Below are 114350 nucleotides of genomic sequence, written 5' to 3'. Positions count from 1 at the left end.
TGATGAGGCACGCCGCTCTGCTGGCTCGCAAGTTTCGCAGGCAGCGAAAGCTGCGCCAGGAAGTCTTTGCTGTCGCCGGAGAGCGGCTCTTCGTTGGTCGGCGCTTTCGGCATCGCCTGGCGTACAATCTGGGTAATCGCCTGGTTGCGGTAGCTGTTCATGGTGTCGATATCAAACTTCATCGGCACCTGAGCCACGTTATCCGCCGCGGCAGCGGGCTGCTCGGTGGAAGCCGCCTCGCCGCCCATCTGTTTGACCATCATGTCAGCGAGGCCTAAGCCTTTGCCCGCCGTCATCTGCTGGGCGATTTGCTGATCGTACATACTGGTGTAAAGCCGGGTCTGATCGCTACTGAACAGCCCATCCTTGGGCAGCGCTTCGCGCATGCTTTTCAGCATCATTTGCACGAACATCCCTTCCATCTGACGGGCAACCGATTTCAGGTTGCCGTTCGGATCCTTTGAAACCTTCGCTTTCAGGTCATTCAGTGATTGCGCGTCAAAGGCGGCGCTGGACAGTAATTTGCTATCAGTCAGCATCAGATGATTTCCAGTTTGGCGCGCAGACAGCCCGCGCTTTGCATGGATTGCAGAATCGACATCAGGTCCATCGGCGTGGCGCCCAGGGCATTAAGCGCACGTACCACGCTGTTCAGGTTGGCGCTGGAGGTAACGCGTTGCAGCGCACCGCCACTCTGGCGCATGTCGATTTGGGTTTGCGGCGTCACGACCGTCTGGCCGCCGCCAAATGGCGTATTCGGCTGGCTGACGTTGGCCTGCTGGTTAACCGTCACAGAGAGGTTGCCCTGCGCGACCGCACAGCTGTCGAGCGCCACTTCACGGTTCATCACCACCGAGCCGGTGCGCGAGTTAATAATGACTTTGGCGTCCTGCACCGCGACATTCACTTCAAGGTTCTGAATGCCTGCCAGTAACTGCACCTGTGAGCTGCCGCCGGTCGGTGCGCGTACCTGAACGGTACGGGCGTCCAGCGGTACCGCGGAGCCATAGCCTCGCGCGCGGTTAATGGTGTCGGCAATCTGCTGCGCCAGCGTAAAGTCATCATTATTGAGCTGCAGGTTAATGGTGTTGCCGGAGCCGAACTGCGTCGGCAGTTCGCGCTCGATTACCGCGCCGTTGGTGATGCGACCGCCGTTAAGCTGGTTCACCTGCACGCTGCTGCCGCCTGCGGAAGCGCCCGCGCCGCCAATCAGAATGTTGCCCTGCGCCAGCGCGTAAACCTGGTTATCGACGCCTTTCAGCGGCGTCATCAGGAGCGTACCGCCGCGCAGGCTTTTGGCGTTACCCATTGAGGAGACCACCACGTCGATGGCCTGCCCCTGGCGTGCGAACGCCGGGTAAGAGGCGGTGACCATCACGGCCGCCACGTTTTTCAACTGCATGTTAGTGCCCGCCGGAACGGTGATCCCGAGCTGCGAGAGCATGTTGTTCAGGCTCTGGGTGGTAAACGGCGTCTGGGTCGTCTGGTCACCGGTGCCATCAAGGCCCACCACCAAGCCGTAGCCAATCAGGGAGTTTTCACGCACGCCCTGTACGGTGGTTAAGTCACGAATGCGGTCAGCCTGCGCGAACGTCGCGACGAGCAACAGCAGGAATCCTGTAAGCGATTTAAACATTTTTCACCTCTGTTACATCGGCGATAAATTAAGGAAGAAACGCTGTAGCCATCCCATGTTCTGCGCTTCGTTGATGTAGCCGTTGCCGACATATTCAATGCGGGCATCCGCCACCTGCGTGGACGGTACCGTATTGCTGCCGCTAATGGTGCGAGGGTTAACCACGCCCGAGAAGCGGATAAATTCTGTGCCCTGGTTAATGGCAATCTGTTTTTCACCGACCACGTGCAGGTTGCCGTTGGCGAGAACCTGATCGACGGTCACGGTCAGCGTGCCGCTGAAGGTGTTGCTGGCGTTAGCGCCGCCTTTGCCATTAAAGGTATTGCCGCCGGATGCGCTGACATCGGCGCGCGCATTGCCAAAGAGGCCCTGCAGATAGCGAGGAACAGTATCGAGACCAAAACTGGTCTTGCCGTCGCGGCTGGCGTTTGCCGACGAGCTCTTGCTCGCGCTGACGTTTTCTTGCAGCTCAATGGTGAGCGTATCGCCGACGTTACGCGGACGACGATCTTCGAACAGCGGTTGATAACCGTAGTTAATCTGCTGTACGGACTGGAAAATGGAACCGTTAACCACCGGCGCGGGGGCAGGTGCGGGCTGCGCGGTCGTCGCGCCCTGAACCAGCGGAGTAGAAGGCACCCACGCACAGCCCGACAGGGTTAATGCGAGAGCTATCGCGATAGGGCAGAGTTGCGCACCGGTCTTTTGCATTGCTTTCATCTTCGTAGTGGCGTTCGGTGTGGCATTACGCCACACCGAAACAGGCTTTAGAGTTGCGTCAGTTTTTGCAGCATCTGGTCAGTGGTGGAAACCGCTTTACTGTTGATCTCGTAAGCGCGCTGCACCTGGATCATGTTGACCAGCTCTTCCGCCACGTTGACGTTAGAGGTTTCGACATAACCCTGATACAGCAGCCCTGCACCGTTCAGGCCCGGCGTGCTTTCGTTCGGCGTGCCGGAGGACTGGGTTTCGGTGTAGAGGTTTTCACCAATGCTTTCCAGACCGCTGTCGTTCATAAAGGTGGTCAGGTTGATCTGGCCGACCTGTACCGGCGCCGCCGTTCCCTGCTGGGTCACGCTCACTACGCCGTCGCGACCGACGGTGATGCTCAGCGCGTTCGCAGGAATGGTGATAGCCGGCTGAACCTGGAAACCGCCCGCGGTTACGAGCTGGCCGTTCTGATCCACCTGGAAAGAACCGTCGCGGGTATACGCGGAGGTGCCGTCCGGCAGCAGAACCTGGAAGAAGCCCTGGCCTTTAATCGCGACATCTTTGCTGTTGTTGGTCTGAGACAGGTTGCCCTGCGTGTGCAGACGCTCGGTGGCGACAGGGCGCACACCGGTACCAATCTGCAGGCCGGAAGGCAGCGTCGTCTGTTCAGAAGACTGCGCGCCCGGCTGGCGGATGGTCTGGTAAAGCAGATCTTCAAACACCGCGCGCTGACGTTTGAAACCGTTGGTGCTGACGTTCGCCAGGTTGTTGGCGATAACGTCCATATTGGTTTGCTGGGCGTCGAGGCCGGTTTTGGCAATCCATAAGGAACTGATCATAGTGTCGTCCTGTTGATTAACTTATCGACAATAACTGGTTAGCGCGCTGCTCGTTTTCATCGACGCTGGTGATGATTTTCATCTGCATCTCGAAGCGACGGGCGTTGGCTATCATGTCGGTCATAGCTTCCACGGGTTTCACGTTACTGCCTTCCAGCACCCCGGACATCAGAGTGACAGTCGGGTCGGCCTGCAACGTCGCGCCGCGGGCGGTCTGCGCCTGCTGGTTTAAACGAAACAGTCCGTCGTCGCCGCGAACCACTTCTTTCGCGCTGGCTTTAACCATCTTCAGACGGCCCACCGGCGCGATAGTGTTCGGGGCGTCGCCCGGGTTCAGTACGGAAATCGTACCGTCGGCGGCGATCGTGACTTCCGCGCCTTCCGGCACCACGACCGGACCGCCCTCACCCATCACAGGATTTCCCTGAATGGTGAGCTGGCCGGTCGCCGTGCGCTGGATGTTACCGTTGCGGGTATACGCTTCGGTGCCATCGGGTGCCTGCACCGCCAGCCAGCCGTCGCTGCCCTGAATGGCAACGTCCAGCGGACGGGAGGTATAGTCGAGCGACCCCTGGCTCATATTCACGCCAGGGGTGGACGCCGTGACCAGCGTGCGGGTTGGCAATGACAGCCCTTCTACCGGCACGGCGCGCAGCGCGTTGAGCTGAGCACGAAAGCCAGGCGTTGATGCGTTGGCCAGGTTGCTCGCCGTGACAGACTGCTGGTTCAGCGTCTGGCTGGCGGCGCCCATGGCGGTATAAATTGCGTGATCCATTAAGCCATCCCTTCAGACAATTAGCGCAGGTTAACCAGGGTATTGAGGATCTGGTCCTGAGTCTTGATGGTCTGCGCGTTCGACTGGTAGTTACGCTGCGCGACGATCATGTTGACCAGTTCTTTACTCAGGTCGACGTTGGACGCTTCGAGCGCGCCGCTGGTCAGCTTGCCGAAGTTGCCGGTACCGGCAGAGCCCAGCAGCGCCACGCCAGAGGCGGTGCTTGCAGACCAGACGTTATCGCCCTGGGAAGAGAGACCTTCCGGGTTGGCGAAGTTCGCCAGCACGATCTGACCCAAAAGCTGGCTCTTCTCGTTGGAGTAGTTACCCACCAGGCTGCCGTCTTCGTTCACCTGATAACCCACCAGGTCGCCCGGCTTGTAGCCGTTCTGGTTGGAGGTCAGGAGGACGTTAGCGCCGGAGTTCTGCTGAGTGGTGCCGGTCAGGTTCATGCTGAAGGTGAATGCCGCAGAGCCGTTCAGGGACGCCACAGAAATCGGCACCTGCTGGGAGCCCGCCGGCGCCGCGTTGGTGATGCTGGTCAGAGCGCCGCTGTCGCTGAAAGTCAGGCTGGTCAGTTTGGTCGGTGTTGAGCCGCTTACGCTGGTGTCGTTGTTATAGACATCCCACTGGTTATCCGCGGTTTTCACGTAGTACAGCTTCAGGTTGTGTTCGTTACCGAGGCTATCGTAAACGGTCAGCGGCACGCTTTTGTTAAAGGTGCTGGAGTTAGCCGGATCGAACGGAGACTGCGCCGGAACATCGTCAGAGGAGTTCAGGTTCATCACGAAGTTCGCGCTGGTGGTCTGGCTTGCCGGCATCTGCGCGGTCGGGATGGTCAGCGGAATCGGGTCTGCCCCCTGCTGAATGGTCGGCGGGGTGCCGGTTGCCGGGTAGCCGGTCACCTGCATACCCTGCATGTTCACCAGGTTGCTTTTTTCGTCCAGTTTGAACTGGCCGTTACGGCTGTAGAACACGCCGCCGTTGCTGTCGAGCAGACGGAAGAAACCGTTCTGGCTGATAGCTACGTCGAGCTTACGGCCGGTGTTGGTGGTCACACCGTCGCCGAAGTCCTGGGTGATACCCGCAACTTTAACGCCGAGGCCCGCTTTCGAACCGGCAAACATGTCGGCGAAAGAGACGGAGCCAGACTTAAAACCATAAGTGGCGGAGTTGGCAATGTTGTTGCCGATAACGTCGAGGTTGGTGCTGGCAGCATTCAGACCGCTGACCGCTTGTGAAAAGGCCATTTCTTACTCCTGATAAGATTGAAGGCTTAAATAATTTGCCGTACCTGGTCGAGTGTGGTGGTCCCGTAGGTGCCGAGATCCAGCAGGCTCGCGCCGTTGCTTCGCGTAATGCCGTTCACCAGCGCGAAGTTAAGCGGCTGTGCGACCAGCTGGGTGCCTCCGTTGCTTGCGGCAATGGAGACGTTGTAGGAGCCATCCGGCGCCTTAGTGCCGTCGCTCATCGTGCCATCCCATGAGAAGGTATGAACGCCAGCGCTCAGCGCGCCGATTTCGATGGTACGAACGACTTTCCCGCTCTTATCAGTGACAGTGGCGGTAACTTTATCTGCGGCCTGTTGCAACTCGACGCCAAACGGTGTCGTGGTGTCCTTGCCGGTCAGAATGGTGCTGCCCGGGATCATTACGCCGTGGCCGATAAGCGCGCTCGCCGCAAGCGACTGGCTGTTATCGATCTGGCCGGAGATAGATCCGAGCGTGGTGTTCAGTTTCTCGATGCCGCTCACGGTGCTGATCTGCGCAAGCTGCGTGGTCAGTTCGTTGTTCTGCATCGGGTTGGTGGGGTCCTGGTTTTTCAGCTGCGCCACCAAAAGCGTCAGGAAGCTGCTTTGCAGATCCGAGGCGTTGCTCCCGGTCAGACTGCTGCCTGCGGTTGCGCTGCTGGTACTGCTGGTGCTGTAACTTTCGTTAATGCTGGACGTAACCGACATTGTTTTCTCCTTTATTGACCGAGCGTGAGCGTTTTCAGCATCATGCTTTTCACGGTGTTCAGCACTTCGACGTTGGCCTGGTAGCTGCGGGAGGCGGACATGGAGTTCACCATCTCGCCGACCACGTCAACGTTCGGCATACGGACATACCCCTTGGCATCCGCCAGCGGGTTGCCTGGCTCGTAGACCAGTTTGTCCGGAGCCTGGCTTTCCACGACATCCGTCACCTTTACACCGCCGGTCGCAGCACCTGGTGCGGCGTCAACCTGGAAAACCACCTGCTTTGCGCGATAAGGCTGACCATCCGGCCCGGTCGCACTGTCGGCGTTGGCAAGGTTACTTGCCGCCACGTTCATGCGTTTGGATTGCGCGGTCATCGCGGAACCGGCAATGTCGAAAATATTTAAAAGCGCCATCGCTTTTTAACCCTTACTGTTGCTGCAGCACGGACATCATGCTTTTGATTTGGCCGCCAAGAACCTGCAGATCGGTCTGATACTTCAGGCTATTGTCAGCAAACTGGGTACGCTCACGGTCCATATCGACGGTGTTGCCATCCATAGACGGCTGATCCGGCACGCGGTACAGCAAATCAAGAGAAGCGCCGGTCGACGCCTGAGCCGGAATATGGCGCGATGAAGTCATGGCGAGCGTCATGGTGCTGCCTGACGCGCGGCCCTGATCCATCACTTTTTTCAGTTGGCTGGCGAAATCAATATCGCGCGCCTGATAACCTGGGGTATCGGCGTTGGCGATATTGGCCGCCAGAATCTCCTGACGCTGAGCGCGTAAATTGATAGCTTCCTGTTGGAAGCGCAGCGCGGCGTCCAGTTTATCGAGCATGATTCCTCCACTTAGTCTGGTGAGTGTGCACAGCTTACTGTTCCTCACGCGTGCGTTATCGTTGGAATAAACGCAAAATGCGTCGCTATTTGTTGCCTTGAACAAAAACAGAGCGGAGTAGAATCCTCCCTGTTCCGAAAGTGGAGAAGTGCAATGAAGAGCCTGAAATTCTGTCTCGCCGCGGGTTTACTGCTGTTAAGTCCCGGCATTTTCGCCGATGCGCTCAACGCGCAGCTGACGCCGTTTTTTCTGCAGCGTCTGGCAGGCATTAGCGATGCGGTAGTGGTGACGGTGAAAACGCCGGAGCCGCAGAGACTCACCTGCGACAATCCTGATTTCAGCCTGCCGGGCAACGCGCGTTTATGGGGTAACCTCAGCGTGCAGGTGCGTTGCGGCGAGCAGAAACGGTACATGCAGGTGAATGTTCAGGCCTTCGGAAACTACGTGGTGGCCAGTCAGCCTGTCGCGCGCGGCGGCATGCTGGATGAGTCTAACGTCCGCCTTGAACGCGGCCGTCTGGATCTCCTGCCGCCAAACGCTATGCTCAATCTTGACCAGGCGCGCGAAGCTGTTACTCTGCGTGACCTCGCGGCAAACCAGCCGGTGATGCTGTCGATGGTGCGCCAGTCCTGGCGCGTAAAAGCGGGTCAGCAAGTCCAGATCCTCGCCAACGGCGAAGGCTTTAGCATCAATGGCGAAGGCCGCGCCCTCAACAATGCGGCGGTGGCGCAAAACGCCCGGGTCAGAATGGCCTCAGGCCAGGTGGTCAGCGGCATCGTGGGTTCTGATGGGATTATTCTGATTAACCTGTAATCTTTATAAAGAATTCATCGTGGCTGCCGATATAGTTAATCAACTAACGATGAATATCGGCTCTACGCCGCGAGCCCCTCTATGAGGAAAAAATCAATGAGCATTGAACGCACGTCACCCCTGAAACCAGTGAGTACGGTGCAACCGCGCGAAAACAGTGAACCGCAGGCACCGAAAGCCCGTCCGACGGAAACCGCGGCGGCTGGCAGCGCCAGCGTCACCTTAAGCGGCGCCCAGGCAAAACTGATGAAGCCAGGCGCTGATGATATCAACGTTGAGCGTGTGGAAGCGCTGAAGGCCGCCATTCGTAATGGCGAGCTGAAAATGGACACCGGCAAAATCGCCGATGCGCTTATCCAGGAAGCTCAGAGTTTCTTGCAGGATAAATAACCTATGAGCCGTCTGTCAGAAGTGTTAGACCAAATGACAACTGTCCTGAATTCGCTGAAATCTGTGATGGATGCGGAGCAGCAGCAGTTATCCGCGGGCAGTCTCAACAGCAGTGCGCTTCAGCGCATCACTGAAGAGAAAAGCTCGCTGCTGGCCACGCTGGACTATCTTGAACAGCAGCGCCGCAGCGAACAGAAAACGCACCGCGACGCGCCGCCGGACATGGCGCAACGCTGGCAGACGATCACTCAGAAAACCCTGCACCTGCGCGATTTAAATATGCATAACGGCTGGTTGCTCGAAGGGCAAATGGCGCGTAACCAGCAGGCGCTGGCGGTGTTAAAGCCGATGCAAGAGCCAGCGCTTTACGGCGCGAACGGGCAGACTGCCGCGAATATGCATCGCGGCGGGAAGAAAATCGCCATCTGACCGCAAAGTTACGGGTAAAAAACGCCATTCCGGCAGGGAAATCCTGCCGGAAGGTTTTTTCACATCTCAATAAAAGCACGCTGAAAATCGCGTATAAAAAAACGCGCCGGGAAAATTCACCGGCGCGTTTTTGTAATAGCGTTTACCGCCGTTCGGTTTACACCGTACGACGCGCGAAATCCCGCACGTGGAAACCAAGCACGGTGAGCGTCGCGAAATACGCGATAACGCCTGCGACTACCACGCCCGCAAGACGCAGCAGACGCAACGGCATGCTGCCCTGCGCCCAGTCCGGCATGAAATGCATCACGCCGATAAGCGCCGCGGACATCACCAGCACCGCGATAATCAGCCGCGTCAAAAAGGCGCCCCACCCCGGCTGCGGCTGGAAAATTTTACGCTTACGCAGCTGCCAGTAGAGCAGGCTCGCGTTAAGACAGGCCGCAAGACCAATCGAGAGCGCCAGCCCCGCGTGTTTCAGCGGCCCGATAAACGCGAGGTTCATCACCTGCGTCATGATGAGCGTCACGATGGCGATTTTCACCGGCGTTTTGATGTCCTGGCGCGAATAGAACCCCGGCGCCAGCACTTTCACCACAATCAGCCCCATCAGTCCGACCGAGTACGCCACCAGCGCCTGTTGGGTCATCAGCGCGTCGTGACCGGAGAATTTGCCGTACTGGAACAGCGAAACGGTCAGCGGTTTAGCAAGAATGCCGAGCGCCACCGCGCTTGGCAGCGCCAGTAAAAAGCACAGGCGCAGCCCCCAGTCCATCAGGCGCGAATATTCGTCATGGTTGCCGCTCGCGAAACTTCTCGACAGCGAGGGCAGCAGGATAGTCCCGAGCGCCACGCCCAGTACGCCGGACGGAAACTCCATCAGGCGGTCAGCGTAATACATCCAGGAGACCGAGCCGGAGACCAGAAACGAGGCGAAAATCGTATTGATAATGAGCGAGATCTGGCTCACCGACACGCCGAGAATGGCCGGCCCCATCTGTTTCATGACGCGCATCGCGCCCGCATCTTTAAAGTTAATGCGCGGCAGCACCAGCATGCCGATTTTCTTCAGGTGCGGCAGCTGGTAAACGAGCTGCAACACGCCGCCGACCGTGACCGCCCACGCGAGCGCCAGCACCGGCGGGTTAAAATACGGCGCGGCGAAAAGCGCAAAACCGATCATGCTGATATTAAGAAACGTGGGCGCAAACGCCGGCACCGAAAAACGGTTCCAGGTGTTAAGGATTGCGCCCGCGAGCGAGGCCAGCGAAATCAGCAGAATATAAGGAAAGGTAATACGCAGCAGCGACGAGGTGAGCGCGAATTTGTCGGCCGTATCAGCAAAACCCGGCGCAGTCACCAGAATCACCCAGGGTGCGGCCAGCATGCCGGCTATCGTCACCACAAAGAGCGCCAGCGTCAGCAGGCCAGAGACATAGGCCACAAACACGCGCGTGGCGTCTTCGCCCTGCTTGCTTTTATATTCGGCGAGGATGGGCACAAACGCCTGCGAGAACGCGCCTTCGGCGAAGATACGACGCAGCAGGTTCGGCAGTTTAAACGCCACGAAGAAGGCGTCGGTCGCCATCCCGGCCCCGAACACCCGCGCCACAATGGCGTCGCGCGCAAACCCGAGCACGCGGGAAAACATCGTCATCGAGCTGACCGCAGCCAGCGACTTCAGTAAATTCATTGTTGTTCTTTCCCATAAACACCGACGCCTGCAGGGCAGGCGTCTGGGGCTTTTCAGCGAAGCGCTTAGTCTACTCGACTGAAAGGGAAATACTACTGGCAGATGCGCCCACCGTTACTCGCGCATCGCCTCTCGCCAGAGCCGCTCCACCACGCGCTGGGCAAGAAGCGCCTGCTCGCCTGCGGTTTCAGGAACCGTCTGATTCTGCACGCAGTCGATGAAGTGCCGCGCGCAGCCAGCAAACCCGCGCTGCTCCAGCGTGCTCTGCCAGCCAGGCACCGGACGCTGCACCACGCCTGCGCCGCGCTCTTCGCGCCACTCGCGCATGTCGGTCACGTCAATCAGCGCGCCGTCGGTGACCGCCTGCACCCACTCGCGCTGGCTACCGGCGCGACGGTGCATGCTGGTAGTGATGGACAGATCGCCGCGGCGGAAATGGTGTTCGGCGTACCACATCTCGCCCTGCGCGGTGGTTTGCAACGCGCCGCTCGTAAGCGTCGCCTCGCCGCCGCCGAGCCACAGCGCGGTATCTACCAGATGCAGATAATCATCCAGCAGCGTGAAGCGCAGGTCATGCGGGCCAACGCTGTCGGCGCGGTGTTTATCCATGCGCAGCGACGCCCCCGCCCCCAGCGCGTTTTTCAGATCGCGATAGAGCGGCGCGAAACGGCGGTTGAAGCCGACCATCAGCGTAAGATGGCGCTGTTTCGCCTGCGTCACCAGACGCTCGGCGTCGGCGAGGTTTTCCGCCAGCGGTTTATCGACGCAGACATGGACGCCCGCGTTCAGCAATTCGCTGACCACCTGGTAATGACTGCTGGTGGCGCTGTGGACAAAAACCGCATCGCACTGCGCGGCCAGCACCTGTAGCGAATCGATATACGGCATCCGGTACGCCTCGCAGACCGGCAGCGCTTTCGCACGCGTCGGGGAGAACGCCCCCACGAGCGTCCAGTCCGTCGCCTGTGACAGCACCGGCAACCAGGCTTTTTGCGCAATACCGCCAAGCCCGACAACCCCAACGCGTAATTTCGCCACGATTATTCTCCCAGGTGACCTAACAATGATTCGAGGCGCTCGCGCAGTTCCGCCACCTCAAGTTCCAGCGCGTCGACGCGGGCCGTTAAGGCGTCGGTGTCCACGCCTGTCGTTTCGTCGTGTGCAGCAAGCATTGTGGTATCCGGCTCGCCGCAAAAAAGATGCATATAGCGGCTTTCACGCTTGCCCGGCTCGCGCGGCAGACGCGTGACAAACGGCCCGTCCTCACGGGTGGCGAGCGTCTCAAGCGCGCTTTCAAGCGCCGCCGTATCGCTGAACTCATGCATGCGCGCTGCGCGACTGCGCAACTCGCCCGGCGTCTGCGCGCCGCGCAGCAGCAGGGTCGTGACCAGCGCGACTTCGGCAGGCGAGAATTTCAGATCGCCAAATTCAGAATTACAAAAGCGCTGCTCATATTTGGTCACGCGATTGCCGAAACCGCTGACGGTGCGCAGATAATGGCGTTTCACCAGTTGATCCAGCGTCTCCTGCACCTGCGCTTCGCTCAGGTTCATCACCGGCTCGCGGTTGGTTTTCTGGTTGCAGGCCGTCACCACGCCGTTGACCGAGAGCGGGTATTGCTCAGGCGTGGTGACCTGTTTTTCCAGCATACAGCCGATGACGCGCGCTTCCAGCGCGCTGAACTGATGTTTCATGATTTTCTCCTCAGCGCCCCGGCGTCCATTCGCGCGCGGTGAGCGCGGTCAGCACGTGATCGCGCCAGATGCCGTCTATCAGTAAGTAATCTTTGGCATAGCCTTCTTTCTCAAACCCGAGGCGCGCCAGTAGATCTCCGCTGCGCTGGTTATGCGGCATATAGTTGGCCATGATGCGGTGCATATGCTGGCTGCGCTGCATGTAGCGAATGGCGCTGGTGAGCGCTTCAAACATCAGCCCCTGCCCCTGCCACTTTTCGCCCAACGAATAGCCAAGATAACAGGCGTGGAACGAGCCGCGCACCACATTGGAAAAGTTAGCGACGCCGCGGATTTCCGTTTCGTCCGGATCGAGCAGCGCAAAGTAAAAGGCGCTGCCCTGTTTGTGGAGTTCGTTGATCATGCCAAGCCGCGCCTGCCAGCCCGAGGGGTAGCAGTGGCTTTCATCACGGACAGGCTCCCAGGGTTTCAGAAACTGGCGGTTCTCGGCGTAGTAATCCGCCAGCCGCCATGCGTCGCGATCGTGCACCAGGCGCACCACCAGGCGATCGGTTGTTAATCTTACTTTCGGCACGTTACTTCGGTAGCCAAACATCGATACCCTGCTCCTTTCCCGGCGTTATTCCTCATTCCTGCCCCGGACAGCGCGCTGTCGCGGGCATTACGTTTTACTATAACCGCGCCGAACAAAACAGTGAAAACAGCAACATGCCATTCTTTGACGCGCCACGCGGCCTGACGATGAATTTCATCAATCAATCATAGCGATCGATAAAAAAATATTGTCGCGCAAAACATCACCACCGCACGCGCCAGGCCGTAAGATAGTGCGATCTCTTCGCTTTTTTTCCCGGGAGGGGAAATGTCCAGCGTGTCGCAGGCAAGGAGCCTGGGTAAATATTTCCTGTTAATTGATAACATGCTCGTGGTTCTGGGCTTTTTCGTGGTCTTTCCGCTTATTTCCATCCGCTTTGTCGACAGCCTCGGCTGGGCAGCGCTCATGGTGGGTATCGCGCTCGGCCTGCGCCAGCTCGTTCAGCAGGGGCTTGGCATTTTTGGCGGCGCCATCGCCGACCGTCTTGGCGCGCGGCCAATGATCGTCACCGGTATGCTGCTACGCGCGGCGGGCTTTGCGACCATGGCGGTGGCCCATGAGCCGTGGGTGCTGTGGCTCTCCTGCGTGCTCTCCGGGCTTGGCGGCACGCTTTTCGACCCGCCGCGCTCGGCGCTGGTGGTGAAGCTGGTGCGTCCTCAGGAACGCGGCCGATTTTTCTCGCTGCTGATGATGCAGGACAGCGCCGGGGCCGTAACGGGGGCGCTTATCGGCAGCTGGCTGCTGCAATACGATTTCCGGCTGGTGTGCGGCGTCGGCGCGCTGCTGTTTGTGCTTTGCGCGGGTTTTAACGCCTGGCTGCTGCCAGACTGGAAGCTCTCCACGGTGCGCACGCCGCTGCGCGAAGGCATGGGCCGGGTACTGCGCGATAAGCGCTTCGTCACCTACGTGCTGACGCTGACCGGCTATTACATGCTGGCGGTGCAGGTGATGCTGATGTTGCCGGTGATGGTTAACGATATCGCGGGAGAACCGGCGGCGGTGAAATGGATGTACGCCATTGAAGCCGTGCTGTCGCTGACGCTGCTCTATCCGCTGGCGCGCTGGAGCGAAAAACGTTTTCGCCTTGAACAGCGCCTGATGGCCGGGCTGCTGGTGATGACGTTCAGCCTGGTGCCGATTGGCCTTGCAAGCAACCTGCAACAACTCTTTACCTTAATTTGCCTCTTTTATATCGGCTCGATTATCGCCGAACCGGCAAGAGAAACCCTGAGCGCGTCGCTGGCGGATGCCCGCGCCCGCGGCAGCTATATGGGCTTTAGCCGTCTTGGCCTCGCTTTCGGCGGCGCGCTTGGCTACGCGGGCGGCGGCTGGCTGTTTGACGCAGGCCGCGCGCTTCATACGCCAGAGCTGCCGTGGGCGATGCTGGGTGTGATAGGCGTCGGGACATTCCTGATGCTCTGGTGGCAGTTCAGCCAGAAGCGGCTCGCGCCGGGGCTTCTGGAGCAGGAAAGTTAAGACCGGGGAGCGTTTGCTCCCCTGCGTTTTCTCTTCCATACTGAAAAATCAGTCACCTGAGCAGGAGGAGAAACGTGAAGTTATATATTTACGATCACTGTCCGTTCTGTCTGAAAGCGCGCATGATTTTCGGGCTGAAAAACCTTCCGGTGGAGCTTATCGTGATGTCTAACGATGACGAAGCCACGCCCACCCGCATGATTGGTCAGAAGATGGCCCCGATTCTGCAAAAAGATGACAGCCGCTACCTGCCGGAAAGCATGGATATCGTTCAATACGTCGATAATCTCGACGGCAAACCGCTGCTCACCGGCAAGCGCAACCCGGCCATTGAAGAGTGGCTGCGCCGCGTTAACGGCTACGTTAACCGTCTGTTGCTGCCGCGCTTCGCCAAAGCGCCGTTCGATGAGTTCGCCACCCCCGAGGCGCGCCGTTACTTTACCGAGAAAAAAGAGGCGGCGATTGGGTCCTTTGAAGAGCACATGTCTCACTCCGCCGGGCTGATTAAAAACATCAGCGACGACCTGCGTGCGCTTGATAAACACATCGTTCAGCCGAACGCCGTGAATGGAGAGCTTTCTGAAGATGATATTCATCTCTTCCCGCTGCTGCGCAACCTGACGCTGGTTGCGGGCGTCAACTACCCTACCCGCGTCGCCGACTACCGCGACAACATGGCCAAGCAGACGCAAATTAATCTGCTGTCAAAAATGGCTATCTGACGACAGCGCCGGTGGCCTCCACCGGCGTTTTAAGCCGAATCCGCTTTTGCCGCTTCCACTGGCGGGGCATCCTGCTTTGTGTCAGGATCGCCCGACAGCACCAGAACGAGGGAAGCTTATGAAAAAAATGTTAGTCGCCGCAGCGCTTATCGTCAGCGGCTTGCTGGTGGGATGTAACCAGCTCACGCAATACACCGTCACCGAACAGGACATCAATCAGGCGCTGCAAAAGCGTAATAACTACGCTAAAGATATTGGCGTACCCGGTCTTGCCGACGCGCATATTGTCTTAACGAATCTGAACAGCGCGATTGGCCGCGAAGAGCCGAATAAAATCACGCTTAACGGCGATGCGAGCCTCGATATGACGTCGCTGTTCGGCAACCAGAAAGCGCTGGTGAAGCTCAAACTGAAAGCGCTGCCGACGTTCGATAAGGAGAAAGGCGCTATTTATCTGCGCGAAATGGAAGTCGTCGACAGCAGCATCACGCCGGACAAAATGGCGCCGGTGCTGGAAACGTTAATGCCGTATCTGAATAAATCCCTGCGCAGTTACTTTGAACAGCGTCCAGCTTATGTACTGAGCGAAGACCGTACCAAAGGCGAAGCGCTGGCGAAAAAATTCGCCAAAGGGCTTGAAGTAAAACCAGGCGAAATCGTCATCCCGCTGACCGATTAACGCTACACCGGGGGCGCAATGCCCCCGAATTTTCAGGAAAAGGATGCAAAGGAAAACGTTTACGCTTATCCTTAGTGCCCGGCATAAAACCAGCCATTACTGACTGTTTCCCCAAGCCGGAGCCTTCCATGACTGCACAACCCCAGGTTTTAACTATCCGCCGCCCTGACGACTGGCATGTTCATCTTCGTGATGGCGACATGCTGAAAACCGTCGTGCCCTATACCAGCGAAACTTACGGGCGCGCTATCGTCATGCCAAACCTGGCGCCGCCGGTCACGACCGTGGAAGCCGCTATCGCTTACCGCCAGCGCATTCTTGACGCGGTGCCGGAACATCACGCGTTTGAACCGCTGATGACCTGCTACCTCACCGACACGCTGGATGCAGACGAGCTGGAGCGTGGTTTCCAGCAGGGTGTGTTTACCGCTGCCAAACTCTACCCGGCTAACGCCACGACTAACTCCAGCCACGGCGTCACCAGTGTCGATAACATTATGACGGTGCTTGAGCGCATGGAAAAACTCGGCATGCCGCTGCTGGTGCATGGCGAAGTGACGCACAGCGAGGTCGATATTTTCGATCGCGAAGCGCGGTTTATCGAGACGGTGATGGAGCCGCTCAGAAAGCGCCTGCCGGGCCTGAAAGTGGTGTTTGAACATATCACCACCAAAGACGCCGCCGACTACGTGCGCGAAGGGAACTCACTGCTCGGCGCGACCATCACGCCGCAGCACCTGATGTTTAACCGCAACCACATGCTCGCAGGCGGCATTCGCCCGCATCTCTACTGCCTGCCGATCCTCAAGCGTAATGTGCATCAGCAGGCGCTGCGCGAGCTGGTCGCAAGCGGCTGTGAACGCGTGTTTCTCGGTACCGACTCCGCGCCTCACGCGCGCCATCGCAAAGAGACGAGCTGCGGCTGCGCAGGCTGTTTTAACGCCCCTTCCGCGCTCGGCGCATACGCCACCGTATTTGAAGAGATGAACGCACTGGCGCATTTTGAAGCGTTCGCCTCGCTGAACGGCCCGCGCTTTTACGGCCTGCCGGTGAATGAAGGCACCGTAACGCTGGTGCGCGAGGAGAGCGTTATGCCGGAAACTATCGCTATCGCCGACGACACGCTGGTGCCGTTCCTGGCGGGTGAAGCGGTACGCTGGACGGTAAAACGCTAAGCACGCGCTAAAAAAAACACGGCCCCCTGTTGCATGCCGCCCGGCAAAACTGTATATATATACAGCATGATTAACAGGGGGTTGTTATGCGTATTGAAGTGACTATCGCCAAAACCACGCCGCTGCCGCCGGGTGCTATCGATGCGCTGGCCTGCGAGCTATCCCGCCGTATTGAAAGCCATTTTCCGGAAATGCCGAATCATGTAAGCGTGCGCTATGCCGCCGCTAATCAACTGTCGGTTCTGGGTGGCGCGAAAGAAGATAAAGATCGCATCAGCGAAATTCTCCAGGAAACCTGGGAGAGCGCTGACGACTGGTTTACCACGGATTAACCCTCATTACTGTCTTCTCTATGGTGTCAGTTTTTCCGGGCTTCGCCGCCCGGCTTTTTTATTTGTAGCGCCTTTTTCTGCGATAGTCCGAATTTTTTCTTTTCAGCTGAAATCTCATTGATCCGTCCTCTTAACAAAAATTTGCGAATAATCTGCCGTTTTATTGTTCAGTTAATTCAAAATCTCGAAAAAAATGTGTGTCAGGGTATTTATTTCTGCCCCATTTTCCTTTATTGGTTGATATACTTTATTTGCTTCAGAGATAAGAAAACACGCATTGAACCTCATGAGTCGTTGTCTATAAACACGTATAAAGGGGGTTATGATGGAAAAAAATGAAGTAATACAGACGCATCCCCTTGTTGGATGGGACATCAGCACCGTCGACAGCTATGACGCACTGATGCTGCGGTTGCACTATCAATCCTCTCCGCAGGTGGATCGCGAAGCAACCGAAGTGGGCCAGACATTATGGCTAACGACCGATGTAGCAAGACAATTTATTTCCATCTTAGAAGCCGGCATTGCAAAAATTGAATCCGGTGAGTACCAGGAAAGCGATTATCGCAAGCACTGATACCGTGCTTTTCTTATAACGCAAAGGCACCCTACGGGGTGCCTTTATTTTTTCGCGCTTGAGAATTGTCCTGCTCTTAATTACTCTGCTAATCAACGGTTTTCACGGAGTAATTTCATGGAATACGATCTGATTATCATCGGTAGCGGATCAACAGGCGCAGCGGCCGGTTATTACGCGACCCGCGCCGGGCTCAACGTATTAATGACAGACAGCGCCCATCCGCCCCATCAGGAAGGCAGCCACCACGGCGACACGCGCCTTATCCGCCATGCGTATGGCGAAGGCGAGCGTTATGTGCCGCTGGTGCTGCGCGCGCAGGCGCTCTGGGATGAGCTCGGCGACCTTGGCGGCGAGCGTATTTTCGAGCGGACCGGCGTGATTAATCTCGGCCCCACTGATTCCGCATTTCTGGCGAACGTCGCCGACAGCGCCGCGCGCTGGCAACTGCCGCTGGAGAAACTGACCGGTGAAGAGGTGATGACGCGCTGGCCGGAAATCCGTCTGCCGGAAAACTATCTCGGCCTGTTTGAACCCAACTCCGGCGTGCTGCGCAGCGAAAAAGCTATCGCCACCTATATCCGTCTCGCTGAAGAAGCGGGCTGCGCACAGCTTTTTAACTGCCCGGTGAGCGGTTTTGAGGCCACGGAAGATGGCGTTACCGTCACGACCGCCGATGGCGTCTATCGCGCCCGCAAGGCGCTTATCAGCGCCGGTACGTGGGTATCGCGCCTGGTGCCGGGGCTTCCCGTGACGCCAGTGCGTAAAATCTTCGCCTGGTATCAGGCCGACGGACGCTACAGCGCCAATAACCGCTTTCCGGCCTTTACCGGCGAAATGCCAAACGGCGACCAGTTTTACGGGTTCCCGGCGGAAAATAACGAGCTGAAAATCGGCAAGCATAATGGCGGACAGGTCATTTCGAAGCCGGAAGAACGTGTACCATTTGGCGCGGTGGCGACCGACGGTTCAGAAGCGTTCCCGTTCCTGCGCCATTTCCTGCCGGGCATCGGCGGCTGTCTGTATGGCGCGTCATGCACCTATGACAACACGCCGGATGAAGATTTTATCATCGACACCCTGCCGGATACCCCAAATGTACTACTGGTCACGGGGTTGAGCGGCCACGGCTTTAAATTCGCCTCGGTGCTTGGGGAAATCGCCGCGCAGTTCGCAGCCGATAAACCTTATGATTTCGATTTGACGCCGTTTTCGCTCTCACGTTTTGCCACTTCTGCATGATCTGGCAGCAGGCCGGGACGTTTTCCCGGCCCGCGCCCTGACATTTCAATGTCAAAATTATTGATTTCCCGCTGACAAAACCTGATAAACCGCTAAACTATTTTGCTGCTAAACAATCCTGCCGCCTGAGGTGCTTGCTTTATAACCTAACCGGAACCCCTTATTCGCCTGCGCTATAGCGGTTTCAGCAATGAATAAGCGTTTTATAAGGGATATATTTTTACATTCAAATTATTTGAATAATTTGTTTTGTTTTTTTGGTTTGCATTTCATTCCCCCAGACGCCACTGTTTGAGTCATTCTTACTGACGGATGCATAACCATGCAGTGGCGTAACTCACCTACTCGATACGGACATTTCTCGGTACTGCTTCATTGGCTGATGGCGCTGACGGTTTACGGCATGTTTGCGCTCGGGCTGTGGATGGTATCGCTCGGTTATTACGATGTCTGGTATCACCAGGCACCGGAAATTCACAAGAGTATCGGCATCATCCTGTTTATTTTCCTGCTGGTACGCGTGGTCTGGCGCTTTATCTCTCCGCCGCCGCCTCCACTGACCAGTTACTCGCGACTCACGCATTACAGCGCTGTTGCAGTGCATGTGATGCTCTACCTGATCCTGTTTACGATCCTCATCAGCGGCTATCTGATTTCCACCGCCGAAGGCAAACCGATTTCCGTCTTCGGGCTGTTTGAAGTCCCTGCCCTGGTGAGCGGCGCAGGCGAGCAGGCCGATCTGGCTGGCGATATTCACCTGTGGCTCGCCTGGAGCGTTGTGCTGCTCTCCGTCGCGCATGCCGCCGCCGCGCTGAAAAACCATTTTGTCGACAAAGACGTCACCCTGAAGCGGATGCTCGGGAAAGCGTCACATTAACCATGGAGCGAAATATGAAGAAAAGCCTGCTGGGGGTCACTCTGGGTGCCCTGCTGTTTACCACCGGCTCAGCCGTTGCTGCCGACTATAAAATTGATAAAGAAGGCCAGCACGCCTTCGTTAACTTCCGTATCCAGCATCTGGGTTATAGCTGGCTGTACGGTACGTTCCGCGATTTCGACGGTACGTTCACGTTCGATGAGAAAAACCCGGCGGCGGATAAAGTCAGCGTGACCATTAATACCAACAGCGTCGACACCAATCACGCCGAGCGCGATAAACACCTGCGCAGCGCGGAATTCCTGAACGTGGCGAAATTCCCGAAAGCAACCTTCACCTCCACCAGCGTGAAGAAAGATGGCGATGAGCTGGATATCACCGGCGATCTGACCCTGAACGGCGTAACCAAACCGGTCACTCTTGAAGCCAAACTGCTGGGCCAGGGTAAAGATCCGTGGGGCGGCGAGCGCGCGGGCTTTGAAGCGGAAGGCAAAATCAAACTCAAAGACTTCAACATCACGACCGATCTCGGCCCGGCGTCTCAGGACGTGGATCTGATTATTTCGGTAGAAGGCGTGAAGCAGAAGTAATTCGCTTCTGGCGAAAAAAAACCGGTCAACTGACCGGTTTTTTTATGCCTGCGGGTTATTCCGGGTCCGGAATACCAAGCGTGGTGTTAAGACGCCCGCGGGATTTATTAAAGATTTTATTGCCGTTCTCACGCCCTGCGCGGCGGCGGCGCTGCTCCTCTTCCGGCAGCGACATCTCTTCTTTACAGAGCTCGCTACAACAGCCAGAAAACTTCTCGGCACAAGCCGGGCACTGGATGAACAGCAGGTGGCACCCGTCGTTTTTACAGTTGGTGTGGCTGTCGCACGGCGCGCCGCACTGATGGCAGTGCGCAATCACGTCGTCAGAGATACGCTCACCCATACGTTCGTCAAACACGAAGTTTTTACCGACGAAACGCACCGGCAGCCCCTGTTCACGCGCTTTGCGGGCGTATTCAATGATGCCGCCTTCGATATGCCAGACTTTCTGGAAACCGTTGTGACGCATAAACGCGCTCGCCTTCTCACAGCGGATGCCGCCGGTGCAGTACATGACAATTTTCTTGTCTTTGTACTCCTGCATCATCTCGACGGCTTTCGGCAGCTGTTCACGGAACGTATCCGCCGGGATCTCCAGCGCATTCTCGAAATGGCCCACTTCATATTCATAGTGGTTACGCATATCGATAAACACGGCGTCCGGATCGTCAAGCATGGCGTTCACTTCCGCCGCCTTGAGATATTCGCCCACGTCGCTCGCGTCAAAGGTCGGATCGTCAATGCCGTCCGCCACGATGCGGTCACGCACTTTCATGCGCAGCACCCAGAAGGATTTCCCGTCGTCATCCAGGGCGATGTTCAGGCGCACGCCATTGAGCGCCGGATGAAAGCCATACAGCGCGGCGCGAAACGCCTCGACGTTGCTTTCAGGAACGCTTATCTGCGCGTTGATGCCTTCATGGGCAAGATAGATACGGCCAAAGACATTCAGCGCGGTGAACGCCTGCCAGAGCGCGTCGCGCGTGGCCTTCGGATCGTCGATGGTGAAATACTTATAGAATGAGATGGTGGTGCGCGGCTCGGTTTCGGCGAGCATGCGCGCCCTCAGTTCCTCATTCGATATGCGGTTGTGTAACACTGGCATGGTGTACGTTCCTGCTATCGGTGGGGGAATAAATAACGGCCGGCATCATATAGCAATTACCGTTAATTTACATCCTTACATTTTACGCTACATTTTCCACACCTTACCTGTGAGTGATCTTCAGTCAGGCATCGCGGCGCGAAAGGCAGAGAATTTTGGTCGTTCGCAAAAAAATGTCACAATACGGGCCGTGAAAGGGCTTCGCCTGCAATTAATGGAATTTTCATGACGCATTTACCGCAATTTTCTCGCGCACTGCTGCACCCCCGTTACTGGCTGACCTGGCTTGGCATTGGCCTGCTGTATCTTGTCGTGCTGCTGCCCTACCCGGTTATCTGGCGGCTCGGCCGCGGGCTGGGACGTATTGCGAAGCGGCTGATGAAGCGCCGCGCACGTATTGCCCACCGCAACCTTGAGCTCTGCTTTCCTGATATGAGCGACGCCGAGCGAGAGGCGCTGGTGGTGAAGAATTTCGAGTCGGTCGGTATGGGGCTGATGGAAACCGGCATGGCCTGGTTCTGGCCCAACTGGCGCGTCGAGCGCTGGACAGAAGTGTCTGGCGTGGAACCCGTGAAAGCGCTGCTGGCGCAAAAACAGGGCATTTTGCTTATCGGCGTGCATTTTCTGACGCTGGAGCTTGGCGCGCGCATCTTCGGGATGCATACGCCTGGCATCGGGGTTTATCGCCCGAACGACAACCCGCTGCTCGACTGGCTGCAAACCTGGGGCCGTCTGCGCTCCAATAAAACGATGCTCGACCGTAAGGATCTCAAAGGGATGATCAAGGCGCTGAAAGGCGGCGAGATCATCTGGTATGCGCCGGACCATGACTACGGCCCGCGTAACAGCGTGTTTGTGCCGTTTTTCGCGGTCGATCAGGCCGCCACCACGTCCGGCACCTGGATGCTCGCGAAAATGTCGAAAGCCTGCATTGTGCCGTTCGTGCCGCGCCGTAAAGCGGACGGCAGCGGCTACGAGCTGATTGCGCTGGAGCCGGAGTGCGCGCCGCCGCTTGGCAGCGCCGAAGAGACCGCCGCCTGGATGAATAGCATCGTTGAGAAGTGCATTCTGATGGCGCCGGATCAATATATGTGGCTGCACCGCCGCTTTAAAACGCGCCCGGAAGGCGTGCCGTCCCGCTACTAAACCTTTTCGCCCGCCGTGCCTTAGGCGCGTGCGGGCCTCGCCCCTTCCAAATTTTTTCCATTCATACTTGCAAACCGCAATCTTCGACTATTCTTTCCTGAAACAACCATGTCCGTTCAGGGAGAAAGCTATGACTATGTACGCCACGCTTGAAGAAGCCATTGACGCAGCACGCGAAGAGTTCCTCGCCGCGAATCCGGGAGTTGAGGAAGAGGACGCGGTTGTCGAGCTGTTCAATATGCAAAAATATGTGCTGCAGGACGGGGAGATCATGTGGCAGGCAGAATTCTTCGCCGATGAAACCGACGAAGGCGACTGCCTGACCGTGTTAACCGGCGATGCCGCGCAGAGCGTGTTTGACGGCGATTTCGATGAGATTGAGCTGCGCCAGGAGTGGCAGGAAGAAAATACCCTGCATGAATGGGATGAGGGTGAATTTCAGCTGGAGCCGCCGCTGGACACCGAAGAGGGACGCACCGCGGCGGATGAGTGGGACACCACCCGCTAAGCGTTACTCATACGGGCCGTGATGCATATCAACCGGCAACAACAGCGTATCGAAGATAAGTGAAAACGGCAGGTCGAGCATCAGGATAAAACGCCACGGCCTGTCGCGCACATCCCACTGCACGCCGGGGTAATACTGGTTGCCATGCCCCTGCCCCGGCACGGCGCGACTGATGATGCTGCCACAACCGCAGAGCATCCAGACGGCAAGCAGAACGGCGATAATTCTCAAAGGCGACCTCGCGTTATAACGTTATGTATGCAGTATAACAGCCCGTCCAGCGGGCAAAAAAATGCCGGCCTTAATGGCCGGCATTTTCATTTCACTACGCTTAACGCTTACGGCGTGCTTAATGCCTGCGGGTTAAGCTTCAGCGTCTCGTAATGGTTTACCCAGGACGAATAGCGCTCCGGATGCGCCCAGACGCGGTAGTGCATACGCGCCATCGTAACCGGATCGCTCAGCAGTACCAGACGGCGGTCGCGGTTCAGTTTCTCCGGCGTATCGTTCAGCGCCTGCTCGACGTGACGATCGCGGGCAATTTCCAGCACGTGGCTTGCGCGGTGACGCGCGGTCGCCATGGCGGTTGCCAGCGCGTTAAACGACGGATGGAACACCGCGTGCATAAAGCCATCGTCCAGTGAACGGCTGCGGTTGAGCACCAGATAACGGTCGGTATCCACCAGCACCTGCGGCGGCGAATACTCTTCCGGGATCAGGAACAGCTTCCAGCGTTTGGTGCGCAGGCCGACGGTCGCGCGGCTCGAAATCACCGACACAAACGGCGACAGGATAAGCGAGAACACGATAGGCGCCAGCCAGAACAGGAAGCGCAGATCGAGCCACGCCATGCCGACCGCCCACACCAGCCCCAGCAACAGCTGAGAGCCATGACGCATGAACGCTTCGCTCCACGGAGTGGAGTCGTCGTCGCGCTGCGGCGAGTTCCAGACCACTTCCCAGCCAAGGAACGCGCTCACCACAAACACGGTGTGGAACAGCATACGCACCGGCGCCAGCAGTACCGAGAACAGCACTTCCAGCAGCAGAGAGAGCGTCACGCGCAGGAAGCCGCCGTACTCTTTCGGGCCTTTACACCAGATGAGAATGACGCTCAAAAGCTTCGGCAGGAACAGCAGCACCATCGTTGAAGCGAACAGCGCTATCGCGAGCTCAGGACGCCACTGCGGCCACACCGGGAAGAGCTGACGCGGCTGGAGGAAGTATTGCGGCTCGGTGAGCGCGTGTACTACCTGCAATGCCGTCGAGAGCGCCAGGAACAGGAACCAGAGCGGCGCTGACAGATAAGACATCACGCCCGTCAGGAACACCGCGCGGTGAACCGGGTGCATCCCTTTAACGAGGAACAGGCGGAAGTTCATCAGGTTGCCATGACACCAGCGACGGTCACGCTTAAGCTCATCCAGCAGGTTCGGCGGCAGCTCTTCATAAGAGCCCGGCAGATCGTAGGCAATCCACACGCCCCACCCCGCACGACGCATCAGCGCCGCTTCCACGAAGTCGTGAGAGAGGATAGAGCCTGCGAAAGAGCCCTCGCCCGGGAGCGGTGCCAGCGCGCAGTGCTCGATAAACGGCTTCACGCGGATAATGGCGTTATGGCCCCAGTAGTGCGATTCGCCCAGCTGCCAGAAGTGCAGGCCGGCGGTAAACAGCGGCCCGTAAACGCGTGTCGCGAATTGCTGGCAGCGCGCATAGAGCGTGTCCATGCCGGAGGCTTTCGGCGACGACTGGATGATCCCGGCGTTCGGGTTCGCTTCCATCAGACGCACCAGCCCGGTCAGACAGTCGCCCGTCATCACGGAGTCGGCGTCCAGCACCACCATGTAGCTGTACTGGTTACCCCAGCGGCGGCAGAAATCGTCGATATTGCCGCTTTTACGCTTCACACGACGGCGACGGCGGCGATAGAAAATCTGCCCTTCGCCCTGCACTTCGGCAATCAGCTCCATCCAGGCTTTCTGCTCGGCAACGCAGATATCCGGATTGTAACTGTCGCTCAGGATATACACGTCGAAGTGCGCCTGCTGGCCGGTGGCTTTCACCGATTCCCAGGTGGCGCGCAGGCCCGCGAAGACGCGATCCACGTCTTCGTTACAGATAGGCATGATAAGCGCAGTGCGATGCTCAGGGTTTATCGGCTCGTCGCCCACCGTCGAGGCGGAGATGCTGTACTTATCTTTACCGATAAGCAGCTGCAAAAAGCCCATCAGCGCCGTCCAGAACCCGGCGCTTACCCAGCAGAACAGGATAGCGAACAGGATAAGGATGCCGCTTTGCAGCACATACGGCAGCAGTTGCATCAGCGACACCAGCCAGTCCTGGCCCATCATGTCCGCCGGGTTGATCAGCGCCCAGCCCTGATACGGGAGAATGGTTTTCATATACCAGGTGGCGACGACGGTCTGAGAGAGCGTCAGCAGCAGCAGAATGTAACGGCGAATGGTGCCGACCGTACGCCATTTCTGCTCCGCGGCGCGCTCTTCTTTCGTCAGCCCCGCCATGTAGCGCGGCAGCACTTCACGACCGCGCAGACGGTCCCAGAAGCGCCCAATCGGGTTGGTGCGCCACGGGTCCGGGAACATGGAGGAACGTGTTGCCTTTGGCATGGCCTGGATCTGGGTGCGGCCTTCATCGTCCTTGATCAGTTGATCGCCCTTGAGCGAGTCTGACCAGCGCTGTTCGAGACGCGTTTTCACCGAGCCCAGCGGGGAATCATCCTCGCGGGCCCAGACGCGCCCTTCAGCGTCCAGCGCCTGATGAAGGGCCTGCATGTCCGATGTCGGCAGCGCCGCTTTCTCAGCGTCAGAAAGCGGCAGCAGGTCGATATACTCAGTAGACTTATTCATTGGCAGGTAGCTGATAGCTCCAGGTTTCACTCAGCGGCTGATCGCCATTGACAAGGGCAGCGCGCATTTCAGTGGTTTTCTTGGCGTCTTTGATTTTCACGCGCAGCATCATACGCCAGCCTTTGGTGACCGGGTTGTAGCGCACGCTGTTTTCTACGATTTCGCCGTTATCGCCAATGCTCGCCTGAGCGGTCACCGGCGTGTTGTCCGGCAGCTTTTGCATTTCAGTGCCGGTGAAATCCACCACAAACGCGATGGTGCCATCCGGCTGACGGATGAGATTGGACTGTTTCACATCGCCCGTGGAACGACGCGTCTGCAGCACCCACGCGTTTTCCGGCGCGTGCAGTTTGTCTTCGTCACGGCTAAAGGTGATGGTGTATTTGAAATTCATCTCCTTGCCCGGCTCCGGCAGTTGATCCGGCGTCCAGTAAGCGACGATGTTATCGTTGGTTTCGTCGTTGGTCGGAATTTCCACCAGCTCGACTTTCCCTTTACCCCACTGCCCTTGCGGGGTGACCCACGCGCTCGGACGGAGATCGTAGCGGTCGTCAATATCTTCAAAACGGGAGAACTGACGGCCACGCTGCAACAGGCCAAAGCCCTGCGGGTTTTCGGTGGTAAACGTGCTGACCGCGAGATGTTTCGGGTTATTCAGCGGACGCCAGATCCACTCGCCGTTACCGGCGTGCAGGGAGAGACCATTGGAGTCATGCAGTTCCGGGCGGTAGTTAGTCGCCGGCGACGGCTGGTTCGGCCCGAAGAGGAACATGCTGGTCAGCGGTGCAACGCCCAGTTTGCCCACTTTATCGCGAAGGTAGACTTTCGACTGTACATCCACAACCGTATCGCGACCGGGGGTGATGATGAAGCGATAGGCGCCAGTCGCGCGCGGAGAATCCAGCAGCGCGTAAATCGTCAGGCGTTTGTCGGTCGGTTTAGGACGTTCAATCCAGAACTCGCGAAAGCGCGGGAACTCTTCACCGGAAGGCAGCGCGGTGTCGATAGCCAGACCGCGCGCGGAAAGCCCGTACACCTGGCCCTGACCAATCACGCGGAAGTAGCTCGCGCCGAGCATACTGACGATTTCGTCGTTTTTATCTTTGCTGTTGATCGGGTAGAGCACTTTGAAACCGGCAAAGCCCAGATCTTTAACCGTGTCTTTGTCGTGCTGCACATTACCGAAATTGAAATAATCCGGGCTGTACTTAATTTTGCGAACCGTATTGGCCGTCACCTCGTTAAGGGCAACCGGCGTGTCGAAGTACATACCCTGATGGTAGAATTCAAGCTTGAACGGGGTTTTGATTTTGCTCCAGTAGGCTTTGTCGTGATTGAACTGGATCTGTTGGTAGTCCGCGTATTTCATATCGCGGAAAACGGAGGGCAGGTTGCTTTTCGGCGCTTCATAGCTTTTTCCCGCTAAGGATTTCGCCTGTTTTGCGACGTCGTCGATAGTGAAGGCCCAACCTGAAGTGGTATAAAGTGACAACATCACTGCTGCACCCAGCCAACCCATTTTCATCATCTGTGTTTTATGTTTCATATAACTAAGCACTTCCCCCTTTGTGTGCTTAAATCAATCCCATCCATTTTAATGGAAACTTGCGGTTTCCGACAACACAATCCCCGCTTTGTTCAGCACGTCGGTTCAGCGATTAAGCAAATGAATGCGCGCCATTTTCGCTTTGCGAATTTGTCCTGGAGACTGTGTCGCGGCCTTCCTGTAGGGTGGGGGCCGAATCTAAAACAGAATCAGCCTGAGGGATAAGGCGAATAGTCCGAGATTTTATGGAGTGATATGACGACACCAACACAGAGAGAATTTTTTCTCGATTCCATACGCGCATGGTTGATGCTCCTTGGCATCCCGTTTCATATTTCGCTGATCTATTCCACGCATCAGTGGCATGTCAACAGCTTGACGCCGTCTGCGGGTTTGACCGTCTTCAATGATTTCATCCACGCCTTCCGCATGCAGGTCTTCTTTGTTATTTCAGGATATTTTTCCTACATGCTGTTCCTGCGTTACCCGCGAAAACGCTGGTGGAAAGTACGCGTGGAGCGTGTCGGCATTCCGATGCTGACCGCGATCCCCTTGCTCACACTGCCGCAATTTTTGATGCTGCAATATGTCAAAGGCCGCGCCGATAGCTGGCATACGCTTTCCGGTTACGACAAATACAATACGCTGGTGTGGGAACTCACGTCGCATTTATGGTTTTTGTTAGTGCTGGTGGTTTTCACGACGCTCGGTCTGCTGATATTTCAGTGGATAAAAAACGTCCCGGAAGAAAAAAGCGCGGCGCTGGCTGAACGACTGACATTAGGAAAACTCTCAGCGCTGTTTTTACTTTTTGGTGTCGCGTTTGCTGCTTTGCGCCGTTTTATTTTTATCGTCTACGCGCCGATATTAAGCGACGGGCTGTTTAATTTTGTGGTGATGCAGACCCTGTTTTATTCGCCGTTTTTTATTCTCGGCGCGCTGGCGTTTAAACACGCCTCGCTGAAAAACCGCTTTACCACCTTCTCGCCTGGCTGCGCGGTGGGCTCAGCGGTGGCCTTTGTCGCCTATCTGCTGAACCAGCGATACGGCAGCGGCGACGCCTGGATGTATGAAACCGACAACGTCATCAGCATGCTAATGGGCCTGTGGATGGTGAATGTGGTGTTCTCGCTCGGCCACCGCCTGCTGAATTTCAAATCAGCGCGGGTCACTTATTTTGTTAACGCTTCGCTGTTTATCTATCTGGTGCACCACCCGCTGACGCTGTTCTTCGGCGCATATATCACGCCACACATTCACTCGAACGCGCTGGGCTTTATCGCAGGCCTGGTATTTGTGATTGGCATTGCGGTGGCGCTGTATGAGGCCCATCTGCGCATTCCGCTACTGCGCTTTCTGTTCTCAGGCAAGCCGCAAAATAAAACTCCGTCGCCGGGTACCGCGACGGGGTGATAGTGACACGCGCCCTCGCGGCGCGTGCTTTCAGAGCATCCACTCAACCGGCAGACGATACACAAGGCGCACCAAAAGGCGCTGCCAGAAGCGCGTTTTCGGCTCCTTTTTCCAGACAATCTCCTGACCGTCTTTCTCTTCTATCCAGTTGATGCGCCCCCAACGGTCGAGACGCAGCGCCCAGGCCGCCTCGCGCCGCGTGCGCGTAAAGCGCTTATGAATCGCGCCCGCCAGCGTTTCGCTTTCAATCACAAAACCCATTTCGGTATTGAGCATCGCCGAGCGCGGATCGAAATTAAACGAGCCGATAAACACCTGATTTCCATCGACGCTGAAGGTTTTGGCATGCAGGCTGGAGCCGGAATTGCCGGTCAGCCCGCGGTCATGCGGTACGCGCCCGGCGTCGCGCGTCGGTTTCAGTTCATACAGTTCGACGCCGTGACGCAGCAATTTTTTACGCCAGCGTGCGTACCCCGCGTGAACGACCGCGACATCGTTCGCCGCCAGCGAATTGGTGAGTATGGCGATCCTCACACCTTTACGACGCAGCGCCAGTAGCATCGCCACGCCGCCGCGCGTCGGCACAAAATAGGAGGAGATGATATCGAACTGCGATTTGGGCTCGCCGATGTGCGTCATCATGCGCTGCGGAAGTAGGGTATGTCGGCGCGCTCTCCCCTGCCCTTTGCGCGGATCGTCGCTTAACAGCCGCGTTTTGGCCCACACCAGCGGGAGTGTGCGGGTTTCGATATAGCTCGCAAAGCGCGTACTCTCCAGACGCTCAAGGTAGCGCTGCGCCACCGGATCGTCCTTCCAGTGCGGCGGCAACTGCACGCGGGCGTCTATCTCTTCGGCCTCGACATCCAGCACGTTATCGAGCGTCGAGACTGACCGACTGCGCCAGTAGCGTTCGAAATCCTGCGTGACTTCCTCCACCACCGGGCCAATCGCCAGGACATCGAGATCGGAAAACAGCGGCTGTTCGCCCGCGCCGAAATATGCATCACCGACGTTGCGCCCGCCAATGATCGTCACTTCGCCATCCACCGTGAAGCTTTTGTTATGCATCCGGCGGTTGAGCCTGGCGAAATCGGTGAGATAGCCGAGCGCGCGTAGCGTTCGAAAAGAGAAAGGGTTGAAAAGACGGATTTCAATATTCGGATGGGCATTCAGCAGCCGCAGCGTGCTGTCCATGCCTACCGTATTGTTATCATCCAGCAGAATACGCACCCGCACGCCGCGTCGCGCCGCCGCCAGCAGTGCGCCAAACAGCAACCGCCCGGACATATCGTCTTCCCAGATATAGTACTGGACGTCGATAGTCTGCTCCGCCATCTCCGCCAGCAGGTAGCGGGCAGCGAAGGCGTCGAGGCTGTCATCAAGCGGATGTAAACCACTGTGGTTGGGGTGCTGCGCCGTCGTCGGCGCAATAGCGCGTCCGAGCCGGGTGTTATGCGCCCGGCTGTTCGTCGTATTGTCCCAGTAACCGCTGGTAAAGCAGGAAATTTTCTTCGTCATAACAGACAAAGTATACCTGCTTCGGTTGAGGGTGCCTGGTGAGATAGTCTGAAACGGTCTCAAAGGCGATTTGCGCCGCTGCCGCTTTCGGGTAACCGTAGATGCCGGTGCTGATCGCCGGGAACGCCACACTGTTGTAACCATTGGCGGCGACAAGCTGAAGGCTGTTGCGATAGGCATCCGCCAGCAGTTGCGGTTCGTTATCCTGCCCCCCGCGCCAGACCGGGCCCACCGTATGTACGACGGCTTTCGCGGCGAGATCGCCCGCTTCGGTTATCACCGCGTGGCCTGGCTGACATTCGCCCTGCTGCTGGCGCACCTGCCTGCAGGCGGCGAGCAGCGCCGGTCCGGCGGCACGATGAATAGCGCCATCCACCCCGCCGCCGCCCATCAATGAGGGATTGGCGGCGTTGACGATAACGTCGACATCGATGAGGGTGATATCACCCTGCACCACATTGATACGTCCGGACATACTTCTCTCCTGACCATTTGTGTTCCCTAAAGTGTAGAACAGCACACCGGGAGGCTGCCGCCAAAACCTGCTCAGCGGTAGGTCAGTGTCAGGATACCCAGCGTATGCGAGGGATTGAGGTAATCGAGGCGGCTATGCACCCACTCAGAATGGCGTTCGCGTACACCCGAGCCGCGCAGAGAGAGCGTCTGTCGGTACATCTTAGTGCCATGCGAGCACGATACTTCAATGTGCGTCGTCTGGTGCGCGACCGCACAGCCTTCTTCGACAATCGCGCCATGAAAGGTAATCGTTCCACCCGACTGCGCCAGGGTTGCGCCAGAGAAACCTGCAACTGCAACACTCATCACAGCAACACGAAACCAATTAACCATGATAATAGTTCCCCAGAGGTATTTTAACTTGTAATTAACATATAAATTACAATTACGCTTCAGGAAAGTATTCAACGCAAAAATTGTGACTGGCAGGTAAAAGCATCGCGCCCATAAAGGTGAGTAAAGACTGCGAGAAGAAAATTCATGAACAGAAGCGGGATAAGAAAAAACCCGCCTGAGCGGGTTTTATTTCACTCAGCAACCGTGGTGCTTTTTGGCGCTGCGCGTCCGGCAAGCCATTGCCCACTGGCTTTCATCGCCACACCAAAGAGCAGGCCCAGCAGCAGCGCGGGCAGCACGCTTTTCCAGTCGCCCTGTGCGGCAAACGTAGCGCAGGCACCGATAAAAGTTCCCGGTACGAAACTGAGTAGCGTCTGGCGCGACTGAATACACATCAGAAACGCCACTACACCGGTCATGGCGTAGCTTAACCACGTGATTCCAGGCGCTACAGCGCTACCGGCGATAATTACCTGCGCCCACAGCACACCGCTGCCAAGCGTAAAGAGAATAGTCAGAAAGCCAGTAACGCCGCCTTTGGGGCTGGCGAACCAGGCCGTACAGCCGAGAAAGCCTGCCCAGGAAGGCAGGCCGAGTGCGACAGCGGCCCACGCCCAGAGGGCGGAGAGCAGGCCGGTCGTTAATGCGAGAGAAAAGTGTCTGTTCATGGCGGCGTATCTTAACAAAACGCCGCCTGAGAAATGCGATCTGCCGCACGTCACATGAAATAACGCACAGTAAGTTACATTTTAAATGTGATATTAATCACATTTAAAAGTTACTCCGCATCCCCCTCTTCTTCCTCTTCCTGCAGTTCTTCCCACATCGCCTGGATGGCTTCACGCGTGATCTGCGCCAGCGTGCGCCAGAATGGCGTGGCGGCGTGCGCTTCCACTTTGCCGAGGAACGTTTCATACCACGGGATCAGGAACTCGCCGAATAAGGTTTCCTGCGCTTCAATTTCATCTTCTGCAGACTGATCTTCAAGCCATGAGGCCGCGAGCAGCAGCAGACCAAAATGATCCGCCGGCGCCTCGCCGAGCGGCATGCCGCGCGCGGTTAAAAAGGCGCGAATCTCCTGCTCGCTACTCTCTGCCACCCAGGCGGAACGCAACGGCGACACGCGGGCGTCATCCTGACCAAACAGCGCCTGATAATCTGCCTCGACGGCGTCCAACTGGGCATTTTTTTGCAGCCGCGCCAGTAGCTCATCCTGCTCCAGCGGCCAGTTCTGCGCGAGCTTGCCTTCGCGGATAAGACCGTAAATCGGTGCCACAACCGGATCCTGCGGCGCACGGTACCAGAGCGAGCCAAGCAGGCGGCAAATTATTGAAAACTCATTCATTAACAGATTCCATTTCAGACAAAATTAAAGGGCGGCAAATTCAGCAATCGGCGTCATTCCGCGGGTTTCAAGAAAATCGAGCAGACGGCGCGGCGACACGTTAAGGATGCGATCCTCCGGGAAATCGACCTCATCCAGCACCTTGCGGCATTCATGGAAATCGCCGAGCGTAAACGCAGTATGGGAGTCCGACCCCAGCGCCACCCAGCCGCCCGCATCGCGTACCGCGGCGGCGATCGCTTTGCAGTTTGGTCCGCTGCCTTTACGGGAGTGGGTAAACGATGAGTTATTAATTTCAAGCGCGACCTGATATTTGGCGGCAGCAGCGGCGACAGCCGGAATATCGACGGGATATTTCGGGTTTCCGGGGTGGCTGATGATATGCACCGTGCCGCTTGCCATCGTCGCGATCATCGCTTCGGTATTCGCCTCTTTATCCTGCGGCGCAAATACCGGCTCGTGGAAGCCCGCAACAATCAGATCGAGTGAATCGAGCATCGGGCCGGTGCAGTCAATCTCGCCTTCACGGTTTTTAATATTCGCTTCGATACCGCGCAGAATGCCGACGCCATCCACGACGCGCGGCCAGATACGCATATTAATAAAGTGCCAGTGATGCGGCGCATCCGCCATGTCCGGGCCGTGATCGGTGATAGCCAGAAGCCGGACACCTTTTTGCTTCGCCGCGGCGATGTAATCATGCAGGTTGCTGTAGGCATGGGTGCTGGCGACGGTGTGCATATGCAGGTCAACGGGATACATGGCGCTCTCCTCTGTGATTTTGTGCAAGGATAACAGGTATCCCCGGCGATTTTTAGCCGAATCGCCGGGGCGCTAGTAGCCGCGCGCCACATCGACCTGGCCTTGCGGCATGTCGCCGCGCTCAATGCGCGCGATACTCTGTGCGATAAAGGCCACCGCTTCTTCAGGCCGGGTAACGGCTGCGACGTGAGGCGTAATTCGCACGCGCGGGTGGCGCCAGAGCGGGCTCTCATGCGGCAACGGCTCCTGCTGAAAAACATCCAGCATCGCGCCCTTCACTTTCCCGCGATCCAGTGCGGCCAGTAGATCCTCTTCCACCAGATGAACGCCGCGCGCCAGGTTCAGGACATACGCGTTGTCGTTAAGCGCCGCCAGCAAGTGCGCGTTAATAATGCCCACCGTTTCCGGCGTGTTAGGCAGAAGATTAATCAGCACCCGTGTGCCGCGCAGAAAAGCTGGTAGTTCATCGGGCCCCGCAAAGCTTTCAACGCCAGGCAGCGCTTTGCGGCTGCGGCTCCAGCAGCGCACAGGAAACCCCATGCGGCTCAGACTCTGCGCCACCTGGCCGCCGAGCACGCCCGCGCCGAGGACGCCTACCTGGAAATCCGCATGGCGATACTCCTCAAGCGGCTCCCAGCGCGCCTTGCGCTGTAGCGCGGCGTAATCGTCGAAGCGGCGGAACCAGTGCAGCACCTGGCTTATGGCGTACTCCTGCATTTGGGCGGCCATACCGGTATCCTCCATCCGATACAGCGGCACGCCGGACGGCAGCAGATCCGGGTATTCATTCAAACGACTTAACAGCGAATCGACGCCCGCGCCGAGGGCGAAAATCGCCTTCAGATCCACGCGTCCGCGTAGCATGTCATACGGCGGATGCCAGACCAGCGCGTAATCTGCGGCGGCATTGTCGCCGGGCTGCCAGGCACGCAAGCGCGCCTGCGGCAGATGGCGTTGCAGTAAAGCCGCCCACTCGCTGATATCAAAAGTGGGATGGTAAAAGAGGATGTCCACGGCGCTTCTCCTGACAGGTCAATGGGATTAACCATAACAAAATCAGCCGCCTTTGGGGCGGCTGTCAGAAGAAAGCGGAAAGGATCAGCGAATATCGATGGTAATTGATGCTGAGCCGGAAAATTCACCCATTTGCGGCGTATTACCGCTAAGGTTCACCGGTGCCGTAAGGATATCGACCTTGCCAGTGCGGTTGGTCATATCGGTTGACGGATCCAGCGGCATTGGCACCTCTCCTGTATTGACCGGGATGACCTGCTCGCTGTCATCTTTAATCAATACTCCGACATCCGGGTTTGTAGTGGCGAGCGCCTCCGGGATGCCGTTCGCTGGCGCGCCGGAAAACGTCATCGTTAACGTCACGCCATCGCTGATATTTTTACAGATATAGGCAATGGTTGTTTTTTTATCCACGAATCCTTCCGGTTTATGGCCGCGTGTCGCGAAATTTTTGGCAAAAATGGTGCCGAAATCTACGGAGATCACCTCGCCTGCATTGATTTCACAGCTTTGCGGCACGGTGATAGTGCCTTCAACGAAGACTTTAGCCATCGGCTCGCTGGAATATTGACCTGGCCTTACGGTGCCGTAAATCGCCGCCACAGCCATTTGCGGAATCGTCATCTGCCCAAAAAAAGGCTTGCTGATGCGAAATGCCAGCACGCCACTCTGCCCGGTAGTAAAACTGTTAAGTGAACAGCCATTATTTTTTTTGTTCCAGATATCGGTAAAGGGCACCTGCACATCCCCCACATTAGCGATGTTGATGGCTGCCGCAAGCTCAATATTGTCATTAACATGTATATAATATGCGCTGCCATATTGAGTGGCGGGGGCGAGATACTCACCTTTATAGTACGCGCCTGGGTGCGGATCTTTGTTGAGGTCGCTATCATCGCAATCGCAATGCGCGCTGTAATTTTCTGAGGAACCAAACCGTTCGGTAAATGTTTTCCCGGTCTGGTTATTATCAGGATCGGAGACCGACATGCTCGCATCGACGGTATAAATTTTGGGGCCGTTCGTGGTATTGCAGAAACCCGTAGCTGCCTGCAAATGCGGTGTGTTTAGCGCCGCGCAAACCACTATTACGCCTGATAGTTTTCTTAACATAAGGTCGTTCTCTTATTATCGGCACACGGCGGTCAGCGATAGCAAATCACTTTCGCCTGATGCCGCGTCGTGTAAAACAACAGGGGCTTTGCACTGTTGCCCGGAGTGGTTTCCCCATTTCACCTGCGCCATACCGTTCTGTTTGACGCCGGACAGATACACCACGCCGCCCTCATCCACCATACTTTCATAGTTTTCAATACTCTCCAGCGTGACCAGCGCGCCAAACGGCACAGGCTGACCGTTCGCCTGTCGCAGGGTCAGCAACACCCGAGATCCTTTACGCGCGTCAAAACGGGCATAAACCAGTGCGCCTTTGTTCGGGATAAGCGTCATGTGCGTGTTGTCGGCATCGACACCCGCAGGCAGTGTGGTGGTATCAAGCGACAGTTCATTTCTCTCATAGGGTGTGAGCCAGGGAATGACGGCATAGCCCAGCCAGTCGGTTGCCACCCCGGCCTGGTTTTTAAAGCGGATATCGCCTGCGCCATTGGTATCCACCAGCGCGAAAGCGTCGCCGAGCGGCTGAGAAAAGGTGATGCCATGAGGGTGGACCACCAGCGCGCCAGAGACACCGTAATTCCACTGCTGCGAATCATCGGCGTGGTAATACCCCAGGCTCATATTGGCGAAACGTGATTTGTAGTTCACATCGGCGCTGCTGTCGGCGGTGTTATCGCCTTCTTGTCCCGCCTGGTTATAGCTCTGCTGAAGCGAATAGCTAAGCCTGCCGTCATCCATCAGCGTGCCACTGAGGCCGCTCTGGTAACGCGTGTCGCCATCCTGATTCTGGCTCACGTTAAACGTCGCCCAGCTGTTAGAGAGCCAACGGCTCAACGGCACGCTGACGCTGAGTGCAATTTGCCGGTCAGTCTGCTCTTGCGTTTTATTCCACGTGGCGGAGAGCGACCAGGTCGCACCTGCTGCTGAGAAGGCGAAACCAGTAGAAAGGTTCTGTTCTTTATCCATGCGATTCCAGAAATCACGCTGATAGCCGTTCAGGTAAAATGAACCCATGCTGTCGAGCGTCTGACTAATGCTGATTTGTAGCTGGCTACGCTGCTGATAGTACCCGCCGTAGCGATCGTCGAACCAGGATGCGTCATGGTTTGCTTCGTCAAAGCCGAAGTAACCACTGGTGGAATACCGGTATCCGGCAAGTGTGATGGAGGTATCCGTCAGCGCAATGTTTTTGGAGTACTGAAAACGATAAGACTCGCCTGACGATGTGGTGTCATTCTGTAACTGACTGCGCGCATGCGTGATATCAAGTGAGACCGACCCCCATTCATCCAGCCCAACGCCTACCCCTAACGCGGCGGCCTGCCAGGTATCAGCGCCCATTGCACCGCCGTAAAGCGTCAGCTGATTATTGACGCCATAAATCATCGTCCCCTGCGCAAACGTCGGTGTAGCATCTTCAGCACTGTTTGGATCGTACTCACCCGCCGTCAGGCTGTATTTCACCTGACCAGGCCGCTGCATGATCGGTACGGCGGAAAAGGGCTGAATGAAACGTCGCTCTTTGCCATCAGCCTCTTTAATGGTGACCTCCAGATCGCCGCTATGCGAGGTGGGATAGAGATCGCTGATTTCAAACGCCCCCGGCGCCACGGTATCGCGAAAAATGATGTAGCCATTCTGGCGTACCGTCACTTCGGCACTGGAATTTGCGATGCCCCGGATCACCGGCGCAAACCCACGCAGGCTGTCAGGTAGCATATTATCGTCGGATGCGAGCTGCGCGCCTTTGAATTTCACGCTGTCAAAGATGGCTGACGGGGAATAACTTTCCCCAAGCGTTAACTGTGAACGCCAGGGTTTAATATCCCGCTGCACGTAGGTGTAGATCGAGTCCCAGTGCGTCTCGTCGTCGCTTTTGTTCCAGGTGGAATAGTTACGAACGCGCCACGGGCCAATATTCAGTCCGTTCTGCAGGTTGAGATACCGTGAAGAATCGCTCTCGCCCACATCGCTATGCGTATCCGTACCGTTAAACGTGTAGTTGCTAAATAACGCCGGGACGCCGTCATCCCAGTATTGTGGATCGACATAGCCCCGGGCAGTGTGACGCAACGCCGCCTGCGGAATACTGACTTCCAGCGCCATCCGATGCGTATTAAGCCGCACCGATGCCGCCGGTATCAGCGCGCCAATATCCTCAATCGGTGCCAGGGCCGCCAGCGCCGGATAGGCGTCGGTTTTGACGTTGAGTTCCTGTAACAGCGCAGGCGTAATAACCGGATGGGTTTCTCCGCTCGCATCCACCGTCAGAGGAATCGTTCGGGTAAACATCTCGCTGTCGTTAAGCCGAATGCGCAGCGGGTAGTTGCCCGCGGGGAGCTGGTCTTTCACGCTAAAAATGGAGAGATCGACACCGCGCTGGCCCGGATCACCCTGCTCCATAAGCGCCGGATCAAACCAGACTCTCTCCTGCGCATAAGCATTGTAAAAGCCACCCGCAGTGAAAGTCAGCGTAGTGGCCAGCACCGACGCGAAAGCACGCCCGGGCAACCCCGGGTTTAAGGCATTAATTTTTATTTTCACTGGCGCATTCCTTGCTGTCAGGCTCACAGATGGCGAGTCTCAGGTTTTGTCACGCCGCCATAATCATTGATGACGCGCCAGCTCACTTCTCGCCCGGTTTCCGTTGCAGGCAGCGTAAAGTGCTGGTTTGCGAAAGGCGCGAGCATATCAGCGCTCTGAATACGTGTTGCTCCCACCTTCAGGCTGTCAAATACCATGTAAAAGGGCGTCGGGTTTTCGGCCACCAGTTGACCAGCGGCGAGATGAAATGTGAGCTGTTTATAAGCCGTCTGCGCGTCGGCAACCAGCGCCTGCGGGCGGTAAAACAGCTTGAGGCGGGTTTTCACCACAAGCTTGAGAGTATTGACCGCGTCCGGTAATGAGGGCGGAATTGCCCGGATATTCAGATAAAATAACGATTCGCGATTCTCCGGCAGGCTACCCGTTTTCGCAATACGCAATTCATGATCTTCCAAAGGTTCGATACGAAATAGCGGCGGTGTGACCATAAAAGGGCCGCGCGTTTTCCCGTCTCCGTTATCCACCCACGATTGCAATAAAAAGGGGCTCTCAGTGCTGTTATTTTTGACGCCCAGTGCCGCCTCTTTTTTATTTCCCTCATAAATGATACGAGTGCCGCCAACGACAATACCACCGGCGGTGACGTTATTTACCATAAAGAGCAGAAAGATAAAAAGATTCACCCTGAGAATAAATTTTCTCATCGCACGCATAGTCAACTCAGTTTGAAAGAAGAATAACAAGCCGCTAACCCGTGTTAACGGCTTGATGATACGTTAAATAATTGCTTAATTAGCGATAATCAAAAGTAATATCGGTTGTCCCGTTAGCTACCCCTGCGCCAACCGTGGTGCTTGTTGACTCATAATAGGCAATGAGGTTGAGATCCATCGTCGCATCGGGAATTTCAAATTTACGCTGAGAGAACTGGTTCATAGGAATAAGCGTGCCTTCATCATCTGTAATGACAATCGCCACGCCGGTAGCACCGCCATCTGCGACTTTCAGGTAATCTTTATTCACCGGATCGGCATCGCCCGTGAGATAAACGCTAAAGTGCGGGTTTTCACCTGATTCCACAACCGGGCAGTTTTTGAGCTTAATCTTCACAGGAATAGGCGGCGTTTTAACACCGGCAGTCGCGTTAAACTGATTAACGGAATAGACACCCAGATCCACATCCAGCACTTTATCGTCATCATCAATTTCACATGCCTGATCGGTAATTTTGCCTGTGAAATTAATTTTGCCATCTGCGGCTAAAACTGAAGCGGCATGAAATGTCAGCGCGCCTGCAAGCGCCATCCAACAGAGTTTTTTTTTCATATCTTCTCCTTGATTGTTAATCCAAAACCATTTTTTTTGCGAATAAATATCCGCTATGATGAAATGCCCGCGCATATTATCCGCAGATAAATAAGTTGACAATTCCCTGCCTCATTTTTCTTTAAAGTTTCCAGATAAATAGCAAATTTTATTTTGTGCTTGTTACATTGTTTCATTCAATTGAAATATATATTGATTGAATATTATCTTACTCTCTAATTATTTCAGCACGCCTGTTTCATTAGTCTATAGATGATAATTTCTTCGGCTTGTATTCATGCGATTTAGTCATTATTTTTTGTATTATTTGCCATGCAAATTATTTATCGCTTTTGATTACGTCGCACAGATTAAAGAAATCTGTCAATGTGACCGATTAAAAAAAAGACACATATTCATTCCTGTTACGGATCATGGGACCAGATAAAGAATGGTTGTTTTAAGCGCATTTTGTATGAAGTTTGTTTAAACGCGCCGAAAAGCGCTAAATTTACGTTGACGCCTATGGGCCTTTCCCCTACATTAGCGCCCGTCCCGACAGCATCGGGATGACAATATGGTGAGGTGTCCGAGTGGCTGAAGGAGCACGCCTGGAAAGTGTGTATACGGCAACGTATCGAGGGTTCGAATCCCTCCCTCACCGCCATATTCAAAGAAAGAGCCTGTACGCAAGTACGGGCTTTTTTGTTTTATATCGCGCCGCTCCGGGAGGGATGAGAAACCTCGACCCGGGTTCGACCACTGGCGCAGCCAGGGGGACAGTCTGCGAGCCACGCGAGCTGACTGCCCGCAGGGTGAGGCCCAACGGGCCGAATCAATCCCTCCCTCACCGCCATATTCAAAGAAAGAGCCTGAGCTAACCCTCAGGCTTTTTTGTTTTTATATCGCGCCAGGAAAACGGCAGGTGCGCTCCGCTTACCTGCCCTACTAAACCTTTCCCAGGGTAGGTAAACGCCAGAACATCCATCAAATACCGACAGACGGCAGGTGCGCTTCGCTTACCTGCCCTACAAAACCTGCCGTAGGGTGGGTAAGCGCCAGCGCACCCACCACGCCCGCGAGAAAGCAGGTGCCCACCGGTTAGCGCCGCGCCCCCGACGTCGTCACCGGCTCGGCGACGCGCTCCATCGCGATTGGGATACTTTTGTAAGCCGGGATCCCGCTTTGCGTGTCGTGACTGTCCAGCGGCACCAGCACGTTGGCTTCGGGGTAATAGGCCCCCACCGAGCCAGGAGCCATATCGATAACCACCACGGTCAGGTTATTGAGCCGCCGCGAGGTCGGATTGCCGTCCGGATCGAGCGCGGTCACGTTTACCTGATCGCCTACGCGCAGCTCGCGTTTTTCTGCCTCATCCGGGTTGATAAACAACACGTCACGCCGCCCGGTCACGCCACGGTAGCGGTCATTCAGGCCATACAGCGTCGTATTGTACTGGTCATGGCTGCGCAGCGTGGTCAGCACCAGATCGTGGCACTTAAGCGATCGCGGATCCTCATTAATCCCCTGCATCACCTTAAACTGCGCCTTGCCGGATGGCGTATTCCAGACGCGCTCCGAGGCGGCGTTGCGCAGACGGAAACCGCCCGGCTGCTTCACGCGCTCATTGAAGTTCGCGAACGCCGGGAACACCGCCTCGATGGCGTCACGGATAAAACTGTAATCACCGATCATTTTGTCCCAGTTGACGACCGTCTCCGGCAGCGTCGCTTTGGCAAGCCCCGCCACAATAGCGGGCTCTGAGCGCAGGTGCGGCGACGCTGGTTGCAGCATGCCGCGCGAGGCGTGCACCATCGACATCGAATCCTCAACGGTAATGCTCTGTTCGCCCGACGCCTGCACGTCCGTTTCCGTGCGGCCCAGCACCGGCAGAATATAGTTGTGCTTGCCGAGCAGCAGATGCGAACGGTTAAGCTTGGTCGCCATATGTACGACTAAATCGAGATTGCGCATGGCCGGAAATGTGACCTGCGGATCGGAAATCGCCTCGGCCAGATTACCGCCCAGGCACAGCAGCGCTTTGGCTTTACCGTCGCGCATCGCCTGAATCGCAGCGACAGCGCCATGGCCGTGTTTCTGCGGCGGTTTAAAACCAAAAACGCGCTCGATACTGTCAAGCAGCGACTGCGGCGGGATCTCCGTGATGCCCACCGTGCGGTCGCCCTGCACGTTAGAATGCCCACGCAGCGGGCAGATGCCTGCGCCTTTTTTGCCGATATTGCCGCGCAGCAGCAGGAGGTTGGCGATTTGCTGCACGTTCTGGGTCCCGTACTGATGCTGGGTTATCCCCATGCCGTAACAGATAATGGTCCGCTCCGCCTTTGCATACAGACGCGCGACATTCTGGATTTCTTTGCGCTCCATACCAGAGACTTTCAAAATATGATCCCACTCGGTCGCGTCGAGATCCGCCTTTAGCGCCTCAAACCCTTCGGTATGCTCACGGATAAACGCCTCATCAATGATGCCCGGCTCACCGTTCGCCAGCGCCTCTTCATGCATGGAGAGCAAAATTTTCATTACGCCTTTGAGCATGGCCGCGTCGCCGCCGACGCGCACTTTATAGTACGTCGAGGCGAGCGCAGTGGAACTCAACGACAGCATCTCAATAGGGCTTTGCGGCGAGGTAAAGCGTTCCAGACCGCGCTCGCGAAGCGGGTTAATAGCGACAATAGTCGCGCCACGCTTCGAGACTTCGCGCAGCGTGCCGAGCATACGGGGGTGATTTGTGCCGGGATTATGACCGATGCACAGCACCAGGTCGCAGTGGTCGAAATCGTCAAGCTCTACGGTGCCTTTGCCAACGCCGATAGATTCTGGCAAGCCGACGCTGGTCGGTTCGTGGCACATGTTGGAGCAATCCGGGAAGTTGTTGGTGCCATATTCGCGGGCGAACAGCTGCCACAGGAATGCGGCTTCGTTAGAGGCGCGCCCCGAGGTGTAAAACTCCACGCTGTCGGGGTCGTCATAGCTGCGCAGGCGCTCGCCAATCTCCTGAAACGCCGTTTCCCATTCAATGGGTTGATAGGTATCGCTAGCCACGTCGTATTTCATCGGGTGCGTCAGCCGCCCCTCGCCTTCCAGCTCAAACGCATTGCGCTCCCACAGTTCGCTGACGGTATGCGCCGCGAAAAATTCCGGCGTGGTGCGTTTGCTGGTGGCCTCCCAGGAGACCGCTTTCGCGCCGTTTTCGCAAAACTCAAACGACGAGGCGTGCTGCGGATCGGGCCAGGCACAGCCAGGGCAGTCAAACCCCTGCGGCTGATTGACTTTGAACAGGGCAATCACGTCCTGCTTCATCGACATCTGGCCGCGGATAGCGTCAGCAACGGCCTTCAGTGCGCCCCAGCCGCCCGCCGATCCGCCATAAGGCGCGATGCCGATAGTACGATTTCGCTCTTTCATAGTGCTCCACATTCTCTGTCTCATAGTTGTGGTTTAAGCCTGGTACAGAAAATGCGATAAGCGAAGCGAATGAAGGGATATCAGGCGGTATTGAGGGCTGTAATGGCGGGTTTTGCAGGAGAAAACGCCATTTCGTTTAACCCTTAACCGAACGATAAAGAAAGAAAAAAATCTGCTTGACCGTTTTCATGCAGATCCCTATAGTAGCGCCCCGTTGCCCCGCTACGCGAGGCAGCAAGACAATATGGTGAGGTGTCCGAGTGGCTGAAGGAGCACGCCTGGAAAGTGTGTATACGGCAACGTATCGAGGGTTCGAATCCCTCCCTCACCGCCATATTCAAAGAAAGAGCCTGTACGCGAGTACGGGCTTTTTTGTTTTTATATCGCTCCGACCCGGTAGGGATGAGAAGCCTCGACCCGGGTTCGACCACTGGCGCAGCCAGGGGGACAGTCTGCGAGCCACGCGAGCTGACTGCCCGCAGGGTGAGGCCCAACGGGCCGAATCAATCCCTCCCTCACCGCCATATTTAAAGAAAGAGCCTGTACACGAGTACGGGCTTTTTTGCTTTTATATCGCGCCAGGAAAACGGCAGGTGCGCTCCGCTTACCTGCCCTACAAAACCTTCCGTAGGGTGGGGAAGCGCAAGCGCACCCACCATTCGCCTGCATTGGCAGGTGCGCTCCGCTTACCTGCCCTATAAAACCTTCCGTAGGGTGGGTAAGCGTAAGCGCACCCACCATTCGTCTGCGAAACGGCAGGTGCGCTCCGCTTACCTGCCCTACAAAACCGCCCGTAGGGTGGGTAAGCGTAAGCGCACCCACCTTCCGGCCGCAAAGAAACCGCAAAGATAAAAAAAGCCCAACACACGTTGGGCTTTTACATGGTGATATCAGGCGAGCTTAATCGTAGGCGTTAAGCGTTCGCTGGCAGAGCGCGGAACGCACGCAATCGGCTTTACCGAACCGAACGATGCCAATCATCTCATCTTCCTCAAAACGCGCCAGCGCGTCGCTCAGGCCGGACTGCACGCCCGCCGGCAAATCGCACTGGGTGATGTCGCCATTGACTATCACGGTCACGTTCTCCCCGAGGCGGGTTAAAAACATCTTCATCTGCGCGGCTGTCACGTTCTGGGCCTCGTCCAGAATCACGACGGCGTTTTCAAAGGTACGTCCGCGCATATAGGCGAACGGCGCAATCTCAACTTTCCCGATTTCCGGGCGCAGGCAATATTGCATGAAGGAAGCACCAAGACGGCGCACCAGCACGTCATACACCGGGCGGAAATACGGGGCGAACTTCTCAGAGATATCGCCGGGCAGGAAGCCGAGATCTTCATCGGCCTGCAGAACCGGGCGGGTGACAATTATCCTGTCGACATCCTTATGAATCAGGGCCTCAGCGGCTTTCGCCGCGCTGATAAACGTTTTGCCGCATCCGGCTTCGCCGGTGGCGAATATCAGCTGTTTGCTCTCAATAGCCTCAAGATAATGCGCCTGAGCGTCGGTACGAGCGACAATCGGCGCGTTATCGCGGCTGTCCCGCGCCATGCCGATTGCTTCAACGCCACTCATTTGCACAAGCGTGGTGACCGATTCCTCTTCACGCTGCCGGTGGCTGCGTGAATCTCGTCTGAGAACGCGTCTTGCTTCACGACGAGCTTTGATCACTGCTTTCTGTCTTCCCATGGATGGCACCTTGTTAAGTTGGTTTACATGAGCCGCGTCCTGCTGATGGACGCGATTATGCGCACAAACATTTGAGGTTTGGCTTCCTTTTAAGCCATAGATTGCCGGTCGAAAAGACGCGGTAGTACGGCTACGCGCACCGCTTACCGCATCGTCTGGAACAGGGTGAGAAGCTTTGAACGTTTCTGAGGGGGTGGAGATAACGCTGCCGGAGGAGGCTCCTCCGCGCCGGGTGGTGCGGGTTGTTTTCCGTTTAAGTCCAGTTCTGGACGCTACCATTCGCGATCTCCATCGTGCTACTGCTGCCACAGAGGGGAACTACCGCTAACACTTTAAGTACAACAAAAATTATCAACTTTGCAACATAATATTTACTAAAAGATAACTTTTGAGACTGCACGTCTGATGCATCTTTTATGACAGAAAAATATTACAGAAATGTATCAACAGAATAGCCGCCGCGAAAATGCTCTGCCATGTCCGCGCGAAAATTGTTAGCAAATGAAAACAAAAACCCCGCCGTGGTGGCGGGGCTTCGTCAGGCTTGCAGCAGGCCGTCGGCCAGGAAGCGGGATTTATCCGCCACCCCCGGCAGCACAAAGAAATAGCCGCCGCCGATGGGTTTCACGTACTCCTCCAGCGCCTCGCCGTTAAGCCGTTTTTGCACCGTTAAAAATCCCTTTTCGAGATCGTGCTGGTAGCAGACAAACAGCAGGCCCATGTCGAGCTGGCCTGCGTTGGTCACGCCGAGCGAATAGCTGTAGCCGCGGCGCACCATCAGGCTGGACTGCGTCTCGGGTGTGCGCGGGTTCGCGAGCCGGATGTGGCTGTCGAGCGCAATTACGTTGCCTTCGGGATCTTTGCTGTAGTCCGGCACGTCATGCTCATGCTGCATACCGAGCGGCGCGCCGGTCTGCTTGTCGCGCCCGAAAATCGTCTGCTGCTCTTTGAGCGGCGTGCGGTCCCAGAACTCCACATGGAACTGAATAATGCGCACGGCCTGATAACTGCCGCCCACCGCCCACGCGGGCTCGCCCTGATCCGGCGTTACCCACACCACGCTGTCCATTAACGCGGTATTACGCGTATCGGGGTTTGCGGTGCCGTCTTTAAAACCGAGCAGGTTAACCGGCGTCTCTTTGCCGCGACTGCGCGCCGCGTGATCGGAGATAAACCCTTCACGCTTCCAGCGCACGCTCAGCAGATCCGGCGTGTGCTTAATGATATCGCGCAGCGCATGGATCACTGTATCCTGGGTATTGGCGCAGATTTGCAGCAGCAGATCGCCGTGGCACAGCGCCGCGTCCAGTGAATCGTTCGGGAAACGCTCCATCTTTTGCAGCTTTTTCGGCATCTGCGGCGCAAGGCCGTAGCGATCGTCAAATAAAGAACGCCCCAGCGACACGGTGATCGTCAGGTTATCCGGCGCAATCACCGGCCCCAGAATACCGGAATCCATCGGCGGCAGACGCGGGTTCGGCGTCTGCGGCGCCGGGCCGCCCGCGGTTAAAAACGCGATGCGGTCGGTGAGCAAACGGAACAGCCGTTCGAGATCGGCTTTGTTTCCCGCCAGCACATCGAAGGCCACCAGCATCATCGACGCCTGCTGCGGCGTCAGCACACCTGCCTGATGCGCGCCGTAAAACGGCTGCGTCTCCTGACGCGCGTCCGGAGGCAGCGTACCGGGCGCGCTTTGCGGTTGCGCGCCATGCGCCACCGGACAACCGCCGGTGACCGCGAGCGCGCCGGTCAGCGCGCCCAGCCCTTTCAGCAGACGGCGGCGCGCCGGTTGCGGTACGCCGTGAATATCATGTTCTTGCATCACGCTTAGTCCAGTCCGAGCACGCCACGCAGCAACGAGAGATCTTCAGCAAGCGAGGTAATCGGCCCCTTGAGCGCGTTGCGGTCAGCGTCGGTCAGCTTGTCGTAAGTCTCAAAGCCCTCTTTGGTGCGATATTTCGCAAGGATCGCATCCACTTTTTTAAAGTTCGCGTCCACTTTCGCGAGCAGCGGCGCGTTCTCTTTTTGCAGTTGCGGACGCAACAGATTCACGATTTTCTGCGCGCCATCGATATTGGCCTGGAAATCCCACAGGTCGGTGTGGCTGTAGCGATCTTCTTCACCGCTGATTTTACTGGCCGCCACTTCTTCAATAAGACCCGCCGCACCGCCCACGACTTTGCCCGGCGGGAAAGCCAGTTCACTGATGCGTTTTTGCAGCTCCAGCACGTCGCTGTTAAGTTTGTCGGCATACTGATCCATGCCTTTGACGCTGTTATCGCCAAACAGCGCTTTTTCCAGACGGTGGAAGCCGGTGAATTTCGGGTCGGCCGCTTTCTGTTCGTAATCGTCTTCGCGGGCGTCGATGCTGCCGTCGAGATCGGAGAACAGCTCGGCGATAGGCTCAATGCGCTCATAGTGCTGGCGAGTGGGCGCGTAGAGGGATTTCGCTTTGGCGATATCGCCTGCTTTTACCGCGTCGGTAAACGCTTTGGTGCCGGAAACCAGCGCGGCGGTTTCGGCGCTCACCCAGGTTTTATACTCGGTCACAGCGCCTTCCAGCGACATCAGATCGCTCTTCGCCGCCGCTTTTTCACCACCGGCGGCCTTGACGATAAGCTTGCCTTTCGGGTTGCTCAGCAGGCCGCAGGTCATGTCATATTCACCCGGCTCCAGGTTAGCGGTCATCTTCTGGCTAAAGCCTGGCGCGATGTTTTCGCGCTCTTCGACGACCATCACGCCTTTAAGGATTTCCCACTCCAGCGCCTTCTGGCTGTGGTTCAGGATGATGAACTGGGTTTTACCGGCGTTTACCGTGAGCGTCATCGGCTCGCACTGTTTGTCGTTTACGGTGACTTTCACCTGCGGAATATCCGCCGCGCGGGCGGCAAAGGCGGAGCTGATAAGCGCCAGCAGCGTCACGGAAAGCGCGCTACGGCGAAGTTGATTCGTCATGACCATCCCTCTAAAAGTATGTTGTAACTAAGCCACGCACGGGCGCGGCAAAAAATCAGGCGTTCCCGGAGACGCGCGCACCGGCGCGCGCTGGCAGCGCATAAAACGCCAGCGCCGGGATCAGATAGATAAACCATACCGCCACTTCGCTGACGGTCGGCGCTTCCTGGTAGCCGAAAATACCTTCCAGCAGCGTGCCGGTGAGCGAATGCGTAGAGAGCACATTGCTGAAATCAAACGCGACGGCCTGGAAGTGATTCCACAGTCCGGCCTCATGAAACGCGCGAATGGCACCCGCCGCGAGCCCGGCGGCGACGAGCAAAATAAAGAGGCTGGTCCAGCGGAAAAACGCGCCGAGATTAAGACGAATGCCGCCCCAGTAGAGCAGAAAACCGAGCACCACGGCGGTCGCCAGGCCCAGCATTGCGCCGAGCGGCGGCCAGACGCCGACATCCTGGCCAAACGCCGCCAGCAGGAAGAAGACCGATTCCAGGCCCTCGCGAGCGACCGCGAAAAACACCATCATGATCAGCGCCCAGCCGTGACCGCCAGGGCGTTTCAGCGCGCGATCTACGGCCTGCTCCAGTTCGCCTTTTACGTTACGGGAGACTTTACGCATCCAGAACACCATCCAGGTGAGGATCACGACGGCGACTGTCGCCACAAGCCCTTCAAACAGCTCCTGCTCTTTTTGCGGGAACTCACCGGTGGTTTCATTGATAAAAATACCGAGGCCCAGGCAGAGCGCGGCGGCGAGAAACACGCCTGCCCACATTACGCCAAGCCAGTTGCCGCGCTGGGTACGTTTAAGATAGCTCGCGATAAGGCTGACGATGAGCGCTGCTTCAAGGCCTTCACGCAGCATAATCAGAAAAGGAACAAACATTCGGGCACCTGTAAGTGTGAAATCAGGTCAACTGATGCAAAGAAACGTAAACGGGAGTGAAAGTGATTATCATTACCGCCAAAAGAAAAACAAGCGAAATGTGGGGATAAGTATGACGAAGTGTAAAAGTTGCGAAGTTGAGTAGTCACTCAACGAAACCATAAGCGAAACTGGCTGGCCCGGCGCCGCGTTTTCTCTTTCCACCGCACTCTGAAAACATTCATCTGAAAAATAGTCAGCCATCGCTTTTTCTTATTCCATTTGCCAGATAACGATGCGGGAAATTATGCTTAGCGCGCTGTTTACCGGCCCGTTTTTATGTGGCTAACTATTTTTCTTTCAGACACCTGCGTAACTATGACAACCATACTGCATTTTATTTTCGCCGTGGTGGCGATACTCCTGCTCGCGTGGCTCGCAAGCTTTGACCGTAAAAAGATCCGCCTGCGTTATATTCTTCAGCTGATTGTGATTGAAGCGGCGCTCGCCTGGTTCTTCCTGCATGCACAGGCCGGGCTGCTGGTTATCCAGTCGATTGCCGGGGCGTTCTCCTCGCTGCTGCACTTCGCGGCCCAGGGCACCGATTTTGTCTTCGGCGGCATGAGCCAGAAAGGTCTCGCGTTTGTCTTTCTCGGCGTGCTCTGCCCTATCGTGTTTATCTCCGCGCTCATCGGCATTCTGCAACACTGGCGCATTCTGCCAATTTTTATCCGCGTCATCGGTACGCTGCTGTCGAAAGTTAACGGCATGGGTAAGCTGGAATCCTTTAACGCTGTCAGTTCACTGATCCTCGGCCAGTCGGAAAACTTTATCGCCTATAAAGGCGTGCTGGCGGATCTCTCCTCGCGTCGGCTGTTCACAATGGCGGCGACCGCCATGTCCACCGTTTCGCTCTCCATCGTTGGCGCGTATATGTCGATGATCGAGGCGAAATATGTGGTGGCGGCGCTGGTGCTTAACCTCTTCAGCACGTTCATTATTCTCTCGGTTATCAACCCGACGCGCCCGCAGGATGAGCCGGAAGTGAAGCTTGAAAAGCTGCATGAATCACAAAGCTTTTTCGAGATGCTCGGCGAGTACATTCTGGCGGGCTTTAAAGTGGCGATGATTATTCTCGCGATGCTGATTGGCTTTATCGCCATTATCAGCGCGGTGAATGCGCTGTTCCTGACGCTGTTCGGTCAGAGCTTCCAGCAACTGCTGGGCTACGTGTTTTACCCGCTCGCCTGGCTTATCGGCATTCCGGCGCAGGATGCCCTGACGGCAGGCGGCATTATGGCCACCAAGCTGGTCGCTAATGAGTTCGTGGCGATGATCGAGCTGCAAAAAATCGCCGCGACGCTCTCCCCGCGCGGTCTCGGTATTCTGTCGGTCTTCCTGGTGTCGTTTGCCAACTTCGCGTCCATCGGCATTGTGGCCGGGGCGATTAAGGGCCTGAACGAGCCGCAGGGTAACGCGGTGTCGCGTTTTGGCCTGCGTCTGGTCTATGGCGCAACGCTGGTGAGTTTACTCTCCGCGGCCTTCGCCGGGCTGGTGCTGTAAAAGAAAAGGCGGGGTCTCCCCCGCCTTTTTCAGAACTGCACACACACGCTTTCATCGACGCGCATGACCGACTCCTGCGCAAAGCGCGATTTGTAAATTCCGCGCAGAGCTTCAATCCCCTTCTCGCTCGCGCTGTCACTGGCGTGAATCAGCATCAGCGCCTTGCTCGGCTCGCGCGCCACCTTGCCATCGTTACCGAGCCACTGCCCGCGCGCGTCAAACACCGTCAGCCCGTCGCGAAAGCGCGGCGTGACGTCGTTATCCACAAAACGCTGCCACTCGTCTGCGGTAATTACCGGGCCGGAGGGCCGGTTGAGGCCAAAGTACAGCGTGGTTTGCGTCATGCGGTTTTGCGCCGCGCAGCGCGGCGCCTGTTCTGGCGCGTGCGGCGCGCAACCGGCGAGCGTCGCCGCCAGCGCGAGTGAAACAATAATCTTGTGAATCGCCATCATCCTGTCCTTTTTTGTTATGGGTGAACGCGACGATAACAGCGTAAATCGCGGCGTCTGGCAAGCTACCGGATTGATGAAAAAGAAAAAACCCGCCGGGTGGCGGGTTTGTTAAGACGCTTAGCTGGCGCGAAGCTTAGACGGCGCAGGCGTGTGATACTCCTCGTCCGCTTTTTCAAAGCGCGCCTGCATGGAGGCCGACGGCGCTTTGCCCATCAGGCTCACCACCACGATACCGAGGCTTGCAAAGATAAAGCCCGGAATGATTTCGTAAAGGTTAAACCACGCGAACTGTTTCCAGACGATAACCGTCACCGCGCCGATGATCATGCCCGCCAGCGCGCCGTTGCGCGTCATGCGCGACCACATCACCGAGAACAGCACCACCGGGCCGAAGGCCGCGCCAAAGCCCGCCCACGCGTAGCTCACCAGACCCAGCACGCGGTTTTCCGGGTTCGCGGCCAGCGCAATGGCGACCAGCGCCACCACCAGCACCATCATACGCCCGACCCACACCAGCTCTTTCTGGCTCGCGCCTTTACGCAGGAACGCTTTATAGAGGTCTTCGGTAATGGCACTGGAGCAGACCAGCAGCTGGCAGCTCAGCGTTGACATCACCGCCGCCAGAATTGCCGACAGCAGGATACCGGCAATCCACGGGTTAAAGAGGATCTGCGCCAGTTCAATAAACACGCGCTCGCCGTTCTGGTTCACCGCGGCCGCCTGGTCAGGATGCTCGTTAAAGTAGGCGATGCCGAAGAAACCAACGGCCACTGCGCCCGCGAGGCACAGGATCATCCAGGTCATGGAGATGCGACGCGCGTTGACGATGGTGTGGTGAGAATCCGCCGCCATAAAGCGCGCCAGAATGTGCGGCTGGCCGAAATAGCCCAGTCCCCAGCCCATCAGCGAGATAATCGCCACCAGGTTCAGGCCCTTGAGCATGTCGATATTTTCGATGCTCTTCTGCTTGATAACGGCCAGCGAATCGTCCAGCCCGCCGACCGCGAAAATCACAATCACCGGCGTCAGGATCAACGCGAAAATCATCAGGCTCGCCTGCACGGTATCGGTCCAGCTCACCGCCAGGAACCCGCCAATGAAGGTGTAAAGAATCGTCGCCGCAGCCCCCGCCCAGAGCGCGGTTTCGTAGCTCATACCGAAGGTGCTTTCGAACAGGCGCGCGCCCGCCACGATGCCTGAAGCGCAGTAAATGGTGAAGAACAGCAAAATCACCAGCGCCGAGATGATCCGCAGCAGACGGCTGTTATCTTCAAAACGGCCGGTGAAATAATCCGGTAACGTCAGGGCGTTATTGTTGTGCTCGGTGTGAACGCGCAGGCGCCCTGCTACCAGCTTCCAGTTGATCCAGGCACCCAGCGTCAGGCCGATGGCTATCCAGCTTTCGGAGATCCCGGAGAGAAACACCGCGCCCGGCAGGCCCATCAACAGCCAGCCAGACATATCCGACGCGCCCGCAGAGAGCGCGGTCACCACGCTCCCGAGACTGCGCCCGCCGAGAATGTAGTCATCAAAGTTTTTGGTGGAGCGCCACGCAATAAACCCAATCAGTATCATCCCCAAAATATAAATAATGAAAGTCACCAGCATCGGTGTACTCGTCGTCATTTCACTTCTCCGCGTTATGGCCGGGTCGCCCCGTTTATCACCGCCGGAACGTAGCGGTGGCGTTATTGTCATGTCGTGTGGCGGCAGTATCCTGCCGGAAGCGTTTTTTATTCACAATCGATTTAACACACCATTTACATGTTTTGCATCTGTGAAACCTGTACATTTTTTGATAGGTTGCACTCGCTCACGCTTTTGTCGGTTGCACCTGTTAAAAATGTTAACCAGGCCCGGATTCTGAGCTTATAACTGCCCTTTCTTCGGTGCGTCATAGCAATTTCATATTTAACATTTCATTCATTTTTAAGCTTGCTGGCGAGGTCACATTTAACAAGGTTGCACAAAGTTGCAACATGATAGATATTGCCGATCATTCGCCTTTTTTATACAGACCGAGACACAGGAGTAAGGGCATGGGCACCACCACGATGGGGGTCAAGCTGGACGACGCCACCCGCGAGCGCATTAAATCCGCCGCGACGAAAATCGACCGCACGCCGCACTGGCTGATTAAACAGGCCATCTTTAATTATCTGGAACAACTGGAGAACAGCGACGGCCTGCCGGAGCTGCCTGCGCTGCTGGCGGGCGCGGCGAACGAAAGCGATGAAGTACCAGCGCCAGTGGAAGAAACTCACCAGCCGTTCCTTGAATTTGCTGAACAGATCCAGCCGCAGTCCGTCAGCCGTGCGGCCATCACCGCCGCCTGGCGTCGCGCGGAAACCGACGCGGTGCCGATGCTGCTGGAGCAGGCCCGTCTGCCGCAGCCGGTCGCCGAGAAAACCCACAAGCTTGCCTGGAGCCTCGCCGAGAAGCTGCGCAACCAGAAAACCGCCTCCGGCCGCGCCGGTATGGTGCAGAGCCTGTTGCAGGAGTTTTCGCTCTCCTCGCAGGAAGGCGTGGCACTGATGTGCCTTGCCGAAGCGCTGCTGCGTATCCCGGATAAAGCCACGCGTGATGCGCTGATCCGCGACAAAATCAGCAACGGCAACTGGCAGTCGCACATTGGCCGCAGCCCGTCGCTGTTTGTCAACGCCGCCACCTGGGGCCTGCTGTTTACGGGCCGTCTGGTCTCGACGCACAACGAAGCCAGCCTGTCGCGCTCGCTCAACCGCATTATTGGCAAGAGCGGCGAGCCGCTTATCCGTAAAGGCGTGGACATGGCGATGCGTCTGATGGGCGAGCAGTTTGTCACCGGCGAAACCATCGCCGAGGCGCTGGCCAACGCGCGCAAGCTTGAAGAGAAAGGCTTCCGTTACTCCTACGATATGCTGGGCGAAGCGGCGCTCACCGCCGCCGACGCGCAGGCTTATATGGTTTCCTACCAGCAGGCTATTCACGCCATCGGCAAAGCCTCCAACGGGCGCGGCATTTATGAAGGGCCGGGCATTTCAATTAAGCTCTCCGCCCTGCACCCGCGCTACAGCCGCGCGCAGTACGACCGCGTGATGGAAGAGCTCTACCCGCGCCTGAAATCCCTGACGCTACTGGCGCGCCAGTATGACATCGGCATTAATATCGACGCCGAAGAGGCCGACCGCCTGGAAATCTCCCTCGATCTGCTGGAAAAACTCTGCTTTGAGCCGGAGCTGGCGGGCTGGAACGGCATCGGGTTTGTGATTCAGGCGTACCAGAAGCGCTGCCCGTTCGTTATCGATTATCTGATCGATCTCGCCACCCGCAGCCGCCGTCGCCTGATGATCCGTCTTGTGAAAGGCGCTTACTGGGACAGCGAAATCAAGCGCGCCCAGATGGAAGGCCTTGAGGGCTACCCGGTTTACACCCGCAAGGTTTACACCGATATCTCCTACCTCGCCTGCGCGAAAAAACTGCTGGCGGTGCCGAACCTTATCTACCCGCAGTTCGCCACCCACAACGCCCATACGCTGGCGGCCATCTACAATCTGGCGGGCCAGAACTACTACCCTGGCCAGTATGAATTTCAGTGCCTGCACGGCATGGGCGAGCCGCTCTATGAGCAGGTGGTTGGTAAAATCAGCGATGGCAAACTGAACCGGCCGTGCCGTATTTACGCGCCGGTCGGCACCCATGAGACACTGCTGGCCTATCTGGTGCGTCGCCTGCTGGAAAACGGTGCCAATACCTCGTTTGTGAACCGCATCGCCGATAACACGCTGTCGCTGGACGATCTGGTGGCCGACCCGGTCAGCGCGGTCGAACAGCTGGCCGCGCAGGAAGGCCGCGTCGGTCTGCCGCACCCGAAAATCCCGTTACCGCAGGATCTCTACGGCGAAGGCCGCGTCAACTCCGCCGGGCTTGATCTGGCGAACGAACACCGCCTGGCGTCGCTCTCCTCGTCACTGCTCAACAGCGCGCTGCAAAAATGGCGCGCGCTGCCGATGCTGGAAAACGCCGTGGACGACGGCGAGCTGGCACCGGTGATTAACCCCGCCGAGCCGCGTGATATCGTCGGTTACGCCCGTGAAGCCACCGAAGCGGAAGTGGCGCAGGCACTGGAAAGCGCGGTGAACAACGCGCCTATCTGGTTCGCCACGCCGCCGCAGGAGCGCGCCGCTATCCTTGAGCGCGCCGCCGTGCTGATGGAAGACCAGACCCAGACGCTGATTGGCATTCTGGTGCGCGAAGCGGGTAAAACCTTCGCCAACGCCATCGCCGAAGTGCGCGAGGCGGTCGACTTCCTGCGCTATTACGCAGGCCAGGTGCGTGATGATTTCGATAACGAAACCCATCGCCCGCTCGGCCCGGTGGTCTGTATCAGCCCGTGGAACTTCCCGCTGGCTATCTTTACCGGCCAGGTGGCCGCCGCGCTTGCCGCAGGCAACAGCGTGCTGGCGAAACCGGCGGAGCAGACGCCGCTTATCGCCGCTCAGGGCATTCAGATCCTGCTGGAAGCAGGCGTACCGCAGGGCGTGGTGCAACTGCTGCCAGGGCGTGGCGAAACTGTCGGCGCGCAGCTCACGGGCGATCCGCGCGTACGTGGTGTGATGTTCACCGGTTCAACGGAAGTGGCGACGCTGTTGCAGCGCAACATCGCCGACCGTCTTGACCCGCAGGGCCGTCCGACGCCGCTTATCGCGGAAACCGGCGGGCTGAACGCCATGATTGTCGACTCCTCCGCGCTCACGGAACAGGTGGTCGTGGATGTCGTCGCCTCGGCTTTCGACAGCGCCGGCCAGCGCTGCTCCGCGCTGCGCGTGCTCTGCCTCCAGGAAGAGATTGCCGATCACACCCTGACCATGCTGAAAGGTGCGATGGCCGAATGCCGGATGGGCAACCCTGGCCGCCTGACGACCGACATCGGACCGGTTATCGACGCCGACGCCAAAGCCGGTATCGAGCGCCATATCCAGGCGATGCGCGCTAAAGGCCGCAAAGTCTTCCAGGCCGCGCGCGACAACAGCGCTGATGCGCGTGAATGGCAGACCGGCACGTTTGTGATGCCGACGCTTATCGAGCTGGAAAGCTTTGATGAGATGAAAAAAGAGGTCTTCGGCCCGGTGCTGCACGTGGTGCGCTACAACCGCAACAACCTGGCGGGGCTGATTGAGCAGATCAATAAAGCGGGTTACGGCCTGACGCTTGGCGTACACACGCGTATCGATGAAACCATCGCGCAGGTGACCGGCAGCGCGCACGTCGGCAACCTGTATGTGAACCGCAATATGGTCGGCGCTGTGGTCGGCGTGCAGCCGTTCGGCGGCGAAGGGCTGTCCGGCACCGGGCCGAAAGCGGGCGGGCCGCTCTATCTCTACCGCCTGCTGGCGAGCCGTCCGGACGCGGCGGTGCAGACGACGCTTGAGCGTCACGACGCCCGCTACGCCCAGGATGCGCAGGTCAAAACGCTGATTACGCGTCCGCACCAGGCGCTCACCGAATGGGCCGCAGGCCGTCCGGAGCTTAAAGCGTTATGCGAGCACTACCTCGCGCTGTCGCAAAGCGGCGTGCAGCGCACCCTGCCAGGCCCGACCGGCGAGCGCAACACCTACACCCTGCTGCCGCGCGAGCGCGTGCTGTGCCTTGCGGATAACGAGCAGGACCTGCTGGTACAGCTCGCCGCCGCCACCAGCGCGGGCAGCCGCGTACTGTGGGTTGACGAGCCGCTGCAACGCACGCTGGCCAAACAGCTTCCGGCCGCCGTGAACGCGATTATCGACTTCGCCAAACCGGACGTGCTGTTCAGCCAGCGCTTCGATGCGGTGATTTACCACGGTGATTCCGACCAGCTGCGCGCGCTGTGCGAGAAAGTGGCCGCGCGCGACGGCGCGATTGTTTCAGTGCAGGGCTTCGCACGCGGGGAAACCAACCTGCTGCTGGAGCGCCTGTGGCTTGAGCGTTCGCTTAGCGTCAACACCGCCGCCGCAGGCGGCAACGCCAGCCTGATGACCATCGGCTGATGGTTAATAAACACGAAAGGCGCCCGCGGGCGCCTTTTTCTTTGGAACCAAAAACAGGCATTACCGCACCCGAACACCTTCAATAATCATCCGCTGGACATTCTCGACGGTGCGGTTAAAGAACGCTTCGTCGGCGAGCGTCGCGCCGGTAACGGCTTCTACCTGGGTGGCGAAATCAGCGTAGTGCTGGGTGGTGGCCCAGATCATAAAAATCAAATGGTGTGGATCGACGGGCGCGAGCTTGCCGCTTGCCACCCAGCCGGTAATGATGGCCGATTTGGTTTCCACCAGCGCTTTTAAATCTCCCTGCAATTCAGCCATCAGGAGCGGCGCGCCCTGCAGCATCTCCAGACAGAACAGCCGCGAGGCCTCGGGAAAATCGCGCGACACCTCAAGCTTTAAACGAATGTATTCGCTGATGGCTGCGAGCGGTTGCAGATCCGCGCGAAAGGCCCGCAGCGGTGCCAGCCAGATATCCAGAATGTGCTTTAGCACGGCGACATACAGCGCCTCTTTGGACGGAAAATAGTAGAGCAGATTGGTTTTGGACACGCCGGAGCGCTCCGCGACCTGTTCAAGCGTCGTGCCATGCAGGCCGAACTGGGAAAACAGCGTCAGGCCAGCGTCCAGTATCGCCTGTTTCTTCGCCGCTACCGCCTTTGACCGCTTGCCGGTCTCTTTTTGCGCGCCTTGTGCCATGCGCCCTCTCCTTTTTGTTTTGCTCAAGCATAGCAAAAGCGCGCTTCAGGCTCGACCTCGCTGCACTTTGATTGCGCAACGCTGCCTGTTTTCTGTGCAACGTTTTTGACCATTCAGTCCGTTTTTTTAATCGCAAAAATGCCACACTTCTTCAACACAATGATAACAAAGGCATTTTCAAAACTGGCATTCGCTTTGCAAAACCCTCTCTGAGCGCGGCACAGGACGTGCAGGATGCAACGCCACGCGACGGTTCTTTCACCTGCAAAAGAGAGGTTCGTGATGAAAATTGGTGTCTTTGTGCCTATCGGAAATAACGGCTGGCTGATCTCCACCCATGCCCCGCAATACATGCCGACGTTCGAGCTGAATAAAGCTATTGTGCAGAAAGCCGAGCAGCAGCAGTTCGATTTTGCGCTCTCGATGATCAAACTGCGCGGCTTCGGCGGAAAGACCGAATTCTGGGATCACAATCTGGAGTCGTTCACCTTAATGGCGGGCCTCGCCGCTGTAACCTCGCGTATACAGATTTACGCCACCGCCGCCACGCTCACGCTGCCGCCCGCGATTGTGGCGCGCATGGCGTCAACTATCGACTCCATCTCCGGCGGACGGTTTGGCGTGAATCTCGTGACCGGCTGGCAGAAGCCGGAGTATGAGCAGATGGGCCTGTGGCCGGGCGATGACTACTTCTCGCGCCGCTACGACTATCTCACTGAATATGTCCATGTGCTGCGCGACCTCTGGGATACCGGACGGAGCGATTTCAAAGGCGACTACTTCACGATGAACGACTGCCGCGTCAGCCCGCGCCCGCAGCAGCCGATGAAAGTGATCTGCGCAGGCCAGAGCGACGCGGGTATGGCGTTTTCCGCACAGCACGCCGACTACAACTTCTGCTTTGGTAAGGGCGTCAACACGCCCGCCGCGTTCGCGCCGACCGCCGCGCGCATGAAAGCGGCGGCCGAAAAAGCCGGGCGCGATGTGGGCTCTTACGTGCTCTTTATGGTGATCGCCGATGAGACCGACGAAGCGGCGCGCGCCAAATGGGAGCACTACAAAGCCGGTGCCGATGAAGAGGCGCTGTCGTGGCTCACCGAGCAGAGCCAGAAAGATACCCGCTCAGGCGCGGATACCAACGTGCGCCAGATGGCGGACCCGACCTCGGCGGTCAACATCAATATGGGAACGCTGGTCGGCTCTTACGCGAGCGTCGCACGGATGCTGGATGAAGTCGCCGCCGTGCCGGGCACCGAAGGCGTGCTGCTGACGTTCGACGACTTCCTGACCGGTATCGACGCCTTTGGCGAACATATTCAGCCGCTGATGCGCTGTCGCGATCATCTGCGCGTGACGCAGGAGGTGGCCTGATGAATACGATAACGCTGACGGCGCGCCCCGAGGCGCTTACCTTCGCGCCGGAACAGAGCGCGCTGATTGTGGTGGATATGCAAAACGCCTACGCAAGCCAGGGCGGCTATCTGGATCTGGCGGGGTTTGACGTCTCGGCCACCGCGCCGGTGATAGAGAACATCAAAACCGCCGTGGCGGCCGCACGCGAGGCGGGCATGACCATCGTCTGGTTCCAGAACGGCTGGGACAGCGACTATCTCGAAGCGGGCGGCCCCGGCTCGCCAAACTTCCACAAATCGAACGCGCTGAAAACCATGCGCCGCCGTCCGGAGCTGCACGGCAAGCTGCTGGCGAAAGGCAGTTGGGACTATCAGCTGGTGGATGAACTGACGCCGCTTCCCGGCGATATCGTACTGCCGAAACCGCGCTACAGCGGCTTTTTCAACACGCCGCTCGACAGCATGCTGCGTGCGCGCAATATCCGCCATCTGGTCTTTACCGGCATCGCCACTAATGTCTGCGTGGAATCGACGCTGCGCGACGGTTTTTTCCTGGAATATTTCGGCGTGGTGCTGGAAGACGCCACGCACCAGGCCGGGCCGCCGTTCGCCCAGCAGGCGGCGCTGTTTAATATCGAAACCTTTTTCGGCTGGGTGAGCGACGTGCAGAGCTTCTGCGACGCGCTCTCACCAGAAGCCCTCGCCCGCATCGCGTAAGGAGTCGTTATGCCAAAACAGGTCATTATTCCGCCCGGCACCAGCACGCCCATCGCGCCCTTTGTGCCCGGCACGCTCGCAGACGGCGTGGTCTATGTCTCCGGCACGCTGCCTTTTGATAGCGCCAACAATGTGGTGTATCCCGGCGACCCAAAGGCGCAAACCCGCCATGTGCTGGAGACGATTCGGCGCATTATCGAAACGGCGGGCGGGACGATGGAGGACGTGACGTTCAACTCGATCTTTATTACCGACTGGAAAAACTACGCCGCGATTAACGAGATATACGCGGAGTTTTTCCCCGGTGATAAACCGGCGCGCTTTTGTATTCAGTGCGGGCTGGTGAAACCGGAGGCGCTGGTGGAGATAGCGACGGTCGCCCATATCGGACAGCCGGGAGGCGCATGATGAAACTGCGTGTAAGCGAAGCGCCCTTTCCCGGCGCGCCGGTGATGGTGATGATAGCGGGCCTCGGCGGGCTTGGCGGTTACTGGCTGGCGCAGCAGAGCGCGCTGAGTCGCGATTATCAGGTGGTGGTGTATGACCAGCGCGGCACCGGCGATAACGCCGATACGCTGCCGGAGGGCTATACGCTCGCCGATATGGCGCAGGAGCTGCACCGCGCGCTGTTAATCCACGGCGTGCATCGCTATGCGGTGCTTGGCCACGCGCTTGGCGGGCTGGTGGGTCTTGAACTGGCGCTGGCGTTTCCGGAGGCGGTGAGCGCGCTGGTTATCGTTAACGGCTGGCTGTCACTCAGCGCCTGGACGCGCCGCTGCTTTGAAGCCCGCGAGCGGCTGCTGCTCGACAGCGGCCCTGCAGCGTATATCGCCGCGCAACCGCTGTTTCTCTACCCGCCGTCGTGGGCGCAGGAGAATCAGCCGCGCCTCGAAGCCGAAGAAGCGCTGCATAACGCCCATTTTCAGGGCACCGAAAACCTGCTGCGCAGGCTGTGGGCGCTGAAAAACGCCGATTATCGCGAGCGCGCCGCGCGCGTTATCACGCCGGTTCAGATTATCTGCGCGCGCGATGACATGCTGGTGCCGTGGACCTGTTCGCAGGCGCTGCACGAGGCGTTGCCCCATAGCCGTCTTGACGTGATGGACTTCGGCGGCCACGCCTGCAACGTCACCGCGCCCCAGCCGTTTCATTCTCTGCTTTATGCCGGGCTGGCATCACTTGCGCCCGCGCCCCACAAGGAGACCGTATGAGCGAAGCTCTGAGCGCCAGCGCGCTCGCCACGTTATTTACCGACGCCCGCACCCACAGCGCCTGGCGGGAAACGCCCGTCAGCGACGCGCAGCTGCGCGATCTCTATGAGATGGTGCGCCTCGGCCCGACCTCCGCCAACTGCTCGCCGGGGCGGCTGCTGTTTGTTACCACGCCGGAGGCTAAAGCCCGCCTGAAACCCGCGCTCTCCAGCGGCAACGTTGAGAAAACCATGCAGGCACCGGTGACCGCCATCGTCGCCTGGGACAGTGAATTTTACGAGGCGCTGCCGACGCTGTTTCCCTATGCCGACGCCCGCGCCTGGTTCACCTCCAGCCCGGCGTTGGCTGAGGAGACTGCGTTTCGCAATAGCTCGCTACAGGCCGGGTATCTGATCATGGCCTGCCGGGCGCTGGGGCTTGATACCGGCCCGATGTCCGGCTTTGACCGCGCGGCGGTGGACGCCGAATTCTTCAGCGGCACTCCCTGGAAGAGCAATCTGCTTATCAATATCGGCTATGGCGATACCGAAAAACTGCATCCGCGCCTGCCTCGTCTTGCCTTTGAAGACGCCTGCGCGATCGTTTAAGGAGGGGTTATGAGTGAACAACAGGCTTTTCGCGATGCAATGTCCCGCCTCGGCGCGGCGGTGAATATTGTGACTACCGACGGCCCGGCGGGCATGGCGGGCTTTACCGCCTCGGCGGTGTGCAGCGTGACGGACAGCCCACCGACGCTGCTGGTGTGTCTGAACCGCAACGCCTCCGTCTGGCCGGTGTTTCAGGCCAACGGGCAGTTGTGCGTCAACACGCTCGCCGCCGGGCACGAGGCGCTCTCTGGCCTCTTCGGCGGCAAAACCCCGATGGAAGAGCGCTTCGCCGCCGCCCGCTGGCATCGCGGCGTCACCGGCTCTCCGAAGCTCGACGGCGCGGTGGTCTCCTTTGACTGCCGGGTGGAACAGGTGGTGCCGGTCTCCACCCACGACGTGCTGCTGTGCCGGGTGCTGGAAATCTCACGTAATGACGATACGCACGGGCTGGTCTGGTTTGACCGGCGTTATCATGCCCTCGCGCGCCCCGTCTGCGGGCTCGCCTCTTAGCTCCACAGGAGATACCTATGGCCAATTCCTGGTTTCCTCACTGGCGTAAACCTGCCGGCCCCGCGGGCGGCGTGGTGGCTCCGGACGAAACGCTCTCCGCCGGCCAGACGCTGGTCATGGGCGTACAGCACGCGGTGGCGATGTTTGGCGCGACGGTCCTGATGCCGCTTTTAATGGGGCTCGACCCGAACTTGTCGATTCTGATGTCCGGCATCGGCACGCTGCTGTTTTTTGTGATTACCGGCGGACGGGTGCCGAGCTATCTCGGCTCCAGCGCCGCTTTCGTGGGGGTGGTGATCGCCGCGACCGGCTTTAACGGCCAGGGACTGAACCCGAATATGAGCGTGGCGCTGGGCGGGATTATCGCCTGCGGCTTGTTGTATACGCTTATCGGCGTGGTGGTGATGAAATCGGGCACGCGCTGGATAGAACGGCTGATGCCGCCGGTCGTCACCGGGGCCGTCGTGATGGCGATTGGGCTTAATCTCGCGCCGATTGCGGTTAAAAGCGTCTCCGCCAGCGGCTTTGACGGCTGGATGGCGGTGATGACCGTGCTCTGTATTGGCCTCGTGGCGGTGTTTACGCGCGGCATGGTGCAGCGGCTGCTGATCCTGATGGGGCTTATCGCCGCCTGGGCGCTGTATGCGCTGTTCACCAATGTGCTGGGCTTCGGCAAGCCGGTGGATTTTACGCCGGTGGCGCGGGCCGCGTGGTTCGGCCTGCCGCACTTCGCCGCGCCCACGTTTAACGTGCAGGCCATCATGCTGATTGCGCCGGTCGCCGTGATTCTGGTGGCGGAAAACCTCGGGCATCTGAAAGCGGTCGCGGGCATGACCGGGCGCAATATGGACCCGTATATGGGGCGCGCGTTTGTCGGCGACGGGTTGGCGACGATGCTTTCCGGCGCGGTGGGCGGCAGCGGTGTAACGACCTATGCGGAGAATATCGGCGTGATGGCGGTGACGAAAGTCTACTCGACGCTGGTCTTTGTGGCGGCGGCAGCGATCGCCCTGCTGCTCGGCTTCTCGCCAAAATTCGGCGCGCTAATTCACACCATTCCGGCCCCGGTTATCGGCGGCGCGTCGATTGTGGTGTTCGGGCTGATTGCGGTCGCGGGCGCGCGTATCTGGGTGCAGAACCATGTGGATCTGAGCCAGAACGGCAACCTGATTATGGTGGCGGTAACGCTGGTGCTGGGCGCGGGTGATTTTGCGCTCACGGTAGGCGGCTTTACGCTTGGCGGCATCGGCACCGCCACCTTTGGAGCGATTGCGCTCAATGCGCTGTTAAGCCGCAAACAGGCTCAGACGCCGGAGCCGGTACTTGCGCCACAGGAGCCGCCCCCGCAGGCATAAAGAAACCGCCGGGAATGCCCGGCGGTCAGGGGTGCTATTAACCTTTGACGTACATGGGATGGTTAATAACGGTCATGCGTGGCACTAGCTACGGCCGCCGCCATGACTGTTTTTACCCCCTTTTTTCCCGGCTTCGGAGGCGCGTTGCGGGTCATTTTTGAAGTTCCCGCCGCTGTGCTGGCCACCTTTACGACCTGCTTCTGATGCTCTGTCACGATCTTCTGCGAAATTACCTGAACCACCACGATGGTTTGCCATTTCTGACCTCCAGATTGTGTGAATCATTAGACATCATACTGCATTCAGTAAAAGAGGATTCTTTCACCTCACGGCACTGGCCGGAGCCGTTATCGTTGCCGCGTGATTAAAAGCTTAGCCAGGGTGCTTGCTCCTGCCACTTTTCGGAAACATTTAGCAACATCAATCTGGCGTTTCGCCCGTAAAACTGACGAAACGATTAATAAGGCATTCTTATGATTGAAAAATTTCAGCGCTTAAAAAATGTGATCTGATGCTACAAACACCCCATTCATAGATAAACTCTTATTTTTAAAGATTTTTTAGCTGCCGGTTTGCACTCTGCCATCAGGGGCATATGCTTTATAGATGAGCGCAGCGATAACGGCTGTGGCAACCACTGATACAGGAGCAAGGCTGATGGCGAAAGTTCTGGTGCTTTATTATTCCATGTACGGGCATGTCGAAACGCTGGCGCACGCAGTGGCGGAAGGCGCCGAAAAGGTTCAGGGCGCGGAAGTGACAATTAAGCGCGTGCCGGAAACTATGCAGGCGGAAGCCTTCGCGAAAGCGGGCGGGAAAACGCAAAATGCGCCGGTCGCCACGCCGCAGGAGCTCGCCGATTACGACGCGATTATCGTCGGAACCCCGACCCGTTTCGGCAATATGTCTGGCCAGATGCGTACCTTCTTTGACCAGACCGGCGGCCTGTGGGCCTCCGGCGCGCTGTACGGCAAACTGGCGAGCGTGTTTAGCTCAACCGGAACGGGCGGCGGTCAGGAGCACACGATCTCCTCCACATGGACTACGCTTGCTCATCATGGAATGATCATTGTGCCTATCGGTTACGGGGCGCAGGAGCTGTTTGATATTTCCACGGTTCGCGGCGGAACGCCTTACGGCGCGACCACCATCGCAGGCGGCGACGGTTCACGCCAGCCAAGCCAGGAAGAACTGGCGATCGCCCGCTATCAGGGCGAATACGTGGCGGGCCTCGCCGTCAAAATGAAAGGCTAACTCACTCACTTCACCGGAGGAAAGCATGCCAACACAAGAATCGAAAACCCATCACGTGGGGGAATGGGCCAGCCTGCGTAATACGTCCCCTGAGATCGCCGAAGCGATTTTTGAAGTGGCCGATTATGACGAGGTGATGGCCGAGAAAATCTGGGAAGAAGGCAGCGATGAAGTGCTCATTCGCGCCTTTAAGAAAACCGATAAAGATTCGCTCTTCTGGGGCGAACAGACGATCGAACGTAAAAACGTCTGACGCTTCGGCCCTCTGCGTATGCAGAGGGCTTCTTTTTATGGCTGCGCGCGCTGCGCTGCCAGCTGTTTCTCAAAAGCCGCCCGCGACTGCGCGACATAGCGCGCCAGCCCTGCTTTATCGATAAACGCGTTATTCTCTCCCCTCGCCTTGCGCGCCATTTTATCCATCAGGCCAAAACGCTCGCCTTTGTTGGCAAGAAAAATATCCACCTGTTGCGCCTCAAGCCGCGCAAAACTGCGACGGATATCTTCCACCAGCGTCGGATAGTTGCGGTTGTTGATAAGCGGATACCCCGGCGTCGCGAGGCTGTCGGCATAGATAAGCGTTTTACCGTCAGCGAGTGTGACTTTCCATGAGGTCGCTCCCGGAAGATGGCCTGGCGTGAAAATGGCCGCAAGCGTCACGCCGCCCAGATGCCACTGCTGCCCGTCCTGCGCCTCAATATCCACCGTCACTGGCGGGAACGGCAGCGCGTCGCCCAGCGCGAAATCCTCTTTACCACCGCGCGCCATCTGCTCTGCATTGGCGTGGCTTGCGATAACGCGCGCGCCGCTCCACGCTTTAAGCCTCGCGATGCCGCCCGCCTGATCGAGCCGCGCATGGCTGTTCGCGATGTAGCGAATATCGGCCATGCGAAAACCGAGCGCTTCAATGTTGCGCCTGATTTGCGGCGCGCTGGCATCAAGGCCCGCGTCAATCAGGATGTGGCCCTGCGGTGTAGTGATCAGCACCGACGAGAGGTTTTCGGTGCCGACGTACCAGACGCCAGGCCAGATGGCGAAGGGCTGAACGGGCTTCGCCCAGGCTTCAAAAAGGGAATACGGCGGTGCCTCGGCGAGCGGCTGGGCGGGGTCGAGCGCGGCATGCGCGGGTACAGAGAGCAGTGACATCAGACAAGAAAAAAGTGCGATACGGGGTTTCATTATCATCTCCTGAATAAGGAGACGCAGTATAATCAGCGCCTTTTTAATGCGGCTCAATTGGAATGACATCTGATGAATATCCTGCAACTGGATATGAACCTGCTGAAAGTGCTCTATGTGATGCTACAGACGGGTACGACCGGCGAGACGGCGCAGCGGCTCAATATTACGCCTTCGGCCGTGAGCCACGCACTCTCGCGCCTGCGTGAAGCGCTGGGCGATCCGCTGTTTCGACGCGAAGGGAATCGCCAGCATCCAACGCCTTTTGCGCAGGCGCTGCGCGATAAACTGGTGCCGCTGTTCGTTTCGCTGAATGAAGAGATGTTCGGCGAGCCGCAGCCGCACGAGCGGCGTTTTCGGGTGGTGGTGCCGCCCGCGCTCAATACGCTGCTCGCCCCTGTTCTTGCGCAAAAAGCGCATCAGGCGCAGGCGAGCGTCGAGTGCGTGGCGTTCGAGCGGCGCGCCTGGCGTGACGATCTGGTGGATGGTTCGATTGATTTGCTGCTGGCAGTGGGCGATCACCAGAAGCAGCTTAGCGCGCTGCACTATGAGCGCGTCGGGCAGACGCGGCTGGTTATCCTTTATGGCCCGCCGCTTCGCCCTGCGCTTGCCGGGAAAAACAGCCTGACGCTTGCGGGGTTGTGCGACTATCCGCACGCCTATTGTCACCCGTGGCCACAGCCAGAAAACGAGCTGGATCGCCAGCTGGCGCGCAGTGGCCTGACGCGGCGGCTGGGGTTTATCGGCACCGATTACGCCCAGCTTCCCGGCGCGCTGCGCGAAGCGCCGCTACTGGCGGTGGTGCCCTGGCCATGGTTTGCCACGCTCAAAGATAACGCGCAGCTCTCGATGCTGGAGCTTGACGATGAAAAAGCGCTCGGCAGTCTTTTTTTGCAGTACCGCACCTCGACGGTGCCATGGAAAAAGCGTCTGATAAGCGCGGTACGTCAGGCGCTAACGCCCTGGTATCATTGAGAATCTTCTCAAATGCACTGAGGGAGCCTCAAGGCTGGCTACACTGGATTCATGTACTCATTACTCCTGAGATACATGCTCGATGTGAATCCCCTGATACTGTTATTTCCTGCCCGATGGGCAGGATTTTTTTTATCTATTGCAGGGAGAATGAAAACGGGGCGCTAAGGCGTGGCGGCATCGGGTGACGGCGGTGTCAGCAGCACATAGCGATAGAGAAGCTGATTAAGCCGGGTGGCGGTTTCCTGACGCAGCGCACCAGGCTCAACGCCCTGCTGGCGCTGCTCTGCCATCTGACGCAGCAACTCCTCCGCAGGCGGCATGGCGGCAAACGCCTAGTGAATATTAAACACCATCGTTTTAAGCTCACTGCCGGTCAGGTATTTCCCGCGCCGCTCATCCAGCGCGTTGAGCCGCGCGGTCAATTCGTCAAGCTGCGTCATGCCACGGCGCCAGCCATCCAGATTTTGCAGCGGCAGCGCCGCGGCGCTCATCTGCTGACGCCATTCGCGGGTTAGCGCCTGTACCTGGGCGTGCTGAGGCAAAAGTTGGCCCGCCTGGCGCACCAGCTCACAGGCAAAACGGATATTGCGATCGGGCGGCAGCGTTGCCAGCCACCCCAGACGCTGGCGCGTTTGCGTCAGGACCAGAGCAGGATCAATCTGGCGCGCCTGTTCCGGTGTGATGGTGGCACTGTCTGCCATCTGCGGCCACGCGCGAAGCGACGCCGCAATCCGCGCCTGCACTGGATCGGGGCGGTGATACGCCTGCCAGCCCATCAACACGGCGCTGCCCGCCACCAGCATAGTGAGCATACCGGCGATGAACGGCTTCAGGCTACGGCGCGTTAGCATGTGAGCCGATGCCACGTCTGGCGCAGGCACGCTGTCCGGAACATACACCCGGCGGATATCATCATCCGTCTGCGGATCGTTAACCGTCACCGCGCGCTCCTTCAGCGTCACTTCACTCTGCCCCGCGTCATTTTCCAGTCGCGCCGCTGCGTTTTGCAGATGCAGACGCAGCGCGTCCATCTGACTGACATGCTTAAGCTCAAGGCGCTCCAGTACCGTGATAATACGTGTCAGGTGCTGCTCCGCCTGATAGAGCGCGCCGAGATCCGCATAACGCAATGAGAAAGTACGCAGCGTCTGCTGCACACGCTGGCTGAGGCCGCTTAAAATCTCCATTCGCGCGTGTACCGGCTGCGGCCACAGGTTGCCCCACTGGCGCGAGATGAGCGCCTCGAGGATCGCCAGCCCTTCGTTAAGGCCGGGCAACCCCAACAAGCGCAGACGCGCCTGCGTATACCAGGCGGCGGTTTGCAGCTCGACACCATTGCGCTCAAAGAGCGAGAGCGACAGCTGTTCGACCCGCCGCCAGTCGACATCCGGGCGCGCCGGGTGCGTGAGTTTGCCGAGCTCTTCGCGAAGCGCGGCGTAATCCGGCAGCAGGCGCGGATCGCCGCCGGTTTTCAGATGACGTTCAGTGGACGTGTCCATAATATCCCTGTCCTGAAGGCCGCTCAGATCGCGGCGCGGTTATCCATAAACTGCTGTTGTTTGAGGTGGCGGATCAGCACCCGCCCTTCTGGCATAAATGCCGTGCCGTAGCGCACCAGCCCCACGCCTTTCAGCTCGGCGTCGATGGCGTAGCGCAGCTCGCCGGGAAGGGTTTGCGGGAGCATCACAACGTTGATCCGTTTCAGACGCGGCTCATATTTCAGCAATACGGCAGAGAGCGCGCTGATGAGTTCATGGGCGGTGCCGGGCATACCCTGAAGAATTTTGGCCAGATCCGGCAGGCCGTAATCCGGCAGATGTTTGAGGCTACCGGCGCGGGTATTGAGAATGCGCTGCATGTTATCGAGCACCGACAAAATGACCTGATTTTCTTCGCTGACGGCATCCAGCGGCAGGCCGCCTTCGAAATTGCCGTAGAGTATTTCATAGAGCGATGGCGAGAGAGAGGTTTCGGGCATCATTTTCTCCTTCCTTGAATAAGGTGATGACTTAGCTGCATAACAAGGCGGCGCGCGCCGGATCGATGGCGATAAGTGCCGCCAGCAGCTGTTCCATATCAGTTTGCAGGCGCGCTTTCTCCGCGTCGCTACGCCCGGCTTTCATACGCAGCAACCGCAGCCGTCTGGCACCCACTTCAAAAAGCAGCGCCGGCTCCCATTGTGCAAGCGTCATTTGCGACGCGCCCGCGTCCAGCGCGGCAAGCAGATGCAGCGCCAGATCGTTTTTGCCGTATTGCTCCGCCAGACGCGCCATCAGCAGGCGCAAAATCCAGCGCTGGCGCGGTGTGGTGAGCGCGGGCCGGGTCTGTAGCCAGCCGAGTGCTGCGTCAATACCGTCGCTGTCGGCGAGCGCGACGGCTTCCGGCTCCAGTTGCAGTACCTCGTCATCGGCGGCGCTGCCAGCGTCCACAACGTGCGCTGCGTCAGGGCCGGAGGCATTCTCGCGCACCTGCTGCGCGATCCAGTGTTGCGTTACCTCATCGGCAAACGGCATACCGTCGCTAAACGCCAGCGTCTCGAGGCCGGGCAGCCGGTTTAACAGCCCGTTCAGATCGGCGCGAATGATACCTGCCAGTGTCTCCTTACCAGACTTCTGCAGCGCTTCGTGAAGATACCACTGCAAATCGAGCCACAGATGGCTGGCACCGCGCGCAAAGAGGCTGTCGGCCTGCTCCAGCAGCTCAAGCCAGCTCTGCTGAAGCCAGAGCCTTTTCAACAATGCGCGCTGGTCGGCCTTCGGGGGTTCTATGCGGGTGCGTCCGTCGCCTGCGAGCGGCGGCAACTGGTGAAGGGTGTCGTGACGCAGGCTTTTCATCATGCGGTGGGCGGCGAGCCAGCCATCAGGCTGATTACGCAGGTAGTCGGCAAGCTGACGGGCCTGATCCAGCAGATCGCGCCCGGACGTAATTGCGCTGATAACAGGCGCAGCCGTGGGCTGCGACGCGTTGCTGTCGCTGGTGGTTTGCGGTACCACCGCATCCACGCCGCCCGCTTTCATCAGCCGCGCTTCCAGCGCGCCGTAAAGCGCGCTTAATGACGGGCGCGCGGAAGGCTCCTCCTGCGCCAGTGCCTGTTCAATCAGCAACAGCGCGCCCGCGGTGCGCCGGGCGTCATCGCGCGTCACTTCCGGGTAAAGCGACAGGCTGTCGAGCACGCGCGAGCCCGCAAGCCACTCCAGCGCCGCCTGACGGCTGCGCGCGCGCTGCGGGTGCAGCGCCGTGCCAAAACGCGCAAGCAGCGCGGCGAGCAGTTCCAGCCCTTCGGCAAAACCAGCCTCGCCCTCCTGGTGCAGCCGCGACCACGCATAATAGGTGGCGACACGAATATCTTTCGATGCCGTGGTCAGCACTTTTTCTGCCAGCTCGCCGATAAGCGTGAGATCGGCACCGGAAAGCTTATTCACCTCCTCGCGGATCTGCTGGAAATCGTCGTCATAACCCGGATCGTCCCCGGTGGGGGCCGTGGCGATGATGGGTTGAAGCCATTTTTCCCAGAGCGCGAGACGCGCCTGCGCCTGGGCGGCCAGCTCATCTGTCTGCGCCTGACAACTCTCCAGCACTGTCTGCAGCGATGCCATTGTTTCTCTCCCTGAAACGAAACCGCCAGCTCCGCCACAAGACGGGAAGCATTTATTTAACAGCGGGTTAAAGCGCAGATGCTACGCACGCAAGAGACATTCACAAGCAATGGGCAACGGGCAGATGTAAACAGAGTTTACGCATCAGGAGAGTGTTCAGCGGCGAGGCGCTGGCTGCATGCCACAGGAATGTTGTCTTCAGTAACAAACTTACTGCTAGCGTTTAAGGAAAGACTAATGGCGCATGAGAGGTAAAACGAAAAAGGGGACGCCTTTCGGCATCCCCTTAAATTGGTTGGCGGAAGCGCAGAGATTCGAACTCTGGAACCCTTTCGGGTCGCCGGTTTTCAAGACCGGTGCCTTCAACCGCTCGGCCACACTTCCGCAATGACGCGAACTATAAACATCCCCCTGCGCCGTGTAAAGCCCGAATGTGTTCGATTGCCTTAAAAACAGCCAAAAGCGCGCTAATTGACTGAAATACCGACACAACGATCACAAATACAGCAGCTTTACGGGCAATAACGGCGTCGCGCTCCGGTTAATGTTTTTTGATGTACATATCTTTTGTGTAGTAGAAGCCCAGGTTATTGGAGTAAAAGCCCCCAATCCATGGTTTCACCATATGGGTACGCACGTAGTGATAGACCGGAATCGCAGGCACATCCTGAGCCAGGATCGTTTCCGCCTGCTGATAATATTTCCCGCGTTCGGTGGCATCAGCGGCTTTTGAAGCGTTCGTCAGGACCTCGTCATACGCTTTGTTGGTATAGCGCGAGGTGTTCTGGCTGTCGCCGGTGCGGTAGTTATTCAGGAAGGTCGAGGCGTCGTCGTAATCGGCGTTCCAGGCGTAGCGCACCACGTCAAAATTGCCGGTGTGTTTACTATCCAGCATGGTTTTCCACTCCTGGTTCTGGAGCTTCACTACCACGCCGAGATTTTTCTGCCACATGGAGCTTGCCGCGATGGCGATGCGCTGGTGCGATTCCAAAGTGTTATAGAGCAGATTAAACGTGAGCGGATGCTGCGCATTGAAGCCTGCCTCCTCCAGCAGTTTTTTCGCCTCGCTGACGCGTTTATCAAGCGGCCAGCTGGCGTACTCCGGCGGCGCAATTTTCACGCCGCCAATTTCAGGCTGGCTGACCACCCACGCCGGACGCTGCCCCTGCGCCAGCACTTTTTGGGCGATGATGTCTTTGTCGAGCGCCATGTTGAGCGCGCGGCGCACGCGCGGATCGTTAAACGGCGGTTTGCTGGTGTTAAATTCGTAGTAATATGTTGCCAGCAGTGGGGAGACATTAACCTGATCGGGCAGCGTTTTTTTCAACTGCGCGAATTGATTGAGCGGCACGGTACTGGTGATGTCAATTTCGCCCGCTTTATAGCGATTCAGATCCGCTGTTTCAGCGGCGATCGGCAGATAAGTCACTTTATTAATGACGGTCTCTTTGTCGTTCCAGTAGCGTTTATTACGCTCGGCCACGATCTTTTCATTTACCACCCAGTCGGTGACCTTATACGCCCCGCTGCAGACGAAATGCTCCGGGCGCGCCCATTTATCGCCGAAACGCTCAACGGCGGTTTTATCGATGGGCACCAGCGACGGGTGCGCCAGCATCGACAGGAACGCCGCGGTGGGCTGCGTCAGCGTCACCTGAATGGTATTGTCATCCAGCGCCTTCACGCCCAGCGTGTCGGTCGGCTTTTTGCCGTTGGCGATGTCAGCAGCGTTTTCAATATTCATGTTGCCCGGAAAGCTGGCATAAGGAGAGACGGTTTTCGGGTCGACCAGACGCCGCCAGCTCCAGACCACATCTTCCGCCGTGATAGGCTCGCCGTCAGACCAGGTCACACCCTTGCGCAGATGAAACGTCCAGACGGTGTTGTCTTTATTTTCCCAGCTTTCTGCGAGCCGCGGTTCAATCGAGCCATCTTTACGCACCGCCACCAGCCCTTCAAAAACGTCGCTGATGATGTTGAATTCAACGTCGCTCTCCACTTTATGCGGATCGAGCGAGGCAGGCTCGCTGCCGTTGTTGCGCACCAGTTCCTGTTTTGCCGCCAGCTCAACGCCTGCCGGCACCTGCGCCGCATACGCCGTCGCGCATGCGCCGGAAATGACGGCAGCGATGAGAGAAAAAGTCAGAGCCTTATGATTCACTTTCATTTTCCACGCCTTGTGTGTTGTTGTGATGTGTCGTTAACACTGATAGTCGCGAGCCGGATTTCATGCAACGGTTTTACGTCATATATAAGAGGGGGATCTGAAAGCGCGTCGGGGCAGCCCGGTTTTTATGATATAAACGCCTTTTCTGAGTCCTTGTTTTTAGAGAAATAAAGCAGCGTAAAGATGGGTAAAAGGGCTTTTCCCGTTGCGTGCTACCTTCTATGCTCGGAAACTAAACACCTGTAATGAGAGACTACTCATGGATCGCTTAATTACCTCTGCGCGCGACAGACAGTCGTTGCTTAGCACCCATAAGGTTCTGCGTAACACCTATTTTATGCTGAGCCTGACGCTGGCGTTTTCCGCGATCACCGCGACCGCCAGTACCGTATTCGCACTGCCATCGCCGGGTTTGATTCTGACGCTGGTCGGTATGTACGGCCTGATGTTCCTGACCTACCGCCTGGCCGATAAACCGAGCGGCATCCTGGCAGCGTTCGCCTTCACCGGTTTTCTGGGCTACATTCTGGGGCCGATGCTGAATGCCTATTTGTCTGCCGGTATGGGCGATGTCATCGCACTCGCGCTTGGCGGCACCGCGCTGGTGTTCTTCTGCTGCTCCGCCTACGTGTTGACCACCCGTAAAGATATGTCCTTCCTGGGCGGTATGCTGATGGCGGGCGTGGTGGTTGTGCTGATCGGCATGGTGGCGAACATCTTCCTGCAGCTTCCTGCGCTGCACCTGGCGATTAGCGCCGTGTTTATTCTGCTTTCTTCGGGTGCCATCCTGTTTGAAACCAGCAATATCATCCACGGCGGCGAAACCAACTACATTCGCGCGACCGTCAGCCTGTATGTGTCGCTCTACAACATCTTCGTGAGCCTGCTGAGCATTCTGGGCTTCGCGAGCCGCGACTAACGGTTAACCGAAACTGCGCTTAAGCCCCGCCCCGTGCGGGGCTTTGTTTTTTCTGGCGGCGGGAATTTGCTACACTGCGCGCTGTGTGAATCAGGGCAAAAATGCGTATGTTAACGTTTGAAGGTAAAGAGTTTGAAACCGACGCCGAGGGCTATCTGAAAGTCTTCGACGCCTGGAGCGAAGGCCTGGCGGAAGTGATTGCCGAAAAAGAAGGCATCACGCTCACGCCAGAGCACTGGGAAGTGGTGCGCTTCGTGCGCGAGTTTTATATCGAATTTAATACGTCGCCGGCTATCCGCATGCTGGTCAAAGCGATGGCGACGAAATTTGGCGAAGAGAAAGGCAACAGTCGCTATCTCTATCGCCTCTTTCCGAAAGGCCCGGCAAAGCAAGCCACTAAAATCGCGGGTCTGCCAAAACCCGTGAAGTGCATTTAATAGCGAATTCGGAAATCCTGGTAATCTTCAGCGGGCGAATGCGGCTCGGTCAGCACCTTTTCCACATGGGCGCTGCGCGGCCCGCCCGCTTTCAGCCAGGCGATTAACTTCTCCACCTGCTCGGCCTCGCCGCAGGCCAGCACCTCCACGCTGCCGTCGTCCAGATTACGCGCATAGCCGGTCAGACCCAGCCGCGTCGCTTCATGCTGCGTGGTGTAGCGAAACCCGACGCCCTGTACCCGGCCATGTACCCAGGCCATTGTGCATTGTTGTGCCATAGCGGTTCTCCTTTGCGGTAGCGTTGCATTTCCCGGCTGAAGTCGGGAGAATGGCGCCCATTTTCTTTGAATCACAGAATAGCAAATTATGAGCGTACGTTTAGTGTTAGCCAAAGGGCGCGAGAAATCTCTCCTGCGCCGCCATCCCTGGGTCTTTTCCGGTGCCGTCGCGCGCATGGAAGGTAAAGCCGCACCGGGTGAAACCATCGACATCGTCGACCATCAGGGAAAATGGTTAGCACGCGCCGCCCTCTCCCCCGCCTCGCAGATCCGAGCACGCGTCTGGACGTTTGATCCGAATGAAACCATCGATATCGCCTTTTTTACTTGCCGCCTGCAACAGGCGCAGCAGTGGCGCGACTGGCTGGCGAAAAAGGACGGGCTTGACAGCTACCGTCTTATCGCCGGCGAATCGGACGGCCTGCCGGGCGTGACGATTGACCGCTTCGGCAACTTCCTGGTGCTGCAACTGCTCTCGGCGGGCGCGGAATATCAGCGTCCGGCGCTGGTGTCGGCCCTGCAGGAGCTCTATCCGGAATGCGCCATCTATGACCGCTCCGACGTCGCGGTGCGTAAAAAAGAAGGCATGGAACTTGCTCAGGGGCCGGTCAGCGGCGAGCTGCCGCCGGATCTGCTCGCGATTGAAGAGCACGGCATGAAGCTGCTGGTGGATATCAAAGGCGGCCATAAAACGGGTTATTACCTGGATCAGCGCGACAGCCGTTTCGCCACGCGCCGTTATGTGGAAGATAAACGCGTGCTGAACTGCTTTTCCTACACCGGCGGTTTTGCCGTTTCTGCGCTGATGGGCGGCTGCCGTCAGGTCATCAGTGTTGATACGTCGCAGGACGCGCTGGATGTGGCGAAGCAAAACGTTGAGCTCAACAAGCTTGATCTCAGCAAAGCGGAGTTCGTGCGCGACGACGTCTTTAAGCTTTTACGTAAATACCGCGACCAGGGCGAAAAGTTTGACGTCATCGTAATGGACCCGCCGAAATTCGTGGAAAATAAAAGCCAGCTTCAGGGCGCGTGCCGCGGTTATAAAGACATCAATATGCTGGCGATCCAGTTGCTTAACCCTGGCGGCATTTTGCTGACGTTCTCCTGCTCCGGGCTGATGACCACCGATTTATTCCAGAAAATTGTTGCTGACGCCGCAACAGATGCGGGGCGTGATGTACAATTTATAGAGCAGTTCCGTCAGGCCGCCGATCACCCCGTGATCGCGAGCTACCCGGAAGGTCTTTATCTGAAAGGGTTTGCCTGTCGCGTCATGTAGCTTGAAAAGGAATGCTCCGCCCTTATATACAGGGTATGAACGTTTCCCGGGAGGTGACAATGATTGCCAGCAAATTTGGTATCGGCCAGCAGGTTCGTCATTCTCTTTTAGGGTATTTAGGGGTTGTGGTGGATATCGACCCTGAATACTCGCTTGATGAACCTGAAGTCGATGAACTGGCGGTAAACGCCGAGCTGCGCGCCGCGCCGTGGTATCACGTCGTGATGGAAGACGACGACGGCCAGCCCGTGCACACCTATCTTGCAGAAGCCCAGCTCAGTGGCGAAATGCAGGAGGAACATCCGGAGCAACCCTCCATGGATGAACTGGCGCGATCCATTCGCCAGCAGCTCCAGGCACCCCGTCTGCGTAACTAAAAAAACCCGGCAACGCCGGGTTTTTTATTACTATCAAAGACCGAGACGCGGAATTTCTATCGCCGGGCAGCGGTCCATCACCACTTTCAGCCCCGCATCGCGCGCCAGTACGGCGGCCTCTTCGTTGATGACGCCAAGCTGCATCCAGAGCGTTTTCGCACCGATCGCAATCGCCTCCTGCGCAACCCCCCACGCGGCCTCGGAGTTACGGAACACATCCACCATATCCACCTTCTCCGGCACGTCAGCAAGCGTGGCGTATCCCTGCTGGCCGAGCAGCGTTTTGCCTGCCACTTTCGGCGAAACGGGGATCACGTGATAGCCTTTATCCAGAAGATACGACATGACGCGGTAACTCGGACGGTCCGGCTTATCGCTCGCCCCCACCAGCGCGATCGTTTTGGTGTTCTGCAAAATCTCTGCGATATCAGAATCTTTCATTTTACCTCCCCGTTAGCTCAGTCCTTTCAGTGTATGCCAAAGGCGTCGGGCGCACCATGCGACGACGGTAAGCAGAAACGCACACAGTTTTTACCGGCTTCGCTTGCAGCCGCCATCACTTCCAGTAATCTGTAGGCAGTTATGTAATCCGGAAAATAATATGGAACTGACAACCCGAACCCTGCCAGCCCAAAAGAAAATCGCCCTGGTGGCGCATGACCACTGCAAATCGATGCTGATGAAATGGGTGGAGCGCCATAAAGCGTTGCTGGCAAATCATACGCTGTATGCAACCGGCACCACAGGCAATCTGGTACAACGCGCGACCGGTCTTAACGTCAACGCCATGCTGAGCGGCCCGATGGGCGGCGATCAGCAGGTGGGCGCGATGATCGCCGAAGGCAAAATCGACGTGCTGATTTTCTTCTGGGATCCGCTCAACGCCGTGCCGCACGATCCCGACGTCAAAGCGCTGCTGCGCCTTGCCACCGTCTGGAACATCCCGGTGGCGACCAATCTCTCAACCGCGGATTTTATTATCCAGTCGCCGACCTTTAGCGACACGCTGGATGTATTAATCCCCGACTATCCGCGCTATCTCGCCGAACGCCTGAAATAAATCATGGCTTACGGGCCGTCGGCACGCCGAGACGCGTCAGCGCTTCGACAAACACCGACGGCGCCGCTTTGTCATACAGCAGCCAGACCCGGTGTCGCGCGCGGGTCAGCGCCACATAGAGCAGACGCCGCTCTTCGGCATCCGGGAAATCCTCCGGTGGCGGCAACAGCGCCTGTTCCATGATGGATTCCCGCGCTGGCGCCGGGAAGCCTTCCCGCCCCTCGTTCAGCCCGAGAATAATCACATAATCCGCCTGCTGCCCTTTGCTGGCATGAATCGTCATAAATTCCAGTTGCAGCTTCGGCCAGCGGGTCGCGGCCATTTCCAGCACCGCCGGGCGCAGATGGTGGTAGCGCGCCAGCACCAGAATGCGCTCGTCAGGGCGCACGTAACCGCTCATCTTATCAAGCAGCGCCTCCAGTTGCTCCTGCGCAAGCAGCGTCACGGCGTTCTTGTCGCCCGCGCGCAGACTGTTGAGCGGTTTTTCACGCTGGTACGGGTTTTGTTGAATGAAGCGATTAGCGATATCGCCGATGCGCCCGTTAAAACGGTAGGTGGTATCCAGCGCGCACTGGTCGCCCCGGCCAAAATGCGCCTCAAACGCCGTCGTTAGCGAAAGCTGCGCGCCGCTAAAGCGGTAGATAGCCTGCCAGTCGTCACCCACCGCAAACAGGCTGGCGGCGGAATTCTGGCGGCGCAGCGCCGCCAGCAGGGCCGCACGCTGCGGCGAGATATCCTGAAACTCGTCCACAAGGATATGCTTCCACGGACTAACAAACCGGCCCTTTTCCAGCACGTTAATCGCCTGATGAATAAGCCCGGAGAAATCGACGGCTTCTTCGGCTTTTAGCGCGGCTTTCCAGGCTTTCAGCAGCGGTGCCATCAGTTTGACGTGCTTCTGGAACAGATCGCGTACCTCGTCGGGCGCGGCGGATATCATCTCGGCCTGCGAGCCGCCATGCATGCGCATCAGCCCCAGCCAGCGGTCGAGACGGCTCGCCAGCCGTTTGCCCAGCGTCTCGTCCTCCCAGAAATCGCCGTCCTCAACGTCCCACTCCAGCTCGTCGGTAAGCCACTGACGCCACCCCTTCGCCTGCGCTTTTTTCTCGCGGCACTGTTCCCGCCAGACGTTCAGTAAGAGTTCATGGCGCGCCGCGGTATCGTTTTCCAGCTCGCTGACGCGCGGGGTTTTCCGCCCGCCCTGGCCGATAATTTGCAAGGCCAGCGCATGAAACGTGCGTGCGGTGATGGCATCCGTATGCAGCCGCGCCTGAAGCCGCGCTTCCATTTCTTTGGCGGCCTGACGCCCGAACGCCAGCAGCAGGATCTGCTCCGCCGTCGCCTCGCCGCGCTCAATAAGCCAGCCTGCGCGCGCCACCAGCACGGAGGTTTTGCCGCTCCCGGCGCCTGCCAGTACCAGCAGCGAGCTTTCGCCGTTGACGACAGCCCGCGCCTGCGACGGATTCAGCGGCGAGCTTTCAATCTGCGAGAAGAAATCGGCGTAGCGCGTCAGCATCGCGTCGGTATAGGCCTGATTATGCAAAAGACGCTTCGCCTCGCTGTCGGCAAGCCAGGCCTGACATTCGCGCCAGGCCTCGCGGCAGTTATCGAACGCCTCAAGGCGCGATGTCGGCATCGGCAGCGCCTGCAACGCCCGGCGCAGCGCGTGACACAGCGCCTCGCCCTCTTCACGCTTAAGCCATTTTTCCTGGGATTCGCTACTGCGAAGTTTCTCCTGCCAGGCATTCAGCACCCCTGCCGCCACCTCGCTCATCTCCTGGCTCCACTGCTGCCAGAGCGCCATCAGATGATGGTAAAAGCGCTGGGTTTCCGCCCATTCGGTGCCGTGCAGACGAACGACTTTGTTATCCGGCAGCGTAAACTCCAGCTCCCCCCAGACAAGCCCCCGACGGCATTCAATGCCCAGCAACTGATTAAACGGGATCAGATATTCATGCTTATCCCCGGAGACTTTCACTCCGGCGGTGAGAATTTCTGCGCGATCATAGGGGTGCTGCGCCAGACGTTTACCCAGAGAGGTTGCTTTCAGTTCCATGAGGCTGCCAGTCAATAGTGTTATGAGGCTAAGTTTACCCGCCTGCGATATCACGCTCCAGACCCAAAACGCGTTACAATTGTTGTGGTTATCACTCCGGCGCTCTGCCGACGCTTTTGAGGTTTTATGCGTACTGTTTTAAATATTCTGAATTTCGTCCTGGGCGGCTTCGCCACGACGTTCTCCTGGCTGGTGGCGACGCTTGTCAGCATTATTTTTATCGTGACGCTGCCGCTGACGCGCTCCTGTTGGGAGATCACTAAACTGTCGCTGTTGCCGTACGGCAATGAAGCGGTGCATGTCGATGAACTTGACCCGGCGGGCAAAAACGCCCTGCTGAACACCGGTGGCACACTGCTGAATGTTTTCTGGCTGGTGTTTTTCGGCTGGTGGCTGTGCCTGCTGCATATCGCGACCGGCATTGCGCAGTGCGTCACTATCATCGGCATCCCGGTAGGCATCGCGAATTTTAAAATCGCCGCGATTGCGCTCTGGCCGGTTGGGCGTCGCGTCGTCTCCGTGGAAACCGCGCAGGCGGCCCGCGAAGCCAATGCCCGCCGCCGTTTCCAGTAAAAACGGATGCGCTCATGATGCTCAATCCTCTGCTTCACCGTCACGCCTGGAACAGCGCGTGGCTCACTAACGTGCGCATTTTTATCGCGCTGTGCGGGACGGCGGCGCTGCCCTGGTGGCTTGGCGAGGCGAAGCTGACTATCCCGCTGACGCTTGGCGTTGTGGCCGCAGCACTCACCGATCTTGACGACCGCCTGACGGGACGCCTGCGCAATCTGCTGATTACGCTGGTCAGCTTTTTCATTGCCTCCGCTTCGGTGGAACTGCTGTTTCCGTGGCCGTGGCTGTTTGCCGCCGGGCTGACGGTCTCGACTATCGGTTTTATTTTGCTTGGCGGCCTCGGCCAGCGCTACGCGACTATCGCCTTCGGCGCGTTGCTTATCGCCATCTATACGATGCTCGGGGTTTCACTCTATGAGCACTGGTATCAGCAGCCGCTGCTGCTGCTCGCGGGCGCGGTCTGGTACAACCTGCTGACGCTGGCCGGGCATTTGCTCTTTCCGGTGCGTCCTCTTCAGGAAAACCTCGCCCGCTGTTATGAACAGCTGGCGCACTATCTGGAAATCAAATCGCGTTTTTTTGACCCGGATATCGAAGACGAAAACCAGGTGCCGATGATGGAACTGGCGATGGCGAACAGCCAGTTGGTCGCCACGCTGAACCAGACCAAAGCCTCGCTGCTGACCCGCCTGCGCGGCGACCGCGGTCAGCGCAGCACGCGCCGTACACTGCACTACTATTTTGTCGCTCAGGATATTCATGAGCGCGCCAGTTCGTCGCATATCCAGTATCAGACGCTGCGGGACACCTTCCGCTACAGCGACGTGATGTTCCGCTTCCAGCGGCTGCTTTCGATGCAATCACAGGCGTGTCAGCAACTGGCGCGCTCTGTGCTGCTTCGTACGCCCTATCAGCATGACCCGCGTTTTGAGCGCGCGTTTACGCACCTTGACGCCGCACTCGATCGCACCGCCGCGGCCGGTGGCTCGGCATCAGAAATTAAAGCCGTGCGCTTTCTGGTCGCGAATCTGAAGGCTATCGACGCTCAGCTCGCGACGATCGAATCAGAACAGCCATTTACACAGGCAGATGCCAGCGAGAGCGAGCACAGCCTTGCCGATGACAGCCTGAACGGCTTTAGCGATGTGTGGTTTCGCCTGACGCGTAATCTGACGCCGCAGTCCGCGCTGTTCCGCCATGCGGTGCGGATGTCCGTTGTGCTCTGCGTGGGCTACGCCTTTATTCAGTTCACCGGGCTGAACCACGGCTACTGGATTTTGCTGACCAGCCTGTTTGTGTGCCAGCCGAACTACAACGCCACGCGACATCGCCTGACGCTGCGCATTATCGGCACCCTGGCGGGCGTGGCGGTCGGTATTCCGGTGCTTTATTTCGTGCCTTCGCTGGAAGGCCAACTGGTACTCATCGTGATTACCGGCGTGCTGTTTTTTGTGTTTCGCACAGTGCAATACGCGCACGCCACGCTGTTTATCACGCTTTTGGTCTTGCTGTGCTTTAACCTGCTGGGCGAAGGGTTTGAAGTCGCTCTGCCGCGCGTGGTGGATACGATAATCGGCTGCGCTATCGCGTGGTGTGCCGTGAGCTTTATCTGGCCCGACTGGCGTTTTCGCCGGTTGCCGGTGGTACTGGAGCGCGCGCTTAACGCCAACTGTCGCTATCTGGATGCCATCCTTGAGCAGTACCATCAGGGGCGCGATAACCGTCTCGCGTATCGCATCGCGCGTCGCGACGCGCATAACAGCGATGCGGAGCTGGCCTCGGTGGTGTCGAACATGTCCAGTGAGCCTCGCGTCAGCGCGCAGATGCGCGAACTCGCTTTCCGCTTTCTGTGCCTTAACCACACGCTGACCAGCTATATTTCAGCTCTGGGTGCTCACCGCGAAAAACTGACGCGCCAGGAGATCCTTTCTCTGCTCGACGACGCCGTCTGTTATGTGGATGACGCGCTCCATCATCAGCCTGCCGATGAAGCGCGAGTAGAAAACTCACTAACGCAACTGGCGCAGCGTATTGAGCAGATAGAGCCGCGCCAGGAGAGTAAAGAGCCGCTGGTGCTTCAGCAAATCGGGTTGTTAATCTCTATTTTGCCGGAAATCAGTCGACTGCAGCGTCAACTTATTCAGGACTGATTTTGCACCGAAAGCTGCATAAACCACTCCAGCAGTTCCTCGCGAATGTGCACAGGTAACGCTGCTTCATGGGTGCCGATGATGGCACCCTGAAGCGCATACAATACTTGCAGACTGAGATTTTTCCGGGCTTTGCGCAGCTTAAGCCAGCACTCTTTCGCACCGTATGCGCAGAGCGTTTCCACATCGCGTATTCCCGCTTCCCATAATGAGACTTCCAGCTGAACATTGAGATTGGGCAGATCTTTGACCCGCCGCTCGCGGGCACGCTCGTTTTTTTCCGCCCGCGCGCAGGCCAGCGCCATTCGTGCGTGATCGCGCAGCAAGGCTGGTGAATTCCAGAGCGTGTCATCTACAAGATAATAATTGAGGCTGATGTGACGACCGCGTCGGGTACAGACCAGCATCGGCGGATTGTGGGCGTGCTGGTAGTCACGACTCTCATTGCTGGCGCGCAGGTATAGTTTTCCTCCTGCCACCATGGCGAACACGGCATCATCAATGGCCAGGCTATAGCCGCCAAACAGTGAACGATGGGTAACATTTCCCAAAGATGAAAGTGTATTCTGCACCCGAACCAGCGTGTCAGACGAAGATTTATCCATGATTATTCCTTTTATATCAACCAGTAATGGATAAAAAATTCCATTAGCGTTTCCCTTAACAGGAACATATGAAAGTTGCGCGCCGTGAGCAATCCGAATTTTGTTTTAAGTGGAACGAGATGCGAAATTTGCGAGATGCTTTCCGAAATTTCGATTGATCTTTGGTCGCGCCAGCATTACTGTATATGCATACAGTAACTAGCGAGGCTGGACCTTTATGTACTCTTCTCATCAAAATCGCGCGTATGGCTCACGTCGTCTGGCAAAAGAAACGGCGGGCGCTTTGGCTCAGGCGGAAACCCGAGGGCTGATCAGTGAAGTGATGTACAACGAAGACCAGCCGTGGATGACGCAACTGGTCCTGCTGCCGCTCTTGCAGCAGCTCGGGCAGCAATCCCGCTGGCAGCTGTGGCTGACTCCGCAGCAACGTCTTAGCCGTGAATGGGTGGAATCCGCTGGTTTGCCGCTGACCAAAGTGATGCAAGTCAGCCAGATGAACCCGCAGGTTACGCTTGATTCTATGATCCGTGCGCTGGAAACCGGCAACTACAGCGTGGTAATTGCCTGGCTGCATGACGATCTAACGGATGATGAACATCGCCGTCTGACTGCAGCGGCCGAGAAAGGTAACGCCATGGGTTTTTTAATGCGTCCTGTTCAACCCTCTCTGCCGGGTGACCGACCACGTTCTGCCTTAAGAATTCACTCTGGCATGGTGCATTAATCTTTTTTAGGATAATTCCTGGCAATTTTTTGTGCGTGTCTCTTTATCAGAAGCGATAGTGGTGAATGAACGGCCAGACGGGCACTCACGTCCGCTTTCGCACTTTACGAGCGATTAAAATTTCATCAAAAATGTTAAATTTTGCTTTCGCAAGTTGTTTTTTTTCATATGCCTGACGGACTTCACACTTGTAAGTTTTCAACTACGTTGTAGACTTTACCTCGCCAGGGTGCTCATCAATAAACCGACATTATCGGTAGAGTAACCATTGAGCTATACCCCGGTGAAGGATTTAACCGTGAACTTTTCCCAAGGAAAAGCGCATGGCCTTTTTGGATGATAACGAGGCGCAAAAAATGAAAAAGACAGCTATCGCGATTGCAGTGGCACTGGCTGGCTTCGCTACCGTAGCGCAGGCCGCACCGAAAGATAACACCTGGTACGCAGGTGGCAAACTGGGTTGGTCCCAGTTCCACGATACCGGCTTTATCCCTAACGACGGCCCGACTCACGAAAGCCAGCTGGGCGCAGGCGCGTTCGGTGGTTACCAGGTTAACCCGTACGTTGGTTTCGAAATGGGCTACGACTGGCTGGGCCGCATGCCGTATAAAGGCGACACTGTAAACGGCGCTTTCAAAGCTCAGGGCGTACAGCTGACCGCTAAACTGGGTTACCCGGTAACCGACGACCTGGACGTATACACCCGTCTGGGCGGCATGGTATGGCGTGCTGACTCCTCTTCTAACATCGGCGGCGACGACCACGACACTGGCGTTTCTCCGGTATTCGCTGGCGGCGTTGAGTGGGCGATGACCCGCGATATCGCTACCCGTCTGGAATACCAGTGGGTTAACAACATCGGTGACGCGCAGACTGTTGGCGCTCGTCCGGACAACGGCATGCTGAGCGTAGGTGTTTCCTACCGTTTCGGTCAGCAGGAAGATGCAGCTCCAGTTGTAGCTCCGGCTCCGGCTCCGGCTCCGGAAGTACAGACCAAGCACTTCACCCTGAAGTCTGACGTTCTGTTCAACTTCAACAAAGCGACCCTGAAACCGGAAGGTCAGCAGGCGCTGGATCAGCTGTACTCTCAGCTGAGCAACCTGGATCCGAAAGACGGTTCCGTCGTGGTTCTGGGCTTCACCGACCGTATCGGTTCTGACGCTTACAACCAGGGTCTGTCCGAGAAACGTGCTCAGTCCGTTGTTGACTACCTGATCTCCAAAGGTATCCCGTCCAACAAGATCTCCGCACGTGGTATGGGCGAATCCAATCCGGTCACTGGCAACACCTGTGACAACGTGAAACCTCGCGCTGCTCTGATCGAGTGCCTGGGTCCGGATCGTCGCGTAGAGATCGAAGTTAAAGGCGTTAAAGACGTTGTAACTCAGCCGCAGGCTTAAGTTAAACGTTTAGAAAAACCCCGCTACGGCGGGGTTTTTTGTTGGCCGGAAATCTTGTCATTTGGATTGAATTTCTGATGAGATGCGCTTAAGCGCATTATTTCCTTTTACAGCCAGAAGTAATTTCTCTGCTGCATGTAGTAGCAAAAAATAACCGCCTCGCCCTCTCATGAGCCTTCTCGGGTTACTCTTTCTTCCCCAGCAATGCCTGTAAATCCTGTTTCAGCGTCGACATATGGTTTTCATATTTCTCTTTGCGCTCGGCGTCTTCAATCAGTTGCACGATTGTTTCTGAAAGGGTGATGCCGCGGCGCTGCGCAAGGCCTGCGAGACGCTGCCAGACCATAAATTCCAGATCGATGGATTTTTTACGGGTATGCTGATGCTCAGCATTAAAATGCCGCTTACGACGGGCGCGAATCGTCTGTTTCAGGCGGTTTTGCAGCGCCGGGTTCATATGCTGATCAATCCAGCCCAGCACTCTTACCGGTTCGTTTTCCATACCCAGCAAGAGATCCACCGCCTCTTTCGCCGCGCTGGCTTCAAGATACCGGGTGATCAGCTCGCCTTCGCGATGCTTTTTCACCAGATATTTCCACTTCCAGCCGCTTTCCAGATTTTCGAGTTGTTGGTATTTCATTGCGATCTCAGGATGACCGTGTAACTCATTTCAGGATAACAGTTTTTTTTCGATTCGCTGAGGGGAAATAAACGTCTGTGACGCAGGGGGAGATTCTGCAGGGCAATAGTGGCATTTCCGGTGTGTTGATCCGCCCATTACGCTATAATCTCGCCTTTTACATCTGACTAAAAAACCTCGACATTGACCATTAACAGACTTACATCACAAGCGCTTGTACCCGATACGGAGACCTTCCGGTCCCGCTTTGCTGAAATGGATGCCGGTTTTGCAGACGCGCTTGATTTTGAGGCGCTTCAGCCTCGCCTTCACGACGGACTAAGCCAGCTGTGCGCGCCACGTCCTGTAAATGATTTCATGCTGGTTAAGGCTGACGAAGAGAAGCCTTTGCTGGAGCTTATCGCCAGTACCGCGAAAGCATTACTGCCGCATCAGTCAGAACTGGTCGGCGGTCATTATCGTATCGAAAACCAGAGCGTGACGCTGACACCACCGAATGCGACACCGGGCGATTTCGCCGTGCAGCGCGATGTGGTTGTCGCTACCTGGGCTGATGCGGCCGAGCTGTTTGGCTGTGTCAGACAGTTTGCAGGCCAGATTTCGCTTGAGCCGGGCCTGGTACATAAAGCCAACGGCGGCATTCTGGTCGTGCCGCTGAAAACACTGCTTCTGCAGCCGCTCTTGTGGCTGCGTCTGAAGCAGATGGTCGTCACGAAACGCTTCGACTGGGTCGCCCCGGACGAGACCCGCCCGCTGCCGGTGTCTGTTCCTTCTCTGCCGCTTAGACTTCGCGTCGTGCTGGTAGGCGATCGTGAATCACTGGCGGATTTTCAGGAGATGGAGCCGGTACTCGTGCAGCAAGCTATCTACAGCGAATATGAAGACGACCTGCAAATCGCTGACGAAGAAGATATTACGCTCTGGTGCAGTTGGGTCTGTGCCCAGGCCGCACAGCTTGCGCTGCCCGCACCGGCATACGACGCCTGGCCGCTCTTGATTCGTGAAGCCGTGCGCTATACGGGTGACCAGGAAACGTTGCCGCTCGATCCGCTCTGGATGGCGCGCCAGTTAACTGAAGTGGCCGCCTTTTGCGACGGCGCGACATTCACCGCAGCGCAATTTTCTGAGATGCTTGCGCGCCGCGCCTGGCGTGAGGGGTATCTCGCAGAGCGTATGCAGGATGAAATTCTGCTCGGCCAGCTGCTGGTCGAAACCGAAGGCGAGCGCATCGGTCAGATTAACGCGCTTTCGGTGGTGGAATTTCCTGGGCATCCGCGCGCATTTGGCGAGCCATCGCGCATCAGTTGCGTGGTGCATATTGGCGATGGCGAATTTACCGATATCGAGCGCAAGGCTGAACTCGGCGGCAATATCCACGCCAAAGGCATGATGATCATGCAGGCGTTTCTGATGGCCGAGCTGGATCTGGAGCAACAGATGCCCTTCTCTGCCTCGCTGACGTTTGAGCAGTCCTATAGCGAAGTGGACGGCGACAGCGCCTCAATGGCCGAGCTGTGCGCGCTTATCAGCGCGCTGGCCAATGCGCCGCTCAATCAGCAGATTGCTATTACCGGCTCCGTGGACCAGTTTGGCCGCGCGCAGCCAGTCGGCGGACTGAATGAAAAAATCGAAGGCTTCTTCACCGTCTGTCAGGCCCGTGGCTTAACGGGCAAACAGGGCGTGATTATTCCTTCGGCTAACGTGCGTCATTTATCGCTGAATCAGGCGATTCTGGACGCGGTCGATCAGGGGCAGTTTTCCATCTGGGCGATTGATGATGTCACAGATGCGCTACCCTTATTAACGACTCTCCCGTGGGATGGCGAAGGCCAGACGACACTGCTTGGGGTTATCGGCGAGCGAATCGCGCAGGCGACGCAGCAGGATATCCGTCAGCGTCCGTGGCCGTTACGCTGGATGAACTGGTTTAACCACAACTGATCGGACTTGTTCAGCGTACACGTGTTAGCTAACCTGCGGGCTTCACTAAAATAAGGCATACTGAGAACATGGTAGACAAACGCGAATCCTATACGAAAGAAGACCTTCTTGCCTCCGGGCGCGGCGAGCTGTTCGGCGCGAACGGCCCGCAACTGCCGGCACCCAACATGTTAATGATGGACCGCGTGGTGAAAATGACCGAAACCGGCGGTAACTTTGATAAGGGTTACGTGGAAGCGGAACTGGATATCAACCCGGATATGTGGTTCTTTGGCTGCCATTTCATCGGCGACCCGGTAATGCCAGGCTGCCTCGGCCTTGACGCTATGTGGCAGCTGGTCGGCTTCTACTTAGGCTGGCTGGGCGGCGAAGGTAAAGGCCGCGCGCTGGGCGTGGGCGAAGTGAAATTTACGGGTCAGGTACTGCCGAGTGCGAAAAAAGTGACCTATCGCATTCACTTCAAACGCGTAGTCAACCGCCGTCTGGTAATGGGCATTGCCGATGGCGAAGTGCTGGTCGACGGCAAACAGATCTACACCGCGACTGACCTGAAAGTGGGCCTGTTCCAGGACACCTCCGCTTTCTGATAGTTTTTCTCTGCATTCAGAAAGGCGAAACCTCCGCATAGCGGAGGTTTCTTTTTAAAGAGACAAGCTCACGCAATCTGAGCCCTGTCCTCCATGGCTTCTCGCCAGCCTCCCAGCCAATAAGACCTCTGATTCAGGGTCTGGTAAGGACACATTTCTTTCGAGCGTCCGGTGATACCGGCCTGATAACCACGATGATGTGCCCGTTCCAGGCGATCTCTTTTTTGTCTCTTCATGCCTCGTTTCCCTCATTTCAGGTCTGGTGGAAAAGAAAACAGTGATTACATTTTGCGCAATCACCCTTTACGAATACCTGTAAACCCAGGGAACGTCAATGCGCAAAATTCACGCCAATGTCATATTTGTGAGCTACTCTGGATAACATTTATACAAAAATTGAGCAGGTGTTGAGCTTATCTGACTGGCATAAAAGAGAAAGCCGCCGCCCTCTTTAAGAAGAAGACGACGGCTTTTAACATCATTCAAATTTTTTATGGCTGACGCGCAACCTCATCGGCAATGGTTTTCGCCTGCTGCTGCCAGGCCTGCGCCAGCGTTTTCACCATCGCGTCATAACCATCCTGTTGCTGCTTAAGCTCAGTATAGAAAGGCCGCTTGATAAGTTGCCCTTTGTGCTTGAGTAGCCATTCGCCGCTTACAATCACGCGCCCGTCATAACGGCCATGAAAGCCGGTCACGTTGACGTTCAGCGTATCCTGCTCAGCCCCCAGCGGCTGGGCGGAAACCACCCAGCCCGGCAGCGTGGCGCTCAGATTCGTCACCAGCGTATTACGCAGTTGCTGATCCAGCGGGCTGGCCCACAGGTTCTGGCTGGCGATGACATACTGCACGTCGGTCGTCTGGTAGACCACGCCGTTACCCGCGAGATAATCGGGCACCGACACCTGCTCCACCCAGAGCAGATGCTGACTGTCCATCGGCGCGCTGCGGGTCACCGGCGCCGTAGACGCCGGGAGCTGATACCAGGTGGTTTCCTGTGTGGTGCTACAGGCGCTCAGTAGCGCAACGGCGACAAACGGGAGCCATTTTTTCATTCTTTCGCCCTCTTCGGCTGCGGGTCCTTTTTCTCTTTCGATTCAAACACCAGCGCATTGCTCTTCTCATTGAGCGTGCGCAGCACCGGCTGAAGCTCACGCAAGACCTGATCCAGACGCTGCATATCCGCCACCATTTTGTTATAGGCGGCAGAGCCTGGCTGGAAGCCCTGCATGCTGCGGTTAAGCTCACGCAGCGTTTTCTGCATATCCGCCGGCAGCTCCTGCGCCGACTGGCTGGAGGTCAGCTGATTCAGGTTATCGAGCGTCGTCTGCAGGCGGCGCATGGTGCGCTGGCTTTCCGAGAGCGTATTGGTGGCCTGTTCAATCATCGGGTTGAGCGGCAGATTGTTAATTTTATCCAGCGTATCCATCAGACGCTGCTGGATTTGCGCAAGCCCGCTGCTCACCGTCGGGATCACCGGATATCCGTTATAGCTCGCCATATCGGTGACCGGCGGCGCTTTCGGATAGAAATCGAGATCGACAAACAGCTGCCCGGTCACCAGATTGCCGGTTTTAAGCGTGGCGCGCAGGCCTTTCTTTAACAGTTCATGCATATGACTGGCGATGTTCGGATCTTCACCAATCTGATTCGCCAGACGCTCCGGCTCAATACGAACCAGCACCGGAATGCGGTAATCGGTAGTGACCGCCTGATGCAGGCCAGGCACAAAGAATGGCACCTGCGCAACAGTACCGAGACGAATGCCTCGAAACTCGACCGGCGCGCCAGGCTGCAGACCGCGAATGGTGTCTTTAAAGAACATCAGGTAATCAATATGTTCGGTATAGAGCGACTCCTGAATGCTGCGCTGATCGTCGTAGAGCGTAAACGCGGTCTTCTCCGCTACCGGCTGGCCGAGTTCCCAGCCGTCCGGCACGTCAAAACTGACACCGCCGCTAAACAGCGTGCTAAGCGATCCCATTTCCACGCGCATACCGGAGGAACTGAGATCGACCGCGATCCCGCTGTCTTTCCAGAAACGCACGTTGCTGGTCACCAGCCGATCGTTCGGCGCATTGATGAAAAGCTGATAGCTGATGGAGCGCTTTTGCGGGTCAAACGTACTGGTTTCCACCGAACCGACGCGATAGCCGCGAAACAGCACCGGATCGCCCGGGTTAAGTTGCCCGGCTTTATTACTGTCGAGGATGACGCGAATCCCTTTGGCATCCGGCGGCGCCAGCGGCGGCGCGTCGAGCAGCTTGTAAGATTCCGGCACGCTGCCTTTCGAGCCCGGCTGAAGTTCAATGTAAGAGCCGGAAAGCAGCGTATTCAGGCCGGTAACGCCTTCACGCCCAATCTGCGGCTTCACCACCCAGAAGACGGAATCGCCATACAGCAGCTTTTCCATACCGGGGTTCATACGTGCTTTAATTTCGACGTGATGCAAATCATCCGTCAGTACCGCGCTTTCCACCACACCCACATCAACGCTGCGGCTCTTGATAGTGGTTTTACCCCCTTCAATGCCTTCCGCGTTGGTGGTCATCAGCGTCACCACCGGCCCCTGATGGCTGTAGTGATAAAACAGGATCCAGGCGCCGATAAGCGCGGTAATAATCGGGAAGATCCAGACAGGCGACCAGTTCTTCACCCGTTTAATCTTCGCTTCCCCGCGATTATTTTCCATGTTCGGGTAACTCCTCATAACTTGAATCAGACTCACGGTCCCAGGAGAGACGCGGGTCAAAGGTCATCGCGGCAAACATGGTGACAATCACCACCATCGCAAACATGACCGCTCCCCAGGCCGGATAAATATTCATCAGCGCGCCCATACGGACCAGCGCAGACAGCACGGCAATCACAAAAACGTCGATCATCGACCAGCGGCCGACAAACTCCACCACTTCATACATCAGATGCATTCGCTCGCGCTCCTGACGGCCATAGCCTTTAGCGTCAAGGCACAGCCAGCCGAGGGCAATCATCTTAAGCGTCGGCACCATAATACTGGCAAGGAAAATCACCAGCGCCACCGGGTAAGAGCCTTCGTTCCAGATAAGGATTACGCCCGCAATAATGGTGGAAGGCATTCTGTCGCCGAGCAGATCGGTAATCATGATGGGCAGCAGATTCGCGGGCAGATAAAGCATAATGGAGCAGACCAGCAGCGAGACCGTCCACTGGAGACTGTGTTTGCGGCGAACGTGACCGTACGTATGGCAGCGCGGACAGCGCCCCTCTTCACCGGTAAGGATAGCGGTGCAGCACGGGCACGCGCGCAACCCCTGACGGATACCAGCGACGCCTACTTTCAGCGGCTGAGATACTGTCGGCATCGGCGCGATATCGTTCCAGAGCCAGCGGCGGTCGACGCACTGAAAAGCACGAAGCTGCAGGATGCAGAAGAGACACCAGGGGATAAAGCTGCTGCCAATGCCGATATCGCCATAGGCAATCAGCTTGACGAAACTCACCAGCACGCCCGCGAGGAAAATTTCCGCCATCCCCCAGTTGCGCAGCTGAAACAGTACGCGGGACATCGCGATTTTAAGCCGTGGCGGCAGCGTAACGCGGTTGACCAGTAACAGGATGGTGACCAGACAGAAGGCAGGCACCAGCTGAACAAACAGCATAAACAGCGAGCCGAGACTCGCGTAATCTTCGTTAAACAGGACGCGCGGGATCTCCAGCATTGTCACTTCGCTGCTGACGCCCGCCGCTTCCATATTGACGAAGGGAAAAAGGTTGGAGAGCAGCAGCATGAACAGCGCCGCCAGCGCATACGCCGTCGGACGCTGGCGGGGTGCCGCCCACTCGACGGCAAGCGTGGTGTCACAGCGAGGGCAATGCGCCTTTTGTCCCGGCATTAGCGCCGGGAGCCTGACCAGAAGATCGCATTGCGGGCAGAGCATATGCTCGCCCGCATGATGACGTTCACGCATGCGGGTTCCTGAATAATCAGCCGTTTTTAAGTGATTCAAGATATTCCCAGCGCTCAAACGCTTCTTCCAGTGCCGCTTCGGCAGCGCTCAGCTGCGCCAGCACATCCTGCGTTACGTCGTGAGGCTGGTTAAAGAACGACGCGTCGCTGACTTTCGCCTGCAGCGCCTCAAGCTCTGCCTCCAGCGTCTCAAGACGGGCGGGCAGCTGCTCCAGTTCGCGCTGCAAGTTATAGCTTAGTTTGTTGCTGCCTCGTTTGACAGTTTCTGCCTTCGACTCCGCCACCGGCTCCGCTTTCTTCGCTACCGGCTGCTGCATCGCGCGCGACGAGGCCTGCTGGCCGCGCGCATCGTGATACCCGCCAACGTACTGGCCAATCCGGCCTTCGCCTTCGAAAATCCAGCATTCGGTCACGGTGTTGTCCACAAACTGACGGTCGTGGCTCACCAGCAGCACGGTGCCCTGATAGCTGTCGATAAGCTCCTCCAGCAGCTCCAGCGTTTCGACGTCGAGATCGTTGGTCGGTTCATCGAGGATAAGCAGGTTACTGGGCTTAAGGAACAGACGCGCCAGCAACAGGCGGTTACGTTCACCGCCGGAGAGCGCACGCACCGGCGTCATGGCGCGCTTCGGATGGAACAGGAAGTCCTGCAGATAACCGAGCACGTGGCGCGGTTTGCCGTTGACCATCACTTCCTGTTTGCCTTCGGCCAGGTTGTCCATCACGGTGCGTTCCGGATCGAGCTCCGCGCGGTGCTGGTCGAAGTACGCCACTTCCAGTTTAGTGCCGCAATGCACGCGACCGCTGTCAGCTTTCAGCTGGCCGAGCATCAGTTTAAGCAGCGTGGTTTTACCGCAGCCGTTTGGCCCCACCAGCGCGATTTTGTCGCCGCGCTGTACCTGGGCGGAGAAGTCTTTCACCAGCACTTTCTCGCCGAGGCGGTAATTGACGTTCTCCAGCTCAAAGACGATTTTGCCGGAGCGGGTCGCCTCTTCCACCTGCATCTTCGCGCTGCCCATCACTTCGCGGCGTTCGCCGCGCTCGCGACGCATCGCCTTCAGCGCGCGCACGCGGCCTTCGTTACGGGTACGGCGCGCTTTGATGCCCTGGCGGATCCACACCTCTTCCTGCGCCAGCTTGCGGTCAAATTCGGCGTTTTGCAGCTCTTCAACGCGCAGCGCTTCTTCTTTCGCTACCAGATATTTGTCGTAATCGCCCGGATAAGAGACCAGCTTGCCGCGGTCAAGGTCAACGATGCGCGTCGCCATGTTGCGGATAAACGAACGGTCATGCGAGATAAAAACGATACTGCCGGAGAACGATTTCAGGAAAGTTTCCAGCCAGTCGATGGTTTCGATATCCAGATGGTTGGTCGGCTCATCAAGCAGCAGCACGCGCGGCGCGCTGACCAGCGCACGGCCCAGCGCCGCTTTACGCAGCCAGCCGCCGGAAAGCGACGCCAGCGGCGTGTCGGCGTCAAGTTCCAGCTGCGCCAGCACTTCGGTAATGCGGTTTTCGAGCTGCCACAAATCGTGGTGCTCCAGCATCTCCTGCACTTTCGCGAGCTCTGACAGGTTTTTCTCGCTCGGATCGCTCATCACCAGATGTGAAATCTGGTGATAACGCTTCAGGTATTCAGCCTGCTCCGCCACGCCTTCGGCAACAAAATCATAAACGCTGCCAGCGACATTTCGCGGCGGGTCCTGTTGCAGACGTGCGACCACCAGATCTTGCTCATAGACGATGCGACCATCGTCCAGCGGCAACTCATGGTTAATGATTTTCATCAGGGTCGATTTACCGGCCCCGTTACGCCCTACCAGACAGACACGCTCATTTTCTTCGATATGCAGTTCAGCATTATCGAGCAGCGGTGCATCGCTGAATGAGAGCCAGGCGCCATGCATACTGATTAACGACATAATTCTTAGTCCTTGGTCTGGTGAGTAACAAGCCAGCAATTGTGGATCTGGCGGTTGCGCGCGAAGTCCTGAGAGAGCGTTTTTTGTGTGATGTCTTGCGCTTTCAGGCCCAGGGCCGCAAGCCCTTCGTTATCCATCTTGAACCCACGCTTGTTATTGGAAAACATAATTGTCCCGTCGCGACGCAGCAGACGCTTGAGATCTTTCATCAGGCGCAGATGATCGCGCTGCACGTCGAACGTTTCCTCCATACGCTTGGAGTTAGAGAATGTCGGCGGATCGATAAAGATCAAATCGAACTGTTCATCGCTCTCGGCAAGCCAGCTCAGGCAGTCGGCCTGAATCAGGCGATGCGCGCGGCCGCTCAGCCCGTTAAGACGTAAATTGCGCTCCGCCCACTCCAGATACGTGCGCGACATATCCACCGTGGTGGTGGAGCGCGCGCCGCCGAGCCCTGCATGAACGCTGGCGCTGCCGGTATAGGAGAAGAGGTTCAGGAAATCTTTGCCTTTACTCATCTGGCCGAGCATCCGGCGCGCGATGCGGTGATCGAGGAACAAGCCGGTATCCAGATAATCCGTCAGGTTGACCAGCAGACGCGCGTTAAACTCATGGACTTCCATAAACTCGCCCTTCTGGGCCAGTTTTTCATACTGATTTTTGCCTTTCTGGCGTTCGCGGGTTTTCAGCACCAGCTTATTCGGCGCCAGGCCGAGCACCGAGAGCGTGGCGGCAATCACGTCGAACAGACGCTGGCGCGCTTTTTCCGGCTCGATGGTTTTCGGCGGCGCATATTCCTGAATCACCACCCAGTCGGCATAGCGGTCCACCGCCACGTTGTAATCCGGCAGGTCGGCATCATACAGGCGATAACATTCAATGCCTTCCTGTTTCGCCCACTTCTCCAGCTTCTTCAGATTTTTACGCAGACGGTTGGCGTAATCTTCCGCTATCTGCGCCGGTGCTGCGCCAGGCTGCGTCGGGGCCAGACGATAGTTTTTCTGTACGCAATCAAGTGGGCCGTTTTTCGCTTTGAACTGGCGGTCAGCACGCAGTTGCAGGCAGCTTAACAGCTCCGGCGAGGCGCTAAACAGCGACAGATTCCAGCCGCCGAACTGGTTTTTCATAATGCGGCCAAGCAGGCTGTGCAGCGCGATCAGCGCCGGTTCACTCTCCAGACGCTCGCCGTAAGGCGGGTTGCTGATAACGGTGCCGGTCGGGCCTTCCGGCAGCGGATTGGTCAGATTCGTCACATCCTGCGCGGCGAAGGTAATGATGTCGGCAAGACCGGCGCGACGGGCGTTGGTACGGGCGCGCTCAATGACGCGCGCATCGTTATCGGAGCCGTAAAAACGCGAGGCATATTCGCTAAGACCGCGACGGGCGCGCACCTGCGCTTCGGTTTTCACCTCTTTCCAGAGGCTTTCGTCATGCTGCGCCCAGCCGTTAAAGCCCCAGTGGGTACGATGCAGGCCCGGTGCGCGATCGGTGGCGATCATCGCCGCTTCAATCAGCAGTGTGCCGGAGCCGCACATCGGGTCAAGCAGCGGCGTGCCCGGCTGCCAGCCAGAGCGCATGACAATCGCTGCCGCCAGGTTCTCTTTGATGGGGGCCTGGCCGGTGCGATCGCGGTAGCCACGCTGGTGCAGGCCTTCGCCGCTAAGATCGATAGCGATGCTGGCGGTGTCTTTATTGAGCCAGACGTTAATGCGCAGATCAGGCTGTTCGCGATCCACGCTCGGGCGCGGCAGATTTTTACGGGTGAAGGCGTCGACAATCGCGTCTTTGACCTTCATGGCGCCATACTGGCTGTTACGGATGGTGTCGTTAAGACCGCTGAAATGAACGGCAAACGTGGCGTCGGGCGCGAAAATGCTCGTCCAGTCGATAGCCTGAACGCCCAGATAGAGATCCAGATCGCTGTACACCGCGCACTCGCCAAGCGGCAGCAGAATACGCGACGCAAGACGGCTCCACATCAGGCTTTGATAAACCAGAGCCGCATCGCCCTGAAAATGCACGCCTCCCTGAACCACCTGGCACTCCTGCGCGCCCAGGTTTTCCAGTTCAGTTTTTAACAGCTCTTCGAGCCCACGCGCCGTACTGGCAAACAAAGCTTTCATATCGTCACTTCAGTAAAAAGAAAATTGTGGCGCATTATAGCCAATCCCGCACGCATGTCATAAAGTTGCCCTTCTATTTCTTATGCCGGGAGGGCGTACGCCATGGTTTTATCGCAGCTTTTTATTCATCCGGTGAAATCGATGCGTGGGTTGCAGGTCTCTCACGCGCTGGCGGACGTCAGCGGCCTGACATTTGACCGCGCGTTTATGGTGACGGAAACCGATGGCACCTTTATTACCGCGCGCCAGTATCCGCAAATGGTGCTCTTCACGCCCGCGCTGCTGCCGGACGGGTTGCACCTCACTGCGCCGGACGGCAGCAGCGCCGCGATTCGCTTCACTGATTTCGCGACCGCCCCCGCGCCGACGGAAGTCTGGGGCAATCACTTCACCGCGCTTATCGCGCCCGAAAGCGTTAACCAGTGGCTGAGCGGCTTTTTTGGCCGCGATGTGCAACTACGTTGGGTCGGCCCATCGCTCACGCGCCGCGTTAAACTTCACCCCGGCGTACCGCTCGGTTTCGCCGATGGCTTCCCGTACCTGCTTGCTAACGAAGCCTCGCTGCGCGATTTACAAAAACGCTGCCCGGCGGGTGTGGCGATGAATCAGTTCCGCCCGAATCTGGTTGTGACGGGCGTTGAGGCCTGGGCTGAGGACACGTGGAAAGTGATCCGCATTGGCGACGTGGTGTTTGATGTTGCTAAACCGTGCAGCCGCTGCGTATTTACCACCGTCAGCCCCGAGCGCGGACGCAAACACCCAAGCGGCGAGCCGCTGGCGACGCTGCAAAAATTCCGCACGGCGCTGGATAACGGCGATGTCGATTTCGGCCAGAACCTGATTGCCCGCAACAGTGGTGTGATCCGCGCAGGCGATCGCGTTGAAGTGCTTTCGACCGGCCCGGCACGGCTTTATGGCGCAGGCAACGTGGAAGAGAGCGTGACGCCTGTGGCAAACGCAGCGGCGCAGGTGTCTGTCGAATGGGAAGGAAAAAGCTTTAACGGGAATAATCAGCAGGTGGTGCTGGAGCAGCTTGAACAGCAGGGCATTCGGGTACCCTACTCCTGTCGCGCCGGGATTTGCGGCAGCTGTCGCGTGACGCTGCTGGAAGGGGAAGTTACGCCATTGAAGAAAAGTGCGCTCAGCGACGACGGCACGTTTTTAAGCTGTAGCTGCGTGCCGGCAGGCCCGATTCGGCTCGCGCGTTAAACCGCCTGATCGAGGCTCAGCTGCGGGGCGTTCGCCAGCGGTTTGAGCCTGTCATTCATCACTTTAATCGCATCACCCAGTTGCATCGCGCGGCCCGCAAGCGTCAACGCAGGCTGCGCCAGCAGGCAGAGCGTCGCGTTATCACCAGGCTCGACCACCAGCAGGCAGACCGGTTCGCCGCTGTCGCTCAGCCATACGCAGGCAGCATCGCCACAGCTCGGCGACCATTCGGCGTCGTCGTGGGTTAAGAAATGCCAGCTTTTCGGCATCTGGGGTTTCAGGAAGCGGATAGCGACAAGGGCGTTCAGCACCAGTTCGGCGCGCTGTTCAGCGGCGAGAGGAAGTTCACGGCATTTTTCATCGAAGGAGAACCAGAGTGCGGCGTCATCAACGCAGAATCCGGAAGGATCGAACGCGTCGGGCGTCAACATTTTGCGGGCAAAACGCGAGCGAAACAGCATGCCGTTGGCCAGATCGAGCATCATCCGGTCGTGCTCGTTATCATAATACCAGCGCCAGTTATCGTCCGGCTTTATACGCATCATTACCCCCCACTGCGATGAAACTTAAAATTATTTCCCTTTTTTGCCGCTTCGTTTATTCCCTCATTAATCTAAGACTATGACGTTTAAATTAGCAACAATCGCGGAATATAAAACAACCAGGGCTGAAAATAAAGCCCTGGCGGTCTTAAAGGGGGAAATGCTTAAAGGTGGGTCACAATTTCTTTAACGAGCGGCGGCCCTTTAAAAATAAAGCCGGAATAGATCTGAATAAGCGAAGCGCCAGCGGCTATTTTTTCCCGCGCGGCAATAACGGAATCAATACCACCGACGCCGATAATCGGCAGGCGTCCTTGCAGCTCCTGGCTTAACAGGCGAATGATTTCCGTACTTTTTAATTGCAGAGGACGGCCGCTTAATCCGCCCGTTTCGTCGCAATATTTCATGCCCTGAACCAGGCTGCGATCGAGTGTCGTATTGGTCGCAATGACCCCATCAATATTATGGCGCACCAGGCTATCGGCCACCTGGATCAATTCTTCCAGCGAAAGATCCGGTGCGATCTTAACCGCCACGGGTACATATTTATGGTGCTTTTGCGACAGCAGTTGCTGCTGATTTTTAATAGCGGCAAGGAGATCGTCGAGCGCGTCGCCATATTGCAGCGAGCGCAGGCCAGGCGTATTCGGTGACGAGATATTAATCGCGATATACCCGGCGTAGGGAAATACTTTTTCCATACAAATCAGGTAGTCATCTTTACCCTGTTCTACCGGCGTGTCTTTATTTTTACCAATATTAATGCCGAGCACGCCGTCAAAATGCGCTTTTTTGACGTTCTCCACCAGGTTATCCACGCCGAGATTATTAAAGCCCATGCGGTTAATCAGCCCTTCCGCTTCGACCAGGCGGAACAGACGCGGCTTGTCGTTGCCCGGCTGCGGGCGCGGCGTCACGGTGCCGATTTCCACCGATCCAAAACCCAGCGCGCCGAGCGCGTCGATGCACTCGCCGTTTTTATCAAGGCCTGCGGCAAGCCCCAGCGGGTTTTTAAACGTCAGCCCCATGCAGGTCACCGGTTTAGACGGCACTTTCTGGCGCAGCAGCGCTTCAAGGGGCGTGCCGGTAATGCGGCGCATTTGCTGGAAGGTAAATTCGTGAGCGCGCTCGGGGTCGAGCTGGAAAAGGGCTTTTCGAACGAAGGGGTAGTACATGAACTCTCCTGGATTCCCGGTGTGCAAACCGGGGCGCTATTATCTGCGATCCGCTTCACAAAGGGAATTGACCTGCGGCAAAAAAGCCCCTGAGAAAGCAAACGTTTTCTTTTTAATCCTGTTTTATGCGTTTTTTGGCAAAGCATCATCACAATTTTTAGTTTCTCGGGGCCAGCCCCTCTGCCACTATCCTCTCATATTGTTATTAATGTTAATCAAAAACTTTATTTTGGTTATAAGGAGGTGGTATGCGGGTTATTACTCTGGCGGGAAGCCCACGCTTTCCTTCGCGCTCCAGCGCCCTGCTTTCTTATCTCGCGGGTGAACTCACCCGGCTCGATGTTGAGATTTGTCACTGGCATATCCAGAATTTTGCGCCAGAAGATTTACTCTACGCCCGCTTCGACAGCCCGGCGCTCCTGACGCTTATCGAGCAGCTTCAGCAGGCCGACGGCGTCATCATCGCTACGCCCATCTATAAGGCCTCGTTTTCCGGCGCGCTGAAAACGCTGCTTGATCTCCTGCCCGAACGGGCCCTTGAGAAAAAAGTGGTGTTGCCGGTCGCGACCGGGGGTTCGGCCGGCCATCTGCTGGCGCTGGATTACGCGCTTAAACCTGTGCTCAACGCCCTGAAAGCGCAGGAGATCCTGCATGGCGTCTTTGCCGATGACAGTCAGGTGCTGGATTACCACCATCAGCCGCGCTTTTCCGAACCGCTACAAACGCGTCTTGACGATGCCCTCGACACTTTCTGGCAGGCGCTGACTCGTCGCCATCTGGCAACCCCTGCGCCGCAGTTCACAAGGAGAACGTTACATGCTTAATCTTTTGCGCCGTCACGCCGCACCGCTACTGGCAGCCGGCCTCACGCTTTTTACCGCAGGCGTCAGCGCGGCTGAACCACAGCCAGAGGCGCTGCGTATCGGCTATCAGAAAGGCTCTGTGAGCATGGTGCTGGCGAAAAGCCATCATCTGCTTGAGCAGCGTTATCCAAATACCAAAATCACCTGGGTCGAATTCCCGGCAGGCCCGCAGCTGCTTGAGGCGCTGAATGTCGGCAGCATCGATCTCGGCAGTACCGGCGACATTCCGCCTATCTTCGCCCAGGCGGCGGGGGCAGATCTGGTTTACATCGGCAGCGAACCGCCAAAACCGAAAGCCGAAGTGCTGCTGGTAGCGGAAAACAGCCCGATTAAAAGCGTCGCCGACCTGAAAGGCCATAAGGTCGCGTTCCAGAAAGGCTCCAGCTCGCATAACCTGCTGCTGCGCGCGTTGCAAAAAGCCGGGCTGAAATTTACCGATATTCAGCCGGTATATCTCACACCCGCCGATGCGCGCGCCGCGTTTACGCAGGGTAACGTCGACGCCTGGGCCATCTGGGACCCGTACTACTCCGCCGCGCTCATTCAGGGCGGCGTGCGCGTGCTGGCCGACGGCACCGATCTCGACCTCACCGGATCGTTCTATCTCGCCTCGCGCCCCTACGCCGAAAAATATAGCCAGTTCCTGACAGGCGTGCTAGAGAGCTTCAGCGAAGCGGATGCCCTGACCCGCAGCCAGCGCAAAGAGAGCGTCAAACTGTTCGCACAGAGCATCGGACTGCCGGAGCCGGTCATTGAGCTCTATTTCGATCACCGTCCGCCGACGCGCATCACGCCCGTGAATGAAGAGACGGCCGTGCGCCAGCAGCACACCGCCGATCTGTTTTATGACAACCATCTGGTCCCAAAGAAAGTCGATATCCGCAGCCGCCTCTGGTCCGGCGCTACTGAAGGAGCGAAATCATGAGTCTGAATCTGTTCTGGTTTTTACCCACCCACGGCGATGGCCACTACCTCGGTAGCGACGCGGGCGCCCGCCCGGTTGATCACGGCTATCTGCAACAGATTGCGCAGGCCGCTGACCGACTCGGATTTACCGGCGTGCTGATCCCGACCGGGCGCTCCTGCGAAGACGCCTGGCTGGTTGCAGCGTCGATGATCCCGGTCACCCAGCGGCTGAAATTTCTGGTCGCGCTACGCCCGTCGGTCGTGTCGCCGACCGTAGCAGCGCGTCAGGCGGCGACGCTGGACAGGCTGTCCAACGGGCGCGCGCTCTTTAACCTGGTAACCGGCAGCGATCCGCAGGAGCTGGCCGGTGACGGCGTGTTCCTCGATCACACCGCGCGTTATGAGGCGTCGGCCGAGTTTACCCGCGTCTGGCGTCGCCTGCTGGAAGGCGAAAAGGTCGATTTTGAAGGCAAGCATATTAAGGTGCGCGGCGCGCAGCTGTTATTCCCGCCGGTACAACAGCCCCGCCCGCCGCTTTACTTCGGCGGCTCGTCTGATGTGGCGCAGGATCTGGCTGCCGAGCAGGTCGATCTCTACCTCACCTGGGGCGAGCCGCCGGAGCAGGTAAAAGAGAAGATAGCCCAGGTGCGCGCCAAAGCGGCGGCTCACGGGCGCACGGTACGCTTCGGCATCCGTCTGCATGTCATTGTGCGTGAAACCACGGAAGAAGCCTGGCAGGCCGCTGACCGGCTGATCGCCCATCTCGACGACGAAACGATCGCCAAAGCCCAGGCGGCGTTTGCGCGTCAGGATTCGGTCGGTCAGCAGCGCATGGCGGCGCTGCACGGCGGGCGGCGCGACCAGCTTGAGATTAGCCCGAACCTCTGGGCGGGCGTGGGGCTGGTGCGCGGCGGCGCAGGCACGGCGCTGGTGGGCGATGGCCCAACGGTGGCGGCGCGTATTAATGAATACGCGGCGCTTGGCATCGACAGCTTTATCCTCTCCGGTTACCCGCATCTGGAAGAGGCGTACCGGGTGGGCGAGCTTTTGTTCCCGCATCTCGATATCGCCATCCCGGACGTGCCGCAGCCTCGCCCGCTCACGGCACAGGGTGAAGCAGTGGCCAATGAATTTATTCCGCGCCGGGTCGCGCAGAGTTAAGGAGGCCGTATGACAAGCGCTTCGCAAAAATGGCTCCAGCGCGCCGCCCCGTGGGTGTTGCCGGTGGGAATTATCGCCGTCTGGCAGCTCGCCTCCCAGACGGGCTGGCTGTCGACGCGTATTCTGCCGTCGCCCGAAAGCGTGGTGGAGACGTTCTGGCGGCTGACGGCAAGCGGCGAGCTCTGGCAGCACCTGGCTATCAGCAGCTGGCGCGCGCTGGTGGGTTTTTCCATCGGCGGACTGATTGGGCTGGCGCTCGGGCTTATCAGCGGGCTGTCGCGCTGGGGCGAACGCCTGCTCGACAGCTCCATCCAGATGCTGCGAAACGTGCCGCATCTGGCGCTGATCCCGCTGGTGATTTTGTGGTTCGGCATTGATGAGAGCGCCAAAATTTTTCTGGTGGCGCTCGGCACGCTGTTCCCGATCTATATCAACACCTGGCATGGCATTCGCAATATTGACAGCGGTCTGCTGGAGATGGCGCGCAGCTACGGGCTTTCCGGTTTCAGCCTGTTCCGGCAGGTGATTTTACCGGGCGCCCTGCCCTCGATTATGGTCGGCGTGCGTTTCGCGCTCGGGCTGATGTGGCTGACGCTTATCGTGGCGGAGACGATTTCGGCGAATTCCGGCATTGGCTATCTCGCAATGAACGCGCGTGAATTTTTGCAAACCGACGTGGTGGTGGTGGCGATTATTCTCTATGCCCTGCTTGGCAAACTCGCCGATCTCAGCGCCCGTGCGCTGGAGCGTGTCTGGCTGCGCTGGCACCCGGCTTATCAGTTAAAGGAGGCGAACGCATGACAACAGCACGGCTCAACCAGGGAACGCCGCTGCTGCTGGAAGGCGTGACCAAACGCTACGGCGAGAAAACCATTCTTAACGCGCTGGATCTGCATATTCCCGCCGGGCAGTTTGTGGCGGTGGTCGGGCGCAGCGGCGGCGGCAAGAGTACGCTGCTGCGTCTGCTCGCGGGGCTTGAAACGCCGGACGGCGGCGAACTGCGCGCCGGGAATGCGCCGCTTGCCGACGCCCGTGAAGATACGCGCATGATGTTTCAGGATGCGCGCCTGCTGCCTTGGAAGAAGGTGCTGGATAATGTCGGGCTGGGGCTTAGAGGCGACTGGCGTCCGGCGGCGCGCCAGGCGCTTGAGGAAGTGGGTCTGGCCGACCGCGCGAACGACTGGCCCGCCGCGCTTTCCGGTGGACAGAAGCAGCGTGTGGCGCTGGCGCGCGCGTTGATTCATCGCCCTGGCCTGCTGCTACTGGATGAGCCGCTCGGTGCGCTGGATGCGCTGACGCGCCTTGAGATGCAGGAGTTGATTGTATCGCTGTGGCGCGAGCACGGTTTTACGGTGCTGCTGGTGACGCACGACGTGAGCGAATCGGTGGCGATGGCGGAGCGGGTGTTGTTAATCGAAGACGGGAAAATCGGGCTCGATATGGCCGTGGAGTTGCCGCATCCGCGTCACCACGGCACGCCACGTCTGGCGGAGCTTGAAGCGCGGGTGTTGAACCGGGTAATGCGTAAAACGCCTGTGCCGGTGCGGGAAATGAAGGTGGGGTGATGTGTTATCCATAAAAGAAAAGCGGGTGCGCTTACGCTTACCCGCCCTACAAACACTGACAGGGTATTATCCAGGGTGGGTAAGCGTAAGCGCACCCACCACAAAACCCCGTAGGGTGGGTAAGCGCAGCGCACCCACCACAGTACCAATGTAGGGTGGGTAAGCGCAGCGCACCCACCACAGAACCCCGTAGGGTGGGTAAGCGCAGCGCACCCACCACAGTACCCCGTAGGATGGGTAAGCGCAGCGCACCCACCACCCCATATCAGCCCATTACGCCAGCGCCTTGCTCACTTTCTCATACAGATCGCCGGACAGCTTCGGCAGCGCCTTCAGCTCTTCCAGCGCCGCGCGCATCAACGCCTGACGTTTTTCATCATAACGCTTCAGGCGGATCAGCGGCTCAATCAGACGCGACGCCACCTGCGGGTTACGGGTGTTGAGCTCAATCAGCATATCGACCAGAAAACGGTAGCCGCTGCCATCTTCGGCATGGAACGCCGCCGGGTTGTTAGTGGCGAACGCGCCCACCAGCGCACGCACGCGGTTCGGGTTGCCGAGGCTGAAGGAGCGGTGTTCCAGCAACGCACGAACTTTGCTCACCACGGTTTTCTCCGGGCTCATCGCCTGCAACATAAACCACTTGTCCATCACGAGACCGTCGTGGTGCCACTTGTCGTCATACTCGCCAAGCAGCGTATCGCGGCACGGTAACTGCGCCACTACGGCAGCCGCGAGCGCTGCCAGCGCGTCGGTCATGTTGTCCGCGTCGTGATACTGGGCGGAGACCAGCTTGTCGGCCAGCTGCGCGTCGCCAAACGCCAGATAATGCAGGCAGGTATTACGCAGCGCGCGCTTGCCGATATCCGCGTGATCGATACGGTAGCCGGTGAGTTTATGCGCGTTGTAGACCGCCAGCAGTTCATCAGCAAGCTCGGTCGCCAGCGTGCGGGTCAGCGCGTCGTGCACCGCCGCGATGGCCTGCGGATCGATGGTCTGGAACAGCTCGGCGATCTCGTTTTGCGACGGCAGCGTCAGGATCTCCGCCGCCAGCGCCGGATCGATGGTTTCGTCAAGCAGGATCGCGCGGAAAGCGTCCGCCACGTGCAGCGGCAGCGACAGCGGCTGTTGCTGCTGATAACGCGCGACGTTGAGTTTGATATGGGTGGCCAGCAGGCTTTGCGCCGCATCCCAGCGTGAGAAATCGTTGCGCGCATGGCGCATCAGGAACGTTAACTGCTGATCGCTCCATTTGTATTCCAGCTTCACCGGGGCGGAAAATTCGCGCAGCAGCGACGGCACTGGCTGGAAATACACGTTATCAAAAACAAACGTCTGCTCCGCCTGCGTCAGATTCAGCACATGGTGCACCGGATGCCCGTCTTTTTGCAGCGGGATGACCTTACCTTCGTTGTCATACAGCTCGATATCGAATGGAATATGCAGCGGCAGTTTTTCCGGCTGGTCCGCCGTAGGCGGCGTGCGCTGGCTTAGCGTCAGCGTGTACTGCTCGGTCTGCGGATTGTAATCATCCTGCACGGTGACAATTGGCGTGCCGGACTGGCTATACCAGCGGCGGAAATGCGAGAGATCGACATTCGACGCGTCTTCCATCGCCTGCACAAAATCGTCGCAGGTGGCGGCGCTGCCGTCGTGACGCTCGAAATAGAGCTGCATGCCTTTCTGGAAATTCGCTTCGCCAAGCAGCGTATGCAGCATGCGGATGACTTCGGAACCCTTTTCATACACGGTCAGCGTATAGAAGTTATTCATCTCAATGACCATGTCCGGGCGAATCGGGTGCGCCATCGGGCTTGCGTCTTCGGCGAACTGCATCGCGCGCATGGTACGCACGTTGCTGATGCGGTTAACCGCGCGGGAGCCGAGATCGGAGCTGAATTCCTGATCGCGAAAGACGGTCAGCCCCTCTTTCAGGCTCAGCTGGAACCAGTCGCGGCAGGTGACGCGGTTGCCGGTCCAGTTGTGGAAATATTCGTGGCCGATAACGCGCTCAATGTTGAGATAGTCTTTATCGGTCGCGGTTTCAGCGCGCGCCAGCACGAATTTGGAGTTAAAGACGTTAAGCCCTTTGTTCTCCATCGCGCCCATGTTGAAGAAATCGACCGCGACTATCATATAAATGTCGAGATCGTACTCCAGACCAAAGCGCTCTTCGTCCCACTTCATGGAGTTTTTCAGCGAGGTCATCGCCCAGCCGGCGCGGTCCAGGTTGCCGCGATCTACATAAAGCTCCAGCGCCACGTCGCGCCCGGAGCGGGTGGTGAAGGTATCGCGCAGCACGTCGAAATCGCCTGCCACCAGTGCAAACAGATAGCACGGCTTCGGGAACGGATCTTCCCACTGCATCCAGTGACGGCCATCGTCCAGTTCGCCCTGCGCCACGCGGTTACCGTTGGAGAGTAAATACGGGTATTTCGTTTTATCGGCGATGATTTTAGTGGTAAAGCGCGCCAGCACGTCCGGACGATCCAGATACCAGGTAATGTGACGGAAGCCCTCAGCTTCGCACTGGGTGCAGAGCGCCTCGCCTGACTGATACAGGCCTTCCAGCGCCGTGTTCGCCGCCGGGTTGATGTCGTTGACGATTTTGAGCGTGAAGCGCTCCGGCAGGTTTTCCAGCACCAGCGCGCCCTCTTCCAGGCGGTGATGCGTCCAGGGCTGTCCATCCACCTCGACCGAAATCAGGGTAAGGTCTTCGCCATCCAGACGCAGCGGCGCGTTCTCCGCCACGCGGCGGTTGATCTGACTGACCGCAGTGACCCGCGTTCTGGCGGCGTCGAGGTCGAAGGTCAGATCAATGTCGGTAATCAGGTAATCCGGCGCACGATAGTCGTGGCGATATTTTGCTTGTGGCTGTTGAGTCATAAAAAACCTTATCCAGGGTCCGTATGGTTACGACTCCAGTCTATTCCTGTTGCGTTAATGTTGCCACGCAGAATCTTTCACTTTTCAGCCGCTACGACGCAGATTGCTACATTTAAGTAACAAGCGGCACGAATTGCCCTCGACCCGCTTCGCCGGTTGTGTTGTGATCCTGCTTCAATAAACCGATAATCAGGGTATACTCCTGCGTCTTTATCTGCTTATGCCACTGATAGACACGCGCCTGTGAGAGGATGCCAGTTCGCACCATGACACAATACGCTTCCCCCCTATTGCAAACGCTGCTGGATACGGACGCCTATAAGCTGCATATGCAGCAGGCGGTTTTTCATCACTATTATGATGTGCATGTCGCAGCGGAATTTCGCTGCCGGGGTGACGATCTGCTGGGCATTTATGCTGACGCTATCCGCGAACAGGTCGATGCCATGCAGCATCTGGCGCTTTCCGACGCCGAGTATCAGTGGCTCTCCGGGCTGCCGTTTTTCAAATCCGATTACCTCCAGTGGCTGAAAACGTTCCGTTATGACCCAACGCAGGTGCAGATCCGCAACGACGGCGGCAAGCTGGATATCCGCCTAAGCGGCCCGTGGCGCGAAGTCATTATGTGGGAAGTGCCGCTTTTGGCCGTGATTAGCGAGCTGGTGCACCGCTACCGCTCCCCGGAGGCGAGCGTCGATCAGGCGCTGGCGCATCTCGAAGTCAAACTCGATGATTTTCGCGCCATGACGGACGGGCTCGATTTAAGCGCTTTCCGTCTGATGGATTTCGGCACCCGCCGCCGTTTCTCGCGCGATGTTCAGCAGGCGATTGTCGAGCGTCTCAAGCTGGAGCCGTGGTTTATCGGCACCAGTAACTATGACCTCGCCCGCCGTCTTTCACTGACGCCGATGGGCACCCAGGCGCATGAATGGTTCCAGGCGCATCAGCAAATCAGCCCCGATCTCGCGAACAGCCAGATTGCGGCGTTGCAGGCGTGGCTTGACGAATACCCGGATATGCTCGGCATCGCGCTGACCGACTGTATTACGATGGACGCCTTCCTGCGCGATTTCGGCCCGGAGTTCGCGGGGCGCTACCAGGGGCTGCGCCACGACTCGGGCGATCCGGTGCAGTGGGGCGAGAAAGCTATCGCGCACTACCAGCAGCTCGGCATCGATCCGCTCAGCAAAACGCTTATCTTCTCTGATAACCTCGATTTCGCGAAAGCGATTGAGCTCTATCGCCACTTCGCCGACCGCGTGAAGCTGGGCTTTGGCATCGGCACCCGTCTCACCTGCGATATCCCGCACGTGAAGCCGCTCAATATCGTGATTAAGCTCGTTGAATGTAACGGCCGTCCGGTGGCAAAACTCTCCGACAGCCCAGGCAAAACGATTTGTCACGATAAGGCGTTTGTTCGCGCGCTGCGCAAAGCCTTCGATCTTCCTCAGGTGCGCAAAGCAAGCTGATGTTTTCCCAAAGGGAGCTGCGCGCTCCCTGCTTTTCCCTCCCCTTTGCGATTTCTTTTTCCCGCACCGCGAATTCTGCTTGTCTGATGGCGTATGCCAGGTAACATAGATAACCCCCCGTCCGGGTGGAAAATGTTATTTTTGACCATTAACCAGAGAGAAAATTATGAGCGTTGTGCCTGTAGCCGACGTACTCCAGGGCCGCGTTGCCGTTGACAGTGAAGTCACCGTGCGCGGGTGGGTGCGTACCCGAAGAGATTCAAAAGCTGGCATCTCCTTCCTCGCCGTTTATGACGGTTCCTGCTTTGATCCGATACAGGCTGTCATTAATAATTCTCTGCCCAATTACAATGAAGAGGTTTTACACCTCACGACGGGCTGCTCGGTTATCGTCACCGGCAAGGTGGTGGAATCCCCGGGCGAAGGCCAGAGCTTTGAGCTGCAGGCAACCCAGGTGGAAGTGACCGGCTGGGTGGACGATCCGGACACCTACCCGATGGCGGCCAAGCGCCACAGTATTGAGTATCTGCGTGAAGTCGCGCACCTGCGCCCGCGTACTAACCTGATAGGTGCCGTGGCTCGCGTACGCCACACGCTGGCGCAGGCGCTGCACCGTTTCTTCCACGAACAGGGCTTCTTCTGGGTTTCCACGCCGCTTATCACCGCGTCGGATACCGAAGGCGCGGGTGAAATGTTCCGCGTCTCGACGCTGGATCTGGAAAACCTGCCGCGCGACGCGCAGGGCAAAATCGATTTCGATAAAGACTTTTTCGGTAAAGAAGCGTTCCTGACCGTGTCAGGCCAGTTGAACGGCGAAACCTACGCCTGCGCGCTATCGAAAGTCTATACCTTCGGCCCAACCTTCCGCGCTGAAAATTCCAACACCAGCCGCCACCTGGCGGAGTTCTGGATGCTGGAGCCGGAAGTGGCGTTCGCCAACCTGAACGATGTCGCGGGTCTCGCGGAAGCGATGCTGAAATATGTCTTCAAAGCGGTGCTTGATGAACGCATGGACGACATGAAGTTCTTCGCCGAACGCGTGGATAAAGAAGCCATCGAGCGTCTGGAGCGTTTCATCTCTGCCGACTTCGCGCAGGTGGATTACACCGACGCGGTCGCCATTCTTGAGAAGTGCGGCGAGAAATTCGAGAACCCGGTCTACTGGGGCGTGGATCTGGCGTCCGAGCATGAGCGTTATCTCGCCGAGAAACACTTTAAAGCGCCGGTTGTTGTTAAAAATTACCCGAAAGACATCAAGGCGTTTTATATGCGCCTTAACGAAGATGGTAAAACCGTGGCGGCGATGGACGTACTCGCGCCGGGCATCGGTGAAATCATCGGCGGCTCCCAGCGTGAAGAACGCCTCGACGTGCTGGACGCCCGTATGGATGAGATGGGTCTTAATAAAGAAGACTACTGGTGGTATCGCGACCTGCGCCGTTACGGCACCGTGCCGCATTCCGGCTTTGGTCTCGGCTTTGAACGTCTGATCGCCTATGTTACCGGCGTGCAGAACGTGCGCGATGTGATCCCCTTCCCGCGTACCCCGCGCAACGCGAACTTCTAATCCCAAAAAGGCCAGCGACTTGCTGGCCTTTTTTCTTCCCGCCTTGTGTTGTTCATTTTCTATTACGGTTTCACGGAATTTTAGGCTGTATAAAAATTCATCAATTGTCTGATGGCGATTTTTTGCACCGCTTCGCTATAGCATATTTGTACACAACTTCCACAGACATCTGGCCTTCCATCCATCTCATCCAGTAGAAAACTCTTGTTGCTTACAATTGTATAAAAATGCGCCTTATCCAAATTAATAATAAGTTTTTCATATATATAAGAAAGGAATGGCCGAAATTTATTCACTTAAGTAATAAATTTGAGGTCTCTCACAAAGTTCCCTTTCATTAATAAATTCTTACACAATATTTCTTTTTGTTACCTGATTAAGACATTTGTAGCACTTTCCGGGTAGCGAAACGATTATATGAATGGAAAGATGCCAGACAGACACAGAAAGACACCAAACTCTCATCAATAGTTCCGTAATGAATTATTGACGGCAGTGGCAGGTGTTCAAAAAAACCAATGAGGGTAATAAATAATGATGAAGCGCAATATCCTGGCAGTGGTTATCCCTGCCCTGCTGGTAGCCGGTGCAGCAAACGCTGCAGAAATCTATAATAAAGACGGCAACAAAGTAGACATCTACGGTAAAGCGGTAGGTCTGCACTATTTCACTAAAGACAATGGCGACAATGGTTATGCTGGTAATGGCGATAAAACCTATGCCCGTCTTGGTTTTAAAGGCGAAACTCAGATCAACGACCAACTGACCGGTTACGGCCAGTGGGAATATAACTTTAGCGGTAACAACTCTGAAGGCGGCACTGATGCTCAGAAAGGGAATAAAACCCGTCTGGCATTTGCAGGCCTGAAATTTGGTGACTTCGGCACCTTTGACTACGGTCGTAACTATGGCCTGGTATACGACGCCATCGGCGTAACCGATATGCTGCCGGAATTCGGTGGTGATACAGGCAACAGCGATAACTTCTTTGCTGGTCGTCAGGGCGGTCTGGCTACTTACCGTAACAGCAACTTCTTCGGTCTCGTGGATGGTCTGAGCTTCGGTCTTCAGTACCTGGGTAAAAATGAGCGCGCAAAAATTGGCGGCTCAAATGACGATATTCAGCGTTCCAACGGTGACGGCTGGGCAACCTCTCTGGGTTACGAATTTGACGGCTTCAGCGTAATCGGTGGTTATGGTGCAGCAGATCGTACCAATGCTCAGGAGTCTCTGGCTCGCGGTAAAGGCGCTAAAGCTGAACAGTGGGCGACTGGCGTGAAATATGACGCTAACAACATTTACCTGGCTGCTCTGTATGGTGAAACCCGTAACGCAACTCCGATCAATGGTGGTTTCGCTAACAAAACTCAGGACTTCTCTGTTGTAGCACAGTACCAGTTCGATTTCGGTCTGCGTCCGTCCGTCGCTTACTACAAATCTAAAGCGAAAGATGTTGAAGGCATCGGTAGCGAAGATTACATCAACTACGTAGAAGTAGGTGCCACTTACTACTTCAACAAAAACATGTCTACCTATGTTGATTACATCATCAACCAGATCGACAGCGATAATAAACTGGGCGTTGGTTCTGACAACACCGCTGCGGTGGGTATCGTTTACCAGTTCTAATCAGCACAACCTTGTTGTCTGATAGCGGAAAAACAGGGCTTCGGCCCTGTTTTTTTATGCGTAAAAGAAAATTCTGCCAACTTTTGCGATCCACGTAACTTTTCCGGGCAAACGGTTGGCATTTTGTAAATCTCCCGTTAACCTGATAGCGAATTTCCCTTCTGAAATCACAATGGAACCTCGTCATGTTTGAGAACATTACCGCCGCCCCAGCCGACCCGATCCTTGGCCTGGCCGATCTGTTTCGTGCCGACGATCGCCCAACCAAAATTAACTTAGGCATTGGTGTTTACAAAGATGAAACCGGTAAGACCCCGGTTCTGACCAGCGTAAAAAAAGCAGAACAATATCTGCTGGAAAATGAAACCACCAAAAACTACCTCGGCATTGACGGTATTCCCGAATTTGGCCGCTGCACGCAGGAACTGCTGTTCGGCAAAGGCAGCCATATCATCAGCGATAAACGCGCCCGCACGGCGCAGACTCCGGGCGGCACTGGCGCGCTGCGCGTCGCGGCGGATTTCCTTGCGAAAAACACCGACGTCAAACGCGTCTGGGTCTCGAACCCGAGCTGGCCGAACCACAAAGGCGTGTTTAACTCCGCCGGTCTGGAAGTGCGCGAGTATGCCTACTACGACGCCGCCAACCATTCGCTCGATTTTGACGGTCTGTTAAACAGCCTGCAGGAAGCCCAGGCGGGCGATGTGGTGCTGTTCCACGGCTGCTGCCACAACCCAACCGGCATCGACCCGACGCTGGATCAGTGGGAACAGCTCGCGAAACTGTCTGTCGAGAAAGGCTGGCTGCCGCTGTTCGATTTCGCCTACCAGGGCTTTGCTCGCGGTCTGGAAGAAGATGCTGAAGGCCTGCGTGCGTTTGCCGCGCTGCATAAAGAGCTTATCGTCGCGAGCTCGTTCTCCAAAAACTTTGGCCTGTACAACGAGCGCGTAGGGGCCTGTACGCTGGTCGCGGCGGATGCCGATGCCGCAGACCGCGCCTTCAGCCAGATGAAATCCTGCATTCGTGCCAACTACTCCAACCCGCCGGCACACGGCGCTTCAGTAGTCGCGACCATTCTCAGCAACGACGCGCTGCGCGCCATCTGGGAGCAGGAGCTGACCGATATGCGTCAGCGCATCCAGCGTATGCGTCAGCTTTTTGTGAACACGCTGGCAGAGAAAGGCGCAAACCGCGATTTCAGCTTTATCACCAAACAGAACGGCATGTTCTCATTCAGCGGCCTGACGAAAGAGCAGGTGTTGCGTCTGCGTGAAGAGTTTGGCGTGTACGCGGTGGCCTCCGGGCGCGTGAACGTGGCGGGCATGACGCCGGATAACATGGCGCCGCTGTGCGAAGCCATCGTCGCGGTGCTGTAATCGCTGCGTAAAGATACAAAAAGGGCCGCACAGTGCGGCCCTTTTTATTGGGAAAGATTTACCAGACCGGCATTTCATCCTGCAGGAAAGGGTTATGCAGACGCTCGTGGCCGAGCGTTGACATCGGGCCGTGGCCGGGAATAAACGTCACGTCATCGCCGAGCGGCAGCAGCTTACGCTTGATGGCATCAATAAGCTGGCTGTGATCGCCGCGCGGGAAGTCGCTGCGCCCCACTCCGCCTTTAAAGATGACATCGCCTGAAACCAGCAGACGGGACTGCGCATCGAAAAAGACGATGTGCCCCGGCGTGTGGCCCGGGCAGTGCAGCACGGCAAGCGTTATATTGCCAACACTCACCGTGTCGCCTTCATTAAGCCAGCGGTCTGGCGTCAGCGGCTGGCACTCATCAAGACCAAACATGCGGCTCTGCGCAGGCAGCCCCTGTAACCAGAACTCATCTTCTTTTTCCGGGCCGATAATGGGGATGCCGTAATGCGCCGCAAGCTCCGCCGCCGCGCCCACGTGGTCAAGATGACCATGCGTCAACAGGATCTGCTGAAGCGTAACGCCAATACGGGCGACTTCTTCCTTGATACGCTGCGCATCGCCGCCTGGGTCCACCAGCGCCGCCTGTCGCGTCTCCTCACACCAGATTAACGAGCAGTTCTGCGCGAACGCCGTTACCGGAATAATATGATAGTTCATACCGCTCCTTTTACCCGGCGCGCTGCCGGGGTCGTTAATTACCAGTGCCTTAGCGGCCCGGTATCAATATGCACAAAGTTACTGCTGGGGTAGTATCCTACACCACCGGCGCGCAGAGATAACGCCGCTTTGCGAATATTGCTTAACGAAATACCTTCGATATGAAAATCCATGGCCTGGCCTTTGGTGTGGTAGCTGTGCTTAGCCACGCCGCGGCTTTTGGATCGTAATTCGTTGTTGGTATCAACGGAACGATAGCCGGAGATCAGCTGTACCGGTTTACGGGTGCCGAGCAGCCCCTGCAAACGGAAAAGCTGGTCAAATAAACGGGGATCAATCGCTTTTACCTTATTCGCCCGGTAATCACGAAAGAAATGATTAAGCTTTGCTAATTCATCCTGAATATAGCCCCGGCCATCGAAAAACTCGGCCTTAATGGATTCGCCAGTATGTAAATTATTGAGCGTAAGAATACGCGGTCGTGGCGTCGACAGGGTAGCAAATGCAGGCGTGGGCAGTATCGCAGCGCCTAAAGCGGCGCCGCCAATCGTCAGCAGTTTGCGGCGATGAGCGTCAATTTTATCCATGATATTCAGGTCTACAATCAAATGAACAATAACTATGCACTTCTGGCGCACGAGTGGCACCTTAACCGCCAGCCGGAGGGGAGTCAATACGGGTCAAAGGCGCGAATAACGGGCCTTTTTTTACGTTTGGCCCGTTTTCGCTTCACATAGAGCAGGTTAAGTCCGCGGAATTAAACCTGTTAGCGGATCAGTTGTTCCACTTTTGGGAGGATTTGTGCGCCCGATCGCGCGGTGTGATCGTAATTGTAAATATCTGTACGATATTGCGGACGCCCGTCCTCGCCGATAAACGCGGTCAGATAATAGAGGTTCACCGGAATGGTCTGCGGAATATTCACGTAACGCGTATTCCCCTCTTTCAGCGTCTGCGAAATGCGCGAATCATTCCAGCCCGCATCCTGCAGCAGCATATTGGCCAGTTCAGAAGCTTTATTCACACGCACGCAGCCGGAGCTGAGCGCCCGCGCATCGCGCTGGAAGAGATTGTGGTTCGGCGTATCGTGCAGATAGATAGCGTCTGAGCTCGGCATGTTGAACTTATACCGCCCGAGCGAGTTATGGGCACCCGGTGCCTGCTGGAAACGGAATGGCAGATTAGACGGCGTAATCGTTGCCCAGTCCACCATCCACGGATCCACGACATCTGCGTTACTTCCCCAGCCGTTCAGCACGGTATAACCGTGGCTCTCCAGATACCCTGGGTCATTCCAGACTTTCGGCAGAATATCTTTGCGGGCGAGCGTTGGCGGCACGTTCCACGGTGGATTGACCACCACGTTATTGAGCGCGCTGCTCATCAGCGGTGTTTTGCGATCCGGTCTGCCGACGATAACGCGCGACGCCAGCACCTGATTGCCATTCTGGTAATAGACCAGCGAATACTCGGGAATATTTACCATGATGCCGGTGCTGAGTTTGCCGGGCAGCAGGCGCAGACGCTGAATATTGAGCGCCAGCAGCGCGGCGCGCTGCGCGGGCGTCACATTCAGCCAGTCGCGGGTGGACTGACCGATAACACCATCCGCGCCCAGCCCCTGCCATTTCTGAAAACGTTTTACCGCCGCGACCAGATCTTTATCGTAAACCGCGCGCGCCGGTTTCGGCGTACTACGGGTCTGGCTTGCGGTTTGCGGGGCCGCCGACGGGCTGACCACGCCGTTGTTATCGCCCGGCAGCGCAATATCCGGGCCGCCATCCAGCATGCCGGTACGCTGTAAAATCTCCTTCAGCGCCGGAATATCGCTGCTCCACTGGCCGGGGCGCAGTTTCTCTTTGCCGGTCATTTGCGGCCACGGACGGGTATCCGCCACCAGTTGCAACAGCGAGGCGTGCATCGCCGCATACTGCGGATGCGCGGGGGCGAGAGAGCGCACAAACGCAGGCACAGAGCCGTTATCCAGCGCGACCTGCCACTGGTTCAGCACGTTCAGCGCGGGCATCTCCAGCTTGTACGGTTTTTCGCTGTAGAGCCAGCGGTTGCCCTGGCTTGGGATGCCAGAAATAAAATGCAGATACCCCACCATCGCGTCACTCAGCACGATATCGCGCGCGAGCCCCGTAACGGCAGGATTGGTCAGTTGCTCCACCCAGGCGGTAAATTGCGGCTGGAAGCCAGCGAGCGCGACTTCAGCCAGCTGCTGCTGGAATGCCTGAACGGCGTCGCGGTTCTCCCACATCGGTTTAAGATCGCGGGCGGCGTATAGCCCCACCAGCGCATTCATGTAGACCGGCGTGAAGCCCGCTGGAAGCGCCGCCTGTAACTGCGTGCGTGCGCTCGCAAGACGGCTTGCGGCATCAGGTGCCGTATTCGCCGCCAGGAACGCCATGCCCGGCGACAGCGCCAGTGGCTGCGCGCTGAGCGTGGTAATACTGTCGTTGGCGATCAGTTCCGGTTCATCGGCATACGCGTTAAACAGTGGAGCGATACTGAGAGCCAGGCACACATACAGTGCTGACCGTCGAAAACCATGCATATTCTTAAGCACCATCCCTTGCCCCCTGTTTTTCAGAATAATTCGGCACTCAGGCTTATTGTGAGTATATAAACAG

106 protein-coding genes, 3 tRNA genes, 2 other RNA genes and 1 pseudogene (1 of these 112 running past the window's edge) are annotated in these 114350 nt (G+C 57.4%); 52 read left to right on the top strand and 60 right to left on the bottom strand.

From position 1 onward, the window contains the following. The 9 genes in view from flgJ to flgB are tightly spaced (at most 56 nt apart) and all read right to left on the bottom strand, a layout consistent with a single transcriptional unit that may run on beyond the window. Positions 1-539: the 5' portion of a flagellar assembly peptidoglycan hydrolase FlgJ gene (gene flgJ / locus ACUW6V_RS06860; protein WP_012125090.1), read on the bottom strand. Its footprint begins 427 nt before the window's first position; only the first 539 of its 966 coding nucleotides appear in the window; it begins with the start codon at positions 537-539; the stop codon falls past the left edge of the window. Beyond that, a complete protein-coding gene (locus ACUW6V_RS06855) occupies positions 539-1636 on the bottom strand; it encodes a flagellar basal body P-ring protein FlgI (RefSeq protein WP_004385207.1) in 1098 nt (365 codons plus the stop codon). The genes flgJ and ACUW6V_RS06855 overlap by 1 nt, the downstream gene beginning before the upstream one ends. 12 nt (positions 1637-1648) lie before the next feature. Further along, positions 1649-2347, bottom strand: coding sequence for a flagellar basal body L-ring protein FlgH (flgH, locus tag ACUW6V_RS06850; protein ID WP_004385209.1), 699 nt, complete (start codon positions 2345-2347; stop codon positions 1649-1651). 56 nt (positions 2348-2403) lie between these two features. After that, on the bottom strand, positions 2404-3186 hold the full coding sequence (gene flgG, locus ACUW6V_RS06845) for a flagellar basal-body rod protein FlgG (protein ID WP_004385210.1): 783 nt from the start codon (positions 3184-3186) through the stop codon (positions 2404-2406). Between the two features lie 16 nt (positions 3187-3202). Further along, positions 3203-3961, bottom strand: coding sequence for a flagellar basal body rod protein FlgF (locus ACUW6V_RS06840; RefSeq protein WP_004385211.1), 759 nt, complete (start codon positions 3959-3961; stop codon positions 3203-3205). A 20-nt stretch (positions 3962-3981) separates the two neighbouring features. Further along, positions 3982-5211 (bottom strand): flagellar hook protein FlgE, encoded by a 1230-nt coding sequence (gene flgE / locus ACUW6V_RS06835; protein ID WP_007888947.1) that lies wholly within the window; start codon positions 5209-5211, stop codon positions 3982-3984. A gap of 26 nt (positions 5212-5237) precedes the next feature. After that, the gene (flgD, locus tag ACUW6V_RS06830; RefSeq protein WP_088277688.1) at positions 5238-5918 is read right to left on the bottom strand and encodes a flagellar hook assembly protein FlgD; all 681 of its coding nucleotides are present in this window, start codon (positions 5916-5918) and stop codon (positions 5238-5240) included. Positions 5919-5929: 11 nt separating this feature from the next. After that, the gene (flgC, locus tag ACUW6V_RS06825; protein ID WP_004385214.1) at positions 5930-6334 is read right to left on the bottom strand and encodes a flagellar basal body rod protein FlgC; all 405 of its coding nucleotides are present in this window, start codon (positions 6332-6334) and stop codon (positions 5930-5932) included. A 13-nt stretch (positions 6335-6347) separates the two neighbouring features. Beyond that, a complete protein-coding gene (gene flgB / locus ACUW6V_RS06820) occupies positions 6348-6761 on the bottom strand; it encodes a flagellar basal body rod protein FlgB (RefSeq protein ID WP_004385215.1) in 414 nt (137 codons plus the stop codon). A gap of 153 nt (positions 6762-6914) precedes the next feature. Here flgB and flgA point away from each other — a divergent pair, with 153 nt between their 5' ends. The 3 genes from flgA (at position 6915) to flgN (ending at position 8393) form a co-directional block, all read left to right on the top strand. Beyond that, positions 6915-7574 (top strand): flagellar basal body P-ring formation chaperone FlgA, encoded by a 660-nt coding sequence (gene flgA, locus ACUW6V_RS06815; RefSeq protein WP_007782875.1) that lies wholly within the window; start codon positions 6915-6917, stop codon positions 7572-7574. 96 nt (positions 7575-7670) lie between these two features. After that, positions 7671-7964: a flagellar biosynthesis anti-sigma factor FlgM gene (gene flgM, locus ACUW6V_RS06810; RefSeq protein WP_004385218.1), complete on the top strand. Its 294-nt coding sequence runs from the start codon at positions 7671-7673 to the stop codon at positions 7962-7964. A 3-nt stretch (positions 7965-7967) separates the two neighbouring features. Beyond that, a complete protein-coding gene (flgN, locus tag ACUW6V_RS06805) occupies positions 7968-8393 on the top strand; it encodes a flagella biosynthesis chaperone FlgN (protein ID WP_004385219.1) in 426 nt (141 codons plus the stop codon). 157 nt (positions 8394-8550) lie between these two features. Here the strand turns inward: flgN and murJ are convergent, their stop codons facing one another. The 4 genes from murJ to rimJ form a co-directional block, all read right to left on the bottom strand. After that, positions 8551-10086, bottom strand: a complete 1536-nt coding sequence (murJ, locus tag ACUW6V_RS06800; RefSeq protein WP_454038160.1) for a murein biosynthesis integral membrane protein MurJ — start codon at positions 10084-10086, stop codon at positions 8551-8553. 114 nt (positions 10087-10200) lie between these two features. Continuing rightward, entirely contained in the window at positions 10201-11124 is a 924-nt protein-coding gene (locus ACUW6V_RS06795; RefSeq protein WP_454038159.1) for a Gfo/Idh/MocA family protein, read from the bottom strand. A gap of 2 nt (positions 11125-11126) precedes the next feature. Continuing rightward, positions 11127-11780, bottom strand: a complete 654-nt coding sequence (locus ACUW6V_RS06790) for a YceH family protein (RefSeq protein ID WP_454038158.1) — start codon at positions 11778-11780, stop codon at positions 11127-11129. A 10-nt stretch (positions 11781-11790) separates the two neighbouring features. After that, positions 11791-12375, bottom strand: coding sequence for a ribosomal protein S5-alanine N-acetyltransferase (gene rimJ / locus ACUW6V_RS06785; protein WP_454038157.1), 585 nt, complete (start codon positions 12373-12375; stop codon positions 11791-11793). Between the two features lie 267 nt (positions 12376-12642). On the opposite strand from rimJ, the gene mdtH reads away from it, so the two are divergent. From mdtH to ACUW6V_RS06740, 9 genes are all read left to right on the top strand, one after another. Beyond that, positions 12643-13851, top strand: coding sequence for a multidrug efflux MFS transporter MdtH (mdtH, locus tag ACUW6V_RS06780; protein WP_076728701.1), 1209 nt, complete (start codon positions 12643-12645; stop codon positions 13849-13851). Positions 13852-13925: 74 nt separating this feature from the next. After that, positions 13926-14573, top strand: a complete 648-nt coding sequence (gene grxB, locus ACUW6V_RS06775; protein ID WP_454038156.1) for a glutaredoxin 2 — start codon at positions 13926-13928, stop codon at positions 14571-14573. 118 nt (positions 14574-14691) lie between these two features. Further along, entirely contained in the window at positions 14692-15252 is a 561-nt protein-coding gene (locus ACUW6V_RS06770) for a lipoprotein (protein ID WP_004385231.1), read from the top strand. A gap of 128 nt (positions 15253-15380) precedes the next feature. Beyond that, positions 15381-16427: a dihydroorotase gene (gene pyrC, locus ACUW6V_RS06765; RefSeq protein WP_097584077.1), complete on the top strand. Its 1047-nt coding sequence runs from the start codon at positions 15381-15383 to the stop codon at positions 16425-16427. Between the two features lie 86 nt (positions 16428-16513). Further along, positions 16514-16759, top strand: coding sequence for a DNA damage-inducible protein I (gene dinI / locus ACUW6V_RS06760; protein WP_004385233.1), 246 nt, complete (start codon positions 16514-16516; stop codon positions 16757-16759). A gap of 322 nt (positions 16760-17081) precedes the next feature. After that, the gene (gene bssS / locus ACUW6V_RS06755) at positions 17082-17336 is read left to right on the top strand and encodes a biofilm formation regulator BssS (RefSeq protein WP_007707814.1); all 255 of its coding nucleotides are present in this window, start codon (positions 17082-17084) and stop codon (positions 17334-17336) included. A gap of 117 nt (positions 17337-17453) precedes the next feature. Then, positions 17454-18578, top strand: a complete 1125-nt coding sequence (gene solA / locus ACUW6V_RS06750; RefSeq protein WP_012125099.1) for an N-methyl-L-tryptophan oxidase — start codon at positions 17454-17456, stop codon at positions 18576-18578. Positions 18579-18900: 322 nt separating this feature from the next. Next, entirely contained in the window at positions 18901-19455 is a 555-nt protein-coding gene (locus tag ACUW6V_RS06745; protein WP_454038155.1) for a cytochrome b, read from the top strand. A gap of 14 nt (positions 19456-19469) precedes the next feature. Beyond that, a complete protein-coding gene (locus ACUW6V_RS06740; RefSeq protein WP_004385237.1) occupies positions 19470-20045 on the top strand; it encodes a YceI family protein in 576 nt (191 codons plus the stop codon). Between the two features lie 55 nt (positions 20046-20100). On the opposite strand, the gene trhO is transcribed toward ACUW6V_RS06740, so the two are convergent. Next, positions 20101-21150 (bottom strand): oxygen-dependent tRNA uridine(34) hydroxylase TrhO, encoded by a 1050-nt coding sequence (gene trhO, locus ACUW6V_RS06735; RefSeq protein ID WP_004385238.1) that lies wholly within the window; start codon positions 21148-21150, stop codon positions 20101-20103. Between the two features lie 225 nt (positions 21151-21375). Between trhO and ACUW6V_RS06730 the strand changes: the two genes are divergently transcribed. Both ACUW6V_RS06730 and ACUW6V_RS06725 read left to right on the top strand, forming a co-directional pair. Then, positions 21376-22296 carry a Kdo(2)-lipid IV(A) acyltransferase gene (locus ACUW6V_RS06730; RefSeq protein WP_007849245.1) on the top strand — a complete coding sequence of 307 codons (921 nt, stop codon included), beginning with the start codon at positions 21376-21378 and terminating at the stop codon, positions 22294-22296. 130 nt (positions 22297-22426) lie between these two features. Continuing rightward, the gene (locus ACUW6V_RS06725) at positions 22427-22804 is read left to right on the top strand and encodes a MysB family protein (protein ID WP_004385241.1); all 378 of its coding nucleotides are present in this window, start codon (positions 22427-22429) and stop codon (positions 22802-22804) included. Between the two features lie 3 nt (positions 22805-22807). Here ACUW6V_RS06725 and ACUW6V_RS06720 read toward each other — a convergent pair whose 3' ends face one another. The 3 genes from ACUW6V_RS06720 to mdoG form a co-directional block, all read right to left on the bottom strand. After that, positions 22808-23035 carry a YceK/YidQ family lipoprotein gene (locus tag ACUW6V_RS06720; protein ID WP_004385242.1) on the bottom strand — a complete coding sequence of 76 codons (228 nt, stop codon included), beginning with the start codon at positions 23033-23035 and terminating at the stop codon, positions 22808-22810. 107 nt (positions 23036-23142) lie between these two features. Continuing rightward, entirely contained in the window at positions 23143-25671 is a 2529-nt protein-coding gene (gene mdoH / locus ACUW6V_RS06715) for a glucans biosynthesis glucosyltransferase MdoH (RefSeq protein ID WP_004385243.1), read from the bottom strand. After that, positions 25664-27199 (bottom strand): glucans biosynthesis protein MdoG, encoded by a 1536-nt coding sequence (gene mdoG / locus ACUW6V_RS06710; RefSeq protein WP_004385244.1) that lies wholly within the window; start codon positions 27197-27199, stop codon positions 25664-25666. Before mdoG ends, mdoH begins: the two co-directional genes overlap by 8 nt. 273 nt (positions 27200-27472) lie before the next feature. Between mdoG and mdoC the strand changes: the two genes are divergently transcribed. Further along, positions 27473-28630: a glucans biosynthesis protein MdoC gene (gene mdoC, locus ACUW6V_RS06705; RefSeq protein ID WP_038880973.1), complete on the top strand. Its 1158-nt coding sequence runs from the start codon at positions 27473-27475 to the stop codon at positions 28628-28630. 30 nt (positions 28631-28660) lie between these two features. Here mdoC and ACUW6V_RS06700 read toward each other — a convergent pair whose 3' ends face one another. The 11 genes from ACUW6V_RS06700 to ACUW6V_RS06650 form a co-directional block, all read right to left on the bottom strand. Beyond that, the gene (locus ACUW6V_RS06700; protein WP_148735955.1) at positions 28661-30148 is read right to left on the bottom strand and encodes a phospholipase D family protein; all 1488 of its coding nucleotides are present in this window, start codon (positions 30146-30148) and stop codon (positions 28661-28663) included. After that, positions 30081-30623 carry an O-acetyl-ADP-ribose deacetylase gene (ymdB, locus tag ACUW6V_RS06695; RefSeq protein ID WP_012125107.1) on the bottom strand — a complete coding sequence of 181 codons (543 nt, stop codon included), beginning with the start codon at positions 30621-30623 and terminating at the stop codon, positions 30081-30083. The genes ACUW6V_RS06700 and ymdB overlap by 68 nt, the downstream gene beginning before the upstream one ends. A 71-nt stretch (positions 30624-30694) precedes the next feature. Beyond that, on the bottom strand, positions 30695-30997 hold the full coding sequence (locus ACUW6V_RS06690) for a type 1 fimbrial protein (RefSeq protein ID WP_087600351.1): 303 nt from the start codon (positions 30995-30997) through the stop codon (positions 30695-30697). A 194-nt stretch (positions 30998-31191) separates the two neighbouring features. Further along, a complete protein-coding gene (locus ACUW6V_RS06685; RefSeq protein WP_004385249.1) occupies positions 31192-31668 on the bottom strand; it encodes a DUF1097 domain-containing protein in 477 nt (158 codons plus the stop codon). A 110-nt stretch (positions 31669-31778) separates the two neighbouring features. Further along, entirely contained in the window at positions 31779-32345 is a 567-nt protein-coding gene (locus tag ACUW6V_RS06680; RefSeq protein ID WP_454038154.1) for a TorD/DmsD family molecular chaperone, read from the bottom strand. 24 nt (positions 32346-32369) lie between these two features. Further along, positions 32370-33107 (bottom strand): phosphatase, encoded by a 738-nt coding sequence (locus ACUW6V_RS06675; RefSeq protein ID WP_038880987.1) that lies wholly within the window; start codon positions 33105-33107, stop codon positions 32370-32372. Positions 33108-33179: 72 nt separating this feature from the next. Continuing rightward, positions 33180-34121 (bottom strand): glyoxylate/hydroxypyruvate reductase GhrA, encoded by a 942-nt coding sequence (gene ghrA / locus ACUW6V_RS06670; protein ID WP_454038153.1) that lies wholly within the window; start codon positions 34119-34121, stop codon positions 33180-33182. Positions 34122-34205: 84 nt separating this feature from the next. After that, complete coding sequence (locus tag ACUW6V_RS06665; RefSeq protein ID WP_234006348.1) at positions 34206-35234, bottom strand: fimbrial protein; 1029 nt, start codon at positions 35232-35234, stop codon at positions 34206-34208. Between the two features lie 15 nt (positions 35235-35249). Next, on the bottom strand, positions 35250-37781 hold the full coding sequence (locus tag ACUW6V_RS06660) for a fimbria/pilus outer membrane usher protein (protein ID WP_454038152.1): 2532 nt from the start codon (positions 37779-37781) through the stop codon (positions 35250-35252). Between the two features lie 23 nt (positions 37782-37804). Next, complete coding sequence (locus ACUW6V_RS06655) at positions 37805-38494, bottom strand: fimbrial biogenesis chaperone (protein WP_105575978.1); 690 nt, start codon at positions 38492-38494, stop codon at positions 37805-37807. A gap of 79 nt (positions 38495-38573) precedes the next feature. Then, the gene (locus ACUW6V_RS06650) at positions 38574-39107 is read right to left on the bottom strand and encodes a fimbrial protein (RefSeq protein ID WP_454038151.1); all 534 of its coding nucleotides are present in this window, start codon (positions 39105-39107) and stop codon (positions 38574-38576) included. Positions 39108-39665: 558 nt separating this feature from the next. Between ACUW6V_RS06650 and ACUW6V_RS06645 the strand changes: the two genes are divergently transcribed. Together ACUW6V_RS06645 and ACUW6V_RS06640 are read left to right on the top strand one after the other, a co-directional pair. Further along, positions 39666-39753, top strand: a tRNA-Ser gene (locus ACUW6V_RS06645). Between the two features lie 46 nt (positions 39754-39799). After that, positions 39800-39942: non-coding RNA, RtT sRNA (locus tag ACUW6V_RS06640), on the top strand. Positions 39943-40187: 245 nt separating this feature from the next. On the opposite strand, the gene ACUW6V_RS06635 is transcribed toward ACUW6V_RS06640, so the two are convergent. Next, the gene (locus ACUW6V_RS06635) at positions 40188-42512 is read right to left on the bottom strand and encodes an FdhF/YdeP family oxidoreductase (RefSeq protein ID WP_454038150.1); all 2325 of its coding nucleotides are present in this window, start codon (positions 42510-42512) and stop codon (positions 40188-40190) included. Between the two features lie 246 nt (positions 42513-42758). Between ACUW6V_RS06635 and ACUW6V_RS06630 the strand changes: the two genes are divergently transcribed. Together ACUW6V_RS06630 and ACUW6V_RS06625 are read left to right on the top strand one after the other, a co-directional pair. Further along, positions 42759-42846 (top strand) — tRNA-Ser (locus ACUW6V_RS06630). A 47-nt stretch (positions 42847-42893) separates the two neighbouring features. Then, positions 42894-43036: non-coding RNA, RtT sRNA (locus tag ACUW6V_RS06625), on the top strand. Positions 43037-43412: 376 nt separating this feature from the next. On the opposite strand, the gene phoH is transcribed toward ACUW6V_RS06625, so the two are convergent. The 4 genes from phoH to efeU form a co-directional block, all read right to left on the bottom strand. Then, a complete protein-coding gene (gene phoH, locus ACUW6V_RS06620; protein ID WP_004387572.1) occupies positions 43413-44201 on the bottom strand; it encodes a phosphate starvation-inducible protein PhoH in 789 nt (262 codons plus the stop codon). A 538-nt stretch (positions 44202-44739) separates the two neighbouring features. Beyond that, the gene (efeB, locus tag ACUW6V_RS06615) at positions 44740-46023 is read right to left on the bottom strand and encodes an iron uptake transporter deferrochelatase/peroxidase subunit (protein WP_454038217.1); all 1284 of its coding nucleotides are present in this window, start codon (positions 46021-46023) and stop codon (positions 44740-44742) included. A 5-nt stretch (positions 46024-46028) separates the two neighbouring features. After that, positions 46029-47156: an iron uptake system protein EfeO gene (gene efeO, locus ACUW6V_RS06610; RefSeq protein WP_054624906.1), complete on the bottom strand. Its 1128-nt coding sequence runs from the start codon at positions 47154-47156 to the stop codon at positions 46029-46031. Positions 47157-47211: 55 nt separating this feature from the next. Further along, positions 47212-48042 (bottom strand): iron uptake transporter permease EfeU, encoded by an 831-nt coding sequence (gene efeU, locus ACUW6V_RS06605; RefSeq protein WP_004387575.1) that lies wholly within the window; start codon positions 48040-48042, stop codon positions 47212-47214. A 357-nt stretch (positions 48043-48399) separates the two neighbouring features. Here efeU and ACUW6V_RS06600 point away from each other — a divergent pair, with 357 nt between their 5' ends. Then, positions 48400-49584: a NupC/NupG family nucleoside CNT transporter gene (locus ACUW6V_RS06600; RefSeq protein ID WP_004387577.1), complete on the top strand. Its 1185-nt coding sequence runs from the start codon at positions 48400-48402 to the stop codon at positions 49582-49584. Positions 49585-49613: 29 nt separating this feature from the next. Here ACUW6V_RS06600 and ACUW6V_RS06595 read toward each other — a convergent pair whose 3' ends face one another. Together ACUW6V_RS06595 and putP are read right to left on the bottom strand one after the other, a co-directional pair. After that, positions 49614-50036: a DUF3574 domain-containing protein gene (locus tag ACUW6V_RS06595; RefSeq protein ID WP_097581891.1), complete on the bottom strand. Its 423-nt coding sequence runs from the start codon at positions 50034-50036 to the stop codon at positions 49614-49616. 117 nt (positions 50037-50153) lie between these two features. Then, a complete protein-coding gene (gene putP / locus ACUW6V_RS06590; protein WP_029038936.1) occupies positions 50154-51662 on the bottom strand; it encodes a sodium/proline symporter PutP in 1509 nt (502 codons plus the stop codon). A 413-nt stretch (positions 51663-52075) separates the two neighbouring features. On the opposite strand from putP, the gene putA reads away from it, so the two are divergent. Beyond that, positions 52076-56038, top strand: a complete 3963-nt coding sequence (gene putA / locus ACUW6V_RS06585; protein WP_454038149.1) for a trifunctional transcriptional regulator/proline dehydrogenase/L-glutamate gamma-semialdehyde dehydrogenase — start codon at positions 52076-52078, stop codon at positions 56036-56038. Between the two features lie 60 nt (positions 56039-56098). On the opposite strand, the gene rutR is transcribed toward putA, so the two are convergent. After that, positions 56099-56737 carry an HTH-type transcriptional regulator RutR gene (gene rutR, locus ACUW6V_RS06580; RefSeq protein ID WP_007898015.1) on the bottom strand — a complete coding sequence of 213 codons (639 nt, stop codon included), beginning with the start codon at positions 56735-56737 and terminating at the stop codon, positions 56099-56101. A 282-nt stretch (positions 56738-57019) separates the two neighbouring features. On the opposite strand from rutR, the gene rutA reads away from it, so the two are divergent. From rutA to rutG, 7 genes are read left to right on the top strand one after another with little or no spacing between them, the layout of a single operon-like run. Beyond that, positions 57020-58108 (top strand): pyrimidine utilization protein A, encoded by a 1089-nt coding sequence (gene rutA / locus ACUW6V_RS06575; protein WP_004385397.1) that lies wholly within the window; start codon positions 57020-57022, stop codon positions 58106-58108. Next, positions 58108-58806 carry a pyrimidine utilization protein B gene (gene rutB / locus ACUW6V_RS06570; RefSeq protein ID WP_097570455.1) on the top strand — a complete coding sequence of 233 codons (699 nt, stop codon included), beginning with the start codon at positions 58108-58110 and terminating at the stop codon, positions 58804-58806. The genes rutA and rutB overlap by 1 nt, the downstream gene beginning before the upstream one ends. A gap of 9 nt (positions 58807-58815) precedes the next feature. After that, the gene (gene rutC / locus ACUW6V_RS06565; protein WP_454038148.1) at positions 58816-59214 is read left to right on the top strand and encodes a pyrimidine utilization protein C; all 399 of its coding nucleotides are present in this window, start codon (positions 58816-58818) and stop codon (positions 59212-59214) included. Continuing rightward, positions 59214-60017, top strand: a complete 804-nt coding sequence (gene rutD, locus ACUW6V_RS06560) for a pyrimidine utilization protein D (protein WP_041460722.1) — start codon at positions 59214-59216, stop codon at positions 60015-60017. Before rutC ends, rutD begins: the two co-directional genes overlap by 1 nt. Next, positions 60014-60604, top strand: a complete 591-nt coding sequence (locus ACUW6V_RS06555) for a malonic semialdehyde reductase (RefSeq protein ID WP_104676040.1) — start codon at positions 60014-60016, stop codon at positions 60602-60604. Before rutD ends, ACUW6V_RS06555 begins: the two co-directional genes overlap by 4 nt. Positions 60605-60613: 9 nt before the next feature. Continuing rightward, the gene (gene rutF / locus ACUW6V_RS06550; protein ID WP_454038147.1) at positions 60614-61114 is read left to right on the top strand and encodes an NADH-dependent FMN reductase RutF; all 501 of its coding nucleotides are present in this window, start codon (positions 60614-60616) and stop codon (positions 61112-61114) included. Positions 61115-61131: 17 nt separating this feature from the next. After that, complete coding sequence (gene rutG, locus ACUW6V_RS06545) at positions 61132-62469, top strand: pyrimidine utilization transport protein G (RefSeq protein WP_454038146.1); 1338 nt, start codon at positions 61132-61134, stop codon at positions 62467-62469. 84 nt (positions 62470-62553) lie between these two features. Here the strand turns inward: rutG and ACUW6V_RS06540 are convergent, their stop codons facing one another. After that, positions 62554-62727, bottom strand: coding sequence for a con-10 family general stress protein (locus ACUW6V_RS06540; protein WP_007866642.1), 174 nt, complete (start codon positions 62725-62727; stop codon positions 62554-62556). Positions 62728-63126: 399 nt separating this feature from the next. On the opposite strand from ACUW6V_RS06540, the gene wrbA reads away from it, so the two are divergent. Both wrbA and ACUW6V_RS06530 read left to right on the top strand, forming a co-directional pair. Then, entirely contained in the window at positions 63127-63723 is a 597-nt protein-coding gene (gene wrbA / locus ACUW6V_RS06535; protein WP_007898023.1) for an NAD(P)H:quinone oxidoreductase, read from the top strand. A 25-nt stretch (positions 63724-63748) separates the two neighbouring features. Further along, complete coding sequence (locus ACUW6V_RS06530; RefSeq protein WP_004385405.1) at positions 63749-63976, top strand: YccJ family protein; 228 nt, start codon at positions 63749-63751, stop codon at positions 63974-63976. Positions 63977-64011: 35 nt separating this feature from the next. Here the strand turns inward: ACUW6V_RS06530 and blaCSR are convergent, their stop codons facing one another. Continuing rightward, entirely contained in the window at positions 64012-64899 is an 888-nt protein-coding gene (gene blaCSR / locus ACUW6V_RS06525) for a CSR family subclass B3 metallo-beta-lactamase-like protein (RefSeq protein ID WP_454038145.1), read from the bottom strand. A gap of 72 nt (positions 64900-64971) precedes the next feature. On the opposite strand from blaCSR, the gene ACUW6V_RS06520 reads away from it, so the two are divergent. Continuing rightward, positions 64972-65874 (top strand): LysR family transcriptional regulator, encoded by a 903-nt coding sequence (locus ACUW6V_RS06520; RefSeq protein WP_004385407.1) that lies wholly within the window; start codon positions 64972-64974, stop codon positions 65872-65874. A 164-nt stretch (positions 65875-66038) separates the two neighbouring features. Here the strand turns inward: ACUW6V_RS06520 and ACUW6V_RS06515 are convergent. The 5 genes and pseudogenes from ACUW6V_RS06515 to ACUW6V_RS06495 all read right to left on the bottom strand — a co-directional run bounded on the left by ACUW6V_RS06515 (position 66039) and on the right by ACUW6V_RS06495 (position 71640). After that, positions 66039-67376 (bottom strand): annotated as a pseudogene (locus tag ACUW6V_RS06515) (VasL domain-containing protein). Between the two features lie 23 nt (positions 67377-67399). Continuing rightward, positions 67400-67855 carry a type VI secretion system baseplate subunit TssE gene (gene tssE, locus ACUW6V_RS06510; protein WP_454038144.1) on the bottom strand — a complete coding sequence of 152 codons (456 nt, stop codon included), beginning with the start codon at positions 67853-67855 and terminating at the stop codon, positions 67400-67402. Positions 67856-67886: 31 nt separating this feature from the next. After that, a complete protein-coding gene (tssA, locus tag ACUW6V_RS06505) occupies positions 67887-69473 on the bottom strand; it encodes a type VI secretion system protein TssA (protein ID WP_454038143.1) in 1587 nt (528 codons plus the stop codon). Between the two features lie 296 nt (positions 69474-69769). Continuing rightward, positions 69770-69857: transfer RNA gene (locus ACUW6V_RS06500), tRNA-Ser, on the bottom strand. A 157-nt stretch (positions 69858-70014) separates the two neighbouring features. Next, positions 70015-71640, bottom strand: a complete 1626-nt coding sequence (locus tag ACUW6V_RS06495; protein ID WP_454038142.1) for an ABC transporter substrate-binding protein — start codon at positions 71638-71640, stop codon at positions 70015-70017. Positions 71641-71899: 259 nt separating this feature from the next. Between ACUW6V_RS06495 and yccA the strand changes: the two genes are divergently transcribed. Next, a complete protein-coding gene (yccA, locus tag ACUW6V_RS06490) occupies positions 71900-72559 on the top strand; it encodes an FtsH protease modulator YccA (protein WP_004385411.1) in 660 nt (219 codons plus the stop codon). 107 nt (positions 72560-72666) lie between these two features. Then, complete coding sequence (tusE, locus tag ACUW6V_RS06485; RefSeq protein WP_032990230.1) at positions 72667-72996, top strand: sulfurtransferase TusE; 330 nt, start codon at positions 72667-72669, stop codon at positions 72994-72996. Here the strand turns inward: tusE and yccX are convergent. After that, the gene (gene yccX / locus ACUW6V_RS06480; protein WP_007866613.1) at positions 72993-73274 is read right to left on the bottom strand and encodes an acylphosphatase; all 282 of its coding nucleotides are present in this window, start codon (positions 73272-73274) and stop codon (positions 72993-72995) included. The two genes, tusE and yccX, sit on opposite strands and share 4 nt — an antisense overlap. An 88-nt stretch (positions 73275-73362) precedes the next feature. Here yccX and rlmI point away from each other — a divergent pair, with 88 nt between their 5' ends. Beyond that, positions 73363-74553, top strand: coding sequence for a 23S rRNA (cytosine(1962)-C(5))-methyltransferase RlmI (gene rlmI, locus ACUW6V_RS06475; RefSeq protein WP_097649053.1), 1191 nt, complete (start codon positions 73363-73365; stop codon positions 74551-74553). A 59-nt stretch (positions 74554-74612) separates the two neighbouring features. Further along, complete coding sequence (gene hspQ / locus ACUW6V_RS06470; protein WP_004385415.1) at positions 74613-74930, top strand: heat shock protein HspQ; 318 nt, start codon at positions 74613-74615, stop codon at positions 74928-74930. Between the two features lie 33 nt (positions 74931-74963). On the opposite strand, the gene ACUW6V_RS06465 is transcribed toward hspQ, so the two are convergent. Then, entirely contained in the window at positions 74964-75371 is a 408-nt protein-coding gene (locus tag ACUW6V_RS06465; protein WP_104676030.1) for a CoA-binding protein, read from the bottom strand. Positions 75372-75531: 160 nt separating this feature from the next. On the opposite strand from ACUW6V_RS06465, the gene mgsA reads away from it, so the two are divergent. Continuing rightward, entirely contained in the window at positions 75532-75990 is a 459-nt protein-coding gene (gene mgsA, locus ACUW6V_RS06460; RefSeq protein WP_007707605.1) for a methylglyoxal synthase, read from the top strand. Position 75991: 1 nt separating this feature from the next. On the opposite strand, the gene helD is transcribed toward mgsA, so the two are convergent. After that, positions 75992-78046, bottom strand: a complete 2055-nt coding sequence (helD, locus tag ACUW6V_RS06455) for a DNA helicase IV (RefSeq protein ID WP_454038141.1) — start codon at positions 78044-78046, stop codon at positions 75992-75994. 126 nt (positions 78047-78172) lie between these two features. Here helD and ACUW6V_RS06450 point away from each other — a divergent pair, with 126 nt between their 5' ends. Continuing rightward, positions 78173-78619: a YccF domain-containing protein gene (locus tag ACUW6V_RS06450; protein WP_004385418.1), complete on the top strand. Its 447-nt coding sequence runs from the start codon at positions 78173-78175 to the stop codon at positions 78617-78619. 14 nt (positions 78620-78633) lie between these two features. Continuing rightward, positions 78634-80769 (top strand): YccS family putative transporter, encoded by a 2136-nt coding sequence (gene yccS, locus ACUW6V_RS06445; protein WP_012125184.1) that lies wholly within the window; start codon positions 78634-78636, stop codon positions 80767-80769. On the opposite strand, the gene ACUW6V_RS06440 is transcribed toward yccS, so the two are convergent. Next, positions 80760-81374 (bottom strand): TfoX/Sxy family DNA transformation protein, encoded by a 615-nt coding sequence (locus ACUW6V_RS06440; protein WP_142969619.1) that lies wholly within the window; start codon positions 81372-81374, stop codon positions 80760-80762. The two genes, yccS and ACUW6V_RS06440, sit on opposite strands and share 10 nt — an antisense overlap. Positions 81375-81591: 217 nt before the next feature. On the opposite strand from ACUW6V_RS06440, the gene sulA reads away from it, so the two are divergent. Both sulA and ompA read left to right on the top strand, forming a co-directional pair. After that, positions 81592-82098, top strand: coding sequence for an SOS-induced cell division inhibitor SulA (gene sulA, locus ACUW6V_RS06435; protein WP_004385420.1), 507 nt, complete (start codon positions 81592-81594; stop codon positions 82096-82098). A gap of 356 nt (positions 82099-82454) precedes the next feature. After that, on the top strand, positions 82455-83498 hold the full coding sequence (gene ompA, locus ACUW6V_RS06430) for a porin OmpA (RefSeq protein ID WP_004385421.1): 1044 nt from the start codon (positions 82455-82457) through the stop codon (positions 83496-83498). A gap of 184 nt (positions 83499-83682) precedes the next feature. Here ompA and matP read toward each other — a convergent pair whose 3' ends face one another. After that, on the bottom strand, positions 83683-84138 hold the full coding sequence (gene matP / locus ACUW6V_RS06425) for a macrodomain Ter protein MatP (RefSeq protein ID WP_454038140.1): 456 nt from the start codon (positions 84136-84138) through the stop codon (positions 83683-83685). 183 nt (positions 84139-84321) lie between these two features. Between matP and ACUW6V_RS06420 the strand changes: the two genes are divergently transcribed. Continuing rightward, positions 84322-86079, top strand: a complete 1758-nt coding sequence (locus ACUW6V_RS06420) for an AAA family ATPase (protein ID WP_454038139.1) — start codon at positions 84322-84324, stop codon at positions 86077-86079. Between the two features lie 68 nt (positions 86080-86147). Continuing rightward, positions 86148-86666 (top strand): bifunctional 3-hydroxydecanoyl-ACP dehydratase/trans-2-decenoyl-ACP isomerase, encoded by a 519-nt coding sequence (gene fabA, locus ACUW6V_RS06415; RefSeq protein WP_004385423.1) that lies wholly within the window; start codon positions 86148-86150, stop codon positions 86664-86666. A 68-nt stretch (positions 86667-86734) separates the two neighbouring features. Here fabA and rmf read toward each other — a convergent pair whose 3' ends face one another. The 6 genes from rmf to rlmKL form a co-directional block, all read right to left on the bottom strand. Further along, on the bottom strand, positions 86735-86902 hold the full coding sequence (gene rmf / locus ACUW6V_RS06410) for a ribosome modulation factor (protein WP_004385424.1): 168 nt from the start codon (positions 86900-86902) through the stop codon (positions 86735-86737). A 255-nt stretch (positions 86903-87157) separates the two neighbouring features. After that, positions 87158-87721, bottom strand: a complete 564-nt coding sequence (gene pqiC / locus ACUW6V_RS06405) for a membrane integrity-associated transporter subunit PqiC (RefSeq protein ID WP_007866582.1) — start codon at positions 87719-87721, stop codon at positions 87158-87160. Then, positions 87718-89358, bottom strand: coding sequence for an intermembrane transport protein PqiB (gene pqiB, locus ACUW6V_RS06400; protein ID WP_014729187.1), 1641 nt, complete (start codon positions 89356-89358; stop codon positions 87718-87720). Before pqiB ends, pqiC begins: the two co-directional genes overlap by 4 nt. Next, the gene (gene pqiA, locus ACUW6V_RS06395) at positions 89348-90616 is read right to left on the bottom strand and encodes a membrane integrity-associated transporter subunit PqiA (RefSeq protein WP_104671563.1); all 1269 of its coding nucleotides are present in this window, start codon (positions 90614-90616) and stop codon (positions 89348-89350) included. The genes pqiB and pqiA overlap by 11 nt, the downstream gene beginning before the upstream one ends. A gap of 16 nt (positions 90617-90632) precedes the next feature. Further along, positions 90633-92537 carry an ABC transporter ATP-binding protein gene (locus ACUW6V_RS06390; protein WP_104673516.1) on the bottom strand — a complete coding sequence of 635 codons (1905 nt, stop codon included), beginning with the start codon at positions 92535-92537 and terminating at the stop codon, positions 90633-90635. A 5-nt stretch (positions 92538-92542) separates the two neighbouring features. Further along, complete coding sequence (rlmKL, locus tag ACUW6V_RS06385) at positions 92543-94660, bottom strand: bifunctional 23S rRNA (guanine(2069)-N(7))-methyltransferase RlmK/23S rRNA (guanine(2445)-N(2))-methyltransferase RlmL (RefSeq protein WP_007866549.1); 2118 nt, start codon at positions 94658-94660, stop codon at positions 92543-92545. A gap of 102 nt (positions 94661-94762) precedes the next feature. Between rlmKL and ACUW6V_RS06380 the strand changes: the two genes are divergently transcribed. Further along, on the top strand, positions 94763-95869 hold the full coding sequence (locus ACUW6V_RS06380; RefSeq protein WP_454038138.1) for a YcbX family protein: 1107 nt from the start codon (positions 94763-94765) through the stop codon (positions 95867-95869). On the opposite strand, the gene ACUW6V_RS06375 is transcribed toward ACUW6V_RS06380, so the two are convergent. Further along, on the bottom strand, positions 95866-96411 hold the full coding sequence (locus ACUW6V_RS06375) for a cell division protein ZapC (RefSeq protein ID WP_454038216.1): 546 nt from the start codon (positions 96409-96411) through the stop codon (positions 95866-95868). The genes ACUW6V_RS06380 and ACUW6V_RS06375 overlap by 4 nt on opposite strands. Positions 96412-96575: 164 nt before the next feature. Continuing rightward, the gene (gene pyrD, locus ACUW6V_RS06370; protein WP_105546665.1) at positions 96576-97586 is read right to left on the bottom strand and encodes a quinone-dependent dihydroorotate dehydrogenase; all 1011 of its coding nucleotides are present in this window, start codon (positions 97584-97586) and stop codon (positions 96576-96578) included. Positions 97587-97834: 248 nt separating this feature from the next. Between pyrD and ssuE the strand changes: the two genes are divergently transcribed. The 5 genes from ssuE to ssuB are packed head-to-tail and all read left to right on the top strand — an operon-like array spanning position 97835 to position 102081. After that, positions 97835-98410, top strand: coding sequence for an NADPH-dependent FMN reductase (ssuE, locus tag ACUW6V_RS06365; protein WP_004388168.1), 576 nt, complete (start codon positions 97835-97837; stop codon positions 98408-98410). Next, on the top strand, positions 98403-99374 hold the full coding sequence (locus ACUW6V_RS06360; RefSeq protein ID WP_454038137.1) for an aliphatic sulfonate ABC transporter substrate-binding protein: 972 nt from the start codon (positions 98403-98405) through the stop codon (positions 99372-99374). Before ssuE ends, ACUW6V_RS06360 begins: the two co-directional genes overlap by 8 nt. Beyond that, positions 99371-100516 (top strand): FMNH2-dependent alkanesulfonate monooxygenase, encoded by a 1146-nt coding sequence (ssuD, locus tag ACUW6V_RS06355; protein ID WP_069681809.1) that lies wholly within the window; start codon positions 99371-99373, stop codon positions 100514-100516. The genes ACUW6V_RS06360 and ssuD overlap by 4 nt, the downstream gene beginning before the upstream one ends. Positions 100517-100525: 9 nt before the next feature. After that, positions 100526-101317, top strand: coding sequence for an aliphatic sulfonate ABC transporter permease SsuC (ssuC, locus tag ACUW6V_RS06350; protein ID WP_063264820.1), 792 nt, complete (start codon positions 100526-100528; stop codon positions 101315-101317). Then, positions 101314-102081, top strand: a complete 768-nt coding sequence (ssuB, locus tag ACUW6V_RS06345) for an aliphatic sulfonates ABC transporter ATP-binding protein (RefSeq protein ID WP_454038136.1) — start codon at positions 101314-101316, stop codon at positions 102079-102081. Before ssuC ends, ssuB begins: the two co-directional genes overlap by 4 nt. A gap of 273 nt (positions 102082-102354) precedes the next feature. Here the strand turns inward: ssuB and pepN are convergent, their stop codons facing one another. Beyond that, positions 102355-104967 (bottom strand): aminopeptidase N, encoded by a 2613-nt coding sequence (gene pepN / locus ACUW6V_RS06340; RefSeq protein WP_105578268.1) that lies wholly within the window; start codon positions 104965-104967, stop codon positions 102355-102357. 266 nt (positions 104968-105233) lie between these two features. Here pepN and pncB point away from each other — a divergent pair, with 266 nt between their 5' ends. From pncB to ACUW6V_RS06320, 4 genes are all read left to right on the top strand, one after another. After that, a complete protein-coding gene (pncB, locus tag ACUW6V_RS06335; protein WP_004388061.1) occupies positions 105234-106436 on the top strand; it encodes a nicotinate phosphoribosyltransferase in 1203 nt (400 codons plus the stop codon). A gap of 166 nt (positions 106437-106602) precedes the next feature. Then, positions 106603-108003, top strand: a complete 1401-nt coding sequence (asnS, locus tag ACUW6V_RS06330; RefSeq protein ID WP_032989998.1) for an asparagine--tRNA ligase — start codon at positions 106603-106605, stop codon at positions 108001-108003. Between the two features lie 534 nt (positions 108004-108537). Beyond that, positions 108538-109632, top strand: a complete 1095-nt coding sequence (gene ompF, locus ACUW6V_RS06325) for a porin OmpF (RefSeq protein WP_007849025.1) — start codon at positions 108538-108540, stop codon at positions 109630-109632. A 185-nt stretch (positions 109633-109817) separates the two neighbouring features. Then, positions 109818-111008 carry an amino acid aminotransferase gene (locus ACUW6V_RS06320; protein ID WP_023899042.1) on the top strand — a complete coding sequence of 397 codons (1191 nt, stop codon included), beginning with the start codon at positions 109818-109820 and terminating at the stop codon, positions 111006-111008. A gap of 58 nt (positions 111009-111066) precedes the next feature. On the opposite strand, the gene ACUW6V_RS06315 is transcribed toward ACUW6V_RS06320, so the two are convergent. From ACUW6V_RS06315 to ldtD, 3 genes are all read right to left on the bottom strand, one after another. Beyond that, positions 111067-111714, bottom strand: a complete 648-nt coding sequence (locus ACUW6V_RS06315; RefSeq protein WP_004385483.1) for an MBL fold metallo-hydrolase — start codon at positions 111712-111714, stop codon at positions 111067-111069. 38 nt (positions 111715-111752) lie between these two features. Then, complete coding sequence (locus ACUW6V_RS06310; protein WP_004385484.1) at positions 111753-112301, bottom strand: YcbK family protein; 549 nt, start codon at positions 112299-112301, stop codon at positions 111753-111755. A gap of 179 nt (positions 112302-112480) precedes the next feature. After that, positions 112481-114289 (bottom strand): L,D-transpeptidase, encoded by a 1809-nt coding sequence (gene ldtD / locus ACUW6V_RS06305; protein WP_054624879.1) that lies wholly within the window; start codon positions 114287-114289, stop codon positions 112481-112483. Positions 114290-114350 lie beyond the last annotated feature (61 nt).

The organism is Cronobacter sp. 153480017-3, assembly GCF_053627815.1.
The sequence above is the reverse complement of the archived record's forward strand: the minus strand, read 5'-3'. Positions and strand labels throughout refer to the sequence as shown.

Coding starts and splice junctions, on each gene's coding strand:
- ACUW6V_RS06855 (WP_004385207.1), bottom strand. CDS start 1,636: ATGTTTAAATCGCTTACAGGATTCCTGCTGTTGCTCGTCGCGACGTTC.
- flgH (WP_004385209.1), bottom strand. CDS start 2,347: ATGCAAAAGACCGGTGCGCAACTCTGCCCTATCGCGATAGCTCTCGCA.
- flgG (WP_004385210.1), bottom strand. CDS start 3,186: ATGATCAGTTCCTTATGGATTGCCAAAACCGGCCTCGACGCCCAGCAA.
- ACUW6V_RS06840 (WP_004385211.1), bottom strand. CDS start 3,961: ATGGATCACGCAATTTATACCGCCATGGGCGCCGCCAGCCAGACGCTG.
- flgE (WP_007888947.1), bottom strand. CDS start 5,211: ATGGCCTTTTCACAAGCGGTCAGCGGTCTGAATGCTGCCAGCACCAAC.
- flgD (WP_088277688.1), bottom strand. CDS start 5,918: ATGTCGGTTACGTCCAGCATTAACGAAAGTTACAGCACCAGCAGTACC.
- flgC (WP_004385214.1), bottom strand. CDS start 6,334: ATGGCGCTTTTAAATATTTTCGACATTGCCGGTTCCGCGATGACCGCG.
- flgB (WP_004385215.1), bottom strand. CDS start 6,761: ATGCTCGATAAACTGGACGCCGCGCTGCGCTTCCAACAGGAAGCTATC.
- flgA (WP_007782875.1), top strand. CDS start 6,915: ATGAAGAGCCTGAAATTCTGTCTCGCCGCGGGTTTACTGCTGTTAAGT.
- flgM (WP_004385218.1), top strand. CDS start 7,671: ATGAGCATTGAACGCACGTCACCCCTGAAACCAGTGAGTACGGTGCAA.
- flgN (WP_004385219.1), top strand. CDS start 7,968: ATGAGCCGTCTGTCAGAAGTGTTAGACCAAATGACAACTGTCCTGAAT.
- murJ (WP_454038160.1), bottom strand. CDS start 10,086: ATGAATTTACTGAAGTCGCTGGCTGCGGTCAGCTCGATGACGATGTTT.
- ACUW6V_RS06790 (WP_454038158.1), bottom strand. CDS start 11,780: ATGAAACATCAGTTCAGCGCGCTGGAAGCGCGCGTCATCGGCTGTATG.
- rimJ (WP_454038157.1), bottom strand. CDS start 12,375: ATGTTTGGCTACCGAAGTAACGTGCCGAAAGTAAGATTAACAACCGAT.
- mdtH (WP_076728701.1), top strand. CDS start 12,643: ATGTCCAGCGTGTCGCAGGCAAGGAGCCTGGGTAAATATTTCCTGTTA.
- ACUW6V_RS06770 (WP_004385231.1), top strand. CDS start 14,692: ATGAAAAAAATGTTAGTCGCCGCAGCGCTTATCGTCAGCGGCTTGCTG.
- pyrC (WP_097584077.1), top strand. CDS start 15,381: ATGACTGCACAACCCCAGGTTTTAACTATCCGCCGCCCTGACGACTGG.
- dinI (WP_004385233.1), top strand. CDS start 16,514: ATGCGTATTGAAGTGACTATCGCCAAAACCACGCCGCTGCCGCCGGGT.
- bssS (WP_007707814.1), top strand. CDS start 17,082: ATGATGGAAAAAAATGAAGTAATACAGACGCATCCCCTTGTTGGATGG.
- solA (WP_012125099.1), top strand. CDS start 17,454: ATGGAATACGATCTGATTATCATCGGTAGCGGATCAACAGGCGCAGCG.
- ACUW6V_RS06745 (WP_454038155.1), top strand. CDS start 18,901: ATGCAGTGGCGTAACTCACCTACTCGATACGGACATTTCTCGGTACTG.
- ACUW6V_RS06740 (WP_004385237.1), top strand. CDS start 19,470: ATGAAGAAAAGCCTGCTGGGGGTCACTCTGGGTGCCCTGCTGTTTACC.
- trhO (WP_004385238.1), bottom strand. CDS start 21,150: ATGCCAGTGTTACACAACCGCATATCGAATGAGGAACTGAGGGCGCGC.
- ACUW6V_RS06730 (WP_007849245.1), top strand. CDS start 21,376: ATGACGCATTTACCGCAATTTTCTCGCGCACTGCTGCACCCCCGTTAC.
- ACUW6V_RS06725 (WP_004385241.1), top strand. CDS start 22,427: ATGACTATGTACGCCACGCTTGAAGAAGCCATTGACGCAGCACGCGAA.
- mdoH (WP_004385243.1), bottom strand. CDS start 25,671: ATGAATAAGTCTACTGAGTATATCGACCTGCTGCCGCTTTCTGACGCT.
- mdoG (WP_004385244.1), bottom strand. CDS start 27,199: ATGATGAAAATGGGTTGGCTGGGTGCAGCAGTGATGTTGTCACTTTAT.
- mdoC (WP_038880973.1), top strand. CDS start 27,473: ATGACGACACCAACACAGAGAGAATTTTTTCTCGATTCCATACGCGCA.
- ACUW6V_RS06700 (WP_148735955.1), bottom strand. CDS start 30,148: ATGACGAAGAAAATTTCCTGCTTTACCAGCGGTTACTGGGACAATACG.
- ymdB (WP_012125107.1), bottom strand. CDS start 30,623: ATGTCCGGACGTATCAATGTGGTGCAGGGTGATATCACCCTCATCGAT.
- ACUW6V_RS06690 (WP_087600351.1), bottom strand. CDS start 30,997: ATGGTTAATTGGTTTCGTGTTGCTGTGATGAGTGTTGCAGTTGCAGGT.
- ACUW6V_RS06685 (WP_004385249.1), bottom strand. CDS start 31,668: ATGAACAGACACTTTTCTCTCGCATTAACGACCGGCCTGCTCTCCGCC.
- ACUW6V_RS06680 (WP_454038154.1), bottom strand. CDS start 32,345: ATGAATGAGTTTTCAATAATTTGCCGCCTGCTTGGCTCGCTCTGGTAC.
- ACUW6V_RS06675 (WP_038880987.1), bottom strand. CDS start 33,107: ATGTATCCCGTTGACCTGCATATGCACACCGTCGCCAGCACCCATGCC.
- ACUW6V_RS06665 (WP_234006348.1), bottom strand. CDS start 35,234: ATGTTAAGAAAACTATCAGGCGTAATAGTGGTTTGCGCGGCGCTAAAC.
- ACUW6V_RS06655 (WP_105575978.1), bottom strand. CDS start 38,494: ATGCGTGCGATGAGAAAATTTATTCTCAGGGTGAATCTTTTTATCTTT.
- ACUW6V_RS06650 (WP_454038151.1), bottom strand. CDS start 39,107: ATGAAAAAAAAACTCTGTTGGATGGCGCTTGCAGGCGCGCTGACATTT.
- ACUW6V_RS06635 (WP_454038150.1), bottom strand. CDS start 42,512: ATGAAAGAGCGAAATCGTACTATCGGCATCGCGCCTTATGGCGGATCG.
- phoH (WP_004387572.1), bottom strand. CDS start 44,201: ATGGGAAGACAGAAAGCAGTGATCAAAGCTCGTCGTGAAGCAAGACGC.
- efeB (WP_454038217.1), bottom strand. CDS start 46,023: ATGCAAGAACATGATATTCACGGCGTACCGCAACCGGCGCGCCGCCGT.
- efeO (WP_054624906.1), bottom strand. CDS start 47,156: ATGACGAATCAACTTCGCCGTAGCGCGCTTTCCGTGACGCTGCTGGCG.
- efeU (WP_004387575.1), bottom strand. CDS start 48,042: ATGTTTGTTCCTTTTCTGATTATGCTGCGTGAAGGCCTTGAAGCAGCG.
- ACUW6V_RS06600 (WP_004387577.1), top strand. CDS start 48,400: ATGACAACCATACTGCATTTTATTTTCGCCGTGGTGGCGATACTCCTG.
- ACUW6V_RS06595 (WP_097581891.1), bottom strand. CDS start 50,036: ATGATGGCGATTCACAAGATTATTGTTTCACTCGCGCTGGCGGCGACG.
- putP (WP_029038936.1), bottom strand. CDS start 51,662: ATGACGACGAGTACACCGATGCTGGTGACTTTCATTATTTATATTTTG.
- putA (WP_454038149.1), top strand. CDS start 52,076: ATGGGCACCACCACGATGGGGGTCAAGCTGGACGACGCCACCCGCGAG.
- rutR (WP_007898015.1), bottom strand. CDS start 56,737: ATGGCACAAGGCGCGCAAAAAGAGACCGGCAAGCGGTCAAAGGCGGTA.
- rutA (WP_004385397.1), top strand. CDS start 57,020: ATGAAAATTGGTGTCTTTGTGCCTATCGGAAATAACGGCTGGCTGATC.
- rutB (WP_097570455.1), top strand. CDS start 58,108: ATGAATACGATAACGCTGACGGCGCGCCCCGAGGCGCTTACCTTCGCG.
- rutC (WP_454038148.1), top strand. CDS start 58,816: ATGCCAAAACAGGTCATTATTCCGCCCGGCACCAGCACGCCCATCGCG.
- rutD (WP_041460722.1), top strand. CDS start 59,214: ATGAAACTGCGTGTAAGCGAAGCGCCCTTTCCCGGCGCGCCGGTGATG.
- ACUW6V_RS06555 (WP_104676040.1), top strand. CDS start 60,014: ATGAGCGAAGCTCTGAGCGCCAGCGCGCTCGCCACGTTATTTACCGAC.
- rutF (WP_454038147.1), top strand. CDS start 60,614: ATGAGTGAACAACAGGCTTTTCGCGATGCAATGTCCCGCCTCGGCGCG.
- rutG (WP_454038146.1), top strand. CDS start 61,132: ATGGCCAATTCCTGGTTTCCTCACTGGCGTAAACCTGCCGGCCCCGCG.
- ACUW6V_RS06540 (WP_007866642.1), bottom strand. CDS start 62,727: ATGGCAAACCATCGTGGTGGTTCAGGTAATTTCGCAGAAGATCGTGAC.
- wrbA (WP_007898023.1), top strand. CDS start 63,127: ATGGCGAAAGTTCTGGTGCTTTATTATTCCATGTACGGGCATGTCGAA.
- ACUW6V_RS06530 (WP_004385405.1), top strand. CDS start 63,749: ATGCCAACACAAGAATCGAAAACCCATCACGTGGGGGAATGGGCCAGC.
- blaCSR (WP_454038145.1), bottom strand. CDS start 64,899: ATGAAACCCCGTATCGCACTTTTTTCTTGTCTGATGTCACTGCTCTCT.
- ACUW6V_RS06520 (WP_004385407.1), top strand. CDS start 64,972: ATGAATATCCTGCAACTGGATATGAACCTGCTGAAAGTGCTCTATGTG.
- tssE (WP_454038144.1), bottom strand. CDS start 67,855: ATGCCCGAAACCTCTCTCTCGCCATCGCTCTATGAAATACTCTACGGC.
- tssA (WP_454038143.1), bottom strand. CDS start 69,473: ATGGCATCGCTGCAGACAGTGCTGGAGAGTTGTCAGGCGCAGACAGAT.
- ACUW6V_RS06495 (WP_454038142.1), bottom strand. CDS start 71,640: ATGAAAGTGAATCATAAGGCTCTGACTTTTTCTCTCATCGCTGCCGTC.
- yccA (WP_004385411.1), top strand. CDS start 71,900: ATGGATCGCTTAATTACCTCTGCGCGCGACAGACAGTCGTTGCTTAGC.
- tusE (WP_032990230.1), top strand. CDS start 72,667: ATGTTAACGTTTGAAGGTAAAGAGTTTGAAACCGACGCCGAGGGCTAT.
- yccX (WP_007866613.1), bottom strand. CDS start 73,274: ATGGCACAACAATGCACAATGGCCTGGGTACATGGCCGGGTACAGGGC.
- rlmI (WP_097649053.1), top strand. CDS start 73,363: ATGAGCGTACGTTTAGTGTTAGCCAAAGGGCGCGAGAAATCTCTCCTG.
- hspQ (WP_004385415.1), top strand. CDS start 74,613: ATGATTGCCAGCAAATTTGGTATCGGCCAGCAGGTTCGTCATTCTCTT.
- ACUW6V_RS06465 (WP_104676030.1), bottom strand. CDS start 75,371: ATGAAAGATTCTGATATCGCAGAGATTTTGCAGAACACCAAAACGATC.
- mgsA (WP_007707605.1), top strand. CDS start 75,532: ATGGAACTGACAACCCGAACCCTGCCAGCCCAAAAGAAAATCGCCCTG.
- helD (WP_454038141.1), bottom strand. CDS start 78,046: ATGGAACTGAAAGCAACCTCTCTGGGTAAACGTCTGGCGCAGCACCCC.
- ACUW6V_RS06450 (WP_004385418.1), top strand. CDS start 78,173: ATGCGTACTGTTTTAAATATTCTGAATTTCGTCCTGGGCGGCTTCGCC.
- yccS (WP_012125184.1), top strand. CDS start 78,634: ATGATGCTCAATCCTCTGCTTCACCGTCACGCCTGGAACAGCGCGTGG.
- ACUW6V_RS06440 (WP_142969619.1), bottom strand. CDS start 81,374: ATGGATAAATCTTCGTCTGACACGCTGGTTCGGGTGCAGAATACACTT.
- sulA (WP_004385420.1), top strand. CDS start 81,592: ATGTACTCTTCTCATCAAAATCGCGCGTATGGCTCACGTCGTCTGGCA.
- ompA (WP_004385421.1), top strand. CDS start 82,455: ATGAAAAAGACAGCTATCGCGATTGCAGTGGCACTGGCTGGCTTCGCT.
- matP (WP_454038140.1), bottom strand. CDS start 84,138: ATGAAATACCAACAACTCGAAAATCTGGAAAGCGGCTGGAAGTGGAAA.
- fabA (WP_004385423.1), top strand. CDS start 86,148: ATGGTAGACAAACGCGAATCCTATACGAAAGAAGACCTTCTTGCCTCC.
- rmf (WP_004385424.1), bottom strand. CDS start 86,902: ATGAAGAGACAAAAAAGAGATCGCCTGGAACGGGCACATCATCGTGGT.
- pqiC (WP_007866582.1), bottom strand. CDS start 87,721: ATGAAAAAATGGCTCCCGTTTGTCGCCGTTGCGCTACTGAGCGCCTGT.
- pqiB (WP_014729187.1), bottom strand. CDS start 89,358: ATGGAAAATAATCGCGGGGAAGCGAAGATTAAACGGGTGAAGAACTGG.
- pqiA (WP_104671563.1), bottom strand. CDS start 90,616: ATGCGTGAACGTCATCATGCGGGCGAGCATATGCTCTGCCCGCAATGC.
- ACUW6V_RS06390 (WP_104673516.1), bottom strand. CDS start 92,537: ATGTCGTTAATCAGTATGCATGGCGCCTGGCTCTCATTCAGCGATGCA.
- rlmKL (WP_007866549.1), bottom strand. CDS start 94,660: ATGAAAGCTTTGTTTGCCAGTACGGCGCGTGGGCTCGAAGAGCTGTTA.
- ACUW6V_RS06380 (WP_454038138.1), top strand. CDS start 94,763: ATGGTTTTATCGCAGCTTTTTATTCATCCGGTGAAATCGATGCGTGGG.
- ACUW6V_RS06375 (WP_454038216.1), bottom strand. CDS start 96,411: ATGCGTATAAAGCCGGACGATAACTGGCGCTGGTATTATGATAACGAG.
- pyrD (WP_105546665.1), bottom strand. CDS start 97,586: ATGTACTACCCCTTCGTTCGAAAAGCCCTTTTCCAGCTCGACCCCGAG.
- ssuE (WP_004388168.1), top strand. CDS start 97,835: ATGCGGGTTATTACTCTGGCGGGAAGCCCACGCTTTCCTTCGCGCTCC.
- ACUW6V_RS06360 (WP_454038137.1), top strand. CDS start 98,403: ATGCTTAATCTTTTGCGCCGTCACGCCGCACCGCTACTGGCAGCCGGC.
- ssuD (WP_069681809.1), top strand. CDS start 99,371: ATGAGTCTGAATCTGTTCTGGTTTTTACCCACCCACGGCGATGGCCAC.
- ssuC (WP_063264820.1), top strand. CDS start 100,526: ATGACAAGCGCTTCGCAAAAATGGCTCCAGCGCGCCGCCCCGTGGGTG.
- ssuB (WP_454038136.1), top strand. CDS start 101,314: ATGACAACAGCACGGCTCAACCAGGGAACGCCGCTGCTGCTGGAAGGC.
- pepN (WP_105578268.1), bottom strand. CDS start 104,967: ATGACTCAACAGCCACAAGCAAAATATCGCCACGACTATCGTGCGCCG.
- pncB (WP_004388061.1), top strand. CDS start 105,234: ATGACACAATACGCTTCCCCCCTATTGCAAACGCTGCTGGATACGGAC.
- asnS (WP_032989998.1), top strand. CDS start 106,603: ATGAGCGTTGTGCCTGTAGCCGACGTACTCCAGGGCCGCGTTGCCGTT.
- ompF (WP_007849025.1), top strand. CDS start 108,538: ATGATGAAGCGCAATATCCTGGCAGTGGTTATCCCTGCCCTGCTGGTA.
- ACUW6V_RS06320 (WP_023899042.1), top strand. CDS start 109,818: ATGTTTGAGAACATTACCGCCGCCCCAGCCGACCCGATCCTTGGCCTG.
- ACUW6V_RS06315 (WP_004385483.1), bottom strand. CDS start 111,714: ATGAACTATCATATTATTCCGGTAACGGCGTTCGCGCAGAACTGCTCG.
- ACUW6V_RS06310 (WP_004385484.1), bottom strand. CDS start 112,301: ATGGATAAAATTGACGCTCATCGCCGCAAACTGCTGACGATTGGCGGC.
- ldtD (WP_054624879.1), bottom strand. CDS start 114,289: ATGGTGCTTAAGAATATGCATGGTTTTCGACGGTCAGCACTGTATGTG.